Origin of the sequence: Heyndrickxia sp. NPDC080065 (assembly GCF_050281185.1) — a bacterium.
In the GTDB taxonomy this organism is placed as follows: Bacteria; Bacillota; Bacilli; order Bacillales; family Bacillaceae_C; genus Heyndrickxia.
The window spans coordinates 173,014-288,356 of record NZ_JBNNWS010000003.1 but is presented as its reverse complement, the minus strand read 5'-3'; the positions used below and the strand labels follow the sequence as shown (position 1 = coordinate 288,356).

The 115,343-nt window shown below is 36.1% G+C and carries 101 protein-coding genes, 3 riboswitches and 1 other annotated feature (2 of these 105 only partly in view); of the genes, 68 read left to right on the top strand and 33 right to left on the bottom strand.

The features are described 5' to 3' along the window. From ACQKP0_RS04905 to ACQKP0_RS04890, 4 genes are all read left to right on the top strand, one after another. Nucleotides 1–429: the 3' end of an MFS transporter gene (locus ACQKP0_RS04905; RefSeq protein WP_427404696.1), read on the top strand. Its footprint begins 831 nt before the window's first position; 429 of the gene's 1,260 nt are visible here — the last part of the coding sequence; the start codon falls outside the window, past its left edge; the stop codon is at nt 427–429. 180 nt (nt 430–609) lie between these two features. Then, the gene (locus tag ACQKP0_RS04900) at nt 610–1,707 is read left to right on the top strand and encodes an alcohol dehydrogenase catalytic domain-containing protein (RefSeq protein ID WP_427404695.1); all 1,098 of its coding nucleotides are present in this window, start codon (nt 610–612) and stop codon (nt 1,705–1,707) included. A gap of 587 nt (nt 1,708–2,294) precedes the next feature. Continuing rightward, entirely contained in the window at nt 2,295–3,056 is a 762-nt protein-coding gene (locus tag ACQKP0_RS04895) for a DeoR/GlpR family DNA-binding transcription regulator (protein ID WP_427404694.1), read from the top strand. Nucleotides 3,057–3,303: 247 nt separating this feature from the next. Next, a complete protein-coding gene (locus ACQKP0_RS04890) occupies nt 3,304–4,203 on the top strand; it encodes a proline iminopeptidase-family hydrolase (protein WP_427404693.1) in 900 nt (299 codons plus the stop codon). 71 nt (nt 4,204–4,274) lie between these two features. Here the strand turns inward: ACQKP0_RS04890 and ACQKP0_RS04885 are convergent, their stop codons facing one another. From ACQKP0_RS04885 to ACQKP0_RS04870, 4 genes are all read right to left on the bottom strand, one after another. Beyond that, nucleotides 4,275–4,808, bottom strand: a complete 534-nt coding sequence (locus ACQKP0_RS04885) for a DUF3841 domain-containing protein (RefSeq protein WP_427404692.1) — start codon at nt 4,806–4,808, stop codon at nt 4,275–4,277. 55 nt (nt 4,809–4,863) lie between these two features. Beyond that, the gene (locus tag ACQKP0_RS04880) at nt 4,864–5,010 is read right to left on the bottom strand and encodes a hypothetical protein (protein WP_427404691.1); all 147 of its coding nucleotides are present in this window, start codon (nt 5,008–5,010) and stop codon (nt 4,864–4,866) included. Nucleotides 5,011–5,080: 70 nt separating this feature from the next. Further along, nucleotides 5,081–5,806, bottom strand: a complete 726-nt coding sequence (locus tag ACQKP0_RS04875; protein WP_427404690.1) for a potassium channel family protein — start codon at nt 5,804–5,806, stop codon at nt 5,081–5,083. A gap of 86 nt (nt 5,807–5,892) precedes the next feature. Further along, complete coding sequence (locus ACQKP0_RS04870; protein ID WP_427404689.1) at nt 5,893–7,050, bottom strand: VanZ family protein; 1,158 nt, start codon at nt 7,048–7,050, stop codon at nt 5,893–5,895. 361 nt (nt 7,051–7,411) lie between these two features. On the opposite strand from ACQKP0_RS04870, the gene ACQKP0_RS04865 reads away from it, so the two are divergent. The 6 genes from ACQKP0_RS04865 (at nt 7,412) to ACQKP0_RS04840 (ending at nt 13,949) form a co-directional block, all read left to right on the top strand. Continuing rightward, nucleotides 7,412–8,254: a MurR/RpiR family transcriptional regulator gene (locus tag ACQKP0_RS04865; protein WP_427404688.1), complete on the top strand. Its 843-nt coding sequence runs from the start codon at nt 7,412–7,414 to the stop codon at nt 8,252–8,254. A gap of 17 nt (nt 8,255–8,271) precedes the next feature. Further along, nucleotides 8,272–9,414 carry a M20 peptidase aminoacylase family protein gene (locus ACQKP0_RS04860; protein WP_427404687.1) on the top strand — a complete coding sequence of 381 codons (1,143 nt, stop codon included), beginning with the start codon at nt 8,272–8,274 and terminating at the stop codon, nt 9,412–9,414. Further along, the gene (locus ACQKP0_RS04855; RefSeq protein WP_427404686.1) at nt 9,411–10,238 is read left to right on the top strand and encodes a GNAT family N-acetyltransferase; all 828 of its coding nucleotides are present in this window, start codon (nt 9,411–9,413) and stop codon (nt 10,236–10,238) included. Before ACQKP0_RS04860 ends, ACQKP0_RS04855 begins: the two co-directional genes overlap by 4 nt. Nucleotides 10,239–10,252: 14 nt before the next feature. Continuing rightward, complete coding sequence (menC, locus tag ACQKP0_RS04850; protein ID WP_427404685.1) at nt 10,253–11,359, top strand: o-succinylbenzoate synthase; 1,107 nt, start codon at nt 10,253–10,255, stop codon at nt 11,357–11,359. Nucleotides 11,360–11,450: 91 nt separating this feature from the next. Further along, entirely contained in the window at nt 11,451–12,527 is a 1,077-nt protein-coding gene (locus ACQKP0_RS04845) for a YkvI family membrane protein (protein ID WP_427404684.1), read from the top strand. A gap of 276 nt (nt 12,528–12,803) precedes the next feature. Next, complete coding sequence (locus ACQKP0_RS04840; protein ID WP_427404731.1) at nt 12,804–13,949, top strand: cation:proton antiporter; 1,146 nt, start codon at nt 12,804–12,806, stop codon at nt 13,947–13,949. Between the two features lie 301 nt (nt 13,950–14,250). Here ACQKP0_RS04840 and ACQKP0_RS04835 read toward each other — a convergent pair whose 3' ends face one another. After that, on the bottom strand, nt 14,251–15,267 hold the full coding sequence (locus ACQKP0_RS04835) for an alpha/beta hydrolase family protein (protein WP_427404683.1): 1,017 nt from the start codon (nt 15,265–15,267) through the stop codon (nt 14,251–14,253). Between the two features lie 735 nt (nt 15,268–16,002). Here ACQKP0_RS04835 and ACQKP0_RS04830 point away from each other — a divergent pair. Both ACQKP0_RS04830 and ACQKP0_RS04825 read left to right on the top strand, forming a co-directional pair. Then, nucleotides 16,003–16,635 carry a TetR family transcriptional regulator gene (locus tag ACQKP0_RS04830; protein WP_427404682.1) on the top strand — a complete coding sequence of 211 codons (633 nt, stop codon included), beginning with the start codon at nt 16,003–16,005 and terminating at the stop codon, nt 16,633–16,635. Nucleotides 16,636–16,641: 6 nt separating this feature from the next. Beyond that, complete coding sequence (locus ACQKP0_RS04825; protein WP_427404681.1) at nt 16,642–17,187, top strand: GNAT family N-acetyltransferase; 546 nt, start codon at nt 16,642–16,644, stop codon at nt 17,185–17,187. 96 nt (nt 17,188–17,283) lie between these two features. Here the strand turns inward: ACQKP0_RS04825 and ACQKP0_RS04820 are convergent, their stop codons facing one another. Next, a complete protein-coding gene (locus tag ACQKP0_RS04820) occupies nt 17,284–18,588 on the bottom strand; it encodes a uracil-xanthine permease family protein (RefSeq protein WP_427404680.1) in 1,305 nt (434 codons plus the stop codon). Between the two features lie 281 nt (nt 18,589–18,869). Between ACQKP0_RS04820 and ACQKP0_RS04815 the strand changes: the two genes are divergently transcribed. From ACQKP0_RS04815 to ACQKP0_RS04800, 4 genes are all read left to right on the top strand, one after another. After that, nucleotides 18,870–19,844, top strand: a complete 975-nt coding sequence (locus ACQKP0_RS04815; protein ID WP_427404679.1) for a Rieske 2Fe-2S domain-containing protein — start codon at nt 18,870–18,872, stop codon at nt 19,842–19,844. A 416-nt stretch (nt 19,845–20,260) separates the two neighbouring features. Beyond that, nucleotides 20,261–21,022, top strand: a complete 762-nt coding sequence (locus tag ACQKP0_RS04810) for a transposase (protein WP_427404678.1) — start codon at nt 20,261–20,263, stop codon at nt 21,020–21,022. Between the two features lie 496 nt (nt 21,023–21,518). After that, nucleotides 21,519–22,460, top strand: coding sequence for a hypothetical protein (locus ACQKP0_RS04805; RefSeq protein ID WP_427404677.1), 942 nt, complete (start codon nt 21,519–21,521; stop codon nt 22,458–22,460). 70 nt (nt 22,461–22,530) lie between these two features. After that, nucleotides 22,531–23,199, top strand: coding sequence for a hypothetical protein (locus ACQKP0_RS04800; protein ID WP_427404676.1), 669 nt, complete (start codon nt 22,531–22,533; stop codon nt 23,197–23,199). Nucleotides 23,200–23,545: 346 nt separating this feature from the next. Here ACQKP0_RS04800 and guaC read toward each other — a convergent pair whose 3' ends face one another. Beyond that, nucleotides 23,546–24,529, bottom strand: a complete 984-nt coding sequence (guaC, locus tag ACQKP0_RS04795) for a GMP reductase (RefSeq protein ID WP_427404675.1) — start codon at nt 24,527–24,529, stop codon at nt 23,546–23,548. Between the two features lie 569 nt (nt 24,530–25,098). Here guaC and ACQKP0_RS04790 point away from each other — a divergent pair. From ACQKP0_RS04790 to ACQKP0_RS04780, 3 genes are all read left to right on the top strand, one after another. Then, nucleotides 25,099–25,596, top strand: a complete 498-nt coding sequence (locus ACQKP0_RS04790; protein WP_427404674.1) for a PH domain-containing protein — start codon at nt 25,099–25,101, stop codon at nt 25,594–25,596. Further along, on the top strand, nt 25,593–27,092 hold the full coding sequence (locus tag ACQKP0_RS04785; RefSeq protein WP_427404673.1) for a PH domain-containing protein: 1,500 nt from the start codon (nt 25,593–25,595) through the stop codon (nt 27,090–27,092). The genes ACQKP0_RS04790 and ACQKP0_RS04785 overlap by 4 nt, the downstream gene beginning before the upstream one ends. Before the next feature lie 387 nt (nt 27,093–27,479). Then, nucleotides 27,480–29,054, top strand: a complete 1,575-nt coding sequence (locus tag ACQKP0_RS04780) for an amidohydrolase (protein WP_427404730.1) — start codon at nt 27,480–27,482, stop codon at nt 29,052–29,054. A gap of 324 nt (nt 29,055–29,378) precedes the next feature. Here ACQKP0_RS04780 and ACQKP0_RS04775 read toward each other — a convergent pair whose 3' ends face one another. Further along, the gene (locus tag ACQKP0_RS04775; RefSeq protein ID WP_427404672.1) at nt 29,379–30,746 is read right to left on the bottom strand and encodes a sigma-54 interaction domain-containing protein; all 1,368 of its coding nucleotides are present in this window, start codon (nt 30,744–30,746) and stop codon (nt 29,379–29,381) included. Between the two features lie 221 nt (nt 30,747–30,967). Between ACQKP0_RS04775 and ACQKP0_RS04770 the strand changes: the two genes are divergently transcribed. The 11 genes from ACQKP0_RS04770 (at nt 30,968) to pstA (ending at nt 43,376) form a co-directional block, all read left to right on the top strand. Beyond that, nucleotides 30,968–31,951, top strand: coding sequence for a proline racemase family protein (locus ACQKP0_RS04770; protein WP_427404671.1), 984 nt, complete (start codon nt 30,968–30,970; stop codon nt 31,949–31,951). Nucleotides 31,952–32,073: 122 nt separating this feature from the next. Beyond that, nucleotides 32,074–33,063: a proline dehydrogenase family protein gene (locus tag ACQKP0_RS04765; RefSeq protein WP_427404670.1), complete on the top strand. Its 990-nt coding sequence runs from the start codon at nt 32,074–32,076 to the stop codon at nt 33,061–33,063. Between the two features lie 305 nt (nt 33,064–33,368). Then, entirely contained in the window at nt 33,369–34,727 is a 1,359-nt protein-coding gene (brnQ, locus tag ACQKP0_RS04760; protein WP_427404669.1) for a branched-chain amino acid transport system II carrier protein, read from the top strand. A gap of 272 nt (nt 34,728–34,999) precedes the next feature. Further along, nucleotides 35,000–35,638 carry a nucleoside recognition domain-containing protein gene (locus tag ACQKP0_RS04755; protein ID WP_427404668.1) on the top strand — a complete coding sequence of 213 codons (639 nt, stop codon included), beginning with the start codon at nt 35,000–35,002 and terminating at the stop codon, nt 35,636–35,638. A 31-nt stretch (nt 35,639–35,669) separates the two neighbouring features. Further along, a complete protein-coding gene (locus ACQKP0_RS04750) occupies nt 35,670–36,206 on the top strand; it encodes a spore maturation protein (protein WP_427404667.1) in 537 nt (178 codons plus the stop codon). A 35-nt stretch (nt 36,207–36,241) separates the two neighbouring features. Continuing rightward, the gene (locus tag ACQKP0_RS04745) at nt 36,242–37,186 is read left to right on the top strand and encodes a S66 peptidase family protein (RefSeq protein WP_427404666.1); all 945 of its coding nucleotides are present in this window, start codon (nt 36,242–36,244) and stop codon (nt 37,184–37,186) included. Further along, complete coding sequence (locus ACQKP0_RS04740) at nt 37,179–38,369, top strand: M20 metallopeptidase family protein (protein WP_427404665.1); 1,191 nt, start codon at nt 37,179–37,181, stop codon at nt 38,367–38,369. Before ACQKP0_RS04745 ends, ACQKP0_RS04740 begins: the two co-directional genes overlap by 8 nt. 496 nt (nt 38,370–38,865) lie before the next feature. Then, on the top strand, nt 38,866–40,638 hold the full coding sequence (locus tag ACQKP0_RS04735; protein WP_427404664.1) for a stalk domain-containing protein: 1,773 nt from the start codon (nt 38,866–38,868) through the stop codon (nt 40,636–40,638). A gap of 14 nt (nt 40,639–40,652) precedes the next feature. Further along, the gene (locus ACQKP0_RS04730) at nt 40,653–41,501 is read left to right on the top strand and encodes a phosphate ABC transporter substrate-binding protein (protein WP_427404663.1); all 849 of its coding nucleotides are present in this window, start codon (nt 40,653–40,655) and stop codon (nt 41,499–41,501) included. 75 nt (nt 41,502–41,576) lie between these two features. Beyond that, nucleotides 41,577–42,500 (top strand): phosphate ABC transporter permease subunit PstC, encoded by a 924-nt coding sequence (gene pstC, locus ACQKP0_RS04725; protein WP_427404662.1) that lies wholly within the window; start codon nt 41,577–41,579, stop codon nt 42,498–42,500. A gap of 3 nt (nt 42,501–42,503) precedes the next feature. Continuing rightward, the gene (gene pstA, locus ACQKP0_RS04720; RefSeq protein ID WP_427404661.1) at nt 42,504–43,376 is read left to right on the top strand and encodes a phosphate ABC transporter permease PstA; all 873 of its coding nucleotides are present in this window, start codon (nt 42,504–42,506) and stop codon (nt 43,374–43,376) included. 211 nt (nt 43,377–43,587) lie between these two features. On the opposite strand, the gene ACQKP0_RS04715 is transcribed toward pstA, so the two are convergent. The 4 genes from ACQKP0_RS04715 to ACQKP0_RS04700 all read right to left on the bottom strand — a co-directional run bounded on the left by ACQKP0_RS04715 (nt 43,588) and on the right by ACQKP0_RS04700 (nt 47,104). Continuing rightward, nucleotides 43,588–44,133 (bottom strand): hypothetical protein, encoded by a 546-nt coding sequence (locus tag ACQKP0_RS04715; RefSeq protein ID WP_427404660.1) that lies wholly within the window; start codon nt 44,131–44,133, stop codon nt 43,588–43,590. Between the two features lie 64 nt (nt 44,134–44,197). Then, entirely contained in the window at nt 44,198–44,803 is a 606-nt protein-coding gene (locus ACQKP0_RS04710; RefSeq protein ID WP_427404659.1) for a response regulator transcription factor, read from the bottom strand. Further along, a complete protein-coding gene (locus ACQKP0_RS04705) occupies nt 44,800–45,921 on the bottom strand; it encodes a sensor histidine kinase (protein WP_427404658.1) in 1,122 nt (373 codons plus the stop codon). Before ACQKP0_RS04705 ends, ACQKP0_RS04710 begins: the two co-directional genes overlap by 4 nt. 34 nt (nt 45,922–45,955) lie before the next feature. Continuing rightward, nucleotides 45,956–47,104, bottom strand: a complete 1,149-nt coding sequence (locus ACQKP0_RS04700; protein ID WP_427404657.1) for a DUF418 domain-containing protein — start codon at nt 47,102–47,104, stop codon at nt 45,956–45,958. A 431-nt stretch (nt 47,105–47,535) separates the two neighbouring features. On the opposite strand from ACQKP0_RS04700, the gene ACQKP0_RS04695 reads away from it, so the two are divergent. After that, nucleotides 47,536–48,381, top strand: a complete 846-nt coding sequence (locus ACQKP0_RS04695; RefSeq protein ID WP_427404656.1) for a class I SAM-dependent methyltransferase — start codon at nt 47,536–47,538, stop codon at nt 48,379–48,381. Between the two features lie 167 nt (nt 48,382–48,548). Here the strand turns inward: ACQKP0_RS04695 and ACQKP0_RS04690 are convergent, their stop codons facing one another. After that, the gene (locus ACQKP0_RS04690) at nt 48,549–49,694 is read right to left on the bottom strand and encodes an amidohydrolase (protein ID WP_427404655.1); all 1,146 of its coding nucleotides are present in this window, start codon (nt 49,692–49,694) and stop codon (nt 48,549–48,551) included. Nucleotides 49,695–49,880: 186 nt separating this feature from the next. Here ACQKP0_RS04690 and ACQKP0_RS04685 point away from each other — a divergent pair, with 186 nt between their 5' ends. The 15 genes from ACQKP0_RS04685 to ACQKP0_RS04615 all read left to right on the top strand — a co-directional run bounded on the left by ACQKP0_RS04685 (nt 49,881) and on the right by ACQKP0_RS04615 (nt 66,092). Beyond that, nucleotides 49,881–50,327 (top strand): Lrp/AsnC family transcriptional regulator, encoded by a 447-nt coding sequence (locus ACQKP0_RS04685; protein WP_427404654.1) that lies wholly within the window; start codon nt 49,881–49,883, stop codon nt 50,325–50,327. Nucleotides 50,328–50,427: 100 nt separating this feature from the next. Beyond that, nucleotides 50,428–51,273, top strand: a complete 846-nt coding sequence (locus ACQKP0_RS04680) for a M55 family metallopeptidase (RefSeq protein ID WP_427404653.1) — start codon at nt 50,428–50,430, stop codon at nt 51,271–51,273. A 132-nt stretch (nt 51,274–51,405) separates the two neighbouring features. Then, nucleotides 51,406–52,332, top strand: a complete 927-nt coding sequence (locus ACQKP0_RS04675; protein WP_427404652.1) for an ABC transporter permease — start codon at nt 51,406–51,408, stop codon at nt 52,330–52,332. A 1-nt stretch (nt 52,333) separates the two neighbouring features. Next, nucleotides 52,334–53,278: an ABC transporter permease gene (locus ACQKP0_RS04670; RefSeq protein ID WP_427404651.1), complete on the top strand. Its 945-nt coding sequence runs from the start codon at nt 52,334–52,336 to the stop codon at nt 53,276–53,278. Between the two features lie 11 nt (nt 53,279–53,289). Beyond that, on the top strand, nt 53,290–54,309 hold the full coding sequence (locus tag ACQKP0_RS04665) for an ABC transporter ATP-binding protein (protein WP_427404650.1): 1,020 nt from the start codon (nt 53,290–53,292) through the stop codon (nt 54,307–54,309). Next, a complete protein-coding gene (locus ACQKP0_RS04660; RefSeq protein WP_427404649.1) occupies nt 54,306–55,259 on the top strand; it encodes an ABC transporter ATP-binding protein in 954 nt (317 codons plus the stop codon). The genes ACQKP0_RS04665 and ACQKP0_RS04660 overlap by 4 nt, the downstream gene beginning before the upstream one ends. Before the next feature lie 105 nt (nt 55,260–55,364). Next, the gene (locus ACQKP0_RS04655; RefSeq protein WP_427404648.1) at nt 55,365–56,972 is read left to right on the top strand and encodes a peptide ABC transporter substrate-binding protein; all 1,608 of its coding nucleotides are present in this window, start codon (nt 55,365–55,367) and stop codon (nt 56,970–56,972) included. Nucleotides 56,973–57,176: 204 nt separating this feature from the next. Beyond that, nucleotides 57,177–57,551: a DUF3899 domain-containing protein gene (locus tag ACQKP0_RS04650; protein WP_427404647.1), complete on the top strand. Its 375-nt coding sequence runs from the start codon at nt 57,177–57,179 to the stop codon at nt 57,549–57,551. Nucleotides 57,552–58,179: 628 nt separating this feature from the next. After that, nucleotides 58,180–58,611 (top strand): PepSY-associated TM helix domain-containing protein, encoded by a 432-nt coding sequence (locus tag ACQKP0_RS04645; RefSeq protein WP_427404646.1) that lies wholly within the window; start codon nt 58,180–58,182, stop codon nt 58,609–58,611. 266 nt (nt 58,612–58,877) lie between these two features. Further along, complete coding sequence (locus ACQKP0_RS04640) at nt 58,878–60,674, top strand: HSP90 family protein (protein WP_427404645.1); 1,797 nt, start codon at nt 58,878–58,880, stop codon at nt 60,672–60,674. A 130-nt stretch (nt 60,675–60,804) separates the two neighbouring features. Then, complete coding sequence (locus ACQKP0_RS04635; protein WP_427404644.1) at nt 60,805–61,791, top strand: hypothetical protein; 987 nt, start codon at nt 60,805–60,807, stop codon at nt 61,789–61,791. Nucleotides 61,792–61,800: 9 nt separating this feature from the next. Further along, complete coding sequence (locus ACQKP0_RS04630; RefSeq protein WP_427404643.1) at nt 61,801–63,147, top strand: DUF4026 domain-containing protein; 1,347 nt, start codon at nt 61,801–61,803, stop codon at nt 63,145–63,147. Between the two features lie 128 nt (nt 63,148–63,275). After that, entirely contained in the window at nt 63,276–64,454 is a 1,179-nt protein-coding gene (locus ACQKP0_RS04625) for an RtcB family protein (RefSeq protein ID WP_427404642.1), read from the top strand. 111 nt (nt 64,455–64,565) lie between these two features. Then, nucleotides 64,566–65,231: a suppressor of fused domain protein gene (locus tag ACQKP0_RS04620; RefSeq protein ID WP_427404641.1), complete on the top strand. Its 666-nt coding sequence runs from the start codon at nt 64,566–64,568 to the stop codon at nt 65,229–65,231. Nucleotides 65,232–65,315: 84 nt separating this feature from the next. Then, the gene (locus ACQKP0_RS04615; protein WP_427404640.1) at nt 65,316–66,092 is read left to right on the top strand and encodes a DUF4253 domain-containing protein; all 777 of its coding nucleotides are present in this window, start codon (nt 65,316–65,318) and stop codon (nt 66,090–66,092) included. 134 nt (nt 66,093–66,226) lie between these two features. On the opposite strand, the gene ACQKP0_RS04610 is transcribed toward ACQKP0_RS04615, so the two are convergent. From ACQKP0_RS04610 to ACQKP0_RS04565, 10 genes are all read right to left on the bottom strand, one after another. After that, nucleotides 66,227–67,003 carry a TatD family hydrolase gene (locus ACQKP0_RS04610; RefSeq protein ID WP_427404639.1) on the bottom strand — a complete coding sequence of 259 codons (777 nt, stop codon included), beginning with the start codon at nt 67,001–67,003 and terminating at the stop codon, nt 66,227–66,229. A 163-nt stretch (nt 67,004–67,166) separates the two neighbouring features. Next, complete coding sequence (locus ACQKP0_RS04605; protein ID WP_427404638.1) at nt 67,167–67,898, bottom strand: ABC transporter ATP-binding protein; 732 nt, start codon at nt 67,896–67,898, stop codon at nt 67,167–67,169. Continuing rightward, on the bottom strand, nt 67,891–68,664 hold the full coding sequence (locus tag ACQKP0_RS04600) for an ABC transporter permease (protein ID WP_427404637.1): 774 nt from the start codon (nt 68,662–68,664) through the stop codon (nt 67,891–67,893). The genes ACQKP0_RS04605 and ACQKP0_RS04600 overlap by 8 nt, the downstream gene beginning before the upstream one ends. Beyond that, nucleotides 68,664–68,954 carry a thiamine-binding protein gene (locus ACQKP0_RS04595; protein WP_427404636.1) on the bottom strand — a complete coding sequence of 97 codons (291 nt, stop codon included), beginning with the start codon at nt 68,952–68,954 and terminating at the stop codon, nt 68,664–68,666. Before ACQKP0_RS04595 ends, ACQKP0_RS04600 begins: the two co-directional genes overlap by 1 nt. 174 nt (nt 68,955–69,128) lie before the next feature. After that, nucleotides 69,129–70,121: an ABC transporter substrate-binding protein gene (locus tag ACQKP0_RS04590; protein ID WP_427404635.1), complete on the bottom strand. Its 993-nt coding sequence runs from the start codon at nt 70,119–70,121 to the stop codon at nt 69,129–69,131. Between the two features lie 132 nt (nt 70,122–70,253). Further along, nucleotides 70,254–70,363: riboswitch (TPP riboswitch) on the bottom strand. 94 nt (nt 70,364–70,457) lie between these two features. Beyond that, nucleotides 70,458–71,618, bottom strand: coding sequence for a M20 metallopeptidase family protein (locus ACQKP0_RS04585; protein WP_427404634.1), 1,161 nt, complete (start codon nt 71,616–71,618; stop codon nt 70,458–70,460). A 130-nt stretch (nt 71,619–71,748) separates the two neighbouring features. Further along, nucleotides 71,749–73,173, bottom strand: a complete 1,425-nt coding sequence (locus tag ACQKP0_RS04580) for a YfcC family protein (RefSeq protein WP_427404633.1) — start codon at nt 73,171–73,173, stop codon at nt 71,749–71,751. Between the two features lie 300 nt (nt 73,174–73,473). Beyond that, the gene (locus ACQKP0_RS04575; protein WP_427404729.1) at nt 73,474–74,325 is read right to left on the bottom strand and encodes a metallophosphoesterase; all 852 of its coding nucleotides are present in this window, start codon (nt 74,323–74,325) and stop codon (nt 73,474–73,476) included. A gap of 163 nt (nt 74,326–74,488) precedes the next feature. Continuing rightward, complete coding sequence (locus ACQKP0_RS04570; protein ID WP_427404632.1) at nt 74,489–74,929, bottom strand: cell wall hydrolase; 441 nt, start codon at nt 74,927–74,929, stop codon at nt 74,489–74,491. A 266-nt stretch (nt 74,930–75,195) separates the two neighbouring features. Then, on the bottom strand, nt 75,196–76,632 hold the full coding sequence (locus ACQKP0_RS04565; protein ID WP_427404631.1) for a C39 family peptidase: 1,437 nt from the start codon (nt 76,630–76,632) through the stop codon (nt 75,196–75,198). 327 nt (nt 76,633–76,959) lie between these two features. Between ACQKP0_RS04565 and ACQKP0_RS04560 the strand changes: the two genes are divergently transcribed. Further along, complete coding sequence (locus ACQKP0_RS04560) at nt 76,960–77,496, top strand: GNAT family N-acetyltransferase (protein ID WP_427404630.1); 537 nt, start codon at nt 76,960–76,962, stop codon at nt 77,494–77,496. A 262-nt stretch (nt 77,497–77,758) separates the two neighbouring features. On the opposite strand, the gene ACQKP0_RS04555 is transcribed toward ACQKP0_RS04560, so the two are convergent. From ACQKP0_RS04555 to ACQKP0_RS04540, 4 genes are all read right to left on the bottom strand, one after another. Continuing rightward, nucleotides 77,759–78,592: a hypothetical protein gene (locus ACQKP0_RS04555; RefSeq protein WP_427404629.1), complete on the bottom strand. Its 834-nt coding sequence runs from the start codon at nt 78,590–78,592 to the stop codon at nt 77,759–77,761. After that, on the bottom strand, nt 78,579–79,124 hold the full coding sequence (locus tag ACQKP0_RS04550; protein ID WP_427404628.1) for an RNA polymerase sigma factor: 546 nt from the start codon (nt 79,122–79,124) through the stop codon (nt 78,579–78,581). Before ACQKP0_RS04550 ends, ACQKP0_RS04555 begins: the two co-directional genes overlap by 14 nt. 452 nt (nt 79,125–79,576) lie before the next feature. Beyond that, on the bottom strand, nt 79,577–80,881 hold the full coding sequence (locus ACQKP0_RS04545) for a serine hydrolase domain-containing protein (protein WP_427404627.1): 1,305 nt from the start codon (nt 80,879–80,881) through the stop codon (nt 79,577–79,579). A gap of 65 nt (nt 80,882–80,946) precedes the next feature. Further along, nucleotides 80,947–81,906, bottom strand: a complete 960-nt coding sequence (locus ACQKP0_RS04540; protein ID WP_427404626.1) for a threonine ammonia-lyase — start codon at nt 81,904–81,906, stop codon at nt 80,947–80,949. Between the two features lie 503 nt (nt 81,907–82,409). On the opposite strand from ACQKP0_RS04540, the gene ACQKP0_RS04535 reads away from it, so the two are divergent. The 7 genes from ACQKP0_RS04535 to ACQKP0_RS04505 all read left to right on the top strand — a co-directional run bounded on the left by ACQKP0_RS04535 (nt 82,410) and on the right by ACQKP0_RS04505 (nt 91,368). Next, nucleotides 82,410–82,649: a hypothetical protein gene (locus ACQKP0_RS04535; RefSeq protein WP_427404625.1), complete on the top strand. Its 240-nt coding sequence runs from the start codon at nt 82,410–82,412 to the stop codon at nt 82,647–82,649. 163 nt (nt 82,650–82,812) lie between these two features. Then, nucleotides 82,813–83,007, top strand: a binding site (T-box leader). Between the two features lie 150 nt (nt 83,008–83,157). Next, nucleotides 83,158–84,573, top strand: coding sequence for a Na+/H+ antiporter NhaC (gene nhaC, locus ACQKP0_RS04530; protein ID WP_427404624.1), 1,416 nt, complete (start codon nt 83,158–83,160; stop codon nt 84,571–84,573). 1 nt (nt 84,574) lies between these two features. Next, nucleotides 84,575–85,441 carry an MBL fold metallo-hydrolase gene (locus tag ACQKP0_RS04525; RefSeq protein WP_427404623.1) on the top strand — a complete coding sequence of 289 codons (867 nt, stop codon included), beginning with the start codon at nt 84,575–84,577 and terminating at the stop codon, nt 85,439–85,441. 225 nt (nt 85,442–85,666) lie between these two features. After that, nucleotides 85,667–86,770, top strand: a complete 1,104-nt coding sequence (locus ACQKP0_RS04520) for an AbrB family transcriptional regulator (protein WP_427404622.1) — start codon at nt 85,667–85,669, stop codon at nt 86,768–86,770. 303 nt (nt 86,771–87,073) lie between these two features. Further along, on the top strand, nt 87,074–88,045 hold the full coding sequence (locus ACQKP0_RS04515; protein ID WP_427404621.1) for a bile acid:sodium symporter family protein: 972 nt from the start codon (nt 87,074–87,076) through the stop codon (nt 88,043–88,045). A 558-nt stretch (nt 88,046–88,603) separates the two neighbouring features. Next, nucleotides 88,604–89,047 (top strand): MarR family winged helix-turn-helix transcriptional regulator, encoded by a 444-nt coding sequence (locus tag ACQKP0_RS04510; protein WP_427404620.1) that lies wholly within the window; start codon nt 88,604–88,606, stop codon nt 89,045–89,047. Beyond that, nucleotides 89,044–91,368 carry an ATP-binding cassette domain-containing protein gene (locus ACQKP0_RS04505; protein ID WP_427404619.1) on the top strand — a complete coding sequence of 775 codons (2,325 nt, stop codon included), beginning with the start codon at nt 89,044–89,046 and terminating at the stop codon, nt 91,366–91,368. The genes ACQKP0_RS04510 and ACQKP0_RS04505 overlap by 4 nt, the downstream gene beginning before the upstream one ends. Nucleotides 91,369–91,469: 101 nt before the next feature. Here the strand turns inward: ACQKP0_RS04505 and ACQKP0_RS04500 are convergent, their stop codons facing one another. The 5 genes from ACQKP0_RS04500 to ACQKP0_RS04480 form a co-directional block, all read right to left on the bottom strand. Continuing rightward, entirely contained in the window at nt 91,470–92,192 is a 723-nt protein-coding gene (locus ACQKP0_RS04500) for an ECF transporter S component (RefSeq protein ID WP_427404618.1), read from the bottom strand. After that, entirely contained in the window at nt 92,141–93,835 is a 1,695-nt protein-coding gene (locus ACQKP0_RS04495) for an ABC transporter ATP-binding protein (RefSeq protein WP_427404617.1), read from the bottom strand. The genes ACQKP0_RS04500 and ACQKP0_RS04495 overlap by 52 nt, the downstream gene beginning before the upstream one ends. Beyond that, on the bottom strand, nt 93,817–94,689 hold the full coding sequence (locus tag ACQKP0_RS04490) for an energy-coupling factor transporter transmembrane component T (RefSeq protein WP_427404616.1): 873 nt from the start codon (nt 94,687–94,689) through the stop codon (nt 93,817–93,819). The genes ACQKP0_RS04495 and ACQKP0_RS04490 overlap by 19 nt, the downstream gene beginning before the upstream one ends. Nucleotides 94,690–94,704: 15 nt before the next feature. Then, nucleotides 94,705–95,604 carry a DUF4430 domain-containing protein gene (locus ACQKP0_RS04485; protein ID WP_427404615.1) on the bottom strand — a complete coding sequence of 300 codons (900 nt, stop codon included), beginning with the start codon at nt 95,602–95,604 and terminating at the stop codon, nt 94,705–94,707. A gap of 78 nt (nt 95,605–95,682) precedes the next feature. Beyond that, a complete protein-coding gene (locus ACQKP0_RS04480) occupies nt 95,683–98,145 on the bottom strand; it encodes an Ig-like domain-containing protein (RefSeq protein WP_427404614.1) in 2,463 nt (820 codons plus the stop codon). Between the two features lie 215 nt (nt 98,146–98,360). Next, nucleotides 98,361–98,534: riboswitch (cobalamin riboswitch) on the bottom strand. 43 nt (nt 98,535–98,577) lie between these two features. Beyond that, nucleotides 98,578–98,712, bottom strand: a riboswitch (adenosylcobalamin (AdoCbl) riboswitch). 224 nt (nt 98,713–98,936) lie between these two features. Here ACQKP0_RS04480 and ACQKP0_RS04475 point away from each other — a divergent pair. Continuing rightward, nucleotides 98,937–99,788, top strand: coding sequence for a YwqG family protein (locus tag ACQKP0_RS04475; protein WP_427404613.1), 852 nt, complete (start codon nt 98,937–98,939; stop codon nt 99,786–99,788). A gap of 92 nt (nt 99,789–99,880) precedes the next feature. On the opposite strand, the gene ACQKP0_RS04470 is transcribed toward ACQKP0_RS04475, so the two are convergent. Next, nucleotides 99,881–100,951, bottom strand: a complete 1,071-nt coding sequence (locus tag ACQKP0_RS04470) for a hypothetical protein (protein WP_427404612.1) — start codon at nt 100,949–100,951, stop codon at nt 99,881–99,883. 384 nt (nt 100,952–101,335) lie between these two features. Here ACQKP0_RS04470 and ACQKP0_RS04465 point away from each other — a divergent pair, with 384 nt between their 5' ends. From ACQKP0_RS04465 to ACQKP0_RS04405, 13 genes are all read left to right on the top strand, one after another. Continuing rightward, entirely contained in the window at nt 101,336–102,193 is an 858-nt protein-coding gene (locus tag ACQKP0_RS04465; RefSeq protein ID WP_427404611.1) for a MurR/RpiR family transcriptional regulator, read from the top strand. A gap of 40 nt (nt 102,194–102,233) precedes the next feature. After that, nucleotides 102,234–102,827 (top strand): YesL family protein, encoded by a 594-nt coding sequence (locus ACQKP0_RS04460; protein ID WP_427404610.1) that lies wholly within the window; start codon nt 102,234–102,236, stop codon nt 102,825–102,827. A gap of 42 nt (nt 102,828–102,869) precedes the next feature. Then, nucleotides 102,870–104,132 carry an alpha amylase family protein gene (locus ACQKP0_RS04455; protein ID WP_427404609.1) on the top strand — a complete coding sequence of 421 codons (1,263 nt, stop codon included), beginning with the start codon at nt 102,870–102,872 and terminating at the stop codon, nt 104,130–104,132. A gap of 266 nt (nt 104,133–104,398) precedes the next feature. Beyond that, entirely contained in the window at nt 104,399–105,655 is a 1,257-nt protein-coding gene (locus ACQKP0_RS04450) for an ABC transporter substrate-binding protein (RefSeq protein WP_427404608.1), read from the top strand. Nucleotides 105,656–105,718: 63 nt separating this feature from the next. After that, a complete protein-coding gene (locus ACQKP0_RS04445; protein ID WP_427404607.1) occupies nt 105,719–106,618 on the top strand; it encodes a carbohydrate ABC transporter permease in 900 nt (299 codons plus the stop codon). 13 nt (nt 106,619–106,631) lie between these two features. Further along, complete coding sequence (locus tag ACQKP0_RS04440; RefSeq protein ID WP_427404606.1) at nt 106,632–107,459, top strand: carbohydrate ABC transporter permease; 828 nt, start codon at nt 106,632–106,634, stop codon at nt 107,457–107,459. Between the two features lie 57 nt (nt 107,460–107,516). Beyond that, nucleotides 107,517–109,166, top strand: a complete 1,650-nt coding sequence (locus ACQKP0_RS04435) for a beta-N-acetylglucosaminidase domain-containing protein (protein WP_427404605.1) — start codon at nt 107,517–107,519, stop codon at nt 109,164–109,166. A gap of 15 nt (nt 109,167–109,181) precedes the next feature. Beyond that, on the top strand, nt 109,182–110,714 hold the full coding sequence (locus ACQKP0_RS04430; protein ID WP_427404604.1) for a DUF4127 family protein: 1,533 nt from the start codon (nt 109,182–109,184) through the stop codon (nt 110,712–110,714). A 12-nt stretch (nt 110,715–110,726) separates the two neighbouring features. Further along, complete coding sequence (locus ACQKP0_RS04425; RefSeq protein WP_427404603.1) at nt 110,727–111,491, top strand: alpha/beta hydrolase family protein; 765 nt, start codon at nt 110,727–110,729, stop codon at nt 111,489–111,491. Nucleotides 111,492–111,526: 35 nt separating this feature from the next. After that, nucleotides 111,527–112,240, top strand: coding sequence for an N-acetylmannosamine-6-phosphate 2-epimerase (locus ACQKP0_RS04420; protein WP_427404602.1), 714 nt, complete (start codon nt 111,527–111,529; stop codon nt 112,238–112,240). A gap of 63 nt (nt 112,241–112,303) precedes the next feature. Continuing rightward, on the top strand, nt 112,304–113,203 hold the full coding sequence (locus ACQKP0_RS04415; protein WP_427404601.1) for an ROK family protein: 900 nt from the start codon (nt 112,304–112,306) through the stop codon (nt 113,201–113,203). Nucleotides 113,204–113,263: 60 nt separating this feature from the next. Next, entirely contained in the window at nt 113,264–114,841 is a 1,578-nt protein-coding gene (locus ACQKP0_RS04410) for an FAD-dependent oxidoreductase (RefSeq protein WP_427404600.1), read from the top strand. A gap of 385 nt (nt 114,842–115,226) precedes the next feature. Then, nucleotides 115,227–115,343, top strand: the 5' end (the start) of a protein-coding gene (locus ACQKP0_RS04405; protein ID WP_427404599.1) for an SH3 domain-containing protein. Its footprint extends 615 nt past the window's final position; only the first 117 of its 732 coding nucleotides appear in the window; its start codon is at nt 115,227–115,229; its stop codon lies beyond the right edge, outside the window.

Below are 115,343 nucleotides of genomic sequence, written 5' to 3'. Positions count from 1 at the left end.
CTTCTATTTGGAGTTATAGGTGACAAAGTAGGCTGGCAAAATACTATTATGTGGTTTGGTGGGGTCGGTTGTGGTATCACTACTCTAGCATTATACTACTCCCCTCAATGGTTTGCAGGAAATATTTGGGCTGTCGGCGCTGTTGGTGTTTTGTGGGGAGCCCTTTTAGCTGGCTATGTTCCTCTTTCTGCACTTGTTCCATCCTTAGTTAAAGAGGATAAGGGAGCAGCCATGGCAATTTTAAACTTGGGAGCAGGCTTACCTGTCTTCATTGGCCCTGCTATTGTAGGTTTGTTAATAGGTTCTATAGGTGCACAAGGAGTTGTGTGGGTGCTTGCAATTCTATACTTTATTAGTACTCTTTTAACAAAATTTATTACTGTTCCAGTAGAAGAAAAGAAAGAAGCGCAGTTTGCAAAAATCGTCTAACAGAAAACATTAAGTTCATTTTTGTTTAATTATTACTCGTTTTTGTTCGAATCAAACTTGACTTTTTTATATTTACGTATTTATCATATAAATAAACATTTAATTAATGAAAATGAACACAAATAAACTTTTTGGTTAAGGCAATGAACAACAAATGTTAACTGTTAGGAGAGGAAAAACATGCAACAAACACAAACCGTTGTACAATCGCGTACATTTAGACTTTTAACACCTGGTCAAGTAGAAGAAGTTACTATTGAACGTAACGTTAGAGAAGGAGAGGTAGTAGTAGAACCAATCATGGCAAGTATTTGTCACGCAGATTTGCGTTATTATACAGGACAAAGAAATCCTGAAGCACTTGCCAAAAAACTACCTATGGCTCTTCTTCATGAAGGAATTGGAAAGGTTGTTGAAAGTAGATCAAATGAAGTAAAGGTAGGACAGCGAGTTGTGATTGTTCCTAATATACCGGGTACCTTGCTTGGTGAAGGAGAGACTGAAGAATGTTCTTCTACATGTGATAAAGAATTTGTGGATAATTATAGCGAAAAAAATAAATTTTTAGGCAGTGGTTACGATGGAATTGCCCAGAATCGTTTAGTATTACCTGCAGACTGTGCAATTCCTATTCCGGATCATATACCTAATGAAATAGCAGTTCTTTCAGAGCTATGTACTGTTTCTTTCAATGCACTTCGACGTGTAAAGGATAAATTAGAGTCACCAAATACTAAAGTTGCTTTATTTGGAGATGGTCCTGTAGGTTATTTAACAGCATCGATGATTCATCATATTTACGGTCTTGATGCATCTAGATTAAAAGTATTTGGAGCTATTCCAGAAAAGCTTGCTCATTTTACATTTGCATCTTGTGCTTTAGTACAGGATTATGATTTTAAATCAGGTGAAAAAGTAGATATTGTTGTAGAGTGTACCGGAGGAAGATTTAGTGAGAGTGCAGTTAATCAAGGAATCGATCTTCTATCTCGCGGCGGCTCTCTTATACTAATGGGAGTAACTGAAGAAAGAGTACCAATTAATACAAGAGATGTTTTAGAAAAAGGTCTTACATTGTTTGGAAGCAGCCGTAGTTCTTGTCCAGACTATCATGCGGTTCTATCAGCAATGGAAGATGTTGAATATCAACAAACATTACTTGCTATTCTTCCTTCAGAGTATGTGTCTGTGAAAAATGCTAATGATTTTAAAAAAGCAATGGATTCTGCCGCAGAGCATAGAAGCTGGCAGAAAGTAATTTTAGATTTCAAGTGGTAATAAACTACTGATAAATAAAGACAGTCTATCTTCATTGATGGTGAAGGTGGACTGTTTTTTTAAAGGCTCTTTTCGTAAACTTTGTTGCGTTTAGACCTATAAATAGACTATAGAAATAAATTCCTAATAAATATTAATGAATAAAATTTACAAAAAGATTCTCCGATCACTATATTTATACGGTTATATTTTATATTCGAAAAACAACAGGTTAAAATCGGCAACGATTTTACAAAGTAAATATCGAGTAGGATTTTAACAATCTATGTGAAAAAACGCCATTTTTTAAAGATATGAAAGTACATCATTTCTACCATATCTAGGCTCCAATGCCTAGCCCCCAACCTTCCAACAATGAAGACAAAAGGCAGATTACCTTGTTTGAAGAACAGTTTTTTTCAAGGCTAATCCAGGCACACTAAGCTTTTCCTAACTAGAATAATGAGTTTAATTTAGTAAGAAAACATCCCGAAGCTTGACAAGTATTCTAAATTAAACATAATCTTAAAATAAGATAAACATAAATAAACATTAAGATGATAAAAATATAAAGATTTGTGTATTTATTATAAAAGGAGGGGGCTTATATGTTAGCTGCTGAACGGAAATTAAAGATTATTGAATATGTAAAAAAGAATAATGTTGCATCAGTATCACAGCTTTCTCAAGAGTTTAATGTTCATGAAGCAACTATAAGAAGAGATTTATCAGAAATAGAGAAAGAAGGTAGATTAAGAAGGACTCATGGAGGTGTTGTTTTAGGGGAAGGAATTAATTCAGAACCTTCTTTTACCATCCGTGCATCAGAACGAGTGGAGGAAAAAGAAAGAATTGGTAAGTTAGCTGCTGAAATGATTCATGAAGGGGAACATATCATACTAGATTCTGGGACAACAACCTTTCAAATTGCAAAACATTTAGTGAATAGATCGAATATTACCGTTGTTACAAATGATATAAATATAGCTGCAGAACTTAGAGATTCTAAAGGAATTAAAGTAATTGTTACAGGCGGAATTCTCTATCCCGAAAGCTTCATGTTAAATGGTATTTTTACGAATGAAGTGTTAAAAACACTACATGTACATAAGGCTTTTATTGGAACACCAGCTGTTCATCCAAAATTTGGTCTTACTCATTTTGATGAACAGCTTGTCGCTGCAAAAGTGGGAATGATCCATGCAGCAGAAGAAACTATAGTAGTTACAGATCATACTAAAATAGGAGGCGTCTCACTTCATACAGTCTCTCCTGTGACAAATATACAAAAGCTTATTACTGGAAAAGAAGTTTCAGAACTACAGGTTCAGCAATTTGAAGAGGCAGGAATCAAAATAATCACCGCATAGGAGGGACAAGGAACCTTTCGGAGAGGTTCTTTGTCCCATTCTTTCATTCATAGCCCATTTTGTATAACTTAGTATTGGAATTTTATTTATTTGGGTTTGGTAAAATCATATTAGTTTGAGTATAAAGGTACAAAATGCTTTATGAAGAAATTTCTGAAGGATTTTTCATTCTTTCTCCTATATACCTCTTTTAAAATTGATAGATTTCCAGATGTTTTTATATTGTATCAGGCCCCTATGTATTAAAATGAATGGAAAGAAGATTTTTGGAAAGGATGCGAAGAAAATGATAGAAGGCTATATACCAGTTACAGGCGGAAAAATATACTACAAAAAAGTAGGAGAGGGCAAGAAAGCTCCTATTATTCTACTTCACGGTGGACCTGGCGGGACACATGTTTCGATGATGAATCTTGAAAGATTATCAGATGAAAGAACGGTCATTTTCTATGATCAGCTCGGTTCAGGGCGATCAGATCGACCAACAGACAAATCGTTATGGCATGTTGATCGATTTGTCGAAGAATTAGGTCAAATTCGTGAAGCACTTGAATTAGATCAATTTCATATTTTAGGTCATTCATGGGGAACAATGCTTGCTGCTAGCTATTTGTTAACAAAGCCTGAAGGGGTAAAAAGTGTCATTTTCTCCAGCCCTTGTTTAAGCGCTCCACAATGGGCAAGGGATCAAGAGGAGCATCGGAAAGAGCTTCCACAGGATATTCAAGATATTCTTGCGACATGTGAGAATGAGGGAAAAACAAATTCAGAAGAATACAAAGAGGCAATGAAGGTGTTTTATAAACGATTTGTTAATCGTATGGATAAGAAGCCTGAGGAGTTAAATTCGGAATTTGCGAAAGGCAATGAGGTTGTCTATGAAACGATGTGGGGACCATCTGAGTTTTATACGACTGGTAATTTAAAAATGTTTGATGTGATGAAACGACTACATGAGATCCAGCTTCCGGCCCTATTTACCTGTGGTAGGTATGATGAAGCGGCACCTAAAACCGTTGAGAGCCATAGCAGGCTTATACAAGGAGCAGAATTCCATGTGTTTGAAAATAGTGCCCACCAAGGATTTTTAGAAGAACCAGAGGAATATGTCCGTGTAATAAGAGAATTTTTGACAAGGGTGGAGTAATGGGACGCTCAGTCCCATATCCCTTTTGTTGTTAGAGAAAAATGTTAAAAAAATTGATATAAAATCCTTCATTATTTAGCTATAAATCTGGTAACTTTCTTAACTTGTTCCATAGTAATTCTTGGGGTTACTCTCTGTATCCACTCTTCATCAAAATGACCATTCCACTCTTTGTCAGCATTCCGAAAATAATCGAAATTAAATATTTTTTCCCATGAATCAATTACTGGAAAACTCGATTCATCTTTTAGATAATCATCCCATTCAGCTTCACTATCTGTAATCGGGCAATTATTCAACACAAAATGCCATGAATCAAAATCAGACCATACTATTTGATTATCTTGAATTTCCAGCGTTAAAATAACACCACGAGTACCTGGGCTAAGTAATGACCTTTCATTTCTATTAACCCTTCTTCTCCAAACCCATATTGGATAACTTTTTCCTACTATATAATTAGAAATTCTTTTTTCCATTTGTTTCTTCATCCAGTTATAAGGTTCTTTGAATTCCTTCCACAAATATTTCTCCGATCCTTCAAGGTATCCGAGTTCACGCATTTGTTTGTATGCTTCTATATGTTGTACTGTATATACAATCAATGAAAAATTCTCCTTAATATTGCAGTTGAATAAGAGGTGTGTTTAAAATCCCCTTTTAATCTAAATGTTTTATTAAACGAAAAATTAACCTAGGAATAAAAGATAAGACACTCCAAATGACTTCGAATATAATTGAATCACGAATTTCTGTCATTATTTCTTTGAAAATTCCTTTTTTCCTTTCCTTTTGTGCTTTTTTCATTTTTACACATCCCACTATTTTTCATTGTTTATGAAGATAGATATCTATTTTTTTACAGTAAAATAATGATTTAACCTGCTTCTTTTTCCTTTTTTTCCATTAGCTTTAAATTCTCTTGTATTATTCGATATTCTGCTGGGTTAATATCAGGATACTGTTCTATCTTTTCCATAATATATCTTAATTCTAATGGCAAGGAAGTATCTTTATTTTCTTTACTAGTCAAAAATGCTGCAACTGTACCTGTGATTGTTCCGATTAAAGTAATTCCAGTAAACATTAGAAATCCGGCAATAATCCTTCCGGCAGATGTCACTGGATAATAATCTCCATACCCGACAGTTGTCATTGTTACCACTGACCACCATAATGCTTCTCCATATGTATGTATGGATGGCTCTAACCATTTCATCGATAAGGAAGCCGAAAACATCAATACTATTAAAATAATAAGAAGTTTATCTATATTATACTTGTCGAGTAATTGTTTAAATAGCGAATTTTTTCTTTCAAAGATGGCTATCAGTCTTAGTGTTCTTACTAATCTAACGATGCGAATAGTTCTAAAGATCTGATCAAGTGGAATAAGAGCAATCAGGTCTAAAGGATTGCTCTTTATGTGTTTCCACTTATCCTTTGCTAAAATAACTCTTACAACATAATCAACCATAAAAATGGACCATATAAACCAATCTAATACCCGACTTTGATTCGCTGGTAAATTAATAACTAATGAAATAATTACTAAACTTACAAGTAAAACCTCATAAATAATACCAAAACTCAACTTTTTCACTTTCCAAACCTCAATCAATGTTTTTATCTATATTTTACCATAATGGGACAAGGTGTCCCTGGGACGCGGGGGCGGGTCCAATGTCCCTATTTGGGGTGACGGGACGCGGGGTCAGGTCCAGTGTCCCTAACTGTCTGTATTTGACCGTATCGGTTAAAATAAGGCACCTTGTCTTTTTTTATCCATCTGATTAAGACATGGAAGATAATAATTAACCATAACAGTCCAGAAAGGAAAGCTATTCCAATGATAAAAAGGTTAACTAGAAGATCATTACTCATATACTTAGAAAATATTCTTGATAATGCTGAGAACAAGAAAGGCACATAGACAATAATGTAACGCCGGCTGAAACTCCCCAACCAGTTTCCCTTTTCCGGAATTAATTTCATACGTACAATTTTAGAACCGAGCGTATGACCTTTCCAGATGACAGGGATCACTACCATGAGTATAAAGAAAATAATTGCAAACAAAATCTCTTCAGCGATTATTCCTGGTCTTTTAAGCAATCCTAGAATAAAATTTGTTATCACATTTGTAATAATAATATTTAAAATTATTTCAATCAGCTGAGCACCAAAGGTTGCTTTTTTTTGATTGCTAATGGAGCGGCTCTGCTCATTAAGAGTTTCCCTAGATGGGATTAGCGCCAAAAAGATTGGAGCAAATAGAAAACCAAGGACAGTACCTGCAGTATTAGTTATTAAATCATCTACATCAAAAACTCGGTAAGGACACTTAAAAGTGCCAAATAGAGCTGTTAGCTGAGTTGTCTCAAAAAATAGTGATACCCCGAATCCAATAAGAGCAGAATATATCCACTTTACTTTCTTCTTAAAAAAGTACCTTAAATAAACACCTAAAGGAAATAAAAGTAAAACATTGAAAAACATTTGAAAGAAAGGACGGGCTTTTAACAAATCGATATAACTAGAAGGCACATTCCAATTGAAGCTCGTCTCACGCTTAATATCCTGAATGAATTGAAACGGCCGAAGTTGAGTAAAAGTTGCACCCGGATCAATTGAAACACAATTATTTCGAACACTAGGTATCGGGAAAATCACTAAAAAGTAGGCACTTAATCCATAAAAGATAAAGCTTAAAATAAGTAATGTTTTCCAAAAACTAAAATACCCGTATTTGCGATATTGATAAATTGTCCATGGCAAAGTTAATAAAAACGCTATAAAAAAACAAACCAAAAGTGCAATAAAAATAGGTATTGCATAAACTTGCATTTCATTCTTCCTTTCTAAGAATATCCAAGGGAATATCTGATTCTTCCATATTAAATAGTTCTCTACAAATAATTATATAATATCCACCTTACACTAATTTAAGCTCAACCTTACAGGAACCTTAAATGGGACGCGAGGTCCCATGTCCCTTTTTGGAGTGGGACGCAAGGTCAGATCGATCCTATGTCCTTTTTTTGGATAAACAAAATGGGACGATGGACCCGACCCCATGTCCCTTTCGAAAAAAATTATTGAATAATACTCAATATTGTGTTAATTTAATATCAAATAATATATGAAGTTTAAACTTCATTTTATAAGCAAATGAAATAGAAACTTCATTTTTATAAAGGTGGAAATTATGAATTTAAGAGAGGAAATAGAAAATAAATATAATCAACTGTCAAAGGGGCAACAGAAAGTCGCTAAATATTTAGTAGAAAACCCTCGAGATTTTGCAGTTAAATCGGCGAGTGAAATTGGTGGCCATGTTGGAGTGAGTGAAACAACTGTGATTCGTTTTTGCTACTCAATTCAATTAACAGGGTTTTCCGAGCTTCAAAAGATGGTTCGTGAACAGCTTCTAAATACGAAAAGCAGTCTTGGACAATATTTTTCCGACAAACTTGAACTAGCTGAACATCCTTATTTTTTTGCAAAGGTTATGGAACAGGATTGCAGGCACATTCATGAAACCATCCAAAACATCAATGAGAAAGATTTTGACAAAGCAGTAGACCAATTAGTGAAAACAGAAACAATCTATGTTTCTGGATTACGAACCTCCTTTTCTGCCGCTAGCTGGCTGGCCTTTACACTTCGTCTTGCTAGGGGAAATGTTCATCTTTTTCGTCCGGATACTGATGATCTGTTATTAACCATAAGTGAAATGAATGAAAAATCAACGCTGATCGCGATTTCTTTCCATCGTTATTTAAAGGAAACAATTAAAACTGCTCAATTGGCAAAGGAACAAGGGGCGTTTGTTATTGGCATCACAGATTCTCCTGTCGCTCCGATAAGGGAGTATGCAGATATTCTTTTTCAAATTTGTTCATCTGGAAATTCGACCATCGATTCCGCTCCGGTCCTGTTTTCCTTTTTGAATGCAATGGTTGCCGGTGTTTCGATTAACGATCAGAAGCAATTTGAAGAGCGCAAGGAACGATATGAAAAGCTTGATGGAGACTATTTCTTTATATAGGAAGGGGGATGAAAAAAGTGAAGGACTACATACAACAACTTAAATCGACGATTGATTCAGTGTTTGAACATTTACATTATCATCCGGAAATAAGTTGGATGGAATACAAAACAACGGAGTATATTTACCGCTTTTTAGAAGATAGAGGATTTTCTGCAGATACGTTTCCCGATTGTCCGGGCCTTGTCACAGAGATAGGCTCTGGGGATTTTTGTGTGGCTTTACGAACAGATATGGATGCACTTTGGCAGGAGGTTGACGGTCAATTTCAGGCGAATCATTCGTGCGGCCATGATGCACATATGGCAATGGCTCTAGGAACAATGTTGGTCTTGCAGGAGATGAACATTCCTTCTTTCGGAAAGCTTAAATTCATTTTTCAACCTGCAGAAGAAAAGGGAACAGGTGCATTAAAAATGGTTGAAAAAAACGTATTAGACGATGTTGATTTTTTGTACGGTGTTCATCTTCGACCTATTCAGGAGTTAGAAGATGGTCAAGCCGTCCCTGCTATTTACCACGGGTCAGCTAAATTTTTATCAGGTGAAATCATCGGTGAGGATGCCCATGGAGCAAGACCGAACCTTGGACAAAATGCCATTGAAATAGGGGCTTCGATAATAAATGAAATGAAAAGCATTTATTTAGATCCAATGGTTCCTTACTCGGCAAAAATGACAAAGTTTCATGCTGGAAGCGAGTCTGGAAACATCATTCCAGGAAAAGCCTCATTCAGTATTGATTTACGAGCACAAACAAATTCAATCATGAATAAATTAACCGAAAAAATAGAGGCCATCATGAATAGCATCGCAAAACTTTACGGGGTAGATATTATGTTAGAAACGAAGGCTTTTGTCGCGGCAGCTGAAGTAAATAATGTAGCTAAGCGTTTAATGAAAAAAGCTATTGTCGAGTCATTAGGAGAAGAGCAGCTAAAAGAGCCGATTGTCACATCGGGTGGGGAGGACTTTCATTTTTATACGCTGAAAAATCCGAATGTGAAAGCCACGATGTTAGGATTAGGATGTGATTTGAAGCCTGGACTTCATCATCCGAACATGACCTTTAATCGAAATGCTATATACGCTGGAATTGAAATTCTTGCAAAAACGATATTGAATACTTTCGATGCATATGAAAAGGGAGAGTTAGCATGAGTTCGGAAATTGAAATAAGAGTCTTGAAAACAAATACTGAACTTAAAATGGTTCAAGAGCTTGAAAAGGAAATATGGAAGATGGATCCGCTTCCTCTCCATCAAACAATCACAGCTTCCCAAAATGGCGGTTTTTTGTTAGGTGCTTTTTTACATGAAGAAATGGTTGGGTTTAGTTACAGCTTTGCTGGTTTTAGCAAAGGTCAAAGCTATTTGTGCTCACATATGCTCGGCATCCACCCTCGTCATCAAGTAAAAGGGATCGGTGCTAGACTAAAACAAGCACAAATGGAAATCGCACAAGAAATGGGCTATGAGTTAATCACTTGGACATATGATCCACTTGAAACTCGAAATGCCAATTTAAATTTAAACAAATTACATGCGATTAGCTCGACATATGTAGAAAATTGCTACGGGGAAATGGAAGACAGTTTAAACCAAGGACTCCCTTCTGACCGTTTAAAAGTTGAATGGTGGATCAACAGTCCTCATGTCTCAGAACATTTTGACCTGGATCAATACGAGGCTCAATTTTTATTTCAATGCGAATTAACTGAAGACCATTTACCGATATTGATGGATCCTGTCGATGGTTTCGAAAACAACATTGACTATAATAAACCTGTATTTGTTCCAGTCCCTACAAATTTTCAACAACTGAAAAGTACGAATCCAGAACTTGCGATTGATTGGCGTCACAAAACGAGAACAATTTTCCAAACATTATTTAATAAAAGCTATACGGTTGTTTCACTGATTAAAAGCGAAAACGAACCTATTTACTATTACATATTTGTTCGGAAAGATATTTTAAAAATATAAGGTGGGGTAGAAAAATGATAGTTAAAGAGGTTACATTAAGGCATCTTAAAATGAAAATGAAGTTTCCGTTTACGACAAGTTTCGGAACGTTTCAGGATAAAGAGTTTCTTTTACTTGAAGCAAAAGATGAAAATGGGATCAGCGGATGGGGTGAATCTGTTGCATTTCATTCTCCGTGGTACAATGAGGAAACATTAAAAACGAATTGGCATATGTTAGAGGATTTTGTGATCCCAAGTATATTGAATAAAGAGATTCATCACCCTGATGAAGTGGTCGATATTCTTTCATACATACGGAAGAACAATATGGCAAAATCCACGATGGAAGGTGCTGTATGGGACATATTTGCTAAACAACAAGGTATTCCTCTTGCTTATGCTCTAGGCGGGGAAAAAAAGCAAATAGAAGTCGGAATAAGTATTGGTATTCAGGAAACGGTTCAAGAACTTCTACAAATAATTGATAGATATGTAAATGAAGGGTATAAAAGAATGAAAGTGAAAATTAAGCCTGGATGGGATGTTGAGGTTATGCGGGAAGTTCGAAGGCATTTTCCAAATGTACCATTAATGGCAGATGCGAATTCTGCCTATCGCTTAAATGATATTGAACGGTTAAAGGCGCTTGATGAGTTTGATTTGATGATGATTGAACAACCGTTAGCTTCGGATGATATAGTTGATCACGCAACGCTGCAAAAAGAGATTTTAACTCCAGTTTGCCTTGACGAAAGCATCCATTCTTATGAAGATGCAAGGAAAGCAATTGAACTCGGAAGCTGTAAAATTATTAATATAAAAATTGGTCGTGTCGGGGGATTAACAGAATCAAAACGAATTCACGATCTTTGCCAGAAACATGACATTCCAGTTTGGTGTGGAGGTATGCTTGAATCAGGAATTGGAAGAGCTCATAATATTGCCTTAACCACGTTATCTAACTTTGTCATGCCTGGTGATACGGCGGGTTCTTCACGTTATTGGGATCAAGATATTATTGAGCCAGAGGTCGTTGTAGAAGATGGGCTGATTACTGTTCCTGACAAACCAGGAATTGGTTTTGAACCAAATCAAGAACGCATTCAACAATTTACTGTCTATAAAAAATCGTATTCGTAAAAGATTAAAAGAGGATAAAGGGGGTATTGGCTTTCCTTATCTTTCTTTTTAAATAAAATTATCTAAAAATTCAAACTAATAGGAGACCATTATGAAAAAAAGTATTCAAATTGCTGGTGCATATATTGGTGTGCTTGTCGGGGCAGGATTTGCCTCCGGACAGGAGATTTTGCAATTCTTCACAAGCTTTGGATGGATGGGGATGATCGGTACGATCGTCGCGACGATACTTTTTGCGTTTTTAGGAATGAATTTAACTCAACTTGGAAGTCGTTTGCAAACAAGTTCACATAAAGAGGTTATTTATCATATTTGCGGACGATACCTCGGGATCGTCATTGATGTCATTATCACGTTTTTCTTATTTGGAGTAACGGTTGTCATGATGGCAGGAGCCGGCTCAATCTTTGAGCAGCAATTCGGAATCCCAGGCATCGTAGGAAATATCTTGATGAGTCTGTTAACCATTTTGACCGTTTGCCTTAATATCCAAAAAGTTATTTCGCTGATTGGATTGGTTACACCGTTTTTACTTGCCCTTGTCATCATCATTGCAGGTTATTCTTTTATGACGATGGATCTGAGCTTTTCGGAACTTCTACAGATAGCCAATCATCAAAACGCGGCTGCTTCAAATTGGGGATTAGGGGCATTGTTATATGTTTCTTATAACATTGCCGCAGGTGCATCTATGCTTACCGTCATGGGAGGAACAGTTAAAGATGAAAAAACGGCTGGACTAGGAGGAACTCTCGGCGGCATCGGCTTGGGAATTCTAATTTTATGTATTAATCTTGGAATGCTTACTCATTTAAACACCATCAAAGACAAAGAAATGCCAATGCTCTATTTAGCCAATGAAATTTCACCCTTATTTTCCATATTCATGTCGATCGTATTATTAGGGATGATTTATAACACGGCTGTAGGTATGCTCTATGCTTTCACAGCAAGAATTGTAAAGAGAGAAGTTCCAAAATTCAAACTATTTGTCGTCCTTTTTGGAATCGCAGCATTCGGCGCTAGCTTCATCGGATTCATTAAATTAGTTGGTACAGTTTACCCTTTAGTAGGTTATCTTGGATTTACCCTTATGGCCGCGATTATCGTTCACTGGATTAGAACGAAACGAAAAGTGAAACGTGTGGATCATTCATTTCATCAGTAATTGGGACATGGGGACAGGTCCCATGTCCCGCTCGCTTTTTAGCTCAATTTATGTTATACTTAAAATAATTAAATACGAAGCAAATTGGAGGAGCCTGTCACCAAGGGATAACTATGTCCCTTGGTGACAGGCTTTTTTTGTCTTTGTATAAGGGCCATGTTGTTGAGAAGAATAAAATCTTAGAGCACTCGTTTTAGCTAGTATACTCTACAAGTTTTCTTCTCAACAATAATCATTAATATAGCCTATTCAAACTAGAAAGGTGGAGTTTAGATGATATTAATTCTTCAACTAGCTATTATTTTAATTGCCTCTAAAGTAGCTGGAAGTCTGAGTGTAAGGTTGAAGCAGCCTTCTGTACTTGGGAAACTTTTAATTGGAATCGTACTAGGTCCTTCTGTCTTAGGATTAATCAATGAGACAGATACACTGGAAGCATTTAGCCAGATTGGTGTCATCCTGTTGATGTTTATCGCAGGATTGGAAACAGATATTGATGAATTCAAACGAACAGGTAAAGCATCAACTTATGTAGGGTTTGGCGGAATTATTGTACCGCTTGTATTGGGTTATTTTGCTGGTATCATATTAAATCTTTCAACATTAGAAGCTTGGTTTTTAGGACTATTGCTATCGGCGACAAGTGTTAGTATTTCAGTTCAAGCACTTAAGGAAATGAATCAGCTAAAAACTCGTGAAGGAACGACTATTTTAGGGGCTGCTGTCATTGATGATGTGGTAGTAATTATTGCGTTAGCATTCTTAATGAGTTTTGCCGGAGGAGATGTTCATTTAACTACTCTTATATTAAAGAAAGTACTATTCTTTGCAGGCGCCATTCTTGTTGCTTGGAAAGTGGTTCCATGGTTCTTAAATAGATTCTCCATATTAAAGGTAACAGAAACGGTCGTATCATCTGCATTAATTATCTGTTTTGTTTTTGCTTATTTAGCTGAATATACTGGAGTAGCTGCCATTATCGGTGCGTATATCGCTGGTGTTGCAGTTAGTGTAACGAAATTTAAGCATGAGGTTTTTCAAAAGGTTGAAACGATCGGCTATTCTATTTTCGTTCCAGTATTTTTTACTTCTATCGGAATCACTGCACAGTTTTCTGGAATTACAAAACATTTAGGTCTCATCATATTTTTAAGTATTTTGGCCATTCTTACAAAATTAGTTGGGGCATCAGTTGGTGCAAAGCTAGCTGGATTTGGTTGGAACAGTTCATTAGGAATTGGAGCTGCTATGGTTTCTCGCGGTGAAGTTGCCTTAATCATGGCTACAATTGGTTTGGAAGCTAAATTACTAGATCAAGATTTATATGCAGCGATTATTGTTGTCGTTCTAGTTACCACAATAGTGACCCCTCCAATGATGAAGTGGCTGTTTAAATCAAAAATGCAAGAATCTAAGTCATAATTGATAAAGGAGAGTGGGTGCAGGTATCCACTCTCCTTTATTTAAGGAAAGAAATTTTTGTAGGTGAAAAAACTTATTTGTGCGATTCGACCGGGTTTTCGTGCAGTTCAGGTTAAGGTTCATGCAGTTCGGATCCTAATTCATGCGGTTTCGACGAAAATTCGTGCGGTTAGAACACGAAATTGTTTTGTATATATATCTAGGAATTGGAGCATCTTATTAGTTGTGCACTAAATTGTGTTTTTTTATGAAGAACATACCATATTTTTACCGAAATTTATTTAATTAACTTGCGATAATTTTAGACTTGCTCAAGAAAAGTCACTATTCCATCCATCAAGCCTTCAGCCAACGGAAGATCAGGATTTGAATAGGTTGCAATATTTTCTTCCTTATTTTCTGGTGCCTCTTTTAAAATATGGTTCATTTTATCAATAATCAATAATTGAGATTCTTTCTTTGTAGCATGCAGTGCTTGTGCATCTGTGACTTGAACTTGAAGATCATGATCCCCATTGATAATTAAAATAGGGCAATTAAGCTTTTTCAATTGCTCAGTTGGATCATATTTTAACCAAGAAATCATATATGGTTGAACAGATGGGCGAAAAATGCTTTGGAGCTCTGGACTGACTGTTTGTACTTGGTTGCCTTGTTTTAGTTTTTCAAGAATATCTTTTGCTTCTGCCAATAAATTCGCTGGAAGCTGTGTACTAAGCTGCTCAAGTAGTACTTGGTCAATAGGTCTGCCAGCTCCTGCAATTGAAATAAATGTGTCGACTTCTTCTTTTGCAGAAGCAGCCATTCCAATTAATGATCCTTCACTATGACCGATGATCCCTACTTTTAAAAAGCGGTCATCTTTTTTAGCAAATTGAATCCATGCAGCCGCATCATCAATATATTGTTCAAATTGAAGGTTTTCTTCTTTATCAAGAAAACGACTATTGTTGCCGATGCCACGTTTATCATAACGAATACTTGCTATTCCATGAGCAGCTAAATTTTCTGCTAGCATTTTCAAGCTATTATTTTTTCCCGGAAGTAAAGGGGAATTTCCATCTCTATCAGTTGGTCCTGAACCAGCAATTAAAATCATAACCGGAAATGGTCCTTTTGTATGAGGAGTTTCTAACACTCCATACATTGGACCTTCTTTCAATTTTATCTGAACTGTATTTTCATCCTTCTCTTTTTTGTTCTCCCGCCCTTTCTTTAGCTCAAAAGGGAAGGATTGCCCATTTTGTGTGAATGTACCCGAAATATTTTCTTGCTCAGCTCTTCCTTCAAATGTAATCTGTTGTCCTTGGATCTTCATATCAAAAAATAGATAGGAATTAGTTAACTTCACACTTGATAAAGAATAATCATTCACACCTTGTACCGGAATACTAATGGTTCCTCCATCTTTTTTTTAATGAATCATAAACGGAAGGGGCTGATTTGGAATATTGATAGATCCTTCCCATTTTCCTTCAATTTTCTCCATTTCCATTGTGATCACTCCTTGTTTTTTCTCTTGAAAGCTACAACACCAATGAAAATAACAACAAATAGGAATGATTATAGAATTCCTGTTCATTGATTTATGTACTTCTATATTCTATTTAAACATATGTGGTGAAAAAATATTGATATAGAAAAATAATTATTATTCTAGATAAAACGACTATCTTATATAGATATTTCTCTAATAAAAGTTAGCCGTATTAAACTAATTAATTCTCTATACTTCTTTTACGTTGCAGCAAATTTATTGTTTCATTTTTATTTTTAATGAAGGATTGGTTAACGTGACCCGATTTTCAGAAATGGCCTGATAGAAACAAGAAAATCATCCTTGAACGAGGAGACAAGTACTTCTTTATCTTAATTTATGAAAAATTTTTTTCATGAAAACGATAATACATCCCATTTCTAGAACTAGTTATGTTGTATAACACTTTCTTTTAGAGGAATTCTATCTTGTTGACAACGACATTAATGTCGTTTATTATTATGAATAATAAACGACATTAATGTCTATTTTATAATAAAAATGGAGGTGATGATTTTGTCGCCAAGAGTAAGTGAGGAGTATAAAAGGAAAAAGAAAAGTGAGTTGTTGCAAGCAGCGAGACGTGTGTTTATTGAAAAAGGATATACACATGTGACTATGCAAGATGTTATGGATGAAGCTAACGTGTCTAGAGGTGGGCTTTATGCTTATTTTAATCATATCGATCATCTTTTTATGGAAGTTCTCCAGCTTGATGATCAGGACGATATCCTATTTTTTGAGCCCTCTTCAGAGCATCCATTATGGACTCAGTTAACTAACTGGCTCAGGTTACAACAACAGAATATAGATGGTATTCATCACTCACTTGTTCGAGCGAAGGCAGAATTTTTTCTAACATCTAAATTTACCTATGATAAAGAAAACTTCCCCTATATTACAGAACGTTATGAAAACCTGAAGAATGCTATCCAAAATTTTATCCAAAAAGGAATAGATCAGGAGGAATTTTTCCCACTTTTATCACCAGAAGCCATTGCCCTTTATTTTATTTCTTTCTTTGATGGGTTAATGCTAGACACATTTCAGTTGGGGGCTGAAAAAACCAAAGTGAAGACTCAACTTATAGCTTTTGAACATTCCTTGGAAGCAATGCTTTTTTCGAAGGAAAAAATAATGAAGGAGTGATTATTGATGATGTTTGAATCACCTAAAATTATGATGAGAAAAATGAGATCAGACGATACCGAAATTTATCATGTCTGGAGAAATGACATGGAGGTTATGCATTCAAGCAATCCCTTTTTAGATACGTATGATATTGAAGAAACGAAAGATTTTGTTAATCACATAATACTTGGTTCGAGTTCCTCAAAGAGTTACATCATTATGGACAAGGAGTCAGATACACCAATCGGTATTACCTCATTAATAAATATCGATTATAAAAACCGCCAAGCAGAATGTATTATTGATATTGGAGAAAAAAGCTATTGGGGAAAAGGGATTGGAACGGAAGCCCTGACATTGCTTCTTAACTATGCTTTTCTTGAAATGAATTTACATCGAGTTTCATTACGAGTCTTTTCCTTCAACGATAAAGCAATTAATCTTTATAAAAGGTTAGGTTTCAAACATGAAGGAACATCCCGACAAAGCTTGTACAGAAATGGAGCTTGGCATGACATCATTCACATGGGAATCCTTCAAGATGAATGGAACGCGGGGTCTGGTTCTTAAGGGACATTGGACCAGACCCCGCGTCCCACACCACCTAGAAGGGACAGAGGACCAGACCCTCTGTCCCGCCAGCAAAGGACCAGACCGACTGTCCCGTTATTCTTTATCCGCAGGAATTATGAGGTTCAAGATTAGTGCTGCTAGGGCACCGATGGTCATGCTTGATGATAGGATGTAGTTTACCCATTCAGGTGTGTTGTTAAGGACTTCTTTTGGTAATACGGTTACGGCGATGGTTAAGAGAATTGGAATTCCGATAATCATCATGTTTCGATCATTAATATAGATTGGCTGAATGACTTTCATTCCGTTTGTGACAATGGCTACACAAACGATTCCAAATATCCCGTTAATAACGGGCTCAGGAATACAAGTAATCGCCGCTGAAAGTTTAGGTACAAGCCCTAAAAAGATTAATATTCCTCCACCAGCCATGATCGCCATCCTGCTTGCCACTCCTGTAACCGCAAGCAAACCAGCATTTGATGAATAACCTGTCATTGGCGTACTGCCAAAAAGTGATCCTACAAGACAACCGAGACCTTCACCGAAAGCCGCACGATTTAAGCGCTTTTCATCCAATTCTTTACCAGTTACAGTTGACACCACAAACCAAGTTCCTGTTGTTTCGATTAAAATAATAAAATAAACAAAGCCAATAGAAAGAATAGCACCTATATTAAATACTGGTTTTCCGAATGGGAACAAGCTAGGTAATGAAAACCAAGCAGCATCTCTAACTGGTGAAAAATCAACAGCACCGAAGAAACTTGCGAAAATGGTTCCTACCAAAATCGCCACGATAACAGAAACTAGGCGGAAAAAGGTTCCTACTCCATGCATTTTTCGACCGAGCAGCATACAAAGAACGAGGACACCAGCTGAAATCGCTGCAATAAGAATATTCGTCCCAATATCTCCTTTGGCATGATAAATATTATTCATTCCAACAGGCATTAAAGAAATTCCGACAATAATGATTACTGTTCCCCCGACAATAGGTGGAATAACCTTTCTTACTGCTTTTGCAAACCATTTTAATGGATATCCAAGTAGTGAAATAAGAATAGCACCGGGTATTAAACTTCCGGCAATTGCCCCCAAACCAAGTTTTCCACCGATCGCTGCAATCGCACCAATTGGTACATAGGAAGGACCTTGTACGACAGGCAGCTTAATTCCAAAACCAGTCTGAATCAATGTAGCAAGTCCAGTGGCAAGAAAGCACATTTGGATAAAAAATGATGTGTTTTCGGTGCTTAAGGAAAGAAGCCCAGCAATAATAATAGGTGCAATGTATAAATCCATTGCCAATACATGCTGCATCCCAAGAAGCAGTGCTTTTCCAAAACTAATCTTATCATCTACCCCAACAATTATATTATTATTATGACTTTTCAAAACCGACTCCTCCTAGTTCGTATTTCGGTTATCAATAATAGGATTATAAATAAAAAAAATGAAAATGTACATAAAATACGAATATTTTTTTGTTTAATAATATTTTCATTCGTGTTTTAGGTTGACCTTTTTATTGGGGATGCATAAAATAAAGTTAAGTTATCGCGTTTTTAAAGAAATTTTCATTAAATTTAGAGACGTGTTTTTTCTATCTTTTCAAATTGGGCGTAAAAATATTGCTTTTAAATGCATTAAAAAGAGTCCTAAGGAGGAAATAGTAGATGCTAGATGATAAAGTATTGAAGGAAGATTGGCTTGTAGCTTGCAGATCAACAGATGTAAAAGAAAAACCTATTCAAGTTATGTTAATGGGGGAAAGAATCGCTATTTTTAGAAATAGCAAAGGGATTCATGCTTTTAAAGATCTTTGTATCCATAGAGGAGCTGCACTTTCACTTGGTGAAGTGAAAAATGATTGTCTTGTTTGTCCATATCATGCATGGGAATACAATTCGAATGGAGAATGCGTGCATATTCCTCAATTGCCAAAAGGACGTCCGGTTCCTAGAAAGGCGAAAGCAATAAAATATTCCTGTATCGAAAAATATGGTTTTATTTGGGTGAATCTTGCTGGTAATGAACCAGAGCTTTTTCCATATCCGGAAATGGAGGCAGCAGGGTATCGGAATGTTATTTGGGGACCGCAAGAAGTGAATGCTAAGCCGCCTAGAATTATTGAAAACTTTCTCGATGTTGGCCACTTGGCGGTTGTTCATAGTGGTTATTTAGGAACAGATAGTCATCGGGAAGTGGCTAATTATAATGTTCATTGGGAGGAAGATCGGATTTATTCGGATGAAATTGCCATTTATCAGCCAGATCCAGACGGTTCAGGAAAACCGAAGTATGTATATTATACGTACGAGATCTTACGTCCGTTTACCGTTCGTTTTACAAAGAAAGACAAGGAAACAAATCAATTATTGACGATATTATTAACCATCCGACCTGTTGATGAAAACAAATCCATTGCCTATGGAATTTTATCCTTCAGCTATGATCCTGGTATTTCAGATGAAGAAATTATTGCATTCCAAGACCATATCTTTGCCCAGGACAAGCCGGTAGTAGAGAACCAAAAACCAGAAGAACTTCCACTTGATCTTCAAATCGAACTATCATTAGTCTGCGACCGCGTAAGCATCGCCTACCGTCAATACCTAAAAAAACTAGGCGTCCAACTCGGAACAGCATAGGGATGAAGGGTCCGTTTCTGTGGGACGAGTGGCCTGGTCCCGTGTCCCGGTTGGGACACAGGGTCAGGTCCATCGTCCCGCTTAAGTTTTTTTATAATGCAGAAGGAAATTTTGTTTACGTATCGAATAATAATTAAGGAAATCCTCTTAGAGTTCCCCTCTTCTCACAGTTCCTTCTAATCATTTAAAGAGTAAAATCCCTAGTTCGAAAATCCCAATGTAACTTTAGAATTTTTTCAAGAACCTGTATTTCAAAATTATAATGTAGGAAGTTTTGAAATCAAGAAGTTCTCCAATTTACTTCGTTTTGTTCGAAAATTTACTTTCCCCTTAACCTTTTTAAAAACTATCACATTATTATTTTTTGATGTCAAGTGAAAGACCCCCAACTTAATTTTTCCCTCGAGGTGATTCAGATGCCAAGATTACCAAGAAAGAAAAGTCATAACGGAATTTATCACATTATGCTGCGCGGAATTAATAAACAAACTATTTTTGAAGATGATGAAGATAAGCTAAGGATGTTAGAAACGATAAAAAAATATAAAGCTGTAAGTAAATTCAAAATTTATTGCTACTGTTTCATGGATAATCATGTGCACTTATTAATAAAGGAAACAGAGGAGCCGGTTTCGAAAGCTATCAATCGGATTAGTGTAAGTTATGTATATTGGTATAATAATAAATATGAACGTTGTGGACATTTATTTCAAAATCGATTCAGAAGTGAAAATGTAGAGACTCAAGGCTCTTTTTTAAGGGTTCTGAGATATATACACCAAAACCCGGTAAAAGCGGGTTTATCTAAACATGTATTTGAATGTAAATGGACTAGTATTCATGAATATACCGGGACTGCTGATTTAGTAGATGTTGATGAAGGACTCGGCATGTTTTCTCCTGACAGAGGGCAAGCAATCAAAATGTTTACCGAATATATGTTGATGTCAAATAATGATCAGTGTTTGGATGATAAAATAAAAGTAAGAATGTCTGATAACGAAGTTCGGGTTTACCTAGATAAAATGGGAATTGTAAATAAAAGTACTTTGCAGCAATTGGATAAGGACAAAAGAAATGCAGTTATTTTGCAGTTAAAAGAGTTGAGAGGAGTGTCAATTAGACAATTAGCAAGGATAACAGGCATTTCAAAAAGTGTGATTGATCGAGTTCGGTAAAAGGGGCAGGTATTTCTTTTGGAAAATTGGAGAGTAATTTGAAAAAAGGATAACAGTCGGATGCGGAAAAAAGGATCAGCCTTACGTTTTAATAGAAAATAGGTATTATGAACTTGTTTGTTTTAATGAGGGGGACTCTAGCGGGTTTCATAGATAGACAGTGCAGTAGCAGAAAGGATCATTGGAATTAGTTTATTATTAGTCAGGGACAGCCCAAACTACGTATCTACTTAGTTTTAATGCTAGTAAAAATTCAATACGGGATCCAAATTCAGTCAACGATTTTTGTTGGCTTTTTTTCTTATGTAAATTTTTTTACACCATCGAACTAAGAAATCAAATGGTTGTATGTATATTGTTCTATACTATTATTTTAAATCAACTGTCCATAAACTTTAGAGCTCTCATTTAAATTTCAATAAAATGATAGAATTTTCAGTTTTATAGTAGAATTGATTAACAAACTTGTTATAATTTTGATAGGAGGTGACTTTTTATGGAATATTCTTTTTTTAATTCACAGCAGAGAAATAAATTACTTAGTAGTTTAGAAGAGAATCCACGTAAATTTCTTCTTGAAAAGATGAAGAGAGGAAAAAGAACTGTATTTTCAAATGAATTAGCAAAAGGAAAAGGGACATTTTCAGGTTCAGATCAGGAGCTAGAAAAAGAAATTCAACAATGGGAATTTATAGATCTTCTCGATGGAGGACAAGGAAACCGCCCATACTGTTGTGAATGCGGAATGTCACTTCGTTATCAGTATATCGTAAAAAATTTGGAAACCGGTGAAATAAAAAAATTTGGTAAAAATCATTTTGAGTTTCATACTGGTATCCCCTCAAATATAGTTAAAGATATTATTAAAGGATTCGAACGGATTGATTATGAATTAGATGAAATCCTTTTTAAAGTGGAAAATGGATGGGATTCTACAATAGTAACTAAAGCCATTGCTCTTAAAATAGATATTCCAGAGGATATACAGGAGCATATCCTTTTAGCATTACCATTGTTAGATAGACAAATGAGTAGACTACATAGATTAGTAAGAGAAAAAGAGTTAGAAATAATGAAAAAATCAAGAATGGAAAATAAAAGGGAGGGCAAATCGGTACATGACTCATTATCTGCGCCCAAAATTAAGGTAGCAAGAGTAGAGCCAAAGAAGTTATCCATTAAGCCGAGAATAAGATCTCCTTTAGGGGAAGAAATACATGATTTCATTATTCGTTTATTAGAAAATAGCGGGACCATAAGTGTACTGGAAATTTGCCAGGAGTTGAATACTGTTCAACATGACTTTAGGGGTTATTTTAGTACTGGAAAACCAAAGGTATTTCCTTATGTTTCAATGGTTAAGGATCAACTAAAAGAACAGGGAGTTTGCAAGGTAGAAAAAGCTGATTTGGATGATCGGTGGTATTCCGTTGTTTGAGAGGTATGTAACTTGAGCCTCTGTCACAAAGAACCTACATTTTTATTAATGAAGACTGGGAGGAGTTAGATTGGAAGCGTTATTAGTATTAGGGGTTTTAGCATTCCTATATTCATTGGGATATTTACTTTTTCATTTTATTAGGAAAATAAGGAATAAGGATCAAATCTTATCAAAAAAATTATTTTATCCGTTCTTCATTGGGGGCATGATTCTTTCAATAATAGGTGGTTCAAACAGTGATACGACAAATACAACACAGGTAATCGTAAAAGAAAATGAACAACTTGCAGCAAAAATTACTTCCTTAAATAAAAGTAATTCATTGTTAGAAAAAAAGTATAATGAGCAATTGAAAGATTTAACTAACCAGATGGAAATTGTGAAAAAAGAAAATGAACAGCTTAAAATTGACAATGGTTCATTAAAAAAAGAAATAAGTGTATTACGTGAAAAGACCAAAAAGTTAAAAGAGAATAACAATAACTTAAAAAGCAAGTTACAGGCCGAACATTCAACAGGAAATGTCAGTTCTAGCTCTAACATTGCAACAAAAAGTTCGAATAATAGTTCTGAAAATACATCTACTTCTGTGTCTGCTGCTTGTGATATAAAAGGAAGTGTAAATGGTATCTACCATGTACCAGGGAGTCGATATTATAACCGAACAAAGAATGTAGTCCAATGGTTTTGTTCAACTAAAGAAGCTGAGGCTGCAGGATATCGAGCACCAAGATAACTTTGTGGGTAATGGAGGGGTGACTGTCAATTTCACAATTTATTAACGGGCTGAAATATATAGTAGAAGGAGAATACTTTGCAGTTTAATGGTGAGATGTACTTCTTTTTCTTTGCACTATTAAAATTTATGTATTTATAATAAATATGTATGTATCTTAGGATCAGGTTTTAATGGTAACGATGCTACCATCGAATAGTTAAATGACCATTAAAATTGTAAGAGAGTAAATATAATATTTTGTATTGGACTTTACAAGAGTAAATGTAGTTTTAAATGCCTTCCCCCAAAAAAAGACAATAGACCGGACCCTCTGTCCCACTAATGGTCCGGTCTTTAGTCCCGATTAATATACCCGATCTCCATTAAAGATTGAGTTTTTTACAACAACATAGTCTACATTACGAATGGCATCTAATTTGTTTCCGCCTGCATAGGAAATGGAGGATTGAAGATCTTGTTCCATTTCAATCAAGGTGTCTGTTATTGAGCCTTTATGTTCCACAAACATTTTCTTGCCTTCGACATTTTTTCTTTCACCTTTTTGGAATTCTGAAGCGGAACCAAAGTATTCTTTATAAAGCTTTCCGTCTTTTTCAATGGTTTCACCAGGAGATTCTTCATGTCCAGCAAATAGAGAACCAATCATAACCATTGATGCTCCAAATCGAATGGATTTCGCGATATCGCCATGTGTACGAATACCGCCATCAGCAATAATCGGTTTACTTGCGGCTTTAGCACACCATCTTAATGCTGCTAATTGCCAGCCGCCTGTTCCAAAGCCAGTTTTAATTTTTGTAATACACACTTTTCCTGGCCCAATGCCTACTTTTGTTGCATCCGCACCCGCATTTTCTAATTCCCTTACGGCTTCTGGAGTTCCAACATTCCCTGCAATAACAAAACTATTAGGTAAGTGTTTCTTAATATGCTGAATCATTTCGATCACTGCATTGGAATGACCATGTGCAATATCAATCGTAATGAATTCAGGTGTAAGCTGTTCATCAGCTAATTGTTGTATAAAATGATATTCTTCCTCTTTTACTCCAACACTAATAGATGCGATTAATCCACGTGATTGCATGTCCTTAATAAACTCAACTCGTTTTTCTGGTTGAAAGCGATGCATAATATAAAAGTAACCATTTTCTGCTAAATATATAGCAACTTTTTCGTCTATTATTGTCTGCATATTTGCAGGCACTACTGGCAGCTTAAATTTATGTCCACCTAAGGTCACAGTTGTATCACATTCAGATCGGCTTCTTACCACACATTTAGCCGGAATTAATTGAATATCTTCGTAATCAAACACATTTTCCATGAATTACACTCCTAAACACGAATATTAAATATAACATAGTTAAAAACGTTCGTATATTATTAATGTATATTATTTTTATCAGTATGTCAATCAAGGGACAAAGGGTCAGGTCCAGTGTCCCACTTTAGTAAACACAATTTTTGGGATGTTTAAATACCCATTGTTAAATATAATATTCTGAAGAAGAAGGACCATTGGTGTAGTTGTTCTCTTTTTTGTCTGTCTTGCTTTATATACCTAAAATAATTTAAGACCCGTAACCTGTTCTTGTGAGACTATAAAGCACATAATCTATGGAAAATTAAGAGCAAGCATAAGCTCCTATTAAATACTATTTGAAAATAAATTTTTATTGTATTATTTAAAAGATTAAATATGGAGTGAAACTAGATAAATTTCATAACGATCTCAAACCTGTTGTGGTATCCCAACTTTCTCACAAGAAGCTAGCAACATATGGAACCTTTCTCTACTAAAGTACGTAGTAATTGGAAGGGACAATCTTATTTTGAGTTTTGTTGAAACTGGGACAAGGGACCAGACCCTCTGTCCCATTTAGGAGTGATTTAATGTATTTAGAAATTAGTTCGCCGCAAAATCGTTTGTCGAAGGATGCGGTTAAGGTATGGATTATTAGGGAAACGATTGGGTGTTTGATTGGTTGGATAGTGCTTGGGGTTTTATTTTATTTGGACCATTTGTATTCATGGAAAGAGTGGATTGGTTGGATTCTTATTGTGATCACGATCATTTCTGTTCTTTTTGCTGTCTGGTCTATTTTTATCCAACCTTTTCTTCTTTATAAAAATTGGCGTTACGGTGTGGACGAGGAGTTTTTAAAATTGAAATTAGGTGCAATCAATGAAACGCATCAACTAGTCCCAATGACTAAAATACAATCGGTCGCAACCCATCAGGGACCATTGTTAAGAAAGTATGGCTTATACTCTGTATCCGTAGAAACGATGGGATCATCGCATGCCATCCCTGCTTTGCCAAAAGATGTAGCTTTCGAATTAAGGAATCGAATTGCTCAATTCGCTAAGATAAAGGAAGTGGAGCAATGACGGAAGCAAAACGATACCATCCACTAAATATTCTCTTTGATTTAGGAAGCTTAGTGAAGAATTCATTTTTTTTCTTTTTATTTTTATTCGTAATCAAATATGGCTCTAAATCACATTTCATCAAGTATGGAAGAATCGCTTTTCTTCTAGTTTTTGTGATTAGCATTGTTTATTTTGTTATGAGATGGCTTACCCATAAATATAAGCTAGATGATACTTCCTTTCATATTTATAAAGGAATTTTTACAAAATCTAAGCAAACTATTCCATTTTCTAAAATTCAAAATGTAAACCGTCGAACATCTTTATTTCATCGGATTTTTCAAGTGACTTCTCTCCGTTTTGAAACAGGGATGGCGGGGGACGATGCTACGATTGATTTTGAAGTAATATCTCGAATTGAAGCAGATAGAATGGAAGATCATGTGACAAATCCTAATGAAATAGGTTCGAGTGATGAGGAAAAAGAGTCAGTTTCTCCTATCATTCACACAGAGACGGAAAAGTCGAAGCGGGTCATTCATTTTAAGCCAACGACAAAGGATACATTAAAAGCTTCCTTTACCTCGTTTAGCTTTCTTCTTCTGATCCCTATAATCCTTTCTATTTATGGAAAGATTAATGATATCTTTCATGTGGAAAAAGAAGCAGAAGGAATATTCTCATCCATAATCCATTCTTGGTGGGTTATTACGTTGATTCTCATTATTTTTCTTATTGTCTCTATTGCTTTCGGGATCATTCGAACATTTATAAAATATGGGAAATATGAAATCTCTTCGGACACTGATCGTATCTATATTGTAAAAGGTGTAATCGATGAAACTTCTTTTTCAATTTCAAAGGAAAGAGTTCAAGGGATTGAAATTACACAGTCAATTATGAAGCGTATCCTAGGGCTCGCCGAAGTAAAACTAATCAGTGCAGGTAATTTAAGCTCCGAGGAGGAAAAGCTTGAAATTAATTCACTGTATCCTTTTTTACCTGTAAGGCATGCATATGAAATGATTTCCGAAATCTTGCCGTCTTATGAGGTTACTAAAAAAATGTCTTGTCTTCCTAAACTATCCTTATGGGTTCGTATGCTTAAGCCAAGTTGGATATGGATTATTGCAACAGCTGTTCTATTTTATTTCAAGCCGACGATTTTTGGAGTGGAGCAGGCTTGGTGGATCATCTCCGCAATATTACTAATTATCATCGGTGGAATCCGATTACTTAGTTTCTTCTTTACACGATACACGATCAATCAACAGTTCATTCAATTCAAAACAGGTAGTTTCACAACAACTTTATTCCTTTCAAAACGGGATAAGGTCATTGAAGTAAGCGTAACCCGCGGTATCTTTCAGAAATTGCTCGGTCTAGCATCCGTTGAAACCGTCAATCGCGCCAAACCCGTACATCATGCCAAGTTAGCAGATGTCCCAGTGGAACTGGCTGTCTCATTTTACAAATGGTATATCGGAAGAAGAAACGAAATCGAAGTTGAATAGGGCAGAGGTCCGGTCCCTTGTCCCGCTATTGCTTTCAGGATTTTCGGAAGGAAATACATGAATAAAAAGGCTCTGAGAAGATTTTTCTCAGAGCTTTTCGTTTATGTATGGAGCTCTTTCTAGTGGAAAAATGAAGCGTGGGACGATGGAGCCGCGTCCCATTTTTAAAAAGGGAATTTTCCAATTCAGAGAGAATTAACTATATATAGGGCTTGGAGCTTTTTATAGTGTCCCTCAATTGATGGTTTCGAAATTGTATGAAGGGTAATATATGTGTATTTTAATCTAGCTGACGCTCAAAGAGGAGTACCTCATAGCCAGCTGAGAGAACTTTGGAAAGGAGAAATTTAATTGACAACAATTTATACGAACGGTCTGATCTATACAATGGATAAGATACATCCCATGGTTCAGTCTATTGTGGTTAGGGATGGCAGATTTATAGATATGGGAACGATGGCAGATATGATGCTTCAGTGGGGAAGAGCTGATACGGAGGTAATTGATTTACAAGGAAAGACGGTGACTCCAGGGTTGATTGAGAGTCATGTACATATTGGTGGAGTGGCTATGAATTTTTTGAATGTGGATGTCACAGGAGTCCAGTCTAAAAAGGAAATGCTAGAGAAAATAAAAGAAAGAGCGAGTACACTTCGTCCAGATGAATGGCTCATAGGACGAGGCTGGGATGAAAACTTATTTACTGATTCCACAATCCCGACTATTGAAGAGTTGGACTATGTTGCACCACATTGCCCTTTATTTATTCAAAGAATTTGTTGTCATGCTGCTCTAGTAAATAGTAAAGCCTTAGAAATATGCGGGTATCAACCTTCCATGGCGGTCCCAGAAGGAGGGACAGTTGTACTCGATGAGCGAACTGGTAAGCCAAATGGATTATTATTAGAGTCAGCTTCTGAGCTTGTTAAAAAATATATTCCAGAAAAATCTTATTCTGAAATAAAACATGCTGTACGGCAAGCTGTGCATTTTACGATGGAAAAAGGATTGACAAGTGCCCATACGAACGATCCTACGTTCTTAAACGGATTCTATCAAACCTATCAAATTTATGATGAATTAATTAATCAGGAGAAGCTGGGGTTAAGATGCAATCTTTTAATAGATTATATGTATATGAAGGATCTCTGGGAAAGTGGAATGTATGCAGGTTATGGGAATGAGTATTTACAAATTGGAGCGGTAAAGATCTTTGCAGATGGAGCATTAGGGCGGAGAACAGCTCTTTTATCAAGTCCATATCATGATGATCCTACAAGAGTTGGAGATGCAATGATGGACCAAGCAACATTATATTCTATCGTCCATGAAGCTAGGAAACTTTCGATGCCGATTGCTGTTCATACCATTGGGGATCTGGCTCTTGAAAATGTACTAAATATTTTGGATCAATTTCCAGCAGTATCCTATCGAGATCGATTGATTCATGCTCAAGTCCTTCGCGAAGATTTGATTCCACGACTGGTTTCACCGAACCGCATTGTAGACATTCAGCCAAGATTTATTGTTGGAGATTTTCCATGGGTTCAAGAAAGATTGGGAGAATCACGGATTAAGCTCTCTTACGCATGGAAAACATTATTAGATGCAGGGGTCATATGTGCCGGAGGTTCCGACGCACCTGTCGAACCAATTGATCCATTACTAGGAATTCACGCAGCAGTTACAAGAAAAGCACCCGGACAAAGTCATGATGGCTGGAATCCATCTGAAAAATTAACGATGGATGAAGCAGTTAGACTCTTTACGGTAGGTGGTGCTTATGCAACAAATGAAGAACAATTTAAAGGAACAATATCCCGAGGGAAATTCGCAGATATGACGGTATTCTCCAAGAACATTTTTGAACTTGAACACCCTGATGAATTACTGACTACAAAAGTCGAGAAGACGATTATCGCAGGGAAGGTAGTATTTGAAAAGGGAAGGGACACTAATTAGTAGTTTATTAGTATAAGGGGGATTTTTGGAATTATCAATTATTCAAAAACATAAATGGAAAAAGTATTAGAAAGTCTTTGCTCAGCTATTCATTTTGATGTTGGTGTAGGTACAGGTGGACAGGTCCCGTGTCCCAGAAAATTTTCTTAGGTATTTGAAAGATTTGTAATAAACGAGCTCTGGGAAGGACTAACTTCATCAGGGCTTTTCTATTTAAGCATGAAGTTGGAAGGACGAGTTCCCGCTATTAGTATAAATCAAGAGTAATCATTGCCCAAGAAATCCAATCCACTGGAGTGGGACAAGGGACCTGTCCCTCCGTCCCTAAATATTGTATTCTTTCATTTTTTTGTAGAGGCTGACTCTTGAGATTCCTAGTTTTTTGGCTGCTGCGGTTTTGTTTCCGTATGTTTCTATGAGTACTTCTTTGATTCTTTCCTTTTCTAGTTGGGCTTTTTCTTGGGCTAGGCCTTCTTTGTTTATTTGGTCATTGATCACAGTTGGAAAGATGTCCACGAGATCTTCTGCATGAATGCTCGATTGATCGTTAAAGATGATCATTCTTTCTACGATATTCCTCAGTTCTCGAATATTTCCGGGCCATGGATAATGAGTGAACATTTCTAGTGCACTTGGCAACAGAGTAGGTGTCTTTTTTTGGTATTTCACAGTGTATTCTTGCATGAAATTGTTTACCAATATCGGAATATCTGTTGCCCGTTGGCGAAGCGGCGGGATGTTTAATGTAACGACATTCAATCGATAATATAGATCATCCCGAAAAAGCCCATGGTTGACCATATCTGCGAGATCACTATTCGTCGCTGCAACAACTCTAATATTCACTTTCTTTGAAAAGTTTCCACCGATTCGATACACTTCTTTTTCCTGAAGAACCCTTAAAAGCTTGGCCTGCATATCAAGTGGGAGGATTCCGATTTCATCTAAAAATAAAGTGCCGCCGTCTGCCATTTCGACTTTTCCTGCTTTTCCATCCTTGTCTGCACCGGTAAAGGCCCCTTTTTCATAGCCAAAAAATTCACTTTCAAATAATGCTTCAGGGATCGCTCCACAGTTAATCGGTATAAAGGGTTTGTCTTTTCTTAAGCTCGCCTCATGAATACCTTGCGCAAAAAGTTCTTTACCTACCCCGCTTTCCCCTTGAATTAAAACGGTCGCATCTGTTGTTGCTACCTTTAATGCTAAAGCCTTTGCTTTTTGGACCGCCTCACTGTTGCCTTTGATTTCAGATAATGGCCCAGCTTGCTCTTGCCAATTTGCTTGCTGTTTTATTTTTTGTAATTGTGATGTTGTTAACGCTAGTTTTTCATTTAACTTTACAATATTGGTTATATCCTGATCGATCGATATTGCACCGATTAAAAGCCCATCCTTGTCGAAAATAGGGGAAGAGCTAATGAGGACATGCATGTCGGGTCTTGGTTGATGATACACATTAAATACCGGTTTTTTCGTTTCCAATATTTCTAGTAATTTTAAATCTTCTTTTTTAAAAAATTGACTGATCTTTTTCCCTTTAATTTCTGAAAAAGGTATCCCATAGATTTGTTCAGCAGGGGTATTCCAAAACTGTATTTCTTCAGAGGAATTGATGATAGCGATCGCATCAGAGCTTGTCTCGGTTAAGGTTTGTAAATAATATAGCGCATGTTCCATTGAGATTTCGTTCATTATTTTACACCCTTTTCAGGAAAATAGTGTTAACTGTTAATTGTAAGTTTACAAAAGTGTAAACTAAATGATCATTTCCTATTATACGAAAGCGGAAAAATAATTACAATATGCTGAAAAAACACATTTATATAAATTGGCACAATACTTGCATAAGGACTAATAGAAGCATTTATGAAACTATTTTTATCAACTATAGATGGGGAGGAGTCATTACTTCTATGATTATGCAGGGAAATTTTATTCAAACAATAGACGCCCATACAATGGGAGAAGCCGCTAGAATTGTAATTGAAGGCATCCCAGAAATTCATGGTAATACAATGATGGAAAAGAAAAAATACATGCAATCAGAAATGGATTCCATTCGAAAACTTCTTATGCACGAGCCGAGAGGACATTTGAATATGTTTGGGGCAATTATTACGAAGCCTTGTCACCCAGAATGTGATCTTGGTGTGCTTTTTATGGATAGTGGCGGCTATCTGAATATGTGTGGTCATGGGACGATCGCCTCTGTAACACTAGCAATCAATAATGGCCTCATAGAAAAAAAGGACAAGGTATATCTCGATACACCTTCTGGAATTGTTGAATGTCATGTCACTTATCAAAATGATAAAGTGAGCGAGGTTTCTTTTATTAATGTGCCAGCATTTTTACTTAAAAGAAATGTAACCGTTTTAGTTGACAATATAGGTGATGTAAAAATGGACATCGCATTCGGAGGCAGCTTTTTTGCTATCGTCAATGCGGAGCAATTCAATTTGGAGTTAAACATTGATGAGCAAGATCAAATAGCCACACTCGGCGTCGCGATTCGAAAAGCAGCCAATGAGCAGTTAGTCATTAATCATCCGGAAATTCCAGAAATAAATACCATTGATCTTGTTGAGTTTAGTTTACACTTAGAACAGAATCACTATCGAAATACGGTCGTTTTTGGAGATGGCCAAATCGATCGCTCCCCCTGTGGAACGGGAACATGTGCAAAGCTTTCTACATTAGATTTAAATCCTGGTGAATATATCCTGCAGGATAGTATTATTGGTTCAAGATTTAAAGGTACGATCGTTGATTATACGAAGGTCGGTAATTATTCCGCGATTATCCCAAAAATTACTGGATCCGCATGGATGACAGGAATTCATAAATTTTTATTAGATGAAACAGATCCTTATACAGAAGGCTTTCTATTAAAATAGCAATTAAATCACTTCAAAAATATTATTATTACTAGCTTAAAATAATATTGTTTTGCAGTATTTCTGGATTTATTTGTAAGCATATAGTTTTTTCGATATAACAACAAATGGAGGAACCAACCATGGGATTAACAAAAGATTTTTTCATATTTCTTTCTCAAAATAAGGCACTTAATAGTGGAGCAAAGCGTTGGGGATTAAAGCTTGGGGCACAGTCAGTTGTAGCAGGAACAAATATTGATGAAATGATTGAAAGTGTAAGAGAATTAAATAGACATGGCATTTCTGCTACGATCGATAATCTTGGAGAATTTGTGTACGAAAGAGAAGAAGCAATCGAAGCAAGAGACCAAATCTTGAATGTGATTGAAGCGATTCATGAAAATAAGGTGGATGCACATATTTCTTTAAAGCCTACTCAGCTTGGCCTTGATATCGATTATGGCTTCTGTCAAGATAATCTGCGAGAAATCGTCGCAAAAGCCTATGAACATCATATTTTTATTAACTTTGATATGGAGGATTACGGGCACCTGCAGCCTTCATTTGATTTGATCGATGAGCTTTCAAGAGAGTACGATAATATTGGAACGGTCATCCAAGCTTATTTCTATCAATCTGAAGAAAATATTAAGAAATATAAGGATTATCGTTTAAGAATTGTAAAAGGTGCTTATAAAGAACCCGAAAACTTGGCCTATCAAGACAAAAAAGACATTGATCGGAACTATATCCAATTGATTGAATATCACTTGCTACATGGAAAATTTACTTCGATTGCAACTCATGATCATCATGTAATTAGTCATGTAAAAAACTTCGTGAAAAAAAATAATATTCCGAAGGACAAGTTTGAATTTCAAATGCTCTATGGATTCAGAAAGGAGTTACAGCTACAGCTTGCAAAAGAAGGCTACAATTTCTGTACATATGTCCCGTTTGGAACCGATTGGTACGGATATTTTATGCGTCGTTTAGCAGAACGTCCGCAAAACCTCAATCTTGTGTTGAAACAGACTTTTAATAAGAAAACAAATACGATGATTGGAATTGGGGCAGGAGCATTTTTATTAGGAAGATTAAGTAAGGGAAAAAAGCAAAAAAAGGCATGAGACCGTAACATCTAGTTTTGTTTAGGAAATTATAAAATATTCGCATGTGGGTAACTTTCTGAAAAGCGAGGTTTACGTCTAGCTCCAGCGCCTATCGACTAGCGGACTTCAGGACTTCTCCCTACGATAAGTCAACATCGATTCGCCTTTGGCTCATCGTGTTTCCTTTATCTCAGTCGAAGTCCCTCCAGTCCGTACGTCGATGAGCAAGGCGCTTGCGCTTTTGTTCTTGCATGTGGTAGAAGAGCGGCAGTCTATCACATGCTCTGCCTTGAAAGTTGGAGAATTCTAAAGGGGGAAAAATAATGGAAAAAACTTTGCCATTTTCACAAGTACTAGCGATTGGATTTATGCTTTTCGCTATGTTTCTAGGTGCAGGAAATGTTATTTTCGCACCAATGGTCGGTCAGCAGGCGGGAACAAATACATGGATTGCGATGAGCGGATTTTTAATAACCGGTGTTGGATTAGTACTACTTGCAATTATTGCTTTAACCCGTGGGGGAGGAACGGTAGAACGACTTGCAGGAAGAGTCCATCCACTTTTTGCAATGATCTTCTCCATTTTGCTTTTCTTGACTCTAGGTCCTATATATGTCATTCCGAGGACAACCTCTGTTGTTTATGAAATCGCTATCAATCCTTTAGTTCAAGCGAAAGAAAATACAAGTTTGTACTTATTGATTTTCTCTTCATTATTTATTCTGTTAACAATTTGCTTATCCTGGAATACAACCAAGTTTGTCGATCGTTTAGGTAAAATCATCACTCCTATTTTTGGAATTCTGCTACTAATTTTAATTGTGAAATCGATTATTACACCGATGGGGAAAATTGGTGCACCACAAGAAAATTACACAACTGGAATTTTCTTGAAAGGTTTTACGCAAGGTTATTATACAATGGATGTTCTCGCAGCCTTTGTTTTCGGTGGGATTTTTATAAAATCGATCAGCTCCTTAGGAATTAAGTCTGAAAAACAAGTATCTAAGCTGTTTATAAAAGCAGGATTAATTACGATCATTGGTTTGATTGCCTTACAAATTTCAATGGCATGGATCGGTGCGTCAAGTGTTGATGCAATTGGATACAAAGATAATGGCGGGGAAGTGTTAGCTCAAAGTGCTAAAGCATTGCTCGGTCAGATGGGGATTTATATTATTGGAACAGTAATTTTTTTAACAGGGATCACGACAAATGTTGCTTGTTTAGCAGCTGTTTCAGAGTATTTCGAAAGAATAGTACCATCTATTTCTTATAAAAAATGGCTTATTCTTTTTTCTCTATTAAGTATGATTATTACCAACTTTGGTTTAAATAAGATTTTAACAATGGCATCGCCGATTCTATTGTTGCTTTATCCTTTAGCAATAGCAATGATTGCCCTAATTTTTACTAACAATTTATTTAATGGCGGGAGATCCGTTTATATCAGTACAATCATCGGTGTCGGCGTTGTAGCAGTGCTTGATGCTCTGAAGGATGCGAAAGTTTTCCCAGAAGCAATCAACCACATCTTCGGCTTCATCCCATTATTTGAAAATGGCGCCGGCTGGATTACCACAGGCCTAATAGGCTTCATCATAGGCCTAATCGTAACGAAAACTCGCAAAGAACCAACCACCCTAATAAACATGGCCGGCCAAGAAGTAAATAAAATGTAGGGTTGAGGTTCCCGTGTCTAGGGACAAGGGGTCTGGTCCCGTGTCCCACCAAGCTCTGTAGAGAAAAATAAATCTCTACAGAGCTTTTCTCTTTTGAAGGGACAAAGGACCGGACCCTCCGTCCCTATATTAGGATACTGGAAATAAACCTAAAGATAGGTTTGTCTTACTATTGATAATTGTTAGATTACTATTATAATATAACTATTATCTATGAAAATATGAAAAAACAGGTAATGATTTACGTTTTTTGTAAAGGTGGAGGGGAAAGTATGTTAAATATTATTTGGTTTTTGCTGCTGGCAATCGGAATTATTGTTGGTGCGGCAAATGGAAAAATGCAAGAGGTGACTGATGCTGCTATTAATTCAGCAGGGACAGCGGTTGAGTTATCGATCGGTTTAATTGGAGTGATGGCCTTATGGCTAGGAATTATGAAAATATGTGAAGATAGCGGATTGGTAAAATTACTTTCTAGGGCAGTACGTCCGATCATGGTTCGCTTATTTCCAGATGTTCCAAAAGATCACCCAGCCATAGGAGCGATGATGATGAACATCAGTGCGAATATCCTTGGACTTGGAAATGCAGCAACTCCTTTAGGAATTAAGGCGATGAAGGAATTAGATAAGCTGAATCCTCATAAAGGGATTGCATCGAATGCGATGGTTATGTTTTTAGCCATTAATACGTCTTCTGTAACGTTGATATCTGCTACGACAATTGCGTTGCGTGCATCTGCAGGCTCACATAATCCAACATCCATTATTGCGCCGACTATTCTAGCAACGATTTTTTCTACGATTGCTGGAATATCAGCAGTATTATTACTACAAAAATTACCGATGTTTTCTATTGAGCGGGCGATTGAGAAAGCAAAAAAGGAAGAAGATCGCACGAAAGCATCTTGATACATTCTAATTAGGATATTGGAGGAATATTATGTTTGCAGATATTATGAAAAACATTTCGTTATATGCAATTCCATTTCTGCTATTAGTCATCCCATTGTATGGAATGATTCGCAAGGTAAAAGTTTATGAGTCATTTACAGAGGGTGCAAAGGAAGGTTTCACTACAGCGATAAAAATCATTCCTTACTTAGTGGCAATCCTTGTTGCGATTGGAGTCTTTCGTGCATCAGGAGCATTAAATATGTTTACTAATTTATTAGCTCCAATCGGTTCATGGATTGGAATGCCTAAGGAAGTCATCCCGATGGCATTGATGAGGCCGCTATCTGGCGGAGGATCACAAGGAATTATGGTTGATTTATTTAAATCATTTGGACCAGATTCTACGATAGGAAATATTGCCTCTGTTATATCCGGATCAACAGAGACGACTTTTTATGTATTAGCAGTATACTTTGGAGCAATTGCGGTACGAAACAGCCGTCACGCACTGGCTGCTGGGTTAATTGCTGATTTCGTTGGTATAGTTGCGTCGGTTATTATTGTTAGGTTATTGATGTCATAAGGAACTTTACAATTATCTGAATGGAGTGAGGTACAGTGAATAGGATCAAAGGAAAACGACTAAAGTTAGGCGATACCATTGGTTTAACGGCTCCTTCCAGCCCAGCAAAGTCAGAAATCGTTCCAGAAGCAATTCAAGCAGTTGAGAATCTTGGATTTAAAGTGAAGGTGGGGGAAACCTGCTACGCTGAATACGGAGGCTATTTAGCAGGAACATCGGAACTTCGTGCGAATGAAATCAATGAGATGTTTGCAAACCCTCAAATTGATGCGATTTTATGTTTACGAGGTGGATATGGTTCACCACAATTGCTTCAACATATCGACTATCAAAACATTTCACAGCATCCAAAACTTTTTATCGGTTATAGTGATATTACTGCATTACATACTGCGATTTTACAAAATAGCGGGTTAGCGACGATTCATGGTCCGATGGCCGCATCTGATTTAGCAAGAGATTGTTCAGATTATACACGTGAGTTTTTATTGCGTGTTTTGACCACCAATGAGCCGGTTGGAAAGATTTATAATCCAGAGGGGATTGCCATTGAATCTCTTGTTGAAGGTGTTGCAGAAGGGGAAATTGTAGGTGGAAATTTAGCCCTTGTTTCAGCATTAATGGGTACACCTTATGAGTTAGATACGAAAGGGAAGCTATTATTTTTAGAAGATGTCGGTGAAGAGCCTTTCAAGGTTGACCGTATGTTAACACAGCTTGCCTTAGCAGGAAAATTAGAGGATGCAGCAGGAATTATTTTCGGTACGTTTACGGAATGTGAGTCAATAAACTATTCCCGCGGCTTTAATATGATTGATGTTTTTAAAAATATTGCTGCCCCATTCAATAAACCGACCATTTATAATGTCCAAGCGGGGCATTGTGATACGAAAATGACACTGCCTTTTGGTGTAAAAGCTAGACTTGATGCAACAAATAAAGAATTAATCATAGAAGAAAGCGTGGTTTGTCATGATTGAAAAAGAGACATTGCTTCAAGAAGCAACAGCTATTTTACCTTGGCTAATCGATGTGAGAAGAGACTTCCATGCTCACCCAGAATTTGGGATGGAGGAATTCCGAACAAAGGATAAAATATGTGAATATTTGAAGGAAATGGGGATTCCTTTTGAAGCAGGCATCGCGAATACTGGTGTTGTTGGGTTAATTAAGGGAGAGCAAGAGGGAAAAACCGTTGCTTTACGTGCGGATATGGATGCATTACCTATTTTGGAACAAAATAATATCCCATACAAATCGACAATTGATGGAAAAATGCACGCGTGTGGCCATGATGCTCATATGACAGTTTTATTAGGGGCTGCCAAACTATTAAATCAAAACAAGCACCTTATTAAAGGAAATGTAAAATTACTTTTTCAGCCAGCAGAAGAAACGGTTGGAGGAGCGAAGCCGATGATTGAGGAAGGAGCATTAGAAAATCCTAAAGTGGAAGCAATCTTCGGATTACATGTCGACCCAGATATTCCTGTAGGAAAAATAGGGGTTAAATATGGGCAGATGAATGCTTCTTCAGATACGATAACAATTACGGTAAAAGGGAAAAATGCTCATGGTGCCTATGCCTATATGGGGAAAGATGCCATTGTTATAGCTGCACAAATCATCAGTGCCTTGCAGCCCATTATTAGCCGAGGAGTCGATGCTCGCCAATCAGCAGTTCTCTCAATCGGTGTAATCCATGGAGGAACACAAGGCAATATAGTGGCAGATGAAGTAACATTAGTCGGTACAGTTCGAACCTTAACACCAGAGGTTCGCCGATCTGTTCTGAAAAACTTAGAGGATACAGTGACATATGTTGCCCGAGGGATGGGTGGAGAAGCAATCCTATCCATTGAACCTGGTTACACATCTTTGATTAATGATGACGATATGGTTGATATTGCAAAATTGAGTGGCGAACATCTTTTGGGAGAAGAAAATGTAAAAGTGATCGATGTTCCAAGCCTTGGAGTTGAGGACTTTGCCTTTTTCGCCGAAGCAGTACCCGGCGCCTTCTTCCGCCTAGGTGTACGAAACGAAGAAAAAGAAATCATCCATGACGTCCACACACCACTCTTCAACCTCGACGAAGAAAGCCTAAAAATCGGCGCAGCCATGCAAGTGTATAATGTATTAACGTATTTGGGACGAGGGTAGGCGGGACACGGGGTCAGGTCCTGCGTCCCAATTCAAACCGGGTTTTTGGTTATATCTGGATACTGATTATTTTATATGAAAGCTCTGCAGGGTATCAAACTGCAGGGCTTTTCTCTTGTTTGTATGAAATTCAAGTGGGATTATCATTTATTAAATAGAATCAAAACATATAAATTTAAATCTAAATATCTGCGTATATCAGTTAATGCTTAGTAAGGTAGTCAAGTAAAAGAAAATGGAAGTTCAGGATCAAAATCTCAAATGACGGGATTCCTTCTTTATACCTAACACGAAATGGGACAAGGGACCTGTCCCTTTGTCCCGAATTTAAAAAACATTAATAATTATTTAATAATTTTTACAAAACCAAAAAAGTCCCTTAACAAAGATAGAATATACTTCAAGTGTGTAAGGAATTTTTACTATAAAGGAGGGGAGTTTTGGTAAAAAGTTGGTAGTCTGATACTAGCTCGTCATTTTGAGATGGAGGTTTAAAATGAAGCCGAGGATTTCTAGTTTAGTCATTACTGCTGCATTATTAACGGGAAGTGCAGTTTCCCCAGTGGCCATAAATGAAGTAAGCGCCAAAGTCCAACAGCAGAATGTACAAAAAGCAACTATCATTGTGAATGGTCAAGAAAAGGTCGTTTCAGTAATATCATCAAATAAGATTAAACTTTATTCAATCGACTATCTATCCAAGATTATGTCTGCTGCGGTGAAATACAATAACAAAACCAAAGCATATGAAGCAACCAAAAAAGTCGGAAATAAAACAATGAAGATTGAATATAAAGTGGGTTCTAACAATGCGGTAGTTAATGGAAAGAAGACGAAATTAAGTGCCCCGCCTAAGATGGTAGGAAAGACATTGTTTGTGGAAGCAGGGTCTTTCGTTAAATCATTAGGCGGAGATATATTAATAGATAAAAATCTATTAATAACAGCAAATAGTAAAATTAAATTAATGGAAAAAAGCTTAGTTATTGATGGTACTTCGAAGAAAGTAAAATCTTTATTCATTGACAACAAGCAGCGTTATTCCGTACAAGACATCGCAAAATTATTTTCTGCATCTACGAAAATAACAAATAAAGATGTACTTGTCAGCAAAAAGGGTAAAACGATCAAACTAAAATTATCACAAAATAATATAACGATAAATAATAAAGCTGTCAAGTTGAAACAAAATCCGATTTTAGTGAAAGGAACCGTATATGCTGATTTATCAGATTTAATTAAAGCATTCGATGGGGATCTTCTTACCCTTTCTAATGGATACTTTGTATCAACAGCAGGACTAGTTAGTGGAGACACATATAATCCACAATGGATTAACTCTTCTACGCTTTTAGTAACGAATGAATCGGAACAAACAGACAGTCAATCGCTTCTATTAAATACGACTTCTAAAAAAAGCGTATTTAAAATAGATGGCTACGATTTAGCTGTATCTCCTAATGGGAAGCAAGCGATTTATTCAGACGAAAGCGGGAAAGTATACTTAGTCGACTTATCTTCTAAGAAAGTAAAGGAAATTAATCATGACGATGATTCTGCCAAACAAGAATTTGTTTGGTCCAAAGATGGAAAGAGCGTTTATTTTATCCAAGGAGATAAAAGTGAAAAAATTTCCTCTATTTCGATTGCAGATGGAAAAATAATGAGCCTATTTGAAGATAAATTAACGTCGAAATCCAATCTACGTGTATCATCTGATGGGAAAAAACTTCTTTATTTAGTTGGTAAAGAAGGAACAACGAGCTTTACTGATGGAGAAGATCCTGATGTGGATCAAATCGATCTTACTGATACGGAAGAGCAATTCTACTTAATCGACTTAAACGCAGCTGAATTAGCGGCAAAACCAATCACGACTACAAAAGATAATAAAGTATTTCCGGATTTTTTATCAAATGGAGATATTGTGTATTTAAGTGCAGACCCCGATAGTGAGGAACTTCCAGTGTTAAAAATGATTAACGGGGATCGCACAGCAACATTAATCTCCAATAAAGAGATTATTCAATCACTGGTTACACCACAAGGAAAAATAATGACTTTAGCCGCTGAAAAAAATGGTGAGTCAATCATTTATGAAGTAAATCCGTCTACGAAAAAGCTAACAAAGGTTGCACAAACAAAATTGAAATTAACTTCGTTCGCTGTTTCAAATGATGGAAAATCCATTGCTGCCATTACTGATGGTAAAAATGGAGATGTTGTAGTGATTTATAAAAACGGAATATTTGAATCATTAACCAAATAAGGAGTGGGAAAATAATGAAATTATTCAAACGTATAGCAGTATCAACTTTGGCATTAGCCGTTGCAGTAGGTTTTTCATTAAACTCAGCTTCTGCTGCAAGTTCAAACAATGTGGTTGTAGCTGGTTCTACAGCTTTACTTCCTTTAACACAACAAGCAGCGAAAGAATTTAAAAGATCGAATCCTAAAGTTAAAATATCTGTTTCTGGTTCATCTTCAATTGCCGGGCCTCAATCAGTATTAAAAGGTTCTGCCACTATCGGTGCGGTTGACTGGGATGCTACAAAATCTGTTCCCGGTTTCAGTGCATTTAAAGGTTTAAAGGCGCACAAAATTGCGGTCATTCCTTTTGCTACAATTGTGAATAAATCAAATCCTGTTTCAAACTTAACAACAAAGCAATTACAAGACATTTTTTCTGGGAAAATCAAAAACTGGAAAGAAGTTGGCGGGAAAAATGCTGAGATTGTTGTTGTAAACCGTAAACATGGTTCAGGTACGCGTGTAAATTATCAAATGAAAGCTCTTAACAGCTCTAAATTTATGACAACAGGAAGCAATTATAAAGAAGTAGGTAAAAGCGGTGAAATGACTTCTGCAGTTGAATCAAACCCTAATGCAATTGGCTATGTTGATCTTGCGTATGTAAAGGGGAATATTAAAGCTGTTAAATACAATGGTGTAGAAGCTACTACAACAAATGTAATCAATGGAAAATATAAAGTATGGGCATACGGTTATTTAGTAACAAAAGGTAATCCAACAGGTGCTAATGCATCATTCATTAAGTATATTCAAAGCAGCAAGTTCCAAAATGGCTCTTTAAAGAAGTTGAAATTTATTCCAATTAGCAAGATGAAATAAGTTTCTAAGTTAGAAGGGGGCTGTCTGAAAAGTAAAGTATCAGACAGCCCCTAGTTTTAGTTATAGGAGGGTACTATGGGGAAATTAGAGAATGAAGTATTAAGTCCTCATCTATTTAGTAATCGAAATTTCAAATATATGACAAGATATTTTAATAATCGTTTGTTTAAGCTTTTTTGCTTATTAAGTGTTCTGTTTTTAGGACTTGTTCTTCTATCTATAATCATTTTTATTGGACGTACGGGACTATTGGTTTTTAAGGATGTCTCTTTTAAAGAATTCTTTTTTACAAAAACATGGGAGCCCTATGATAATAAATTTGGGATAGCCACTTTCATTTTAGGCACCCTCGAATTGACAGGACTAACTCTTTTATTAGCTGCTCCTATTTCTATAGGTATAGCTGTATTTACCGCTGAAATAGCACCGAACTGGCTGAAAAGGATCTTACGGCCAGTTCTAGATTTATTAGTCGGTATTCCTTCTATTGTTTACGGATATTTAGGATTAACCATTTTGATTCCAGTTATCAGAAAAATAACCGGTGCTCCTGTAGGTGATGGACTTTTAGCAGCTGCTATCGTATTAATCATCATGGTATTGCCGACCATTTCAAGTATTAGTGATGATGCCATTTCGTCTGTGCCACAGGAATTAAAGGAAGCGAGTTATGCACTTGGCGGTACAAGAATGCAAACCATATTTAAAGTTATCTTTCCTGCTGCAGCACCTGGAATTTTCACTGCAGTAATCTTAGGAATGGCACGAGCAATTGGTGAAACGATGGCCGTTGTAATGGTGATTGGGAATACCCCTCAGCTAGCCTCTAATTTATGGACACCAACTGCTGTTTTAACCAGTAATATCGTAAATCAAATTATCGATGTAGAATTCGACTCAACGTGGAATTATGCCTTGTACATGATGGCGTTTTTGTTGTTACTCATTTCCAACTTGTTGATTGTGATTATTAGAAAGCTTCGGACTAAAGGAGTATAAAGGATGGAAAGAAGTTCACCCAACTCACTATATAAAAAATATAAAAAAGTAAGTAATAGCCTGTTTACAATTGGCCTTTGGACGCTGACAATTTTGGTCTTAATCCTTATTTTTAGCTTGATCATTTATATTTTATCAAAGGGACTGCCTAAACTTTCTTTCAATTTTTTAATTGATTTACCTAGTGATATTGATGCTGGTGGGGGAGTTGGACCACTGCTGTTAAACTCCTTTTATGTATTACTAATCTCACTGGTAATTTCCCTCCCTATTGGAATGGGGTCTGGAATATATTTATCTGAATATGCACCTAATAATCGATTTACAGAATTTATTCGTACTTGCGTTGAAAGCTTAGCATCGGTCCCATCTATTGTAATTGGTCTATTCGGATATATGTTATTTGTTGATCTGTTTGATATTGGATTAACGATTTTAGGAGCCGGAGTAACACTTTCTTTTTTAAATTTACCAGTAATTACTCGGGTGACAGAAGAGTCGCTCCAGGCCGTTGGCAATGATGTAAGAAGTGCAGCTTATGCACTAGGAGCAACGAACTCCCAAACCATTTTAAAAGTGGTCGTGCCTGCCGCATTAAAAGGAATTTTAAGTGGCGTCAGTCTTGCTTCGTGCCGTGCATTTGGTGAATCTGCTCTTATTTTATTGGTCGGCGGTACAGGTTCTTCAGGAGACATGTGGGACTTTAACCTATTTTCACAAGGCGGAACATTACCTGTTCACCTTTGGTATATCCAATCAGAAGCACTCGTAGAAGACGCCCATGAAATTGCTCAAAAAACCTCGGCTTTATTAGTATTATTCACATTTATACTAAGCACAGTGATCCGACTTCCATTGTGGATAAAGAGAAAATAGGCGGTACTTGTCCCTCAGACGGGACAATGGGTCAGGTCCAGTGTCCCATTTTGAATCGAAACCTCATTTTTTTTTGTTCTGTAGGAACTCATCGAATTTTTGGGACAATGGACCCGACCCTCTGTCCCATCTATTAATTATTTTAAAGAGAAAGATTAGATTACTAGAATAGAAAAGACGGTGCAGACAATAAATTTGCACCGTCTTATTCTTAAGTAGATTCTCCCTTGTCCTTTCTCGGCCATATGGTATAACTGAAGCTCCATAAAAAATCAATACCGAGAACGAAGGTCCATTTATAAATAATATTTAATAACGAATTAGTTTTTGTAGTATCACCAACTAATAAGATCATGCCCCATAGAAATAAACATCCAATTATCCATGCGAGTAAATGCTTTACCCAATTCCTTCTTTCAAACTTGGCATGTTCCCTCCCGTATTTTGGCTTTTTTACAGGCTCATCTCCATCTGCAAACCTATAGGCGAAACGTTCATCCGCCCAACGAATCATACTATGCCCATATGCTACAGTTACACCGATATAAATTCCTGATAATCCATGAAAAAAGTTTGCTGCTGCACCATTTTTTAAATCTATAATTGTGGCCCCTACTAACACTAAATCTATCAAAGGAGTACATAAAAGGAACAATCCTCCAAGCGTTTTTAGCTTTAAAATATATCGGAAAAATAATCCTAATAGTACAAATACCCAAAAACTGATTTCACAAGCAATGATTAACCAGCCTATCATAATTGCACCTTCCTAAAAATTAATTTAGTAGAAAAATAATTCTACTCTAAGAATCTAAATGATGCTAAATCCATCCTTTTTCCCGGGCTTTATCTATAGCTTGTTGTCTCGTTTCCACTTCAAGCTTTTGAATCGCAGAAGATAAATAGTTCCGAATAGTCCCGTTTGTCAAAAATAATGTTTTGCCAATGTCTCGTGTTGTCCAACCTTCTTTTGCTAATTTTAATACTTCAGTTTCACGATCAGTCAATGGATTATTTTGTTTTAAAAAGAGGGTTGCAGCTAGATCTGAGCTGATGACATGCTCTCCATTCATTACTTTTCGAATGGCCTCAATTAGATAGTCGATCGGTTCATCTTTCAATAAATACCCTTCTACCTGTGCATCAATTGCTTTCTGTAAATATCCTGGACGTGCAAAAGTAGTAACAATGATAATTTTTGACTTGTCTCCCGCACTTTTAAGCCTTTTCGCTATTTCCAGTCCAGTGATATAGGGAATTTCGATATCTAATAAGCAAACATCTGGATTATATTTCTGAATAGCATCCCATGCTGCCTGCCCATCTGATACATCTGCGACGACTTCAATATCATCCTCCAGCTTTAATAATGAAGTTAATGCACCGCGAAGCATTTGCTGATCCTCTGCAATTACAACTCTTATCATTTAAACTTCTCCCTTTCATTGGCACTTAATGGAACTTTTAATAAAATGGTTACACCACTATTTAACGAGGAGGAAATATGAACATCCCCTTCAAGTAATTTAATTCGTTCTTTAATCGATTGGATACCGTTTCCTTTTCCCATAATGATATTCCCATTTCCGTTATCACTTATTTGCATGTAATATATATCTTTTTGAATATAAAGATGGATAGAGCAATAGCTTGCTTGACTGTGTTTTATAATATTTGTAATTGCTTCTCTTAATGATAGTGCCAACATTGTTTCAGCTATGTTCGATAAAGAAGGGATATTATCATTCATATTAATATCTAATTTGATTCCAGCTGTTTGTAAAAATGTACGGGTTTGTTCCAATTCCTTTTCAAGTGAAATAAATTTCATATCTGCCACAAGCTCTCTTACTTGTTTCAGTGCAAAGCGGGAAGTGTTTAAAATATCATTTAATTCCTGTTTCGCTTGTTTTGAATTTTTATCTATTAATTTCATGGTCAGCTCACTTTTAAGCTTAATCATTGTTAAGGTTTGACCTAAAGTATCATGCAGATCTCTTGCAATCCGATGTCTCTCCTCTTCCTGTATATATCGTTCTAGCTGCGCATTGGCTGAATCAAGCTTTCCTCGAAGATTCTTTGCTTCTCTCTTTGTATAAATAACTATAGGAATCAGGAGCTGAATAATGATAAAAGGAAATAAGATGAATTGACCAAAAGTAAAAAGGGTTCCATCATTTATCCAACTGAATAATGTGTATATTAATGCTATTCCAACCGTTCCTATACCAATGTATAATTTTCTTCTAGCCCTTCCTAAAAGATCAGCAAACATAAAACCATACAAAAGAATCCACTGATTTAAAGAGACACTAAGAATCATAAGAACAGTGTATCCCGTTAAACACGCAACTAGGAGGCGCCAATCTCGATTCCATAAACTTATATAAAAGGAGATTAGAAATAAAAAGATTAATATTAGCTTTTCAAAAACATTAAATTCCCCACTAGAATTTAGGATATGATAGATGAAAAAAACGATAGCAATTACATCAATTAGTAGATATTTTTCTACTTGGTCGTTCGGATAAATCTTTTTAAACAATTCATTTCACTCCTTTTTTGAAAGAGAGGGAATATTACGATTTGACATGAACGATACCCGAAGCAAATTTTCGAGCTGTTTCCATAGGTCCATTTTTAAACATGCGAAGCCATAATGAGGCGAAGGCAATTTGAACCATGCTTAGTACCACCCATATAAATACAATTGTAACAGAATCAACCTTGTTTCCTAGACCGATTCCCCAGCCATAAAAAATTATTGAAGAAAGGAGATTTTGCACGACATAACAGGTTAATGACATTCTGCCAACTAATTCAAGTTTATCCCAAAGCCAAAACCTTTCTGTATTTTCGACTATTTTTGCCAAAAAAGCTAAATAGCCTAATGATAATAAAGGAGCAAATAAGTATCGTATAGTTAAATCAAAAACACCACCTGGAATAAAGATGAGTAAATTCAGCGGAAGACCAATATATAAACCTATTTTTAATAATTTTGTTCGTTTTTCCTTTCCTTTTTCATCAGATGAAAATACACCTGCCCTCATAAGACGGACACCTAATAAGAAAAGAAATATGTTCATTGGAATGACAAATATGACTTCTATTCGAAGGGATAGAAAACTTTGTAAACGATAATGTACTTGTTCCAGCCAATTACCATCTTTATAAAGTGAAACTACATCTTTCATGTCCCCAAATAGGGTAACATTCGCTCCCGTAAGACTTAAATAAATGCTAATGCATAATATGAAAAGCATGATTCCTGCATGTAACCCGCCAATTATTTTCATTGCCCATGAAATCACTCGATCGCCACCTTTTACAATAAATGCAACAATAATGGCAGTTACTCCATAACTCATCAAAATGTCGTATTCCATGACGAGGCTAAAATGAATGAACCCTTCTATCATTAAAATAACTGAGGTCCATATATAAACTCCCGGCCAGGCATTGCCTTTTTTTATTGCTTGCTGATACTTTAATTCTAGACCTACACCAAACATAATAGTTAACAATCCAAGCAATTTTCCATTTACTAAAAACAATACAAATGTCCGAATAAGATCCTGAATAGATGCCCACCATGTGAAATGGTCAAATGTAAATATATATGACAAATCTCCTAAATGAGCAAATATCCAAATATTTGTCCCAAGTGTACCTAATACAGCAAAACCTCTCAATATATCAAGTAACGGAATCCTTTTGCTTGCCATAATATTTCATTCCTTTCCTTCCAAAGTAATCTCATTGTATATATAATAAGAAACACTGAGTATTCACATGTATAAGAAGTGTTGTATGACAAGTGTCATGAGGGCACTTGATCTGTTTCCGTTGGGACACGGGGTCAGGTCCAGTGTCCCATTTTGAACTGAAGATAGCACCTCATATATTTAAAAAAACTCTAAAGGAATTCACGAATAGCAATAATATCAGTGGGTAAAATTAGATGGTCGCTCACCATCTATTCTTCTTAGGTTAATTAAAACTAATCGGAGTACTTATTAAATGCCGATCAATATTTAAAGGTAGTATTCTTTCTTTTTCTTAGAAGCATGTGCATTATGTTGGGACAAAGGACCTGACACTCAGTCCCATTTTTGGTTTAGAATATTAATAGATTGATTTTAAGGGAGTGAAAAAAATGAATGAAACTAGATTAGAAGAGATTCTTCATTGTATGGCAACAGCTAGTTCAAATTTTGAGATACAAAAAGTGCAGACAGAGCATCGGTTAAAATTAGCTGAATGCTGGGGGATTTCAGAAGGAAGTAAAGTATTGGAGATAGGTTGTGGACAGGGAGATACTACAGCAGTGCTGGCCCACTTGGTTGGAAAGAAAGGGTTGGTACATGGGATTGATATTGCCTCACCTGACTATGGAAGTCCAATAACTTTAGGTGATTCTATCGACTATTTAAAGAAATCTTCTTTAGGAATGCAGATAAAAGTCGAATTTGAAAAGGATATACTATCACCTGATGTCAATTTCCCCGGAAATAAGTATGATTCTGTCGTTTTATCCCATAGTTCCTGGTATTTAAAATCTTTTGAAGAACTCCAAGGGATTCTTACAAAGTTAAAGAATTGGGGTAAAAAACTTTGCTTCGCAGAATGGGATACAAGAGTTACTTCTGCTGAACAATTGCCACATTTTTTATCAGTCCTTATTCAAGCTCAATACGAATGTTTTAAAAATAATAGCTTAGCAAATGTTCGCACATTATTTACACCAGATGATATAAAAAAAGCTGTGGAAAATGCAAGGTGGAATATGGTTTTGGAACGTTCTATTAATTCTCCCAATCTCCATGATGGAAAATGGGAGGTCGAACAAACATTAGCAAGCTATGAAGCTGAGCTAGAAACAGTGGAAAACATGCCAGTTAAACTACAAAAACTAATCCGATCTGAAATTACTTTATTACAATCCGCAATCGAGAAAAATACAATAAAACCGATGCCTACTTTTGTACTTATTGCTGAATAGTGGGACAAGGGTTCAGGTCCAACTTAAATTTGCGGTCAATGAATCACACTTTTATTTCCGTAAGAGCATACAACTACTTTTTCCGGTCAATGGATCGCTCTTTCATTGACCGGAAGAACGATCATTATCTTTTTTCGATTAGATCAAACTTACCTTTTACATTTAACTTACAAACCCTTCTCAAACACACACTCCCCATTAATAAATGTCTGTAAAACAGAGGAGCGTAAATCGAATGGATCCCCATTCCACACGACGAAGTCTGCATCTTTTCCGGGTTCAATGGAGCCGACTTGGTGATCCACGCCGAGATGCTTTGCAGCGTTAAGTGTAATTGCACTTAATGCTGCATCTTCGGTTAAGCCATTTTTCACTGCAAGTATAGCGCTCGTCATTAAATACTCAATCCCGACAACTGGGTGATCGGTCGTGATTGAAAATGGAACACCTGCTTTTTCTAGTGCAATTAATGTATGCCAACCTTTATCGGCAAGCTCAACTTTGGAACGTGAAGACATTGTTGGTCCAACCGAAACCCTTACATCATGCTGAGCGATGAATTCAGCAATATGGTGGCCTTCTGTACAATGCTCAATCGTAAGATCAAAGTCAAATTCACGCTTTAGTCTAAGCACAGTCACAATATCATCTGCTCTGTGAGCGTGGATCCGTAATGGAATTTCCTTTCTTAATACCTTTCCTATATTTTCGAGCTCTAAATTGCGCTCATTCCCTCCGGTTTCTATTTTTAATTGATAGTTCATTGCTTGAATCAATTTTTCTCTAAAGCGCGCGGCGATTCCCATTCTTGTTTCTGCCATCCGATTTTTTGGCCCATGAACACGTTTGGGATTTTCACCTGTTGCTGCTTTTAATCCAGAAGGTTCCCGAAGAATCATTTGATCGACGATATGCCCCTTCGTTTTTAAAACGACCATTTCACCACCGATAATATTCGCGCTTCCCGGCATAATTTGAACTGTAGTAACTCCAGCTTTACGTGCATCTGCGAAACCACCTTCTCGAGGATTGATCCCATCTAAAGCTCGAACCTGTGCAGTCACTTCACAGCTAGTTTCATTAACATCCTGTCCTTCATTCCCTAATCCTGCTTCATGAACACCCAAATGTGTATGAACATCAATTAACCCTGGAGTGACAATTTTCCCTTTCAAATCAATGACTTTTGCTCGCTTAGGAATGTGTATAGATGTTCCAACTTGCTCGAATTGGCCATCCTTAATTAAAAAATTTCCATTTTCGACAATGTTCCCATTGCCTAAATAGATTTTTGCATTTGTAAAAAAAATCATTGTAGAAACCTCCCGAATTTTTATAAAAATTGTTGATTTCTGAAAAATATAAATATATAATACCATTTATATTCCTGTTAATGATAATAAAAAGTAAAAAAAGTAATAAAAAATGGATTACAATTCTGGTTTGATGGCTGTTTTATAGTACTAAGGTATGACGAAGGTAAGATTGGGAGGAACTGCATGGTTTATGAAATTGATGATTTAGACCGTGGAATCATTAAAGCTTTATCCATTGATGGAAGAATGCCATTTAAAGAGATGGCCAATCGACTAAATGTAACTGAAAAAACGGTAAGACTGAGATACAAAAATCTAATAGAGAATGAAATATTGGACGTAGTTGGTGTAGTAAATCCAATTGCCGTAGGATTGAAGTTCGGAGCCATTATTCAAATAAATCTCCAATCAAATTCCATTGATAAGGTCATCGAATCATTAAAAAAAATAAAAGGTATACGCTATATTACTTTAACATCTGGAGAGTACCCTTTGCTTGTACAAATAGCTGTACCAAATCAAGAGGAAATTACGAGCACCATCTATTTGCTAAATCAAATTCCAGAGATTACTGGAATCAATACAATTGTTCAGCTAGAAGTTTATAAAAACTCGTTTGAATACCTTTAAGCTATAGGGGGCCCTTCGTCATACAAAATAATGAATGTTGTTTTCATCCCGCATCTGACTGTTTAGATAACCTAAAAAAATCAATAAAGGAGAGATACATATGAAAGTGTTTATTTCAGCAGATATTGAAGGAATATCAGGAGTTGCGACTAATCAGCAGCTAAAAACAAATGCAGAGTATCAGCGATTTAGAAAGTTGATGACATCGGAAGTGAATGCAGCAATTGAAGGCGCCTTTAAAGGCGGAGCGACTGAAGTGGTCGTTGCTGATGGACATGGAAATATGTCTAATATTTTAATTGAGGATCTGGATTCCAGGGCCAGACTAGTATCCGGAAGTAATCGGGTCATGTGCCAGTTAGAGGGCTTAGATGAGACATTCGAAGCTATTATGTTTGTTGGCCATCATGGCCGTGAAGGTGGTTCAGATGCAGTCATCAGTCATACATTGGCAGGTATTTGTGTGAACGAAATGAAAATTAATGGAAAAGTAGTTGGCGAAACAGAGATGAACGCCTTTGTCGCAGGAGGATTTGGTGTTCCGGCCGTTTTTATTAGCGGGGATGATGCTTATGTGAAAGAGGTAAAGGAAACTCTTCCAGAAGTGGAGGCTGTTGTTGTAAAAAGAGCGGTTGACCGTTTTGCAGCAGAATTGATACATCCAGAAGTAGCACATATGCAAATTCGTGAAAAAGCTGAAGAAGCTATTCAAAAAATTAGAACATTTAAACCACTTACATTAGAAGGTCCAGTTACATTCGAAATTGAATTTAAGGGCCCGCAGCAAGCGAAGATGACAACGACACTTCCAACAGTTGAGCAGATCAGTCCTAAACGGATCCGTTTTACATGTGATGATATTATTACCGCGTATAAACATATGTGGGGCTGTGTCATTATTGCGATAACCGCTACCAATGGTGTTCTCGGGAATGTGAATGCTTAAAAGTGCGGCATTCCTATAACTATATACTTTAATCTAGTCAAGCTTTTTGGCATTAATTTATTTATATATTGAAGCTTTAAAAGATTAAAAGAATTACATCAAGTTATTACAATGAATGGAGGTGTGAATGGGGTGTACATTTTAAAACGGTTTTTTACAATGTTTCTAACCATCTGGGTGATTGCTACATTAACCTTCGCGATTATGAAACTAATCCCGGGTGATCCATTTGCATCGGATGCAGATGTCTATCCTCAAGAAGTATTGGATAACATTCGAGCGAAATATAACCTAGATAAACCGATCCCTGTTCAATATGTACTGTATTTAAAAAGCTTGGTGACGTTTGATTTGGGGCCGTCTATTCAATCACAAACAAGGACAGTCAATGATATTATTGCTTCTGGATTTCCTGCTTCTGCAACATTAGGGCTCCAATCAATCGCGATCGCTCTAATCTTTGGACTTTTGTTAGGAATTATTGCCGCTTTAAACCATAATCGTTTTTTAGATTACACAGCAATGGTGATTGCTATCATTGGAATTTCTGTTCCGAGTTTTATCCTTGCACCGCTTTTAATTAAGTTTTTTGCGGTGAAATGGGGCGTATTGCCGGTTGCTTCTTGGGGAACATGGCAGCATACGATTTTACCATCCATTGCCCTTGCCACAACACCATTAGCTGTCGTTGCCCGCTTTATGCGTTCGAGCATGATCGACGTCATGAATCAAAATTATATTAAGACAGCAGATGCAAAAGGTTTAACAACTATAAAGTTAGTGGTCAACCATGGAATAAGGAATGCGATTTTACCGGTAGTCACGTTTATAGGACCACTATTTGTATCGTTAATTACCGGAACATTTGTAATAGAGAAAATTTTTGCCATCCCAGGTATTGGACGTTACTTCGTAGATAGTATCTTTAACCGTGACTACCCAGTGATTATGGGAACAACAGTATTTTTTAGTGTCATTCTCGTTGTGACATTGTTTTTAATTGATATTTCATACAGGCTAATTGATCCAAGAATTAAGCTGACAAGTAAGGGGGATTAACATGTTAGAAAAAAATATCGATCAATCCCTATTTCGACCCGCCGACCCGAAAAGATTAGTTGTGGATCCCATCCAGCGGCCAAGTTTAAGTGCCTGGAAGGATGCGCTAATCAAAATCGTTAAGAACAAGCTTGCCCTCTTTGGATTTACTCTACTTGTCGTCATTGTATTCTTAGCGATTTTTGGACCAGCGATGGTTCCATATAGTCCATCTGATCAAAGTCTTACAAAGGCAAATTTAGCTCCTTCCGGTGAACACTGGTTTGGAACAGATGATCTTGGACGCGATATGTGGTCTCGTACATGGTATGGTGCCCGTGTATCATTGACAATCGGACTTGTTGCTGCATTGATTGATTTATTGCTCGGTGTAGTAATAGGCGGTATCTCTGGCTACATGGCAGGACGCGGTAAAAAAGGGGACCGAGTGGACAGCACGTTAATGAGGATTGTAGAAATTTTATATGGTATTCCTTACCTGCTTGTAGTCATTTTATTAATGGTCATCATGGAGCCTGGAGTAAAAGCGATTATTATTGCTTTAACAGTGACCGGATGGGTTGGAATGGCTCGAATCATTCGTGGGCAGGTGCTGCAGTTAAAATCGCAGGAATATGTTTTAGCAGCAGAAAAACTAGGAACATCCCATCCAAAAATTATTTTAAAACACTTAATCCCGAATACGATGGGAATTATCATTGTCAATTTAACTTTTACCATTCCACAAGCGATTTTCGCAGAATCGTTTTTAAGCTTTCTTGGCTTAGGTGTACAAGCTCCCCATGCGAGCTGGGGAACAATGGCAAATGATGCATTAGGTGTCATTTTAAGTGGTCAATGGTGGAGATTATTTTTCCCAGGCTTTCTCATTTCATTAACGATGTTTGCATTTAATGCATTTGGAGATGGCGTTCAGGATGCCCTTGATCCACGTAGCAGTGACTAGGAGGTGAACACATGGAGCGTTTATTAGAGGTTTCAAATTTAGAAGTGAATTTTAAAACATATGGTGGTGAGGTGAAAGCCGTCCGTGATGTCTCGTTTCACGTGAATAAAGGGGAAATCATGGCTATCGTAGGAGAAAGCGGCAGTGGGAAAAGCGTAACCGTTCAAACGATTATGGATTTAATTCCTACACCTCCTGGAAAAATAAAAGGTGGGAAAATTCTTTTTCAAGGAAAGGATCTATTAAAGCTTTCCAAAAGAGAAATGCGTAAAATAAAAGGTTCCAAAATTAGTATGGTATTTCAGGATCCAATGACCTCTTTAAATCCAACGATGAAGGTAGGCAAACAAATTGAGGAGGCCGTCCTAAACCATCAAACCGTTTCAAAAGCGGAGGCAAAGAAAATAGCTGTTCAAATGATTAAGCTCGTTGGAATTCCGAATCCTGAAGAAAGATATCATCAATACCCACATGAATTTAGCGGGGGAATGCGGCAAAGAGCGATGATTGCGATTGCCCTTGCCTGTAATCCTGATCTCCTTATAGCAGATGAACCGACAACTGCTTTGGATGTGACCATTCAGGCACAGGTGCTGAACCTTATGAAGGAACTAAAGGAAAAAACAGATACAGCCATTATTTTAATCACTCATGATTTAGGAGTTGTGGCAGAAACTGCACAACGAGTAGCGGTCATGTATGCAGGAGTCATAGTTGAAACAGGTCTTGTCGATGATATCTTTGAATCGCCAAAGCATCCGTATACATGGGGATTGCTTGAATCGATTCCTAACTTTGATACCGAGGAAAAAGAACGGCTTATTCCTATTGAAGGCTCTCCTCCGGATTTATTTAATCCACCGAAGGGCTGTCCTTTTGCTGCTAGATGTAAATATGCTATGGAGGTCTGTGTCGACCATATGCCTCCAGATTTTAAGATGGAGAATGGTCATACAGCGAAATGCTGGCTGAATGATTCGAGGGCTCCAAAGGTTCAAGACTTAGTGGCAGCAGGGAGGGAAACAAAATGAGTGAAAAACTTCTTGAGGTGAAAAATTTAAAAAAATATTTTCAGATAAAAAAAAATCAGACCGTGAAATCTGTTGATGATATCTCTTTTTATATCCGTAAAGGAGAAACGTTTGGGCTTGTTGGTGAAAGTGGCAGTGGGAAATCAACATTGGGAAAAACGATAGTTGGACTACAGGCTCCAAGCTCTGGGAATATTTTTTACAATCAACAAGACGTTGGAACGCTAGATTCAAAGAAAAAGAAACTAGTGAATCAAGAAATGCAAATTATATTCCAAGATCCTCATGCGTCTCTTAATCCAAGAATGAGGGTGGGAGACATTATAGCGGAAGGAATTGATGCATATAAGCTGGCTAAGGGATTAGAACGTCAAGACCGAATCTATGAACTTCTGGAAAAAGTAGGACTAAGTCCAACTCATGCAAAAAGGTATCCGCATGAATTTAGCGGTGGCCAGAGACAAAGAATTGGGATTGCTAGGGCACTTGCTGTTAAACCTAAATTTATCGTCGCGGACGAACCGATTTCTGCATTGGATGTGTCGATTCAGGCACAAGTTATTAATCTATTAGATGATTTAAAAGAGCAGGAAGAATTAACCTATTTATTCATCGCTCATGATTTAGGGATGGTTAAGCATATTAGTGACCGCATTGGTGTGATGTATTTAGGGAAAATGATGGAGCTATGTGATAGTCATGAATTATTCGTAAATCCGTTACATCCTTATTCCCAAGCGTTACTCTCTGCTATCCCCGTTCCCAATCCGAAGGCAGTAAAAAGGGAGAGAATCGTATTGGGAGGAGATCCACCAAGTCCTGTTCGACCGCCGAAGGGCTGTCGTTTTAGTACAAGATGTCCTCATGCGATGGATATCTGCTCCCAACAATCACCAGAATGGAAGGAAGTCCAAAAAAATCATTGGACAGCCTGTCATTTATATAACTAAGGCTTTATTCTGAAACTTTGTTGTTACTTGAGATGAGTGCTTTTGCACTTAGTTCGAAGTAGCAACAAGCTTTTTGAAAACAACCAGAAAATAGGAGGAAGGTTTATGAAAAAGTGGATTATTATGTTAGTAGCAATGCTTTCCCTATCTAGCATTCTAGCTGGATGTGGCGGTGATAAAAAAGCATCAGGAGATGGCAAAGATGTAAAACAAGAAATCACTCTCGGTATGACTACTGAGCCTCCTGCAATTGATCCAGCTCTCGCAACAGATACAACATCTGGCTGGATATTGGATCATATTTTTGAAGGATTATACACACGTGATAAAGAAGGAAACCCGGTTCTAGGAGTAGCAAAGGACCAAAAGGTATCTGATGATGGAAAAACATACACATTCACTCTTCGGGATGATGCAAAATGGTCAGATGGCAGCCCTGTAACAGCTCAAGATTTTGAATTTGCATGGAAAAATGTATTAAACCCTGATACAGGAAGTGCTTTTGCTTTTTATATGTATTATATCAAAGGCGCAGAAGAGTATAACAAAGGAAAAGGCTCTGCTGATAAAGTAGGAGTTAAAGCGCTTGATGAAAAAACATTACAAGTAGAGCTAAACGCGCCGCTTGGTTACTTTAATAAATTATTAACCATGTGGACATTCTATCCAGTTAAAAAAGAAGTAGTAGAAGGAAACAAAAACTGGTCAGCAGATGCAAAGAATTATGTAAGTAATGGTCCGTTTAAAATGACAGAATGGAAGCATAATAGTGAAGTAGTATTAGAGAAAAATGACAACTATTATGATCAAAAAGATGTAAACTTGAAAAAAGCAACGTTTAAAATCGTAACTGATGCAACAACATATTATCAAATGTACAAAACAAATGAGTTAGACTTTATCATGACATTGCCGACAGATGCTGTCACTGCTGAGAAAAACAACAAAGAATACAAAGAGGTTCCTTATTTTGGAACATATATGTATATGTTTAATGTGGAAAAGGCACCATTTAACAATGCAAAAATCCGTAAAGCCTTTACAATGGCGATCGATCGTAAAACTCTTACTGAAAACGTAACTAAAGCGGGTGAAATTCCTGCATATGGAATGACCCCTCCAGGAGTTCAAACACCGGATGGAGATTTCCGTGAGAAAGGCGGAAACTATTTCGAGGAAAACTTCGATGAAGCGAAAAAATTATTAGCAGAAGGTATGAAAGAAGAAGGCTGGAAAGAGCTTCCTCAAGTCACTCTTCTTTATAACACAGCTGAAAACAATAAGAAAATGGCTGAAGCAGTACAAGAAATGATCAAGAAAAACCTTGGAGTCGAAATTAAAGTAAGCAACCAAGAATGGAAAACATATTTAGATACAACGAAACAACACAATTTCCAAATGGCTCGTATGGGCTGGGTAGGCAGCTTCGTAGACCCAGTCATCATGCTCGACTACTATTTAGGAGATAGCCCGAACAACCGTACAGGATGGGTGAACAAAAAGTTTGATGACATCATGGCAAAATCAAAAGTGGAACAAGATGAGACAAAACGCTTTGAGCTATTACATCAAGCAGAAGAAGTATTAATGACAGATCTGCCATTCATGCCAGTATACTTCTATACAAACACATACCTAACATCACCTAAATACAGTGGAATCGCCTACTATGTAAACCGCTATCCATACCTAAAGTGGGCAAAGAAAAACTGAGTAGGGACAAGGGGACAGGTCCCTTGTCCCACTTTCCAATACGATTTAGGTGTATTGTTTAGAGAATCTCCAAAGATTTATGATTGAACCATTGATATTTGGATGAAAATAAAGCCTCAATTTTAATGTAGTTTTGTTAAAACAATCAAGAAAATGGAGGAGGGACAGGGTGCCTGTCCCTCTGTCCCAAGGTGGGAAAATAGGATGAAAAGACATGTTATGCTTGCTTTTATATTTGTGTGTATATTGATTGGATGGAAAGTTTGGGTCGGCCTATCGATATTGGATTGGATTAATATGACTTTTTTATTAGGAATTGTTGCATTGGCTTTAACAGTTACCATGAACATTTGGAAAACGGGATTTTTATCTTTATTTGTAGAAGGGTTCAAAGTTTTAGGAAACTGGATCGTTCCGAAAACAAGATCAGCTGTCCGAACTGACTACCTAATAAAAAATGACGATCGTCTTAATCAATGGAAAGAAAACATAGCTGCTTGGACATCCTTCACATTCACCAACTTGGCTGTAATCTCATTAACCATCTCAATTATCAGTTTAATAGTTTATTATCAATAGGGACAAGGGAATGGCAAGAGAAATATTACTTGAGTCATTACAAAAAAATGACTTGAAGACAAACAATCAAAGAGAAATTACTTTATTGTACATGCCAGAGAAGCTATAATCACATAAATTCCACGAGTCATAAATTTGATAAATAAAAGGGAAGTCCTGGTGACTTCCCTTTTTTCGTATGTTTAGAATTTATTATGGTGCAATTCAACTACCTTAATACATTATTTACAGGTTGATACTTCTTTCAATATCATAAAAAAGAATGAATCACTTATCTATAACTATTGTGTTTGCTATTTTTCATGTAAGGCTTGTTTTTTCTGTGTGAAAATAGCCATTAAAAAACCTATGCAAAAATTACTGACGAAATAAATTTACCAAAAAATCTTGCTGTTGCAGCTCCAAACGTATTTTATCTTTAGCATATATTGCCTTTTTGAATAATAAAAGCAGTGTGATTTCTTTTGTGAGATCCACTGCTTTTATATGTAATTGTCCATATGTTTTTGATTAATTTAATCCTTTATTTTAAGAGAATTTTAAGGGAACTAATTCATAATTTACTTATTCCATTCAATATTACGTACAGGGATTTAAGTAGAATTATAAAGGTAAAGGAGCGAAGAAATTGAAAAAAATAAGGCAGTTTCATTTTTGGATTGGTGTTATTTTATCTATCTTTTTACTAATCGAATCAGTTAGCGGAATTTATTTGTATTTTCAAGAACAAGGAAGGGGTGAACGCCAATTTCCTTCTCCGCCGCAATCTGGTTTTATTAATCAGCAAGGTTCAAGTTCAAATGGATCTAATACAGAAAGCAGCGGTACTGAACAAAATGGAATGCCAGCATTTCCAAATGGACAAGCAGATGGGTTTGACAGAGCCAATATGATGAAAGGACAGAATTCTTTCGGTATGACTCTCCGTTCATTACACAGTGGGGTCGTCGGATTAATTGCTGGAATCGGAATGCTTCTTTTAACAGCTTCAGGTTTAATCCTTTCCTTTATCATAGCAAGGGCGAATAGGAAACGACGAAAAAAAAGTACAGAAATATAATCAAAAAAGGAAAAACCTAAATCAATTGGTTTTTCCTTTTTTGATGTTTGTGTGTCTTTCAATAAAAACGCTCCTTATTTTCATACAATGGATTATATAATTCTTGTAAATCCATTCTTATTGAGAAAATCAACAAAACTAGAAGAAAAATATCCGAAAATTCTTAAATGATAATGGAAAAATATTTAAAAAAAGGTTGTTTTATCAAAATTAGATGTTACGATAAATTTAATTATCTATTTATCTAATGAAATGAGGAACATTCGATGGAACATAATCAACGTTTTCAAGTCCATTTAAGTGGTATGATTGATATTTTATCGAACCATCTCTATAACGAGAAAGATGTTTATATTCGTGAATTACTTCAAAATGCGAATGATGCAATAACTGCTAGAGAAAAAGCTCATCATAATTTTTCACCTTCAATTCATGTGTCCCTCATAAAGAGTTCTGATTCACCTCCAACAATTGTTTTTGAAGATAATGGGATTGGCCTGACAGAGGAGGAAGTCCATCAGTTTCTAGCAACAATTGCAAACTCTTCTAAAGGAGAAAAAACATTTGGTAAGAAGGAATCTGACTTTATCGGACGCTTTGGAATAGGCTTGCTTTCCTGCTTTATTGTAAGTGATGAAATTGTAATGGTTTCAACATCAGCAAAAACAAATGAAACCATCGAATGGAGAGGAAATGCTGATGGAACATACGCAATTCGAAGATTAGATGGAATTCATTTTAGTCCTGGAACAAAAGTATATATTCGACGTAAAAACGTAAATGAACTGCCTGGTGATTGTTTTACATTGGAAGCATTGCGCAGAGCCTTGAGAAAGTATGGTTCTTCCCTTCAACCAGCGATCACGCTTGAATGTCAAGGAAGGGAAGAAGAAATCAATCAATGGAGCAAACAATTTGCAGATAAAGATGCATTGCTGCGAATGAGTCGAAGCGATATTTTACAACTTGGCTCAAATATTTTAGGAGCGGATTATCAAGATTATTTTTATATAGAAAATAAAACAGGTCGGACATTTGGAATAGCTTATATTGTGCCACACTCCATTCATATGAATGCGAAGAAAAACAATGCAGTTTTTTTAAATGGCATGTTTGTAACAAAAGAGTGTCAGCACATTCTTCCTGACTGGGCAATATTTATTCATTGTATATTATGGACAGATGAGCTAAGCCCGGTAGCTTCCCGTGAGGACTTTTATCAAAATGATGAGCTGAAACATGTGTGTGAAAGCTTAGGGGAAGCGATTAAGAAGAATATTATTACCTTACCAGATGTTACATTGACAAAATTAATGCATATTCACTATTTAGGATTTAAAGCTTTGGCAAGTCAAGATGATGATTTCTTATCATTTATTTACCCTTATTTACCGATGCGCACTTTGGATGGGGAACAATCCTTGAAAACAATATTTGAAAAAAATAATGTTGTTTATTATACCGAAACAGTGAATAAGTTTCGTCAAATTCAAGATATTGCAAGGGCAAAACAAATGGCACTTATTAATGGTGGTTATACATATGATGTCTTCATATTGGATAAACTTGCAAAAATTTTACCTGATATCAATTTATTCTATATCGATCCAATGGAATTAACAGATTCATTTAAGAAATTGGATGGGATCGAAGAAGCTGAATATTTAGCATTAGTACAAGCTATTAATAAGGAAATGGATGACTTTAAAGTCACTGTAGAGATTAGACGCTTTGAACCGATTGATATACCAACGATTTTTATTCATTCTAATCAATCACAGGAAGATCGTGAATTGGAGAGGATTGCTGAGGCATCTAATTCATTGTTTGGCGATATATTATTGTCGCTTCAATCGCAAGAACCTGAAAGACCAACATTATTTTTAAATATGAACAATACTCTTATTCAAAAACTTTTACAATCTGGAAAAACAGCAAGCCAATTAACAACAATTGTACAAATTCTTTATATACAAGCATTATTATTAGGTCATTATCCGCTGAAGAAAAATGAATTAGAAATGATGAACAAAAATTTACTTTATTTGTTAGAGCTTATTTAAAGGCTTTGTAATGTTTCTATTAAATTTTGTATAAGGATGAGTTAAGCTAGTTTTACTATGTAAAGCAATCCCTTCACGCATATTATACAGGTCATTTTAATAAACCCCATTTAAAAAGGAGGAATATAAATTGGCAGATTATATGGATTTACTAGAAGATGCTTTTATGATGGAAGAGAAGGATCCTGGTAAAATTTCAATTTTAGAACGAGTGATTCAAGAAGCAGATAGTCATAATGATATTGAAACAGCCATTGAAGCTCGTTTTGAATTGATTGATACTTGCAATTACTCAGGCTATCCGAAAAAGTCACTGCAGGCGTTTAGTTGGTTAATGCAGCAATATGAAACAGGTCATTCTGATATAGATGAATCCAAGCTTTTTTGGTGCTATAAGTGGATTGCCGAGCAAATAGTAACTTTTCCTGAAATTTCAAAGGAGCAAATCTCAAATTTATTATCAGATATGAAAGAAAAGTTCATGGCGTGCAATTATTCGTTGAAGCCTTACTATAAGGAAATGATGAATAGTGCAATGAAAATGGGTGATTTTGAAAATGCAAAATTATATTTTCAGAAATGGATAGAAACGCCTGCTGATTGGATGTCAGATTGCCGGGCTTGTGAGGTAAATGCAGAGGTGGAGTATTACTTGTTTGCAGGTGACTTTGAAAAAGCATATCAAGTTTCTCAGCCACTTCTAATGCAAACCTTAACATGTGCGGAGGTTCCTCATGCAACCTATAGTTATATGACTCTAGCATTACTCGAATTAGGGAATGGAAAAGCAGCTGAAAAATGCTATCAAAAAGGATATAAAATGGTAAAAGGCAACGGCGATTTCGCTGAAGAGATTGGCAATTATATTCAATACTTATTAAAAACAGAACGTGAGGATGAAGCAGTATCTGTTTTAAAAGAAAATTTGGAGATTATTGAACAAATAGATACAACCATTGAAAAAATTCTGTTTATGCAGTCTACCTATCCAATTTATGCGATGCAAAATAAAACAGAGTGGTTAGAGCAAACAGAAAAATTAACGAAGCAATTAGATGCTCGTAATGGAAATGATTATTACAGCGAACGCTTAAATGAAATCAAACAAATGAAATGAGGGACAAGTATGGAAGTACAAACACAAGCTTATCGTGATGTTAAAGAAGGGAATTTGGAACGTGCATTTTCAGATATAGCTGCAGTTATTCCTAATGAAATAACATTAGGCCATATAAAAGAAAGATTAGCATCACTTCCTGAAAACATGAATGAAGTAACTATTGTTAATGAAGATTCATCGAATATGATCATTGAATTAAAAATAGAAGAAACAGTGTACCCTTATGAAATAAATATTTTGCCTTCACCTGAAGGGGTGCATTATGAACAATATTACCGACAAGACCATACGATTGCTGAGGAAGTATTTGAACACGCTAATCATGGATTTGAAATTGTTGTAAGAACGATTTTTAACAATGATATTCTTGGCAGTTTCTTTCAACAATTACATCTCCTATGGCAGTTGGCACCTGAAATGCTATTTGCTTTAGATATTAGTGCATCTGCAAAAGTTATTTCAAGAAACTATGTACAGTATCATATAGAGAATAATCTTTTGCCAGATACTCAGGATCTGTATGTCATCCATTCTATTTATGAAGGGGAGTCGGAAGTGCCTTCCCAATTTTGGTTCCATACTCACGGTCTTTTAAGGGCTGGTTTGACTGATGTAGAACTGATTATTCCGAGCAGTCTTTCTTCATATAATGGAATTTCAGATTTATTTAATACTTTTGTAAATAATGCGATTCAAAATGGCAGTGTTTCGGTTAATGAGCCCATTGTTATTGCGCAAAGTAAAACTGGGTACATTCAAGTGATCGCAGTTCCTTGGGAAGAAGGATTAGCCTATATTGGGAAAAAATCGCTTCCGTTTGACTTAAGCGATGTAGAAACAGAAGAAGTTCGATTACAACCTGTGGATGCGGAGGTTTCATTTATTGGCGGGATGCAGGACCGTGATGAATACCACCAATTACCTTCTTGTCTTTTGTTTGAATATAAAGAGGATGAGGGGTATATGCAATGCTTTACAAAAGAATTCACAGAAAGTGAAGAGCTGATGTTTTATAAAACAAATGAAGAAACCTATAGAATTGCTTACAATGCTAAACAAAGCTTTGGGTATTTCGCGGAAATTTTCCATGCACAAAAGGGAACTGAAGGCTTTCAATTCATTGCAAAATTCGGGATACCATATGATGAGGAAGAGTTTGAGCATATGTGGTTTGATATGCAGGAAATAACGGAGGAAACGATAAATGGAATATTAATGAATAGTCCTTATTATGTAACGAATATGGAGGAAGGTAATCAGTATCATTTGGACTTTGAACAATTAACAGATTGGATCATCTATGCCGGTGAAGATGTAATTACACCAAGTAATTTATATCTTTTTATTGGATAGATGTTTGGAGAATAATATCAAATCTTTAAGGAGGCGGTTCCAATGACCAAAAGAAAAGAGAAAATTTATACGTAAGGGGCGAGAAATAGGATCATTTCTCGCAATCAAAATTAGAGGAGAAATGATGAATGTTAACATTAAAAGGAAAATATAATGAAGCACTTTGCTATACCGATTTATTAGATGATGCAACAATAGGTCAAATTATTACTCTATGCAATCAAGAATTTGCTAAAGATAGTAAGATTCGAATTATGCCTGACACTCATTCAGGTAAAGGCTTTGTGATTGGAACTACGATGACGATTAAAGATAAAATTGTTCCAAGTTTAGTCGGTGTTGATATTGGTTGTGGACTTTATGTGGTCAAAATTAAAAAGGGACGGATTAAACTTAATTTTGAAAAACTAGATCAATTGATTCGTAGCAGGATCCCTAGTGGTCATCAAACACATGATAAACCTGTTGCTCAAGTTGAGCTAAATGAAGTGATTGCACCAATCCACCATGGTTGGGCTGCAAGAAGTCTTGGAACACTAGGCGGAGGAAATCATTTCATTGAGGTCAATGAGGGGAAAGACGCTATTTATCTTGTCATTCATAGCGGCAGTCGTATTCTTGGCAAGGAAATTGCTGAATATCATCAAGAAGTAGCCTACCAAAAATTATCTGAACTAAGGAAAAGTTTGAAAGAAGAAATGAAGCAGTTACAGATAAAAGGAAATATTGAAGAATCTGAAATCCTAGAGCAAATAAGAAATGATAAGAAATTACCTTACGATTTATCTTATGTAGAAGCAAATGATTTAAACAATTACCTTCATGATATGAAAATTGCACAGAACTTTGCCCAAGCTAATCGTGTTCAAATGGCTCAAACCATATTAAAAGGAACGAAGTGGCATAAAGAAGTAGTAAATGCGTTTGATTGTGTTCATAATTACATTGATTTAGATCATCTTATGCTTCGAAAAGGGGCAACTTCTGCTCAAAAAGGTGAGTCAATTATTATTCCATTAAATATGCGAGACGGAAGCATTCTGGCAACTGGAAAAGGCAATGCGGACTGGAATTATTCTGCACCGCATGGAGCGGGGAGAATGTTGAGCCGTTCAAAAGCAAAGGCGCAAATCAGTCTAGAAAGCTATCAAAAAGCAATGAGAAACGTGTGGACTACATCCGTTTCAAAGAAAACATTAGATGAGGCACCGCAAGCTTATAAGCCTGCAAAAGAAATAGAAAAAGATATTCACGAAACAGTAGAAATACAAGAAATTATTCGTCCCCTTTATAATTTTAAAGGGTAGATTTTCATTTGTTGTTTCCTACAATCATAGAAACCGAAGGACATTGTTTTCTTTCGGTTTCAGTTTTTTTGATAGTCTCTTTGAACATTTATATAGAATGGAGAGATGATGATGGAACTAGAAGAATACAAAAAGCTCATGGAGGATGATGAATTTTCTCCTGGTTGGGATGCAATCGAATCAGCATTTCAAGAAATTTATAGCAAGCAAGAACCAGCACATTTTGCCACAGACATGATGGCACGTCCTATTTTTGGTGGTGAAGAGTATATTGATGGATATAGTATTTATTCATCAGATAAAAACTATAAGCATATTGTAACTTTTGGGATGAGTGAACTTTATGGTAATGAGTCAGCATTTGGTCAGGAATTTAGTAAGTGGGGATATGAAATGACTATTAAGCTGGCTGAATCAGATAATGAGGAATGTATGTGGGCTATCGACATGCTTTCTAATTTAGCTAGGTACACGTTTCAATCTAAATCTTGGTTCGAACCCTTTGATTTTGTAGTAGGAAATGGTACATCGATACATATTGGATATCCATCGAAAATTACAGCATTAGTAGTTATTCCTGATACAGAGATTAAAGGAAAAGATACGGTCCATGGAAGACTGGACTTCATGCAAATTTTAGGAATTACAGAGAATGAATTAAATGCCATCAAAGGTCAGAGTAAAGAAGTGAGAGAACGATTTATAGCTGTGATGAAAAGAGATAATCCCGATTTAGTTACAGTCATGAATCGTGAGAAAGAATATTTGGATTTTTAATTTAATGGGCAATATATTCTATCGAAAAAAAGATGAATCATTCATAAAATTGAATAGTTTATTTGAAAGAGGGGAGGGGTGGAGATGAGTGGTAATGAAATTACTTTAGAAATATTAGAGAAATTAAACGGGGTTCCTTATACAGTCATACCAAGATCTGAAGACTATCTAAGTGAATATGAAAAACAAAAGCAAGTTCATCTAAATGAGACGATTCTTTTAATTGAACCTGAATATAACCTTGTGGAAATGATTGAGTATGTGTTAGAAGAAATTGAAGTTGATTCTATCCAAGGTTATGTGAAAACTATGAAAGACAGTATCCGCTGTACAAAAGTTTTATCAATATTTAATGACCTTGCAATGGAAGAAATTGAGGAAATGGATAAAGATAATCAATCAAATAATCCCCAAAATTTCTCTGAGTTTGCATCGATTTATGAGCAAATTAAAAGTATGTACCCCCCTTCATTACTTGATGAAAATATAATTGAAAGCACTACACAATTTGATGAAATGATCTATTCAGAAGAGGTAATTATTGCTCGCTTTCCAACGAAAGAACCATGGGAAGCAAGTTTATGGGTACCGATGGGAGGATTTAATGAATGTCCTTTACCAGAACAACAAGCAGCAATTTACAAACACTGGTATGAAAAATATGGTGCATACCCTAAACTTGTATCAGATGATACATGGGTATTAGAAGTGAGAAGTCCTCCCAAAACCAATGAAGAAGCTCTTCATCTTGCCAAAGAACACTTTCTTTTTTGCCGCTATGTATTAGAGGACTTCTCTACACTTGGTGCTTATGCAGGATTTTTATTAAAATCTAAGAAATGGAACTTTTGGTGGGATTAATATGGGACAGATCTCGTGTCCCGGTTTACAACGAATATATAGCCGAAATACAGGATTCTTTTCCTTTACTAAACAGGGAAATGAATCATATTTATAAATTTGGTGGGACAATGGACCAGATCCTTTGTCCCTTTTTATATTGAATAAAACCGTTTCGTATTTTCATATAAGATGCTATACACTTCTTGCAATGCCATTCCTTTAATAGATGCGATTTGTTCAATCGTTTGGTGGATCATTTTTGGATGGGTCATATTATTTTGGAATGGGCCTTCGAATGGCCATGGTCCATCTGTTTCCACCATGATCTGTGATAATGGATACTGATTAACTAGTTGCTGGATTTCTTTTTCATACAGCACATCCGGTGTAATTGAAATAAAATATCCATTTCGGGACATCTGTTCGATTGTTATCTGATCACCTTTGAACCAATGAAAATGAGCCTTCGCATATGAATATTTTTCTAGTAAATCACAAACGATGGGCGCATCCTCGTAAACAGCATGAAGGACAATCGGCTTCTTTAGTGAAACGGCTTGTTGGATAAAGAACTCTAGTATTTCAATATACGGTTCTATTGGAACTTCTTTATGCTCTTGTCTTAAATAATATGGAAGGCCCACTTCACCAACCGCAATCATTTCCTTCTGATGTTTTTCAATAAAATGCTGCAAGTCAGCCAATTCCTGTTCGTCCGGTAGAGCCTGTTCGGGATGAAATCCGAAAGCGGGTTTTATTCGCTTGTCTTCCTGATGCAATGCCATATTGGCTTCCGCAGAAGTCAAATGCTGTGACACAGAAATAAGTGCCTCAACTTTATGTTTTTCCATTTCCCGTAAAATGCTCTTCCGTTCGTCATCATTATATAAATCTAAATGAATATGTGCATCGATAATAGAACTATACATAAAATCCCTCCTGGCGGTTGGGACGCAGGGTCTGGTCCCGTGTCCCAAATGATACAAAACATAGGAAATAAAAAAGGTTTTGGAACAATGGACCAGACCCTCTGTTCCACTGTCCATGTGGGGTGGAAAAAAGTCGAAAATGTCCACGGACGGTGCCTGACACCTAATCTTTTAATTCTTGGTAGATAAGTTTTTTCCATTGGAGGAATTCTTCTGTTAGTAATGAGTCTTCGTTTCTTGGTCGTTTGAATGGGATGGTGAATTCTTTTTTCACCATGGCCGGTTTGGACGACAAGACGATAATCCGATCGGATAGATAGATTGCTTCCTCGATGTTGTGAGTGACAAATAAAATGGACCGTTTGTGTTCAGACCAAATCGATAGGAGCCATTTTTGCATTTCAAGTCTTGTTAATTCATCTAATGCGGAAAATGGTTCGTCCAGACAAATGATCGATTGCGGACTTAAAATACTTCGAATAAAGGATACTCGCTGCTGCATTCCGCCAGATAATTTGTGGGGGTATTCGTTTTCATATCCTTTTAGGCCCGCCCGCTCAATCATTTTCACTGCTTGCTCTTTATCGATTTTCCCAGCAATTTCTTGCCCTAACAGAACATTATCAAGAATGGTCCTCCAAGGGAATAGGGAAGAAGCCTGTGGTGTGTAGCTGATGGCCCCGCGTTTTCCGTTTATTTTTTCCCCATCGATGTAGATCGCACCTGAATCTGGGGAGCTGATTCCACCTATTAAACGGAATAAAGTACTTTTACCGCTGCCAGAAGGACCTAAAATGGAAACAAATTCCCCATCATTAATTGAAAAAGAAAGATCCTGTAAAACGAGCTGATCCCCAAATGATTTCGATATATTTTTTATCTCAAGTTTACTCATCTTTATGACCTTCTTCCTTTGGACGCCATTTTATGACTCTGTTTTCAATCCTAACGATCAATGCAAAAAATAGTAGAGCTAAAAATATAATCAAAAATATTGCAACAAACACGCGATCTGTTCGAAAAGAGGATGATGCTAATGTCATATAAACACCGATTCCTTTTTTAGCCCCTAGCCATTCAGAAATAACAGCTCCCATCACACTATACGTTGCTGAAATTTTCAAACCAGAAAAAACACTTGGCAATGCATATGGCCATTCCAGCTTCCAAAAAATCTGGCCTTTTGTTGCTCCAGCCATTTGCATATAGTGCTTCAGCTCATGACTTGTTTGTCTAAAGCCGTCCAAAGCGGCAACGGTAATAGGAAAAAAACATACAAGTGTAATAACTATAATTTTAGGTAAAATGCCAAAACCGAACCAAATGACTAATAATGGTGCTAAAACAATTACCGGAATGTTTTGCGAAACAATTAATAATGGATAAAAAGACTCGCGAATAAATGGAACACGATGTAAACAAATGGCAACAAGAATCCCTACACTGCTACCAATCAAGCATCCTATTAAAGCCAGTTGAATGGTTGAAAGCAAATGATGTGAATAATTTGGCCATCCTGTGATTGCTTCTTGTAAAATTTGTGATGGCGCAGGTAGCAGCCATGCTGGTACTTCCATAATCTTCGTAACAGATTCCCAAATGATGAATAAAAGGATGATGACCAAACATGGCCGCCATCCTTTTTGAATGAATGTTTTCATTATCGATATTTCTCCGTTAATACATCCATTGAAGCACCACTTGGTTGGTAGAGTACTTTTATTTGTGAAATGACATTCGTGCAGCCTAGCTCCATCATTTTCACATTCATTTTTTCAATGATGGCAAAAAGCTCGGTTAAATCGCCTTCCATCGTAGTTTCTAATGGACTGACCTGATATTTCACACCTGATTGATCAATGATTGAAATGGCTTCATCGACATATGGAATCACGTCTTCTCCATTTTTCGTTTTTGGGATAATTTGAATGCTTACAAGTGCATTTGCCATATTTACATCTCCTCTGATTTTTTTATTTTAAGCTTTGTTAAACAATGTTGTTGTTTCAAATAAAACCCTGTCTGGCATGCGTTCAGCTAGTTTTACTTCGTAAAGAAATCGCTTCACGCATACCATACAGGTCATTTATCAACAATAACCATTAACAAAGCCTTATTTTAAAATCTATTTCGGTAAAAATTCATTAGTAAATGCTTTTTCACTATCTAATTTTTTTTCAAGAAGACCGTTATCATACATCCAATTAGAATAGTTTTCCCAAACGGATAATTTTTGCTCTCCCCAGCGTGAAGCATCATCTTGATATTTTGGAGCTAGCCACTTCTGACTTGCTTTAACAAGTTTTGCATCAATATCCGGTACCGCTTTTATTAAAATATCGGCAGCATCATCTGGATGATCAATCGCAAATTTATATCCTTTTGAAACAGCAGCTAAAAAGTGTTTAACCGTTTCTGGATCTTTTGCGATCATTTTTTCATTTGTAGATAGGACGGGTGTATAGTAATCAAGCTTGTCTGAGTAATCTGTTAAATATACCATGTTTATTTTTTCGTTACGGAGTTCGGCTTCAACACCTGTCCATCCGTAATAAATCCACGCAAAATCAATATCTCTTTTAACGGCAGTAAAGAAATCAGTATCTCCCATGTTTACAATATCGACTTTTTCTACATTAGCTTTTTCTTTTTTCATCAGTGAGGAAAGGACTGCCTTTTCTACTGGAGATCCCCAGCCGCCATAGGTTTTATTTTCAAAATCCTTAGGAGAAGAAATGTTTTTTTCCTTTGGAGAAGCAAAACCAGATGTATTGTGCTGAATGATAGCAGCAATAGACACAATTGGCACCCCTTGAATACGGGCTTGGGTAATGCCTTCTTGATAACTTACACCAAAATCAGCTTTTCCAGAAGCAACAAGTTGATCTGCTCCTGCATCCCCAGGCATGATGATGTCTACATCTAATCCTTCATCTTTAAAATAACCTTTCTCTTTTGCCACATATAACCCGGTATGATTCGTATTAGGCGTCCAGTCTAACACGACCGATATATGTTTTAATCCTTTTTTCCCGTTCTTTTCACTTGTTGAATTTTTGCTGCTGCATGCAGATAAAAGAAGCATGGAGCAGACAACAACAAATAACCACTTTTTCAATTAAAGCTCCCCCTATTGTACTAACTAAGTTGTTAAAGGATAGTGCAAAATAGCGAGTTTCATAGCTAACATACTGAAAAAATCAAAAGCGCCCTAGGTTTAAAACCCAGGGCGCATACAAACACAATCATTCTATGTATTCAATATGTTCCCTACGCTGGTCTCAACCAGATCAGGTTCAAAGAGTCAGTATCTTACGGATACAATCTCAACCAGCAACACTGGTCCCCCTACAACTTTAACATTAGTATTTAATTATTTTCTCTTCAAACATACTATGACACAGCTCCGTTTATTTTTCAAGTGGGACATGGGGTCTGGTCCCGTGTCCCAGGATTATTCCACATTCAAAGCCAATTGGATCATCAGTTCGATGGCAGTAGGGATAGCATCTTCATCAATATCAAATAGTGGGTGGTGATGTGGATATTGACTTTTCTCACTTTGCATCCCGACATTAATGAAGGCTCCAGTTTTTTCTTTTAAGTAGTAAGAAAAATCTTCTGCTCCCATCGATGGATCCATTGGTTCAAAAGCTTCCCCTCCAAATGTATCGTTAATCACTTTCTTAGCAAATTCGCATGCTTCTGGGTGATTATATAATGGTGGAGTTCCTTCAATAAATTCATAATGTCCTTTGGCACCAAAACTTGCACAAATGGACTCGGTTAATTGAGCTGTTCTTTTGTGCATTAATTCAGCGGCTTCAAATGACAATGCTCGGATCGTCCCTTGCAGCTTTACTTCTGATGGAATGACATTGTACGAGTTTCCTGCTTGCATTCCTCCAAAAGAGATGACACCTGGATGCAAGGGGTGTAAATTTCTACTAACAATAGATTGAAAGCTTTGAATAAGATGAGTGGCAATATAAATTGGATCTACCGAGTCTTGCGGTTGACCACCGTGACCGCCGATCCCTTCAATTGTAATATCAAAGTCATCGCTAGAGGCCATGGCAAAGCCTGTCGCAAAGCCAATTTTTCCAAGTGGAAGCCTTGACATTAAATGGATCCCATAAATCACATCGACCTCGTCTAATATTCCTTCACTGACAAGTTGTTTCGCACCGCTTGGAGATGCTTCCTCTGAGCTTTGAAAAATAAAAACGATGTTATTTTTTACTAAGTGAGGGTTCAAACTCATCCATTTAGCAACAGCGAGAAGTATCGCAGTATGACCATCATGTCCACAGCCATGCATAACACCAGGTACGGTGGATAAATATGGCTTGTCACCTTCTTCTTGAAGGGGAAGAGCATCCATATCAGCCCTGAGAGCAACGGTCTTTTTCCCTTCGGTTCCTTTAAAATATGCGATCACATTCGGAGCAGAGAAACGCGGGTCGACAGGAATTCCGAATTCCGCTAACTTCTCTTTCACGTATGCAGCCGTATTGTATTCCTGTCCAGAGAGCTCTGGGTGCATATGAAAATGTCTTCGCTGTTCAATTGTCCAAGATTTTAATTCTGAATCAACTAATTTTGTTTGTAACATAGTTAAATCCTCCAATGTATTATTTAGGGCTCTTTTCGTAAACTTTTGAATCGAAAAACTTTATTAAATCGCCGTGTAACTGTAAATTTTATGAATTTTTTGCGTGAAGATTACCAAATTCAACCTTATTTTAAAATGGTCCATAGTGAATCGCTTGTGCGATAAGCAAGAAAACAATAGCAATACCTATTTCGATTAATAGAAATGGCAGAACCCATTTAAACCATTTTGTAAAAGGAATCCCGGCAACGGCAAGACCTGCTATGAGTACACCAGCTGTTGGGAAAATGGAATTCGTGATGCCATCCCCAAGCTGAAAGGCCAATACTGCAGTCTGTCTTGTCACACCAACAAGATCGGCCAATGGAGCCATAATAGGCATTGTAAGTGCGGCCTGACCGCTCCCTGACGGAACAAGGAAGTTAAGAAAGAGCTGCACAAAAAACATGCCGATTGCGTTCAACGCTGGTGATAGATGGCTTAATAGGGAAGAAGCGTAATATAAAACGGAATCCATTAATTTTCCATCTTGAAATACGACAAGAATGGCTTGGGCAAAACCGATAATTAATGCACCGCCAATTACCTCTTTTGCTCCATCCATAAAGCTATCCGCCATCTTACTCGGATTCAATTTTCCAATAAATCCAATAATAACGCCAAACATTAGGAATAATCCAGCAATTTCAGTAATATACCAACCAAATTTTAATACGCCAAAAATCAATACAACAAAGTTAAGTAAGAAAGCAGCTAGAACCCATTTATGACGAGTTTCCAACTTCACTTCAGCTTGAATAGCTGTCTTTTGGTCATTTTGAAATTTCCCTAAATAACGCAATTCCGGATTAGCCTTAATTTTTTTCGCATAACGATACACGAACAGTACTCCCGCAATGTAAAACGCAGCGAGGAGAAGCAATCTGAGACCAATACCAGAAAAGGTTGGCAGCTCAGCAATACTTTGGGCTATCCCAATATTAAAGGGATTCATAATTGCACTCATAAAACCAATATTTGCTCCGAGTGATACAATCGCGACTCCCACGATTGCATCAAATCCTAATGCGATGACTAATGGAGTAATGATAGCAATATATATAATGGTTTCTTCTGACATCCCCATTAACGTTCCACCTACAGAGAAGAATAGCATGAGTACAGGGATAAGTAATAATTCTCGATTCGCAAGCTTTTTCGATATGGTCATGATCAACGCGTCAAGAGCGCTTGTTGCTTTTAAAATTCCAAAAGCTCCACCTATCATGAGAACGAAAAAGATAATTCCGGCTCCATTAATCATTCCAGTATGGATACTGGTGAAAATTTTGAAAAAGCTAACTGGAGATGAATCAGTCAAATGAAATGTACCTGGAACAACAAGGGTACGGCCATCCTTTTCCACCCGATCATATTCTCCAGCTGGAACAATATATGTCAAAATAGTTGCAATAATAATAACACAAAATATAAGAACAAATGCATTGATATTCCTTGCATTCTTTTCATTTTTATTAATAGAAGATTGTTGATCATGCAAAACCGAATTAGCCATCTAGTAAACTCCTTTTATAGTAAATATGTATTTTTATTCATAAATGATAATATATATTCACATAAAATGCAAGTGGGACAAATGTCCAGTCCTGTGTCTCACATTGGGACAAGGGGACAGGTCCAGTGTCCCACATTATCATTTAGAATGTTAATAGTGTTTAGAAAATATGAAACTCACGAAAACCAATGCTTAAATAATCAAGTAGAATGTAAAAAATCCTGCCACCATAAAGGTAAAAGCAGGATACTTTCTTTTTCTATAACAGGGTAGGGAAAGGGACCAGACCCTTCGTCCCACTTATATTGCCCTGGCTGTTTTTTTATTTTTTGCTATATTTACCGGAATTGATAGATGATGAATCGTTATCTCGGGGCGGCTACCTATACGAATATTAAGTCCTGTTTGCCCCAAGCCTTCGCTAATGTAGAACGACTTGCCGTCATGTTGCTGCAAGCCTTTAATCATGTTCATTCGAACTAAATTTCCCATTTTCATAAGATGATAGGGTTTTGGCCAATAAATTTGGCCCCCATGGAAATGACCAGAAAGTAAATAATCAAAAGGAAAACCTTTCATGTTAAGAACGATATTCGGATCATGTGTTAAGACAAGATTGTATCCGTTGGCAAGCCCTTGATAAGATTTCTCGATGTTACTGCGCTTTGTACTAAAATCATCAATTCCAATGATGTTTATTAGTTTTCCATCTACAATAAGAACATCATTCTCGTTTCGCAATGTTTTACATCCATTATCCTCTAGTACTTTCTTTAACTTAAGAAAGTTGGACTTCCGTAAAAAATAATCATGATTTCCGAAAACTGCATAAGTCCCATATGTCGGATGCAATTGATTAAACATTTTTAGATAAGGAATCAATTTCGGAATGCTTCGCTTTCTATCTAAAAAATCACCTGTTAAGGCAATTAAATCAATGGATTCATTTTTTAAGTGTTCATAAAGCTTCTCTGGTGAAATAGAGATGTTTTCCAGATGCATATCTGAAATGTGTAAAACATTAAACGGCTGCCCGACCACATTCGAGTCATCTAATGAAACCTGATTCATCACTACTTCATGAGTATTTTTATGACCTTTATAAAAATAAAAAAATAATAAAAGGACGATCATTATTGCAATTATCCACATAAACAACATAACCCCTCCTCTAATCCTAATTATAGTGAAAAGGGAGGAAAATTGTTACCAGTAATATATGGGACAGAGGGTCTGGTTCCGAGTTCCAAAAAGATATATATTATTTCGTGTGAATACCCTGAATAATATAAAAAGGCTTACTCTTTGAGTAAGCTTAACCGGTATAAACACTATCACATGTTCCAGCTTTTGGTTCATAATAACAATGATTTTTATATTGACCAGCAAAAGGTTGACCGTACCATGTTGGAGGGCATGGAGCATATGGATTGAAATACCAAAGGGCATATTTCCCTGGGTGTTGTCTCCAATAATCCAAATTCTGCTTAGCTAATCTTTTTTCAGCAGTTCTTGCTCTTTGATAAAATACATTCCCTTTTTGAACAGCTTCAAAAGAATAATTTCCTCCTTGTACTTGATAAATGACTTGTGGAATTGTTCTTAAATCTTTAAAGTCTAAACAATCTGCTTTAAGACGATTAACAATTACATTTCCAACATATAACATTCCTATTTTTCCTTCACCTTCTGCTTCTGCTCTCATCATCCTTGCCATTAAGTCAACGTCCGAACTTCGATAATTTACTCTTGGCATTTTTTCACCCCCAAATATAGTATGAAAAAAAGCCTACAATAATGTAGACTTTTTTAAATAAAATCACCTTTGAGGGACAAGGGGACAGGTCCCCTGTCCCGATTTTCAAAAGAAAGTGTATCATTTATTTTATGACTAGCGTAAGTAGTTAGCTCCTCTAGGTCAATAACCAGCACCCATGAAGTCAAAGATCGAAATACATAGGTTAGAGGACATTTTTTATCCTAAGCTGATCTTGGCGCCTCGGACTTTTCATATTGGTTGGATTAGTAATAACTTATTGCTTGGTTTCCGAATTGATTCCATCCTTGTATAAATGATTTTAATGGTTTCTTTTTGTTTTTCTTTCCGTCTAAAGGGTCATTAAAATAAACATATTTTTTATCGAAGCCTGTGATGAGGACGGAATGCTCTTTATATGTGATTCGTACTTTTCCAGTTGGTGTATGCCATGTAGTCCAATAATTACTAGATACATAGGAAAACCAACTAGTCGTTACTACCCAAACTGGATGCCCTGCAGAAACATAATCTTGTATCGTATTAAATGAGCTACCAGTTAAATCGATAATACGATTAGGTAAGTAAGATGAAGCTAATTTTGCAATTGGTCCATGATAGACACCAAGTCCAGGTTTATTGAAAGTATACATATTACCAACAAATCCATTATATGGATTTCCGAAATACGTCTTACCATTTTTTATTTGAAATGGGGTAGGATCCTTCTTAACTTTAGTTGCTAGTGTCATTTTATTAACCTTAACTCCCGCATCTCCTAAAAGCATGGCTAAACTAGTTACTTCGCATCCACGAGGCAGCTCAGGCATTTGTCTAATAATCGGTGAGGAAAGTAGTTTTTTAGAAGGTTGTTTTTTTGATTTTACTATTATCTTTTTGACTTTGCTCTTATTCCCTGAGGGATCTACCGCATAAATTTCAAATTGCGTTTTTGCTTTTTGTAGAGGCATTCGAAACATGAATTTCCCTGTAGACCCAACCTTTATCATTGCATATCTTTTTTGATTTTTATTAATAATAATGGTAGCTTTTTTCTCGGCTGTTCCTTTAATCGAAAACGATTGATTCGTAATCGTTTCCACTTTTGGAATTGCTGGAGGAATTTTATCCAACACCTTTAATGAAACTGTCCCACTTTTTCTCCCTGCTTTGTCAACGACATATACCGATACGATCGTCCCTGCAGACAAGGCCTTATTATTTTTGAAAGAATATGTAAAAGAATTCGATTCTTTCAGTTTGATAGATGTCGTTTTTTTGTTGATAGTTATGTAAACAGTACTATATGGTTCTGCTGTTCCTGTTAGATATGTATTTTTATTAGAAATGGGATTCACTTTAGGTTTACTAGGTACAGCGGCTGGTTGCACCTTTTGAAAAATAATATTTTGAATCCCATCCTTTTCAAAGATAATCTTTACTTCACTATTCTCCTTCAAAAGGTCGGATGGATAAAATTCAAAGTATCCGGTCTTCGTGTTATAAGACTTTAAAACTATCTCTTGGTTCCCAACAAATGCGGTTATCGATGTTTGTTCAAAAGCTGTTCCAGAGATTAGTTGTTGTTTATCGTTAATTGGATTTACAACTGGATCACTTACCTCTGCAAACACAGGCGTTCTAAAAGAAAAAAGAAACGTCAAAAAAAGAACTACAATTAAAGAAATACCTTGTTTTTTCATCAATAATAAAATCCCCTCTTTTATTATAAAATTCATCTGATATAGTTACTATTACCTGTGATAATAGACTTGTTAATAGAATAGCAAAATTTTCCTAAATAAAAAAGATAATAATAGGGATAAGGGGACAGGTCCCATGTCCCGTTTTTAGGATTTTAGTAATTTTGAAAATACATTGATTACTAAACTATTTTCGCAAAGATTGCTGCTATTTTGTTGTTCAATGTTTTTATGGTTCAAAAGGTGGAAACCTTTGAATCTTAGATGCTATCCAACATTTTAATAAATATATCTATCAATTTGGAATTTAAGGGGATGAGGTAGAAAATGGAACGAAAAAACGATGTAAAGATAAAAATTAAGCCTTGGGAAAACGCAGACCTGGATCTCTTGTTTCGTTTGAATGCACCAGAGATGATGGAACATCTAGGCGGCTCTGAAAGTGAAGAGCAGATTCTATCTCGTCACAAGCGGTATCTTGAGATTGGCAGCAGGGGACAGATGTTTAGCATCCTTCAACTGCCAAATCTTGAACCGGTTGGATCAGTTGGATATTGGGAAAGCGTCTGGGAAGATGAACAAATATATGAGATTGGTTGGAGCGTGCTGCCGCCTTTTCAGGGAAAGGGCATCGCAACTATTGCTGTAAAAGCTGCTATAGAAAAAGCATGTGCTGAGCAGAAGCATAGGTATATACACGCCTTCCCTTCAATCAATAATCCGGGTTCAAACGCGATTTGTAGAAAACTTAATTTTCGGCTTATCTCTGAGTGCGATTTCGAATATCCTCCAGGGAGCATTATGCGATGTAATAACTGGCGTCTAGATTTGAATGAGATGGGACATGGTGAGAGGTCCCGCTAATAATCCGGGAATTTGGTAGTGTTTGAATACATATGTTTAAATTTAGAAAACTACTTCTTTCATGTTATATGGTGGGGGGAACTATCACAATATGAGTTTTCTAAGAAAGACGACCTTTTTCACCACATTTAATAGTAACAAAGTTAAAAAATAACCTGAGAAAAGCCCTGTAGGGATCTACAGGGCTTTTCTCATATCTCCAGCATGTCTTTAGAAAATAGAAATTTTGTACAAGCATTAAACAGAATATCTATCCCTTTGTTTATTTTCCAACATAAGCTTCAGCAAGCTTTACCAAATCTTTTTTCTCTACATTGCCAATTAATTCTAGCTCAATTACTTTCATGTCGTCTGTTTTATACTGCAGAAGTAGACGATTTTCTTTATCTCCGCCTTTGTACATAGCCAGTGTCTGGTCGGAAACTTGAACAGTTTCCCAATTGCCGACGTAAGTTTGGGAGGACATATGATTTGGATCTTCCTTCAAGGAGTTTGTTGCCGCTTCGTCTAAACTTTGTGTAACGACGATCCAATGGCTATCATAATTATAAAAATCATGAAAAACAGGATTATATCCTACAATTTTTTCTGGACCATTGTTTTCTTGCAATGTATGATTCATTAAGGCACCAATTGAACGTGAAGGTACCATGTTGGTGTGTTCAGGTCTTAATATAGGAAATGGGAATTCTTTTTTTGCTTCTTCTAAAGTTAAAGTTTTCTTCATATTTTTAGAGTGTTCTAACGTATCTATCAAATGTTTGTATGTCGGTTGATATCCAAAGATCAATTCTTTGAACGAGTCGATACGATCATTTTTGCCGTTGTCATCAAGAATAGATATTTTTATTCCATTCCAGTCAAAAGGTATAATTGCTGCACTTACTGAAAAGGAAGCAATGAAAAATAGTACTATTGCCATTATCCAAACGGGCCGTGGCTTGGTCTTTAATATTTTCTTTGAAATAGTAGTTCCCTGATCCATAGATTCACTAGAGTATTTATCCCAAACTTGATCAAATGAAACTGAGGAATTGCGGTGTTTCAACTGCTTCTCTAGAACTCTATTAATATCCGACTTATTAATTTGATTCATAAATATTTCCTCCTTGACGAATTTTAAGAGCCCCATTTTTTGTTAGTCGTTTCCGCAGCATCTTTAGCGCAGTGTTTAATCTTGATTTGCAGGTCCCGATAGGAATATCCAAAATCTCAGCAACCTCACTTAATTTGAGGCCCGAATAGAAATGCAGAACGATTACCTCCTTGCTCTTTATAGATAATCGATTAATCTCTTCCCATAACTCTTCATTTTCTTCCTCTTTAATAATAGTCTTTTCAACTACGTTTCCTTGTGAGGATTCCGGTTCGAAACTGATAAATGTTAACCATTTTTGTTTTCGAAGCATATTTCTCATCGTGTTTAAGGTAATTTTATAAATCCAAGGTTTCATTGATTTACTTCGATCATAGGTATGATATTTCTTAAAAACTTGTAAAAATGTCTCTTGTGTAATGTCATCTGCTAGTGACTCTGATTTTGTTAGTAGCAGGGCTATTTGAAAAACAAAAGGAGAATACTCGGAAAAAATTTGCTCGGCATGCTCCCTGGTGATTTGATGTACCATTAAGGACTTCCCCCCCTCTAAATGTTTTCACCCTAAATACACACTCAAACCAAAAAAGGTTCGGTCTGTGTCCAAAATATTTATATTTTCCGTTCAAAGTACTTTCATTCTATAGTATCAGAAAATTCGATAATTTTTTTTTACTGGGGAACGTTTAATTTAAACAATAAACACTACCTTTAAATATAATAATGTTGCTTGTATTTCTACTTATTACGGATTTTTGTTTATTTTTTTTGAAATAAAGGAGGGAGTAAATAAGGATAATGCGCAGTATTAATTAAGAAATTTAGTGGAGTATTTTAAGAGGGATACTGGTATTGAAAGTATTTAAAGTTCCCCTGAAGTTTATTTTAATCAAAAGTAAAAATGTATTCTTTGGAAATGAAGAATGCCGTGCCAGTAATTATTTCTATATGACATATTGAAAAAGGTTAGTAAATCAACCTTTTTCAATGTCCATCCGTTTTTATCAACATCCGCAATCCAAAAAATGCGGCCCACGTCTCGTTTTTTTGATTAAAATAAAAGCGAATTGGTTTTTCATAATCAGTTATAACAAGGGTTGATTTGTCACTTGCTCTTAATGAGAACACTTTATTTTCAATTTTTGCTTTTAACGATCCATTCTCAAATACGATTTGAAGACAAGTACCTTCATTTGACTGATAGGTGCCAACAAAACCTTGCTTTCGTTCTTCAGTTAATTCGAGGGTAGGTTCGACGCTTCGTTTTTCTTCAATCGGCAGGCCTAATGCTGTATTCACAAGCTCTAACCATATATCTTTTGCTGGAACCTCTGAGGTATTTGTTAAAACAGCTACAACAAGTTTTTGTTCTGGTATAAAACCAAAATTGGAAGAAACACCAGGTTGTCCGCCACTATGCTCGACAAGTGTAACACCATGATATTTTGGGGTTATTTCCAATGCATACCCATAGAACGAATTTCGGTTAATTTGAACATACGGCTGCCACATTTTTTCTAGTTGTTTTTTAGAAATAAAAACCTCGCCTTGATTAACATAGAGCCCACCATATTTCAGTAAATCAAGAACATTAGAACGAATGCCTCCTCCTACTTCATAGTTCCCGAGAGTAGGCCAGCATTGTTTTTCATAGCGTTCTTTTTCTGGGTTATATACATAGGGAGTTGATACGTCATCTAGTTTAGATATTTCTTCAATACTCAATGTCGAACGATGCATTTGTAGTGGATATAACAGTTCTTCTGTAATATATCTTCTAAATAAACGTCCTGTCAGTCTCTCAATAATGGCACCTAACAATAAAAAGGTATCATTACAATAGCTTAGGAATTCCCCAGGCTCACCCAGTATATCGTGATTGGTTTCAGCTAAATAGGTCAAGTGTTCATGGAACTGATTCAGTTCTTCACTTCGTTCCATCGGTGCTAGTCCTGTAGTATGAGTCAATAAGTGATGGATTTTGATAGATTCGATCGGATCAATGTTTGGTATATGAAATTCAGGTATGTACTTAATGACCGGATCATGAAGGGACAGTTTTCCTTCTTCCTCTAGCTTCATAATTGCTAATGCTGTAAATGATTTTGTAACAGAGGCAATTCCGAAAATCGTCTTCGGAGTAATCGGTTCCATTGACTCCAAATCTTTTACACCAAATCCTTTATAATAAATAATTTCTCCGTTTTTGCTTACCGCAACAGCGGCTCCAGGGATATGTTCGGTTTCCGTTCGTTGATGGAGTCTTTTTTCGAATAATCTCCAATCCATGATAATCACCTCTTATGTAGAAATATTAATTTTACAAAGGGAAATTCTTGATCACACTTTTTCGCTTAAAAATTTGAATTAACAACGAAGCGATTTATTTCATGTAGATCAACATTTCCACCTGAAATAACCGTTACAATCTTTTTTTCTTTAAAAGGGAGCTTTTCGAATAATGCAGCTGCAATGGTTACTGAACTTGATGGCTCTATTACTTGCTTCATCCGTTCCATAACGAAACTGAAGGCTTGTTTAATCTCATCTTCAGATACTAACACGAGATCATCCACATATTTTTCAAGGATAGGAAAAGTCAGATCTCCAGGTTGTGAGGTCCGTAATCCATCGGCAATCGTATCTGTCCCAGGGATAGAGGTAACCTTGTGATTTTTCAGTGAGAGATAAGTATCGTTTGCTAGTTCTGGTTCCACACCGATAATTGTTACTTTCGGATTCGTTTCTTTGACAGCCGTTAAGATACCTGAAAGAAGGCCGCCACCTCCTACTGGAACGACAAGTGCATCAACATCTGCTATCTGCTCTAGAATTTCTAGTCCAACTGTACCTTGGCCAGCGATAATATAGGGATCATCATAAGGTGGGATAAAAATTCCATTTTCTTGATGTGCAATGTCTTGTGCTCTCGGCAAACGTTCAGCCGAGGTTGTTCCATATTTTATTACCTTGCCATTGTATGCTTGAATGGCATCTATTTTACATTGGCTTGCATCCGTTGGTACAACGATCGTTGCAGGTATCTCTAGCCGATTAGCAATATATGCGACTGCTTGGCCATGATTCCCAGAAGAAGCGGCTGTAACTGATGCTGCCCCTTCTTTGACAACTTGCTTCACTTTATTTGTTGCCCCGCGAATTTTAAAAGAACCCGTTTTTTGTAGATGCTCAGACTTAAGAAAAATATGATTGCCGCATTGCTTAGATAATTGCTCAGAAGACAAAATGGGCGTTACATGAATCAAATCACTAATTTGTTCCCTGGCCTGATAAATATCCTGAACATGGATCATGTCCTCACTCCTGTTCTAAAGAAACTTAATAAAGATGCGCTCTTTATTAGTTCTAGAACACTGGTTGATTTTCCTGTAAGGGACACACGTCTAGTGTCCCACTTTCTTAGATAGTTAGTGTTGGGAGGGATATGTTTTTTAATCTAAACAGATGAACAATATCAAGATTATCTCGAGTTTTTTTAGTACTTTTATAGGGAAATGAACCAAGCATGTTAAAACCGTTGGAATGAAACAGTGGAGAACAGAAAAATGTAAAGGAAGTTTCTCCTTTTTGTTGAATATATTAGTTAGAGATTCTTTGTAAGGATTTGACTACAATTATCGGTTTGTTTTTTTATACCATTGATCATTGGTAAATTTTATTAAATAACGATGGGGAATCTTATCAAATCTTGGATATTGTGTGAGAGGATCCCAATTATTCTTAAGATTTAGGAAGAGAAATTTTTTTCTTTAAAGCTTTTATATCAAGAATTTAACTTTTTAAGGAGAATTTTAAAATGAACAGAGAAATTCCTTCTTGGATTAAATTATTCGTTGCTATTCTTTTTATTGTAGCTACTTTCTTCTTAATTTTAGGGAAAATGGAAATTGTTAGTCTCGCATCTGCGTTAGTAATTTTTATTAGTTACTCCACACGAATTTATTTCAACCCAGGGAGCAAAAATAAATTAATCTATTTAATTATAATAATGTCTATACTGACAATTGTAACATCGATCATAAGATTAATAGCATAAGCCCTAAAAAAATGATTTGATCTAAATTGCCAATACTGGTCTTTTTTCTTTGAAAATTCTGGGACATGAGATTCGACCGATTCGACCCTCAATCCCTAGTTGACAATATAAGACACTTTATATTAATATACTTTCATACACAAAAGCATAAAAGCTAAAAAGCATAAAAGCGTTGAACTGATAAAGTAGCTAATTGTTTAGGAGATATAGAGACTTAGTGGGTGGTGCAAACTAAGCCGGGCATTTAGTAAATTACGATTAGGGAGCTGACGTTAGTCCGGCCATGCCGTTATTAAAAATGAGTGAACAAAAACTATTTTGTTAATCTGGGTGGTACCGCGGAGCTTCCGTCCCTATTTTATGGGGCGGGAGCTTTTTTGTATTCATATTTTTATATGAGCAGCAGGCCATAAGGTTAGAGGTTCCTATTCTTGAGCAATTCATGATTTTATTTATGGTTTAGCAGAGTTTTAAAATATGAGGATTTTATACTGAGGAGTGATAAATTATGAGAAAACAAATATCGATTGGTCTAGCAATTATGCCTATTCTTGCTTTAATGATTGCAGGAGCTTTTTCAATTTTTGTTTGGAAGGCAGGAATGTTTATTCCTTTAATTATAGGGATTATTGTGACAGTACTCATTGGACTAATAAGCGGTATTAAATGGTTGGAGCTGGAGCAGATGATGGTGAAGGGTGTTTCGAAAGCCTTGCCTGCGATTTTTATTTTATTAGTGATTGGAATGATTGTCGGAACGTGGATTGCGAGTGGAGTTATTCCAGCGATCATCTATTATGGATTGTCCTTTATCCATCCTTCATTTTTTGTTCCAGCTGTTGCACTTGTTACAGGGATTGTTGCGGTTACACTCGGAAGCTCTTTTACATCCATTGCTACAATTGGTTTGGCGTTTATGGTCATCGGAGAAGGGATGGGATTTTCTCCAGGTCTGATTGCTGGAGCCGTGATGTCAGGTGCCTTTTTTGGAGATAAATTATCTCCTCTTTCAGATACAACGAATATTGCTCCAGCAATGGTAGATACGGATTTGTTCAGTCATGTTCGACATATGCTTTGGGATACGATTCCTGCTTTTGTGATTTCACTTGGTTTATATAGTCTTTTTAGTATTGGCTCTAATGAACATATTACAGATTCAAAAAATATTGACATGATTTTATCTGGAATAGAAAAGACATTTGTTATTCATCCATTGTTGCTTTTATTGCCTATTTTTACGATTTTTCTAATGATCAAACGTTTACCAGCATTACCAACTTTGTTACTTGTTAGCTTGATAGGAGGTTTTTTAGCAATTATCGTACAAGGAGACTCCATTACATCTATCATCAATACTATGACAAGCGGGTTCCATGCGGAATCTGGAGTTAAAGCCGTTGATTCTTTATTAAATAATGGCGGATTAGTTTCGATGTTAAATACTGTTGGGCTTTTAACAATTGCAACAGCTTTAGGTGGATTACTAGAAGGGACTGGAGTTTTTAAATCGCTCATTCGTCCAATTGTAAATAAACTAAATTCGGCACGTTCGCTCATTCCTACGACAATTTTTTCTACACTGTTAGTTGCATTTGCAAGTGGAGCGCAATTTTTAGCTATTATCTTGCCGGCAAGAACATTTGTGCAGACTTATAAAGATTTAAATATTGATACGAAAAATTTATCAAGATGTGTTGAAGCGGCAGGAACTGTAGGGATTACCCTTGTGCCTTGGGGAGTACCGGCTGTTTTCGCAGCGAATATGCTGGGGGTCAGTGCAGAGCAATTTATACCATATATTTTCTTTGCGATGCTTGTGCCGCTAATTAACATCATTTATGGGATTACTGGATGGACGATTACGAAAAAAGAGTATCCTAAAAAAACGATAGAAGTGTCAGAATCATTAGGAGGAAATTGATATGAGTGAAGTCATTGTTACGGTTATTGGAACAGCTCAAGATGCGGGTGTTCCTCATCCGAATTGTTTTTGTGAAAATTGTAAAAGGGCATTAGAAGATTCAAATTTTCGTAGATTTGCTGCTTCATTAGCTATTATTTTACCAAATTCAAATGAGTGGCACGTAATAGATGCAACACCAGACTTTAGAGAGCAACTAGCCTTTATTCAAATGAAATATGGACTTGAAGGACAATTGATGGAGAGCATTTGGCTAACGCACGCTCATATCGGACATTATCCCGGTTTAATGTTTTTAGGAAGAGAAGCGATTGGGGCTAAAGAAACATCGGTTTATTGTGGTGGTAAAATGAAACAATTATTAGAAACGCATGCACCATGGAAACAACTTGTTGATTTAGAAAATATTAAACTTAAGAAAATTACAAATGAGCATTCGACCGAATTAACATCATTAATTCAAATAACTCCTATTGAAGTCCCGCATCGAAATGAATTTTCTGAAACATTTGGATTTTGGATTGAGGGTCCAGAACGTAAACTGCTGTATATCCCTGATATTGATCGATGGAGCGAATGGGATCGTGATATTTATGATATGGCAAAAAAAGCGGATATTTGCTTATTGGACGGTACATTTTATTCTGTAAAAGAGATTGAGAATATGGGTCGAAACTATAAAGAAATTCCTCATCCGGTGATGACGGAAACGATGGACCGCCTACAAGATTTAGTTGAGGAAACAGACATTTATTTTACACATTTTAATCATAGTAATCCGGTTATTGATTCAGAGAACTCTTACTTCAAACAAGTGGAGGAGAGAGGATTTCGGGTTGCTGTAGAGGGAATGGAAATTTGTTTGTGAAGGGAGAAGGGTCTGGTCCCACATATTCATAGGGGATGTGGATCCGTTTGAAAACAGACTTTTAAATTCCGCTCTCTTATACTAGGTATAAGTAAAAATCTTAATTACTTAAGAAAAAAAATAAAACCCGTCCACACTGGGACAAGGGACCCGACCCTCCGTCCCAGTTGTTATTTTGAAATAAGATAAATAAGGAATAATATTTCGGGTTAAGAAGGTTTTTGTATGAAAAATATTTATGTAGATTGGGAGAATAAATGGATTCGTCTTGTTTGGACGTTGGTGATGTTGGTTATTGGAGGAATGGTGTTTGTACTTATACATATGCCGATTCCATGGCTTCTCGGACCGATGACAGCCGTGTTCATTACATCACGGATAGGAAAGATTAAGCCATACTGGCCTGTGCAATTAAGAAATGTCGGATTAATTATTGTAGGATATACGATTGGATTGTCTTTTACAAAAGAGGCATTGATTCAAATCGTTCATCAGCTGCCATCAATGCTATTGATGACCGTTATTATGATTTCTTTTAGTGCAGTATTCGCCATTCTTATCTCCAAGTTAACGGGTGTAGATTATCCGACGATTTTAACAGGGTGTATCCCTGGCGGATTGTCACAAATGATTACGTTGGGAGAGGAAATAAAGGGAATTGATTTAACGATTGTCACCTTTTTACAGATTACACGTCTAATGATGATTATTTTCTTTGTTCCTTTACTTGTGGCGAGTCCACTTTTTTCAGCTGGAGAAACGTTTGATTTATCTAATGGAGCTGGAAAAATCACTTCTCATTGGGCAGAGCTTTCTCCAACTATCCTAATTTTTGCTGTGATTTGTATTATATTTGCGTTTCTTGGAAAAAAAGCTAAATTACCAACACCTTTTTTACTTGGGCCAATCATAGGGACAGCGATATTAAATATTGGTGGAGTACATGGTCCGAGTTTGCCAACTTCTATTATGGATATTTCACAGCTTTTGATGGGTGGGTATATCGGCCTTTTGTTGAAATCGGATCAACTCAAGAATAAGGCAAAGACTATCTCCTTTTCTATAATAAGTGGATTCGTTCTTATCGTCGGTTCATTAGGACTCACCCTTCTTTTAGTTAAAATGCATCATGTATCACCTGTTACAGGTTTTTTAAGTGCAGCGCCAGGCGGAATGGATCAAATGGGGATCATTGCTCATGAAGTGCATGCGAATCTTTCCATTGTAACAGGATATCAGCTTTTTCGGATCTTTTTTATTTTTTTCATCGTCCCGCCTTTTTTAAAGTGGTTTTTTAAATATTTTGATCGGAAAAGGTTGAAAATTTAGGAGCAGCTCCAGTTTTTTCATGAATTATTTATTTGTAGGAGTTTCAGAATTTGTGTCCATCGCTTGAAGTTAAAAAGGGGTGGGCTATTTATTTTCCTTGGGCTTTGTTGATGGTTATTGTTTTTCTTAATTGTGGGAGTGTAAAAACTTGTCATAAGTAATTCTTATTTCATTTTATAAAATATTAGTCATTTTCTTTATGATTGAATTCCAGTACAGTTATATTAGAAGTTATTTATTTGAAAGATTAGTAGTAACATCTAAATAAAAGGTGCTTACACTGTTAGTTTGGAGATGTTTATTTTGTTGCAGAGTATGAATAAGCAGCTTGAGAAAATAATGCCTTTTATTACACCAGTTGGTGTGATTCTTGGTGTTTTGTTATCAACATATATTAGGGACTTTTCATTTTTAATTCCATGGATTTTTGCCTTTATGACTTTTGCGGGAAGCCTTGGTTCAAATTTTCAATCACTTAAACAAGCGGTCGCACATCCATTTCCTATAATTATTACGATGGTGATCCTTCACATTTTAATGCCATTATGGGCGTGGGGAATAGGGCATGTGGTTTTTAGTGGTGATGAATATACGATTACTGGTCTTGTACTAGGAATGATCATTCCAACAGGGATTACAAGTGTTATTTGGGTTTCTATCTATAAGGGGAATATGGCTCTAACGCTATCACTTATTTTAATTGATACATTATTGTCGCCGTTTATTGTTCCATTTACATTATCATTATTTGTTGGGCAGAAGGTAGAAATGGATGTAGTGAGTATAATGACTGGATTATTTGGAATGGTTGTCGTTCCTTCCATTCTTGGGATGATTCTGAATCAGGTGACAAAAGGAAAGATTAAGGACACATTAGGTATAAAATTGGCTCCTTTCTCTAAAATATGTATCGGAATTGTTGTTATGCTGAACGGGTCTGTCATTGCTCCGCATTTAAAACATATCAATGTAAAACTGATCGAGATTGGAGTAGTTGTTTTTCTCATTGCTTTTACCGGTTACTTGTTTTCCTTTTTGATAGGAAAATGGTTAAAAAGAGACAAAGGTACCATTGTTGCCTTAACCTTCCTCGGAGGTATGAGGAATATTAGTACCGGGGCGGTCCTGGCTGTTACCTATTTTCATCCAAGTGTTGCCACACCTGTTATTATCGGAATGCTATTCCAACAATTGCTGGCGTCACTATTCGGCCACATGCTAGATAAGTATTTTAGTAAGATACAAGGGTGTCAGGCACCATCCGTGGACTTTTGATGTTTTTTTCCTCCTGGTGTGGACAGTTTTGAATTAGAATTTGCGAATATGTTCAAAACTGTCCACATAGAAAAGAAAAAAGAGCTTAATGTCCATGAGCGGTGCCTGACACCAAAACACCAGATATAATTTCGGTTGACTCCACTTCTTTTTCCTGTTAATCACTATATATAAAATAAATGATTTGCAGGAGACTCCACATTGAAACTATTTTTATTCCTTACTATTTGCTACTTCGCCATCAAAAATATATTTTGGCTTCACTTTCTTTAATATTTCAAATTGCTCATTGGTAAAAAAGAATTCATTAATGCAGTTAATTTTCACCAGCTTCATATAGAGTGATTTTATGAGTTACATCCTCTTGTTGTGAAATAAGTAAAAGTGAATATTTTAAGACAGAAGAGGATAAAAAAGAAATAGGGGTCCCATTAGTAAATGCCGGAACGAAAGACCTTCCCCAGAAATAATCTATAAAATGAAAATAGTTTCCAAAAGGAAACTATTTGTGATATAGTAGCTAAATCATGAAAAATGTTAGAGGGGAAGGACTTAATTTTGGAAACTAATAACATTAGCTTAGAAAAGGCGTTAACATTATTACAATGTGAACTAGTTGCAGCGAGAAATAAAATTAATCCAAAAAAAGTTACATGGAATCAATACGATATTTTAGAAACACTCTATCTTTTTGGAGATAAATTTCCGGCAATGTTAAGTACAGAACTTGGACAGTCCCGTTCTACCATTTCCAAAAACCTCAAAATTCTTAAAGATTATTATTATATTCAACAGCAAAAAAATGAAAAGGATGGTCGAGAGGTTATTACACAATTAACTCATTCAGGGAATGAATTTATGGAAGAAATAAAAAGCGGTCATGAGAAAATAGCTGAAATTGCAGCTTCAGTATTAACTCCGGAAGAGCAAATAACTTTTAGTGAACTTTGTTCAAAAGTGAGTAAAGCTTTATATGAAAACAGAAACAAGGTGAAAGAATGAATAACAAGAATGTTATTGTTATTAAAAATGCGGAAGAAAATAATTTGAAACAGGTGTCTTTAGCAATTCAAAAACACAAAATTACCGTTTTTACTGGTGTTTCTGGTTCAGGTAAGTCTTCACTTGTTTTTGATACGATAGCAGCTGAATCTCAACGGTTATTAAACGAGACATACTCCACCTATATTCAACATCAATTATCTCACTATGGGCGTCCAAAAGTGGAAAAGATTGAAAATCTCCCTGTATCAATTGTAATTGATCAAAAAAGAATTGGTGGAAATGCGCGATCCACTGTGGGAACAATTACTGATATTTTCTCGTTTATTCGACTTCTATATTCCAGAATTGGGGAACCTTTTATTGGGTATTCAAATATTTTTTCTTTTAATCATCCAGAAGGAATGTGTCCTCATTGTAAAGGTTTGGGAGAAATTGAAGAAGTGAATATTAATATGCTTATCGATTTCAATAAATCATTGAACGAGGGAGCCATCCAGTTTCCTACATTCTTACCGGGCGGATGGCGATGGTCTCGATATGTGAATTCGGGTTTGTTTGATAATGATAAAAAAATTAAAGATTATACTTTTGATGAGCTTCATCTACTTTTATATGAAAAAGGCAAAACGTTAAAAAATCCTCCTTCAGAATGGCATAAAACAGCAAAATATGAAGGCGTTGTTTCAAGATTCCAACAAACATTTTTATGGAAAGAATCCAAAGAAAAGAAAACATACCAACATGAATTAGAGAAGATCATTCATAAACAGACATGTCCCTCTTGTAATGGAACTAGATTTAATGACAAAGTATTAAGTTGTAAAATTAATGGATTATCAATTGGAGATCTGTGTCATCTTTCTATCGTTGATTGCCTTGAATTTGTAAAAAGTATATCGAATACAATATCTGAAACTGTGGTTTCAGATATTATAAGAAGGTTAGAAACATTAGTAGAAGTTGGATTAGGCTATATTACATTGGATCGTTCAACACCAACACTGTCAGGTGGTGAATCACAACGAATAAAGATGGTTCGTCATTTAGGCAGTAGTTTAAGTGATTTAGTTTATATATTTGATGAACCTAGTGTCGGATTACATCCTGATGATATAAATCGTATAAATAAAATACTTCTTGCTATTCGAGATAAAGGAAATACGGTACTAATAGTAGAACATGACCCAGATGTGATAAAAATAGCTGACGAGATCATTGATTTAGGGCCACTTGCAGGACACAATGGAGGAAAAATTGTTTTTAAAGGAAGCTATTCTAATCTTTTAAAGAGTGATTCTTTAACTGGTAGATTATTAAGAAAACCTCTTACAATTAAAGAAAATCCAAGAATAGGGAATGAATTTCTATCTATTCACAATGCATCATGTCATAATTTGAAAAATATATCGGTGCAAATACCAAAAAGAGCATTAACTGTTGTAACAGGTGTTGCGGGATCTGGTAAAAGTACTCTTATGATGAAAGAACTTATGAGAGCTTATCCCGATATAATAATGATAAGTCAAAAACGTATACATACTTCTATAAGATCGAATTTAGCTACCTATATGGGTTTTTTTGATGAAATACGAGGATTTTTCGGAAGATATTTTAATGTTTCACCTGCTCTTTTTAGCTACAATTCAAAAGGAGCTTGTGAAAATTGTAATGGTTTGGGGATAGTAAAAACAGATCTAGCTTTCATGGATGATGTTAAGCAAGTTTGTGAAGTATGCCAAGGAAAACGATATAAATATGAAGTATTAAATTATATTATGAAAAATAAAAACATCTATGATGTATTATTATTAACTGTTGATGAGGCATTTTCCTATTTTGAAGATAGTAAAGATATTGCCGAGAAATTATCCGTTCTTCAAAAGGTTGGACTAGGTTATATCCGAATTGGACAGTCTTTAGATACTTTTTCCGGTGGGGAAGTACAAAGATTAAAGTTAGCTGCCAAATTATCTATCAGAGATAATAAGGGCATTTTTGTATTTGATGAACCAAGCACTGGTCTTCATGAATCGGATATTCAACAATTATTGACTCTATTGAATCAACTTATAAAAGAGGGAAATACCATTATTCTAATTGAACATAATATCTCTCTTATTTCTCAAGCGGATTGGATCATTGATTTAGGACCTGGAGCAGGGGATAATGGTGGGTATTTGATCTATGATGGTACAGTTAAAGGACTTCTACAATGTGAAAAATCTGTAACAGCTAAATATCTTGGGTGTCTATCTTCGGTGTCAGGCACCATCCGTGGACTTTTGATGCTTTTTTCCTCCTGGTATGGACAGTTTTGAATTAGAATTTGCGAATATGTTCAAAACTGTCCACATAGAAAGGAAAAAAGAGCTGAATGTCCACGAGCGGTGCCTGACACCATAGAAAGATACCACAACCTCTACATCAAACCATACTTAATCTTAATTCTCATTAATTTCTCTTCGATCGGTTTTGTTAGTAGCAATAGGAAGATTACGTTGGAAACGGCATAGGTAATGGTAAAAGGGATGGCGGATGCGATGGCGATGGTGTATCGTTTCCAGTTGAATAGACCGTCAATGGATACGACGAACCAAATGTCCATGCAAAAAGAGAATAATATCCCTGAAAAGATTCCGTAAAGAACTAGAACGATCTTACTCCGTGATATTCCTGCTTTTCCTAATAGACCCGCGATAAATCCTAATAGTCCCCAAGTGAACATTTGAAAGGGAGTCCATGGTCCTTGCCCAAAAAAGATATTGGATACAATTGCTGACATGGCACCTGTTAAAAAGCCTGCTTCAGGTCCAAAGGAGAAACCAGTAATCGCTGTGATCGCAGTGACCGGTTTGAATCCCGGGATCATAGCAAAGGCGAAACGTCCTGCAACAGATATGCCTGTCATCACTGAAATACACATCATTTCACGAGGCTGCGGTTTTCTTTTTTCAAATGCAAGAAAAAAGGGGATACAGGACAAAAAGGCAATCAGGATAGAAATAATATTATATTTCCGATCATTAAATAATACGACTCCTACACAAATGGTCAACGGAATCACGATGAAAAAAATGAGCAATGAAATGATTAGCCTTTTGTTAAAATGGGTTGTTTGTTTATCTGCTGATTTCGTTTGCATAATTTGATCACATCCTCACAAGTAACCGCGTTTTCAAATAGGTGTCTTGACATGCGATGGGCTGCTGTTGTGTAAAAGCTATTTCCGCTGTAAAATTTATGTGTTTCATCCTCCGACACAATGCTTCCATCAAAAAACATCGCACATCGATCAGAATATTGCGCGGAAAATTCAATATCATGTGTGACCATCACAATCGCTACACCTTTTTTCTTAAGGTCCAATAATATATTGGCAAATATTTGTTTGGAATAGGCATCGATTCCTTTTGTCGGTTCATCTAGTAAAATGATTTTTGGATTCAATAATAGCACTTTTGCTAACGCGACTTTTTGTTGTTCACCACCGCTTAAATCGTAAGGATGGCTGGATAAAAGGTGTTCAATTTTTAAGCTGTGAATAATTTCCTCGATTAGTTCGTCCGCTTCCACTTTGGAACAGTCTAAAGCTTTTACCATATTTTGAAGTTCCATGTCGACCTTCTTCTCAACAAAAAGTGTTTGTGGATTTTGTGGTAAAACGGTTAAATGGTTTCTATATAAATCTCCGTTTCTATATTTGTCTATCTTTTTCCCAAACAATAATATTTTGCCTCTATGCGGCTTCAATAGCCCCGCCATCACATTAAGAGCCGTTGTTTTCCCCGTTCCATTTCCACCTACGATGCTAACCATTTCTCCTTCGCGGATTTGAAATGAAAATCCTCGTAATACATCAGGCAATTCCTTTTCATATCGAAACCAAGCATCGCGTATATCCAAAAGAATACGATTTTGAGTGGTTGCTTCTCCAATTAATTGTAAAGTTGCTGCCCTATGTTGAAAGTGCTTGGATAAAAAAATTCTTCCATCTTTCACTGTTAAAGGAGCTTTGTCTTCAATATGTAATTCATGAAACACTCGAATAGGTGTTGGTAAACCAATTTGTTTAATATTCAACTGTTTCAATTGCTGTGCCACCTCTTGAGGGGAGTCGTTACAGATTATTTTGCCATTCTCCATAACGACCACTCGGTCTGCAACAGCAAACACTTCTTCTAGACGATGCTCCACTAATAGAATCGTCATTCCTAAATCTCTATTTAATTTTTTCAGAGTTTCTAAAAACTCTTTAGCCGCAATAGGATCAAGCTGAGAAGTTGGTTCATCTAATAATAAAATCGATGGCTGCATCGCCATAATAGAAGCAAGATTCAACAGCTGCTTTTGTCCACCTGATAATTCGCTCGTATTCTTTCGAAACCATTCTTGGATTCCAAAAAAATGAGCCATTTCGGCTACCCGTCGTCTAATCTCCATCGTACTAAAGCCTAAACTTTCTAAACCAAAAGCCAACTCATGCCACACTTTATCTGTCACAATTTGATTTTCAGGATTTTGCATCACAAATCCAATTTCAGATGCAGATCGGTGAGAGTCTAAGTGTTCTAGAAGGGCACCTTTATAATAAATATCTCCAGATGTTTCACCATGTGGTGTAAGTTCTTTTTTTAGCTGTCTTAAAAAAGTGCTTTTTCCGCAGCCAGAACTTCCGCAAAACACGACAAATTCCCCTTCTTCAATGGAAAGGGAAATGTCGTCTAACGCTTTTTGACTTTGTAAAGGATATTGAAAGGTTAGGTTTTTTACTTCAATGAGCGCCATTTTAATAACTCCCTTGTTTCAATGATGATAGGTATTGCTAGTAATAACGCATATGAGCTGTAAAGCAGTATACTCACACTAGATACAGACAATTCACTAAAGGTTGGATAAAAATAATAGGTTGTGTAGCCGAATATACTGCCGATGAGATTAGCTGCTGCTAAACTGATTATTAATGCTAAGACAATCCCATCTCTTTTCGTAAAAATAAATAGCGAAAAGGTCGAACGATTTTTCAATCCATACCCGCGTGCTTTCATGGAATCTGCTGTTTCAATTGAATTTTCAAGCGCCCATGTAATTAATATTGATAGGATTTGAAGGCAAGCCTTAATCCTTTGTAGGATATTACCTGATGTATAGTCCATTCCAATTGTTTTTTGAGAATTTGCGATAATCCTTATTTGCTTTTTAAATCGCGGAACGAGCCTTAATGTTAATGAAATAATTAACGAGATGGCAGGTGAGATTTTTCCAAAAAGATATAAAAATTTATCCGATGTCATGACTGCATTATAGGATCCAAACCATAAAACAACCGAAAGCAGCATCGCAGCCATTGCGATACCGTACAAAATAGCTTCTAATGTAATGGGATTATAGTTTACATAGAATAATACTTTCATCCCGTCATGACTAAAAAACGGATTACATAAGGAAACGATGATAAATAAAGGAATATAGAATAGTAAACTATTTAAAAAGGAACGTTTATTTAGAATGATATTCAAGATCATTGAAACCACTAGTGAAATAAGCAGATAAATGGGATGCATGTAAAAAATAGAGAGCCCAATGACAGAAAAGAAATAGGTAAAAAGAACAATAGGATGATAGGTTTCAAACGCTCTCATCGATTCAACACACATCTATTCATCCCATGTCACTCCTAAATCACGCCCTAAATCACATGTATAATTCCATTCAATTTTGTCGCCATCTTTTAAGTAATATTTACTTGCACCATAATTCGGATACCAGCCGTTTACAGAATACATCCAGCCGCTTAATTCTCCGACACTAAATTCATAAACATGATTAATTCCTTCTATATATACACTGCCATATTTATTCTCATTTGCTCCTTGATACTCCATATGAATACGATGATCGCGTGTTGCACGGACAAGGATGTCAAATACATTTTCATTGTCCCTTAATTCATATTTTGTTGTATCTAAGATGATCCCGTTTTTAGGAACGAATTGTTCACTTCGTAATGATTTATCAAGTTTATCGTAATTATCCAATATCGTATCGACACGGATGGAGATAGTGACGTATTTTTTCTTTGGCTTGTTTTCGTTTGCTGGTTTTTCATTATTTGTTGGCTTCGTCGCTGCTTGATCACCTTTTTTAGAAGGTGATAAGTCATTTCCTTTATTGACGGGCGTGGTCGTGTTTTCTTTTTGCTTTTTACTAGTGTCCTGTTTTTTTGTTTCCTTTTTGTCTTTATTATTTGAGGAAGCTACCTTCTTTGATTTGTTTGGATTTGTTTGTTCTTTTTTCGTATTCTCTTTCTTTACTGGATCTTGCTTTTTCTTGTCCTGTGTTTTTGTTTTATCTTCCGCGTTATTCTTTTCAGTGTTTTTTTCTTCCTTTGAAGCAGTTATTTCCTTCTGCTTGTCTTGCTGATTCGTTTCAGTAGTGGACGTTTGAGCTGCCTTTTCTTCATTTTGGTATTCGTCAACCGTTTGAATTTTACATGCGGTCAACACCATAAAGGTAAGGATAGTTATGAATCCAAGCTTAATCCACTTCTTGACCATTGTCTTCACCTCTTTAATACGAGAATGGTCAGAGTATGCTTCTTTTCTCGGGAGGATGCATACTCTGATTTTCAAAAATTATTTTTTAGAAACCTTTATATATGTGCTTTTGCTCTTATTTCCAGCTTTGTCTTTTGCAAATACTGATAGTTTTATACCTGCTTTTTGCTTTTTGATCGTCACTTTATAGATACCTTTGCTACTAGCTTTAGTTGATCCAAGCTTTGTTTTTCCTTTATATACAAAAACAGTAGTATTGGCTTCTGTTTTTCCAGTAACATCTTTCGAAGCAATCGTTACTTTCTTTACAGTTGGTTTTGCTGGTGGTGTTTTATCTAAAACAGTAAACGTTTTTGATGTGCTGTTTCCTGCCTTATCAGAAGCGACTACTTTAATTTTTACACCTGCTTTTTGCTTGCTGATAGTGAGAGAGTAGTTTCCTTTTGAATCGGCAGTTTTGGTTTGTTTCAGCTTTCCGTTGATATACAATTTAACAGTTGCTTTAGCTTCTGTTTTTCCAGTTACTTTAGTACTTTTATCACTTACTTGACTGACGGTTAAGCTTGGCGGTGTTTTGTCCACAACTGTTATCGTTTTTGAAGTGGTGTTACCAACTTTATCAGATGCAATAATTTTGATTTTGACTCCAGGCTTTTGTTTGATGATATTGAAAGAGTAGTTTCCTTTTGAATCGGCTATTTTTATTTGTTGAAGTATTTCATTAATATACAATTTTACATTTGCTTCTGCTTCTGTTTTACCAGTTATTTTTGTACTCTTATCACTTACTTGATTAATAGTTAGGCTTGGAGGGGTTTTATCCTCAACGATGATGGTTTTTACTTCGCTGTTACCTGCCTGATCAGTGGCAATAACCTTTATTTTCACACCTGCTTTTTGTTTGCTAATTGTGAATGAGAAATTCCCATTTGAATCTGCTGTTTTAGTTTGTGCTAACGTGTCATCAAGATAAAGTTCTACCTTTGCTTCGGCCTCTGTTGTACCAGTTACTTCTGTGCTCTTATCTGTTACTGGCTTCACTGTTATGCTTGGAGGAGTTATATCCTCTACGGTGACAGTCTTAGAATCACTTTTGCCAGATGGACCAATTGCTTTAACCGTAATTTTCACACCAGCTTTTTGTGGGCTAATGGTAAAAGAGTAGTTCCCATTCGTGTCCGCTTTTGTAGATTGAGTTAGTTTGTCTTCGATATAAAGCTCAACTGTTGCCCCTGCTTCTGCTTTCCCAGTCACTTGCGTACTTTTATCATTGACTGGATTAACAACAAGTTCTGTTGGAATTGATGGATCTGGTTTACCTGTATCATTATTGACTTTGACTGTCACTATCGCACTTGGTATTTTGTTTCCACCTTCAGCAAATATGTTAATAATTGTATCTGCATTTTGTGGTGTAATGTTAATGCTGAATGTTCCATCGCTATTAGAAGTAGTACTTCCAATTGCCACATTATTCGTTTTAGCCGTAACAGTAACTCCAGCATCTGTTTTTCCAGTTATTTTCGTACTTGTAGTAGTGACTGGATCAACCGTTAAGGCTATAGTTGGCTTTTTGTCTGTCATATCGTATAGCTTTGTTTGATTATTCACGTACCTAAAATAAGCTGCAATTGCATAGGAAACTTGTTCGGTTGCCATAGAATTAGCTTTATCTTCTGTTAATATATGTTTAAACCCGCCATCCTTTTCACTGTAAAAAGTCATGATATTGGACAAAATGTTCCCATTGGGTTTAATGAAACGTGAATCAGCGCTCGGATCAATCCCGAGGCTTGTCAAGGCAACTAATACTTGTGAAGCGCTCTCTACATTTTCTGTTCCCCAGCTCTTGTAGCCGCCATTATCTAATTGTGTTGAAGACAAAAACACCAGTGCCTTATCTACTGCGTCTTTTACGGCAGCTTGATTGGTATAGGTTGATAATGCTTGAATTGCCATAGCGGTAACATCTGCATCACCGATTTTTGAGCCTAATGCCCATCCACCATCGTTTAGCTGTTGATTAATAATAAAATCAATCATTTTTTGTCTAGAATTATCTGCTGTAGGTGGAATTCGGTATTGATTCGTATCTATTGCAATTAACGCAAAGATGGGTCCATTAATTCCTTGTTTTTTTACATTTTCCAAATCGAATAATTTTTCCACAAGGTTATAACCACCAACATTTGTTGGATCCTTGCCGATGGCATTTAGTGCCAAGATGACACGAGAGTATTCTGTGTACTTTGATTGATGTAAAATACCATTTTTACTTTTAACAAATTTTTCTAAATTTGTATAATAGGTTTCAAAGTAATTTTCAGTACCATTAGCTGCTCCACGTGCTAACGAAAAAATATACCATTCGTTTCCAAATGATGGTATAGGAACACTTTCTACCATAAATTTACTAGCAGTGTTATAGGCATTTAAAAGCTGATTATTGATGTTCAGAGCATTTGTATCTGTTTCCTCCGCTTTCACAAATAATCCAGTGAACGAAAGCTGGGCAAGAAGCATGAAACTTACAAGAATCATTGAAAGATAGAGTCTTGGTTTTAAAGTGAATTTTTGCATGATCTCATTCCTTTATATTTATTTTCGGTACACTTTGTAAAAAAGCACGAGTTCAGTTTACTTTGATTCATAAAAAAATGCCCTTCACTAAGAAGGGCATACATAAACAAATAAAATCAATAAACGACAAAAATGTTTATTTTATGTTTAAGCACCTCCTATATCCACGTAGGATTACTTGTTAATGAGTATAGGCAGGTCTCCTGGCTTGTGGATCATCGACTTTTTGTGCCTTCCCATTTTCACAGTGGCTATAAACAATAGGCTGTTTTCGCATAGAATGTTGCTTTTCAGACATATCCCCATTCTAATTTCATTTTGGGGACGTGCTCTTTTCTCTATCTTATTTGTACTCAATTCAATCGGGACAATAAAATAGAACCGTAAAAATCCAAATACCGATTTTTACTCCATTTAAAAAAAGCAACAAAGTTTACGAAAAGAGCTTAACAAAAAGTCTTCTCACTTACAGTGGCGGGACCGCGTTGGATTTTCACCAAACTTCCCTTTTAAACATCAGAATCAAAATTCTTCAGTCACCTATCTCTTCTTGATTATTAAATTTTTCCAATATTATCATACTTCTAATCTTTTTATTTGTCTATTTATTCTTTAGAATGATATTAAAAAGGACGGTAATTACAAGGCATTTTTTTGTGGTGCTGATTAAAAAATTTTCTGACAAACCTATAAGAAATGATATAGTAAGTACAAATGGAATCATAATTATTTAGGGAAAAGGGGAGAGGGACTTGCAAAATATTGATAAGTTTTTAGAAGAATGTAATCTTGTGGATAAAAAAGAAGAAATTTTAAAAGCGGCAGCTTCATCTATTGGAATAAAAAAAGAAAAGGCGAACGAAGAAGATATTCCGATTGGCAGTTCTAAATTTGGAGGTTTACCAGATTTACCTCCTAACTTTTTATTTCCAAAATACGATAATGGCTATCTATCATTTTTAGCTCAATTGAATTTACAAGAGGCTAAGGCTTTCGATAAGAACAATCTTCTTCCCCAAAAAGGTATATTATTTTTCTTTTATGACATATTAGAACAACCATGGGGAATGGGGGAAGAGGATAAGGGATGTTTCAAGGTTCTCTATTATGATGGAGATGTAAAAGAATTGAAACGCACACCTTACCCTGAAGAAACCGAAGACTACTTCCCATTGCCTTCATTCAAAATAATGTTTAAAGAATTCTTAAGCTTTCCAGAAGAACTTGAAGGAGTAGAATTGAATGAAGAGGAAATGGAAAACTACTATGAGTTCAGAGACTCTGTTATGCAAACAAGCGAGATCATTAATAACGACGAAGAAATGATTGTTCAGCCAATGCACTATATGTTAGGAGAACCTTTCAACGTACAAAATAATGTATTTAAAGAAATTATTTATTACGAAAACGAAGAAAAAATAGACTGGCCTTCAGAAGAACTCAATCAGAAAAGCAACGACCTGATCTTATTGTTTCAAATGGATAGTGACGATGATTTAGATGTAATGTGGGGAGATGTCGGAATACTATACTTTTGTATTGATAAACACGACCTTCAAAACAAAAAATTCGACCAAACAAAGTTTATTCTTCAATGTCATTAGGGACAAAGGACCTGACCCTCTGTCCCAAAATAGGCTGCCAATTTGATTGGCAGCCTAGTAGTTTCATTTTTATTAGTTTCAAGAGGTTTCTGTTATTTTTCAGGAACAAAGTAGATAGCTGAAGGACCGGAAGCACCACCTGGGAGACTAGTTGTGAAAGAATAGTCATTTCCATTGGCTCCAATTTGTTCTGTCGCAAAGTTCCAAGCATTTTGATAGCTAAGAAATCCAGAAGTTTTAAGTTTGCCGTTCCATTGCATGACATAATGACCGAAACCACCTGATGGAGTATCATAGACTGAGATTCGCTGTGGAGTATGCAAACCATTATTTAATTTAATTTTCAAATTATATAAAACACCATAGTTCCCATTGTTAATAACCGGTTTATTTCCATCGACGACACTAATTCCATCTTCATATTCTCCCGGTAGTTTATCACTCCATTGACCGGAAGCGGCTGACGATAGGTTAATATATGCGTTTCCTAATGCTGAATTGTAAGTAATGGTACCTTCACGATCAAAATGTGAAAAGCTTCCTCGAACATGTGAGTCAGGTGCTAAGATGTTTATGGTAAGAGGACTAGATGGTTGTTTTTTATAATTGAGTGTTGTTATTGTGACAGTAGCAGGCGTATGACCGTGTTTCGTAAAGGCAGTGAACTGTGCAATTCCACTCACCGTTTCTAAGTCATCTGCATTTTTTTCTAAAAAGTAGGTTTCACCAGGTTCGAGTGTAGTAAAATAATGTTGCTTTGCGTTGTTTTCAAGAAATTGGATAAGTGCTTCTTCCCCTGCGACATCGGGATAAATATTAACTGAAGCTCCAATTCCATTTGAATACATTTTCACTACCTCATTTGAGGTATTTGTAATCGCAAGGCTTACCGTTCTGTTTTCACCACTTCTATTTTGATGGTGCCAAAAAACGCGGAATTCCCCGGTCGCTGTGTCACGATAAAAGGCACCCTCCTCTGCATATGTTTCCGGCGAATCACTGAGAATTAATTTTCCTCCTGTTTGTTTTAATTCTGGTTTTTCTAGATGGACTGCTGGTTTTAGTGTTTCGATAGGGACAATTTTGTCGCTAGCAAATGACTGTCTGGGTACTAAAATAGCAAAAAGAATCGTACAACAAACTACTACTGTTTTCATTTTCATTGAGTTTATTCTCCTCTCAAATTTTTTATAAGGTTTCACCCTTCGAACATTTTTATATATTCAACGTCTCTTGAATTTCTCCTCCTAAAAGAGATAAAAAAAAGAAATAAATTTTCAAAATAAGTAATAATAATTAGATAATAGGATATGCAATAGTATTGATCTGCTCAAAAATACCTAGATTATAACAGTTTCGGGATGATATCTATTGACGTATGATTTTAGGTGCTATATTATCTAAATGGAATAAATATTCCGTTTTTGATATACATAATGGAATAATATTTCTTCTTGTGAATATTCTCTATCAGTCATTTCATAATAAGATTAGGAAAACATGTTTATTTTTTTCTGTTACTAAATTAATTTTGGAAGGATTTTTATATGAAAACTATTGGTCACTCTACCCCACTAATCATGATAAAATCTGTCTATAATTCGTTAACGAAGGCAGAACAAAAGGTTGCTGATTATGTTTTATTAGATACCCAGGAGTCCGTTTATTCTTCAGTAACGGATCTTGCTGAAAAAGCAGGTGTGGGAGAGACATCTGTTATTCGATTTTGTCGAAAGCTTGGATATCGTGGGTTTCAAGAGTTTAAACTAGCTGTTGCACAAACTCTTTCCAATGTAGATGAACAGGTTCATGGAAAAATTGAAGAATCAGATGATGCGGAAGTGATTGCAAAAAAAATTACGACACAAAATGCAGGGGCACTACAGGATACGATAAATATGTTGCAGACATCAACCCTACAAAAAGCGGTTGAGGCGATTATTAATGCAAGGAAAATGTATTTCTTCGGGGTTGGATCTTCAGGATTTACAGCAAGCGATGCCAAATATCGTTTTATGCGTCTCGGCTATAATGTGGATCATGCGACTGATGCACATATTATTGCGATGAATGCAGCTTTGGTAGGTGAAGAAGATGTGATCGTTGCTATTTCATCTTCCGGAAGCACTAAGGATATTGTTGATTCAGTTAAAATTGCCAAGGAAAATAAGGCATTCGTCATTTGTATTACCAATCATGCGAGGTCTCCTATTACTTATTATGCGGATGTCATTTTATTAGTTGCAGCGAAAGAAACTCCATTACAGGGTGGAGCCTTTTCAACGAAAATTGCTCAATTACATTTACTAGATATTTTAACAACGATAACTGCAATGAGGAAAAAAGAAAGTTCCTTCCAGGCTATTGAAAAAACAGCAAAAGCCGTCCTTAACAAAATGTATTAATCATCATAATTACTTTCTACAAAGTAGGTGAGTAGGCAAAATGTCGGAGCAGAATAAATTTTTCAGAGTATTAGAGTTAATTACTAACTATGCTTATTTGAATATTTTGTGGTTTTTCTTTTCGTTACCGGTTATTACTATTTTTCCTGCAACAATAGCTATGTTCCAGGTGATTCATAAATGGTCAAAAGACGAAGAAACATCTATTTTACAAAGCTTCTTTCACTATTTTAAAAAAGATTGTAAAAAAGGGATAATCATCGGGGGAATTATGATCTTTATAATAGCAGCACTTGTCGGTGATTTTTTCATTATTTTAGAGTTAAAAAACCCATGGCAAAGTATCTTACTCCCGGTACTTATCATCATTACATTACTGTATTTCATGATGATGTTGTATTTTTTTCTTTTGTTTATGCGATTTAATACTTCAATGAAACACTTACTTAGCATGGCTTTTGTTTTATCCATTAGGAGACCGATTCAACCCATTATAGTTTTACTTATTTTTTTGATATTGATTACGATTACTTTATATGTAAGATTTTTTACTATCCTTATTATTTTTAGTTGTTGTGCATGGATTCACTATAAGATGATTAATCATTCGATCGAAAAAGCGATCAAGGTTTAACATCTTTTTTCTTTATACAATATTTGAAATGAGGAGACGATCATGGAAAAACATAATGAATGGTTTCTACTAAAAAGTGAAGGAGAGAGATCAGTGAATACAATACTCGGTAAAGAGGCCAATATACTATGGGTGGATTTCCTTGCAAATGGGGAAAGACTATCAGAGCAATCAGAAAGAAAAAGATTAATAGAAAATGCGAAGAAAGCGGGGATTACCCATCTAGTAGTTGATGCGAAAATACCTTATGGTCAAACAACCTATCAAAGTCAGTATGCCTATCATGTGAGCAGCTGGTCAGATGGAAGTTTTCAAATGTGGAAAGATCGTGACTTTTTACAAGAAATGATTGATGAGTCACAAGGATCCGGGTTGAAGATTATCGCTAATATGGATGTATTTGCGGAAGGGACTGCCCATTCTAAAGATGGGATGGTGTATGATAAGGAAAAATGGAAGGTAGTCTCTTATAATGAAGCCACTTCAATGGCACCAACAGCAGCAGAAAATTCAGCTGATACGACCATTTTCGTCAATCCTATCAATCCAGAAGTTATAGATTATGAAAATAGTATTATAAAAGAGATTGTCTCACAATATGAAATTGATGGCATTGTACTAGACCGATGCCGATATCCAAATATTTATGGTGACTTTAGTGACTTGAGCAGGGAGACATTTGAGAAGTACATTGGTGAAAAAGTTGAAAGATGGCCATTAGATATTTATGAAATAGAAGATGGAACGAAGAAAATAAAGTTTGGTCCACATTTTCCTAAATGGACTGAATGGAGAGCATTAAATATAAAAAATTTTGTTAAGGGTGCTAGAAACATAGTAAAAACGATTAACCCTAAGTTGGCTTTTTGTATATATGTTGGATCTTGGTACCCTCTTTATTACAACGAGGGCGTAAACTGGGGAAGTGAAACGTATCAACCAGATTTAGAATGGGTGTCTAATCAATATCACCAATCGGGATATGGGGATGAATTAGATTTTATTATGACAGGTTGCTATTATCCTGAAGTGACAATTAAAGAAGCAGATGAAAATAATCGCCCTGCACCGTGGTACAGTGTTGAGGGAGCGATTGATATGAGTTTAGAAGCGATTAATGGGAGTATTCCGGTTATCGGGAGCCTATACTTAAAAGATTATCATGAGGACCCAGAGCAATTCAAAAAAGCGATTCAAATGTGTAAAGAGAAATCAAACGGTGTGATGCTATTTGACGTTGTATACTTGGATGAATATCAATGGTGGGAAGAATTAACCGTTGAATTACAAAAGAAAAAAATTTGATAGATACTTTCTTCTGATATCTAAAAATGCATATGATAATAAAAAAAGAATATATTATCCTTTTTTTATAAAAAAGGTGGATAAAATTTCCGAAATATGATAGATTCATATATAAGTAAATTGTGATGCGGTGTAAATGTAGAATTCAGAATTTAGGGAAAAATGAAAGCGTTAATCAAACCTACTTCAGTTCTAAATGAATACACCTTAGAATTGTGTAAACTACCGCATTAAATTTCTAAACTAATAAAAGGGGTGTTAGTTTTATGAAGCGTTTCTTGTCTTTATTTCTTTCTGTCACATTAATCATAGGAGTTCTGGCTGCATGTAGCTCAAAAGAAACAGGTTCAAAAGAAGGAGGGAAATCGAAAGTTGAATTTTGGACAATTTCCTTACAACCGACATTTAATGATTACTTTAATGATCTAATTGCTAAATACGAAGAAAAAAATCCTAAAGTAAAAATTGTGTGGAAGGATTATCCATACGATGCAATTCAAAATAAATTATTAACGAGTATTGCCAGTGGTGAGGCTCCTGGTGTAGTAAACTTAAACACTGAATTTGCAAATCAAATGGGTACAAAAGATGCTTTAGTTGATTTAAATAAGGAACTTACACAGGAACAAAAAGATGCTTACTTCAAAGGTATCTATGCTTCTACTGAAATTGATGGAAAAGCAAATGCACTTCCATGGTATACAGGCCTTCCCGTGTTATTTATAAATAAGGAATTAGTTGAAAAAGCTGGATTAGATCCTAATAATCCTCCAAAAACAAAAGAAGAATTGAATCAATGGGGAAAAACGATTAAGGAAAAAACAGGTGCTTATGGTTATGTCTTTACGATGGAAGCACGCTCTATTTTAGAAGAGGGGAATAAGCTTCTTACAGATGATTATAGTAAAGCTGCATTTAATAATGATGATGTAAAAGCTTCTATTAAAGAAAACGTTCAACTAATGAAAGATGGTGTCATTCCAAAGGATATCCTTGATTATGACAAGCAAATCCAATTCTTTGGTAGTGAACAGGTTGCAATGATTTTATCAAGCTCTCCTTTTATCAATAAAATAAAATCAGCATCACCAGATGTATATAAGAAAATGATTGCCGTTCCGAGTCCTGTTGGAAAAGCTGACATCCGTTTCTCTAATACTATGAACGTTGTCGTTCCAGCGAAAACAAAGCATAAGAAGGAAGCAGTAGACTTCGCAGCATATGTAACCAATGCTGAAAATCAATTAGCATTCTCAAAAGCTGCAAGCACACTTCCTTCCACTGTAGATAGTGCAAAAGATGCTTTTTTCTCTAAAAACGACGGGACTTTAGAAGGTCAAGCATTGACCGTTTCAGCAGCAAGCTTAGACAAAGCGACTGATTTCTACTTGGGTATTGCTAATGCTAGTGATGTAAATGGAAGCATTAATAAGCATCTGCAAAATATTTATTTAAATAATGCAGATATTGATAAGGAATTAAGCGCGGCTGAAAAAGAAGTAAATGATATATTGAAAAAATAAGTGGGTAGTGGGTTGGGCAGATTCTTAGCATTCTGCCCAATTTCTCTAAGGGGGAAGATACGCGTGGAAAAGAAGCATAACGCGAAAAAGAAAAAGGTTTCTGAAACTAAATTGGCCTGGATCTTTATGGCTCCGGGATTGATTTTACTTTGTCTTTTTGTGTTTTGGCCGATCATTTACAGTGTGCCTTTGGCATTTACAAATTACTCGGTTATTGCAGAAACGAAATTTATTGGTTTAGATAATTTTATCCGTGCATTTAAGGATCCGGACTTTCTCATTTCCTTGAAAAACTCGTTGCTGTATATCATCGTGGTTCCATTTATTCAGCTTTTCTCTATTTTGATGGCGGTCCTAGTTAATCGAAAAATCAAAGGAATCAAGTTTTTTAGAAGTGCTTATTATATACCTGTTGTTACTTCAATGGTGGCAGTAGCCATTATATGGGGTTGGTTATTAAGTCAAAACGGGGTAGTCAATTATATTTTAATGTCCGTTGGAGTAATCGATAAAAAGATCGGTTGGTTATCGGATTATAATACTGCTTTGTGGGTTTTAATGTTTATTACGATGTGGAAAGGTCTTGGCTACTATATGATGATTTATTTGGCTGGTCTTCAATCAATTCCAGAAGACTTAATTGAAGCAGCTAGGATTGATGGAGCTAGTCGCTGGCAAGTGATTCAAAAAATCACTATTCCGCTTTTAAAACCTTATGTGTTCTTTTGTAGTTTAATTTCCCTAATGGCGGCAATTAGAGTCTTCGATGAAGTATACGTTTTAACATCAGGTGGACCCGGAAGTTCAACTTTAACATCAAGTCTGTACATTTATCAACAAGGGTTTATGAAGTTCAACTTTGGATATTCATCAGCATTAGGTTTAATTGTTAGTGTCATTATCGTTATTTTTAGTATTTTTATCTTTTTATTCAATAAGAAAGGTGGTGTAAATCCATATTAATGGGTTGCGACTTATGAATAAAATAATCAAAATTGCAAAAAAAGCATTGATTTATTTGGGATTGATTGTTTTTGCTATTTTTATGATGGGTCCCTTTCTTTGGTTGGTAAGTGTTTCGCTAATGCCAGGTAAAAATGTATTTACGTTTCCACCTGCAATATTTCCGACGTTTATTGATTTCGCAAATTATATAGAAGTTTGGCAGTATATGAACTTCTTTCAATATATATGGAATACGATAGTTATTTCCGTTTTGGGGGTCGTCCTAAGTATATTTTTCTCCTGTCTAACCGCTTATCCATTAGCTATCTTTAGATTTAAAGGAAGAAACGCGATCTTCTTAGCCTTGGTTTCAACGATGATTATTCCTGCTGCAGCTGGTTTGGTCGTGAATTATCTCACGATTAAAGCACTTGGAATAATGGATACTTATTTAGCTGTCATCCTTCCATCTGCTGTATCGGTTTTCAATATTTTTCTAATGAGACAGGCGTTTATTGGGGTACCTTTAGAGATCCGTGACTCTGGAAAAATGGATGGAGCTTCTGAATTTAGAATCTGGCTTCAATTAATGATGCCGATGGTAAAACCTGCGATAGCTGTTATTGGCTTACTAGAATTCATGGCAATGTGGAATAACTTTTTATGGCCGATTATTGTCTTAAATGATACTTCTAAATATCCATTGGCGTCCGCTTTAAGCTTTTTGAATGGACAATTTTCCTATAACTTCGGGTGGATTGCAGCGGGAACGGTGATTTCCGTAATTCCGATTATTATTGTCTTTTTATTCACACAAAAATATTACATGGAAGGTATATCGGGAGCGGTTAAAGGATAGTAGATTTGGTTACTTGTTGCTTATTAACAAGTCGTAAATGTGAGAGGAGCAAAAAACATGGATATTCAATATGCCCAGTACTATTTCCGTGATTATTATCACACGGGAGAATTTACAGAAATAAAAGGTAGAAAATTAGTTTGTGAATTACAGTCGCGCTATTCAATGAATCAGGAATACGAAGGGGTTATTTCTTCCAACCTCATTGAGATCATTACAGAAGAACATAAAGGCAATATCAAATTGACTTTTGAATATAGTGCCTCCTTGAAAGAGGATGGGTATATATTAAAAGTTGAAAATGATCAGATCACTGTAACCGCAAGAAATAAGAGAGGGATCAAATATGCTATTGATGCTCTTGGTTTCATCATTATAAAAAAAGAAGGTGTCATCAGGCTACCAATTGTAACGATTCATGATGAACCGTCCTTTCGCATTCGAGGGATTATCGAGGGATTTTACGGGGAACCTTGGAGTTTTGAAGACCGAATGGACTCCGTTTCCTTTATGGCAAAACACCGCATGAATACCTTTATGTACGCACCGAAAGATGACGAATATCATCGCAAATTATGGCGTGAATCCTATCCAGAGGAAAACTTTAAGAGGATCCAATTGTTAAAACAACATTGTGATGAAAACAATATCGATTTTTATTATTGTATTAGCCCAGGAAACGATATGAAATTTACATCTAAGGAAGACTTTGGATATTTAAAAGAAAAATTAAGGGCAATGATTTCGTTAGGAATTAGAAATTTTGCGATATTAATGGACGATATTGATTATGTATTAAAGGGGGAGAACAAAGATTTTTTCGAAAGATCCGGTGTTTCCCATGCATATTTAGTGAATGAAGTGAATCGATTTTTGAAAGATACATTATATCAATACAATTTGGTTATGTGCCCTTCAGAATATTGGTCATATTGGGACACGGAGTATAAAAAAGATATTCGTGACTTAATGGATCCAGAGGTTCTTGTTTTTTGGACGGGATTTTTCGTGTTTGCCCCAACAATTGATCAAGAACATGCACAAAATAATCGATCTTTTTATGGACATGATTTTATCCTTTGGGATAACATCCCTGTGAATGATGCCGATCCTGATCGTATTTTTCTTGGCCCGGTAAGAAACCGTTATTCAAAATTAAACGAACTAGGGCATATTGGGTTTGTTTCTAATCCAATGAATCAATGGGAATTGTCGAAAATGTCATTAATTACGTTATCCCATTACATGTGGAATTGTGAACGTTATATGCCCGAATATTCATGGGAATTAGCTCTCAAAGAATTTGCTCCTGAGTTTGTAGAAGACATGAGATTTTTTTGCGAAAATAACGAAAATAGCAGACTTTATTTTAAAGTGAATGAAGAATTGATGAAAGCGATTGAAACGAAAAATATTCTGTATTTAGATTCCTATTTTTCAAGATTTTCAGAGGCGATTCTTCATCTTAAAACGATGGACAATTCAAAATTTCAAACTGAGATCAAACCATGGTTTGAGAGAGCAGAAATGGATATTCATTTATGGAAACTCATCAAAACATATGAAGAAACTAAAACGGAAAATGTTCAACAAGAGATACAGAAGTGGATCTCCCAATCTAAAACATATCCATGTCGGATAGGTAGTGATGTAGCTATGAAGGTAGCAGATAAGTGGGGTTATCTCTCCAACGAAAAGAACGATTGATAGGAGTGTTGAAGGATGAAGAAAATACTTTATATTCCTTTAGATGAACGTCCCTGTAATTACCATTTTCCTAGTGACCTTGCAAACGGAACCGATTTTACGATTGTTAAGCCAGGTCTAGATTTGATGGGGAAGAAGAAAGAACCCGGTAACGTAGATCAATTATGGAAGTGGCTCTTGGAGGAAGGCAAGGATGCAGATGGCGCCATTCTTTCGTTAGATACCCTTTTATATGGTGGGATTATTCCTTCTAGACTCCATTCGTTAACGAAAGCAGATTGCGTAAATCGATTATTGGGATTGAAAAAATTAAAGGAAATCAATCCGGGGTTACAGCTTTTTGCTTTCAACCTAATCATGAGATGTCCACAATATTCTAGTAGTGACGAAGAACCAGATTACTATGAGGAGTGGGGGAAGGAGATTTTCCAACAAGGTTATATTAAGCACCGTAAACAGTTGCAAATCGCAACGAAAGAAGAAGAAATAAGATTGAAACAGATTGAAGAAGTATTGCCATCACAAGTACTAGATGACTATTTATCTAGGCGTGCAATTAATATTGAGGTAAATAAAGCGGTTATTCAATATGCAAAAGATAAAACGATCGATTTTTTAATCATACCTCAAGATGATTCATCGCCATATGGATTAACTGCCATGGATCAACAGAATGTTCGGGAACAGATCGCAATCCTTGGAACCGAACTGAATACATATATGTATCCTGGTGCTGACGAGGTTGGATGCACACTTCTAGCTCGAATGATTAATCAGGTTAAAAATCAACGGCCGCTTGTGTATCCTCACTTTTCCAGTATACATGGGCCATTTGTTATTCCCCTTTATGAAGATAGACCATTATATGAAAGCTTAAAGTATCAAATCCTTGCGGCAGGAGGGCTACTTGCGACCTCTGTAAGCGAAGCAGATATCGTTCTCTTAGTGAACACACCTGGTGAGACGATGATGGAGGCAGTTTCGCAGAAAAATCCTTTAGTAAGCTACAATGTTTTTCGAAATATTGTTGAGTTAACTGAATATGCGGATTATGTTGCCAAGATATTGAAAAAGCCTTGTGTTGTAGCTGATATCGCGTTTGCTAATGGAGCAGATTTGAGTTTACTAAAACTACTAAAAGAAAAGGGGCTCCTTTTTGAATTGGCTGGTTATGCAGGCTGGAATACGAGTTCAAATACATTAGGCACTTGTATTTCTCAAGGGATGATTTATCAAATATATGGTAATCGAAAGGAACATAAGGACTTTTTATCCCTTCGCTATGTTGAAGATGGCGGATATTGTGGCTATGTTCGAAAATTAGTAACAGAAAATATGTTACCGGAAATGGGATTTAACTACTTTGAGGTAGATGGTCAAAAGGGAAGAGTAGCTAAAATAGTTAAAGAACAATTAGAAAAATTTATTCGAGATCATCTAGATGACGCAAACTATTATGTTTTCATTGATGAGTGCTTCATGCCATGGAATAGAATGTTTGAAGTGGGTTTAAGGACACATGTTCAAATAAAAGAATTTTATTCATGAGGGGCGAATGGATTGCACATCAATTATTTTGATGTAAATAAAGACGGGCTAACGATAAGGGGAATAATAACAAAGCCGGATGGAAAAGGCCCCTACCCTGCAGTTGTTTATAATCATGGATTTACTGGACATAAAGCGGAATCCCATTTTTTATTTAAAAAACTATCTGATTCTTTAGCAAATATGGGGATAGTTAGTATACGATTTGATTTTATTGGTAGTGGTGAAAGTGATGGTAAGTTTCAAGAAATGACGATGTCATCAGAGGTAGAGGATTGTTTAGCAGTATTCCATTTCGCAAAAGAAATTGATTATATTGATTCAAATCGAATGAATCTTATCGGGTTTAGTATGGGCGGTGCCGTTTCGATTATTGCTAGTTCCGCTTTAAAAGAGCAGGTCAAAAAACTCATCCTTTTATGTCCTGCCGTTAATATTTTTAATGTAGTAACGAGAAATGTAAAAAATGAAGCCTTATTCAAATATATAGAAGAGGGTGTTATTGACTTTGGTGGAAATTTGGTAGGAAAAGAATTGGTTGATGATGTGTTTCATCAAAATGTTTATGAGGAAGCTAAGCAGGTTACCGCTAATGTGCAATTGATTCATGGTACAAATGATGATACGGTTCCTCCTATTGTTTCTTTACAGCTTTCCAAAATTTTTGGCGATCAAAGCACCCTTAATTGGATCCATGGAAGTGATCATTGTTATTCATCCTTAGATTATGAGACGCAGGTGATAGATTTAGTGAAAAGCTTCATGAAAGACTTGTAATTGAACTCGCACTAGAAGATTAGGGAGATGAAATAATGAAAGACTCATTTTTTAATCAAATAGAAAAAGGATTAATTGTTTCATGCCAAGCATTAGAAGATGAGCCGCTACATGGATCGGATGTAATGGCAAAAATGGCAAAAGCAGCTGAGTTAGGGGGAGCGATAGGGATACGTGCAAATGGCATGAATGATATTGCCGCGATTAAGAGAGCCGTTCGTTTGCCTATTATCGGATTGGTAAAAAGAAACTATCCAGATAGCGAAGTATACATTACTCCTACGATAAAGGAAATTAATGAATTATTGGAAGTAGGAGTGGATGCTATAGCACTGGATGCGACAAAAAGAATACGTCCGAACGGTGAATCCTTAGATGATCTTGTAAAGTATATTAAAGGTAACGGTGTTAGGGTAATGGCTGATATCTCTACATTAGATGAAGGTCTTCTTGCTGAAGTTTTACAAGTAGATTGTGTCTCGACAACCCTTTCGGGATATACTACCTATTCAACGAAAAAATATGGGCCGGATTTTAAATTGTTAAAAGAAATAACCCAATCGTTAAAAATTCCTGTTATTGCAGAAGGGAAAATCCATACGCCAGAGCAAGTGATAGAAGCATTTAGAATAGGAGCACATTCGGTAGTGGTTGGATCAGCTATAACGAGACCACAATTGATCACGGAAATGTATGTTTCAGAAATAAATAGAATGAAATCAGGGGAACCCAATCAATCGAATCTGTAGTATTATTAAGCTTTTAAAAATGGAAGTTATGTGAAGAAATTTCTTCGATGAACTGAAAGGTAAGTGAAATATGTGAAGGTTTTGGGAATTGATATTGGTGGTACTTCCATAAAAGGAATTGTTATCGATGATAATGGGAATATTTTGCAAACGGCAAAAGTGGATACGGAAGCAACGCTTGGGCGTGAACATATCATCGAGAATCTGAAGAACATCATTGAGGAGTTACTTATTACAGATCCTGATATAAAGGGAATAGGAATTGGAACCGCTGGGAGGGTAAATACCAATACAGGCGAAGTCGTTTATGCGACTGAAAATTTAAAGGATTGGCAAGGGCTAAACTTAAGGAAGAGAATGGAGCATCAATTTAACCTACCTGTAATGGTAGATAATGATGCAAACGTAGCTCTGATAGGAGAGCATTGGATCGGAGCAGGAAAAGGATTAAGGGATATCACTATGTTAACACTGGGTACTGGTGTTGGCGGTGCGAACATGTTGAACGGTAATATTTTTCGGGGTGAGAATTGGAGTAGTGGTGAATGGGGACATGTCGTTCTTATTCCAAATGGCTGTGAATGTAATTGTGGTCAGAGTGGATGTATCGAGCAGTATTTATCGGGAAATGCTTTGGTCTATTTTGCAGAAGAGGCGACCAATAGAACCTACTCATCAGGAATAATGGTAATGGAAGATTACAAGAATAAGAGAAAAGAAATCATTTCAGTTGTTGAGGAGTATGTAAACCGGTTGTCCATCGTTATTTCGAATATCTACAACGGAATAAACCCACAAAGTATTATCATCGGTGGTGGGGTCATTGAATCCAAGGAGATTTGGTGGAGCCTATTCACCTCCACTTTAATGAAAAGCGGATTAAAAATAGACGTTAGACCAGCACTTCTTGGGAATATGGCTGGTTCAATTGGTGCGGCTAAACTCATTTTAGAAGCTATTTAGGAATTTAATGGGATTGGAAGTCATTGATCAATATGAATGAAATGAGGAGGAAATTTCCAGATGAAAAACAAATTAACCGCTGATGTTATTGTATTGGGTGGAGGGCTAGGCGGATGTATGGCAGCTTTGGCTGTTGCTAAAAATGGATTAAATGTCATTATGACGGAAGAAACGGATTGGATTGGTGGGCAGTTAACCAGTCAAGCTGTTCCCCCCGATGAGCACAAATGGATTGAAAGTTTTGGTTGTACGGGTACATATCGAGAATTTAGAAATCGCATACGTCAATACTATAAGGATAATTATCCACTCACTGAGGAGAGTAGAAATAATAAAATTCTCAATCCTGGAAATGCTTGGGTTAGTCGACTTTCGCATGAGCCAAAAGTTGCATTAAAGGTACTAGAAGACATGTTAGCGCCTTATGTGAATAGTGGGCGAATCAATATTATGTATGATTATAGACCTGTAGATGCAATTACTATAGAAGATATGGTACGATCCGTGACTGTTCAAAATTTGATTTCTAACCAAACGGTTTTACTTGAAGGGAAGTATTTCTTGGATGCTACTGAATGTGGAGATGTTTTACCGTTAGCCAATGTTGAGTATGTGACGGGTGCAGAGTCTAAGTATGAAACAGGTGAACCCCATGCATTGGAAGAAGCAAACCCTCTTGATATACAATCTATTACCCATGTATTTGCGCTTGAATATGTTGAAGGTGAAAATTTTACGATTGAAAAACCCGAACAGTATGATTTCTGGCGCCAGTATGTGCCGAGTTTTTCAACCTATCCAATTTTTAGTTGGTTGGCAACGGATGCGGACGATACTTCCAAGATGAAGGAATTTACTCTTTTTACTAACGAAAAAGAAATTCCTTCATTATGGGATTATCGAAGAATTATCGATCCTTCAATCATGGAAGGGAATATATATGGTAGTGACATTACATTAATTAATTGGGCTCAAAATGATTATTACTTAGGTCCCATCTATGAAGTATCGGACGAGGAAAGACGCAAGCATCTGGAGGGGGCAAGACAACAAAGCTTATCTTTGTTGTACTGGCTTCAAACGGAAGCACCACGCTTAGATGGAGGGAAAGGTTATCCCGGACTAAGATTATGTAAACATGTACTAGGAACAGATGATGGTTTGGCAAAACAACCATATATCCGAGAATCACGGAGAATTAAAGCGGTTTACACAATTACAGAACAAGATGTAAGCAAAGAATTAAGGGGTGAAAAAGGAATTTGTCAATACCATGATAGTGTGGGTGTTGGGAGTTACCACTTAGACTTACATCCTACTACCGTTTCCAATAGAACCTTTTATATTCCTAACAATCCTTATGAAATTCCATTAGGATCATTATTACCCATTCGGGTCAAGAATCTATTACCAGCATGCAAAAATATTGGAACGACCCAAATCACAAATGGCTGTTACCGGCTACATCCGACTGAATGGAATATTGGAGAATCGGTAGGATACTTAGCGGCCTATTCTATTATTCATGACGTAATACCTCATGAAGTACGTGAAAATGAGAAACATTTATTGTCTTATCAAAAAATGTTAGAAGATCAACAAGTTCAATTACATTGGCCTGAAGATATAGTGTACTAGGGACAAGGGGGCAGGCCCCGTGTCCCGTTTTTTTCAATAAGAAAAAGTAGAATGCGACATTATTAATCCCCAAATTGAATTAGGAATTATAATTTGTTTACTCCAAATAAAAAGGTTTACCCATGTGTAAACCTTTTTATCTACTACTAATTATTTTTTATAGATTCAACATATTCAAATATCTTTCCAACGTTTGTTCTATTTGGGACAAAGGATTAGGTCCTGTCTCCCATTCTAAGCTGGATTTTTCTCTTTAGACAAAACTAGAATAATGGGACAGGGAACCTATCCTACCAAAAATATTTCTTCATACTGTGATTATTTTCCCGAATAAAGAATATGTATATATTAAAATATACAATTTTTCTATTTTGAGGAGGTCATTATGAAGAAATCTATTATTTTGAAAATGCTTTTGTGTTTTATCTTATTAATTCCAATAATGACTCTTTCCAATTCTTTACTAATCACTAAGGCAGCTACTCCTCAAATCGGGAAGGTT

What these genes read in the sequence shown, in the direction of transcription:
- ACQKP0_RS04900 (WP_427404695.1), top strand. Translation starts at nt 610, where the DNA reads ATGCAACAAACACAAACCGTTGTACAATCGCGTACATTTAGACTTTTA.
- ACQKP0_RS04895 (WP_427404694.1), top strand. Translation starts at nt 2,295, where the DNA reads ATGTTAGCTGCTGAACGGAAATTAAAGATTATTGAATATGTAAAAAAG.
- ACQKP0_RS04890 (WP_427404693.1), top strand. Translation starts at nt 3,304, where the DNA reads ATGAATGGAAAGAAGATTTTTGGAAAGGATGCGAAGAAAATGATAGAA.
- ACQKP0_RS04880 (WP_427404691.1), bottom strand. Translation starts at nt 5,010, where the DNA reads ATGAAAAAAGCACAAAAGGAAAGGAAAAAAGGAATTTTCAAAGAAATA.
- ACQKP0_RS04870 (WP_427404689.1), bottom strand. Translation starts at nt 7,050, where the DNA reads ATGCAAGTTTATGCAATACCTATTTTTATTGCACTTTTGGTTTGTTTT.
- ACQKP0_RS04865 (WP_427404688.1), top strand. Translation starts at nt 7,412, where the DNA reads ATGAATTTAAGAGAGGAAATAGAAAATAAATATAATCAACTGTCAAAG.
- ACQKP0_RS04855 (WP_427404686.1), top strand. Translation starts at nt 9,411, where the DNA reads ATGAGTTCGGAAATTGAAATAAGAGTCTTGAAAACAAATACTGAACTT.
- menC (WP_427404685.1), top strand. Translation starts at nt 10,253, where the DNA reads ATGATAGTTAAAGAGGTTACATTAAGGCATCTTAAAATGAAAATGAAG.
- ACQKP0_RS04845 (WP_427404684.1), top strand. Translation starts at nt 11,451, where the DNA reads ATGAAAAAAAGTATTCAAATTGCTGGTGCATATATTGGTGTGCTTGTC.
- ACQKP0_RS04835 (WP_427404683.1), bottom strand. Translation starts at nt 15,267, where the DNA reads ATGAAGATCCAAGGACAACAGATTACATTTGAAGGAAGAGCTGAGCAA.
- ACQKP0_RS04825 (WP_427404681.1), top strand. Translation starts at nt 16,642, where the DNA reads ATGATGTTTGAATCACCTAAAATTATGATGAGAAAAATGAGATCAGAC.
- ACQKP0_RS04815 (WP_427404679.1), top strand. Translation starts at nt 18,870, where the DNA reads ATGCTAGATGATAAAGTATTGAAGGAAGATTGGCTTGTAGCTTGCAGA.
- ACQKP0_RS04810 (WP_427404678.1), top strand. Translation starts at nt 20,261, where the DNA reads ATGCCAAGATTACCAAGAAAGAAAAGTCATAACGGAATTTATCACATT.
- ACQKP0_RS04805 (WP_427404677.1), top strand. Translation starts at nt 21,519, where the DNA reads ATGGAATATTCTTTTTTTAATTCACAGCAGAGAAATAAATTACTTAGT.
- guaC (WP_427404675.1), bottom strand. Translation starts at nt 24,529, where the DNA reads ATGGAAAATGTGTTTGATTACGAAGATATTCAATTAATTCCGGCTAAA.
- ACQKP0_RS04790 (WP_427404674.1), top strand. Translation starts at nt 25,099, where the DNA reads ATGTATTTAGAAATTAGTTCGCCGCAAAATCGTTTGTCGAAGGATGCG.
- ACQKP0_RS04785 (WP_427404673.1), top strand. Translation starts at nt 25,593, where the DNA reads ATGACGGAAGCAAAACGATACCATCCACTAAATATTCTCTTTGATTTA.
- ACQKP0_RS04780 (WP_427404730.1), top strand. Translation starts at nt 27,480, where the DNA reads ATGGATAAGATACATCCCATGGTTCAGTCTATTGTGGTTAGGGATGGC.
- ACQKP0_RS04775 (WP_427404672.1), bottom strand. Translation starts at nt 30,746, where the DNA reads ATGAACGAAATCTCAATGGAACATGCGCTATATTATTTACAAACCTTA.
- ACQKP0_RS04770 (WP_427404671.1), top strand. Translation starts at nt 30,968, where the DNA reads ATGATTATGCAGGGAAATTTTATTCAAACAATAGACGCCCATACAATG.
- ACQKP0_RS04765 (WP_427404670.1), top strand. Translation starts at nt 32,074, where the DNA reads ATGGGATTAACAAAAGATTTTTTCATATTTCTTTCTCAAAATAAGGCA.
- brnQ (WP_427404669.1), top strand. Translation starts at nt 33,369, where the DNA reads ATGGAAAAAACTTTGCCATTTTCACAAGTACTAGCGATTGGATTTATG.
- ACQKP0_RS04755 (WP_427404668.1), top strand. Translation starts at nt 35,000, where the DNA reads ATGTTAAATATTATTTGGTTTTTGCTGCTGGCAATCGGAATTATTGTT.
- ACQKP0_RS04750 (WP_427404667.1), top strand. Translation starts at nt 35,670, where the DNA reads ATGTTTGCAGATATTATGAAAAACATTTCGTTATATGCAATTCCATTT.
- ACQKP0_RS04740 (WP_427404665.1), top strand. Translation starts at nt 37,179, where the DNA reads ATGATTGAAAAAGAGACATTGCTTCAAGAAGCAACAGCTATTTTACCT.
- ACQKP0_RS04735 (WP_427404664.1), top strand. Translation starts at nt 38,866, where the DNA reads ATGAAGCCGAGGATTTCTAGTTTAGTCATTACTGCTGCATTATTAACG.
- ACQKP0_RS04730 (WP_427404663.1), top strand. Translation starts at nt 40,653, where the DNA reads ATGAAATTATTCAAACGTATAGCAGTATCAACTTTGGCATTAGCCGTT.
- pstC (WP_427404662.1), top strand. Translation starts at nt 41,577, where the DNA reads ATGGGGAAATTAGAGAATGAAGTATTAAGTCCTCATCTATTTAGTAAT.
- pstA (WP_427404661.1), top strand. Translation starts at nt 42,504, where the DNA reads ATGGAAAGAAGTTCACCCAACTCACTATATAAAAAATATAAAAAAGTA.
- ACQKP0_RS04715 (WP_427404660.1), bottom strand. Translation starts at nt 44,133, where the DNA reads ATGATAGGCTGGTTAATCATTGCTTGTGAAATCAGTTTTTGGGTATTT.
- ACQKP0_RS04710 (WP_427404659.1), bottom strand. Translation starts at nt 44,803, where the DNA reads ATGATAAGAGTTGTAATTGCAGAGGATCAGCAAATGCTTCGCGGTGCA.
- ACQKP0_RS04700 (WP_427404657.1), bottom strand. Translation starts at nt 47,104, where the DNA reads ATGGCAAGCAAAAGGATTCCGTTACTTGATATATTGAGAGGTTTTGCT.
- ACQKP0_RS04695 (WP_427404656.1), top strand. Translation starts at nt 47,536, where the DNA reads ATGAATGAAACTAGATTAGAAGAGATTCTTCATTGTATGGCAACAGCT.
- ACQKP0_RS04690 (WP_427404655.1), bottom strand. Translation starts at nt 49,694, where the DNA reads ATGATTTTTTTTACAAATGCAAAAATCTATTTAGGCAATGGGAACATT.
- ACQKP0_RS04685 (WP_427404654.1), top strand. Translation starts at nt 49,881, where the DNA reads ATGGTTTATGAAATTGATGATTTAGACCGTGGAATCATTAAAGCTTTA.
- ACQKP0_RS04680 (WP_427404653.1), top strand. Translation starts at nt 50,428, where the DNA reads ATGAAAGTGTTTATTTCAGCAGATATTGAAGGAATATCAGGAGTTGCG.
- ACQKP0_RS04670 (WP_427404651.1), top strand. Translation starts at nt 52,334, where the DNA reads ATGTTAGAAAAAAATATCGATCAATCCCTATTTCGACCCGCCGACCCG.
- ACQKP0_RS04665 (WP_427404650.1), top strand. Translation starts at nt 53,290, where the DNA reads ATGGAGCGTTTATTAGAGGTTTCAAATTTAGAAGTGAATTTTAAAACA.
- ACQKP0_RS04660 (WP_427404649.1), top strand. Translation starts at nt 54,306, where the DNA reads ATGAGTGAAAAACTTCTTGAGGTGAAAAATTTAAAAAAATATTTTCAG.
- ACQKP0_RS04655 (WP_427404648.1), top strand. Translation starts at nt 55,365, where the DNA reads ATGAAAAAGTGGATTATTATGTTAGTAGCAATGCTTTCCCTATCTAGC.
- ACQKP0_RS04650 (WP_427404647.1), top strand. Translation starts at nt 57,177, where the DNA reads ATGAAAAGACATGTTATGCTTGCTTTTATATTTGTGTGTATATTGATT.
- ACQKP0_RS04640 (WP_427404645.1), top strand. Translation starts at nt 58,878, where the DNA reads ATGGAACATAATCAACGTTTTCAAGTCCATTTAAGTGGTATGATTGAT.
- ACQKP0_RS04630 (WP_427404643.1), top strand. Translation starts at nt 61,801, where the DNA reads ATGGAAGTACAAACACAAGCTTATCGTGATGTTAAAGAAGGGAATTTG.
- ACQKP0_RS04625 (WP_427404642.1), top strand. Translation starts at nt 63,276, where the DNA reads ATGTTAACATTAAAAGGAAAATATAATGAAGCACTTTGCTATACCGAT.
- ACQKP0_RS04620 (WP_427404641.1), top strand. Translation starts at nt 64,566, where the DNA reads ATGGAACTAGAAGAATACAAAAAGCTCATGGAGGATGATGAATTTTCT.
- ACQKP0_RS04615 (WP_427404640.1), top strand. Translation starts at nt 65,316, where the DNA reads ATGAGTGGTAATGAAATTACTTTAGAAATATTAGAGAAATTAAACGGG.
- ACQKP0_RS04610 (WP_427404639.1), bottom strand. Translation starts at nt 67,003, where the DNA reads ATGTATAGTTCTATTATCGATGCACATATTCATTTAGATTTATATAAT.
- ACQKP0_RS04605 (WP_427404638.1), bottom strand. Translation starts at nt 67,898, where the DNA reads ATGAGTAAACTTGAGATAAAAAATATATCGAAATCATTTGGGGATCAG.
- ACQKP0_RS04600 (WP_427404637.1), bottom strand. Translation starts at nt 68,664, where the DNA reads ATGAAAACATTCATTCAAAAAGGATGGCGGCCATGTTTGGTCATCATC.
- ACQKP0_RS04595 (WP_427404636.1), bottom strand. Translation starts at nt 68,954, where the DNA reads ATGGCAAATGCACTTGTAAGCATTCAAATTATCCCAAAAACGAAAAAT.
- ACQKP0_RS04585 (WP_427404634.1), bottom strand. Translation starts at nt 71,618, where the DNA reads ATGTTACAAACAAAATTAGTTGATTCAGAATTAAAATCTTGGACAATT.
- ACQKP0_RS04580 (WP_427404633.1), bottom strand. Translation starts at nt 73,173, where the DNA reads ATGGCTAATTCGGTTTTGCATGATCAACAATCTTCTATTAATAAAAAT.
- ACQKP0_RS04575 (WP_427404729.1), bottom strand. Translation starts at nt 74,325, where the DNA reads ATGTGGATAATTGCAATAATGATCGTCCTTTTATTATTTTTTTATTTT.
- ACQKP0_RS04570 (WP_427404632.1), bottom strand. Translation starts at nt 74,929, where the DNA reads ATGCCAAGAGTAAATTATCGAAGTTCGGACGTTGACTTAATGGCAAGG.
- ACQKP0_RS04565 (WP_427404631.1), bottom strand. Translation starts at nt 76,632, where the DNA reads ATGAAAAAACAAGGTATTTCTTTAATTGTAGTTCTTTTTTTGACGTTT.
- ACQKP0_RS04560 (WP_427404630.1), top strand. Translation starts at nt 76,960, where the DNA reads ATGGAACGAAAAAACGATGTAAAGATAAAAATTAAGCCTTGGGAAAAC.
- ACQKP0_RS04555 (WP_427404629.1), bottom strand. Translation starts at nt 78,592, where the DNA reads ATGAATCAAATTAATAAGTCGGATATTAATAGAGTTCTAGAGAAGCAG.
- ACQKP0_RS04550 (WP_427404628.1), bottom strand. Translation starts at nt 79,124, where the DNA reads ATGGTACATCAAATCACCAGGGAGCATGCCGAGCAAATTTTTTCCGAG.
- ACQKP0_RS04545 (WP_427404627.1), bottom strand. Translation starts at nt 80,881, where the DNA reads ATGGATTGGAGATTATTCGAAAAAAGACTCCATCAACGAACGGAAACC.
- ACQKP0_RS04540 (WP_427404626.1), bottom strand. Translation starts at nt 81,906, where the DNA reads ATGATCCATGTTCAGGATATTTATCAGGCCAGGGAACAAATTAGTGAT.
- ACQKP0_RS04535 (WP_427404625.1), top strand. Translation starts at nt 82,410, where the DNA reads ATGAACAGAGAAATTCCTTCTTGGATTAAATTATTCGTTGCTATTCTT.
- nhaC (WP_427404624.1), top strand. Translation starts at nt 83,158, where the DNA reads ATGAGAAAACAAATATCGATTGGTCTAGCAATTATGCCTATTCTTGCT.
- ACQKP0_RS04525 (WP_427404623.1), top strand. Translation starts at nt 84,575, where the DNA reads ATGAGTGAAGTCATTGTTACGGTTATTGGAACAGCTCAAGATGCGGGT.
- ACQKP0_RS04520 (WP_427404622.1), top strand. Translation starts at nt 85,667, where the DNA reads ATGAAAAATATTTATGTAGATTGGGAGAATAAATGGATTCGTCTTGTT.
- ACQKP0_RS04505 (WP_427404619.1), top strand. Translation starts at nt 89,044, where the DNA reads ATGAATAACAAGAATGTTATTGTTATTAAAAATGCGGAAGAAAATAAT.
- ACQKP0_RS04500 (WP_427404618.1), bottom strand. Translation starts at nt 92,192, where the DNA reads ATGCAAACGAAATCAGCAGATAAACAAACAACCCATTTTAACAAAAGG.
- ACQKP0_RS04495 (WP_427404617.1), bottom strand. Translation starts at nt 93,835, where the DNA reads ATGGCGCTCATTGAAGTAAAAAACCTAACCTTTCAATATCCTTTACAA.
- ACQKP0_RS04490 (WP_427404616.1), bottom strand. Translation starts at nt 94,689, where the DNA reads ATGAGAGCGTTTGAAACCTATCATCCTATTGTTCTTTTTACCTATTTC.
- ACQKP0_RS04485 (WP_427404615.1), bottom strand. Translation starts at nt 95,604, where the DNA reads ATGGTCAAGAAGTGGATTAAGCTTGGATTCATAACTATCCTTACCTTT.
- ACQKP0_RS04480 (WP_427404614.1), bottom strand. Translation starts at nt 98,145, where the DNA reads ATGATTCTTGTAAGTTTCATGCTTCTTGCCCAGCTTTCGTTCACTGGA.
- ACQKP0_RS04470 (WP_427404612.1), bottom strand. Translation starts at nt 100,951, where the DNA reads ATGAAAATGAAAACAGTAGTAGTTTGTTGTACGATTCTTTTTGCTATT.
- ACQKP0_RS04465 (WP_427404611.1), top strand. Translation starts at nt 101,336, where the DNA reads ATGAAAACTATTGGTCACTCTACCCCACTAATCATGATAAAATCTGTC.
- ACQKP0_RS04460 (WP_427404610.1), top strand. Translation starts at nt 102,234, where the DNA reads ATGTCGGAGCAGAATAAATTTTTCAGAGTATTAGAGTTAATTACTAAC.
- ACQKP0_RS04455 (WP_427404609.1), top strand. Translation starts at nt 102,870, where the DNA reads ATGGAAAAACATAATGAATGGTTTCTACTAAAAAGTGAAGGAGAGAGA.
- ACQKP0_RS04450 (WP_427404608.1), top strand. Translation starts at nt 104,399, where the DNA reads ATGAAGCGTTTCTTGTCTTTATTTCTTTCTGTCACATTAATCATAGGA.
- ACQKP0_RS04440 (WP_427404606.1), top strand. Translation starts at nt 106,632, where the DNA reads ATGAATAAAATAATCAAAATTGCAAAAAAAGCATTGATTTATTTGGGA.
- ACQKP0_RS04435 (WP_427404605.1), top strand. Translation starts at nt 107,517, where the DNA reads ATGGATATTCAATATGCCCAGTACTATTTCCGTGATTATTATCACACG.
- ACQKP0_RS04430 (WP_427404604.1), top strand. Translation starts at nt 109,182, where the DNA reads ATGAAGAAAATACTTTATATTCCTTTAGATGAACGTCCCTGTAATTAC.
- ACQKP0_RS04420 (WP_427404602.1), top strand. Translation starts at nt 111,527, where the DNA reads ATGAAAGACTCATTTTTTAATCAAATAGAAAAAGGATTAATTGTTTCA.
- ACQKP0_RS04410 (WP_427404600.1), top strand. Translation starts at nt 113,264, where the DNA reads ATGAAAAACAAATTAACCGCTGATGTTATTGTATTGGGTGGAGGGCTA.